General features: G+C 39.8%; 106 protein-coding genes and 1 tRNA gene (2 of these 107 cut by a window edge). 61 read left to right on the top strand and 46 right to left on the bottom strand.

Annotated elements, in window-relative coordinates:
* On the top strand, positions 1–640 hold the 3' portion of the coding sequence (locus GVK91_RS03170) for a DUF2891 domain-containing protein (RefSeq protein ID WP_153845907.1). 458 nt of this gene lie to the left of the window's left edge; only the last 640 of its 1,098 coding nucleotides appear in the window; its start codon lies beyond the left edge, outside the window; it ends in the stop codon at positions 638–640.
* Here the strand turns inward: GVK91_RS03170 and GVK91_RS03165 are convergent.
* Positions 629–994: a helix-turn-helix domain-containing protein gene (locus GVK91_RS03165; RefSeq protein ID WP_120336182.1), complete on the bottom strand. Its 366-nt coding sequence runs from the start codon at positions 992–994 to the stop codon at positions 629–631. The two genes, GVK91_RS03170 and GVK91_RS03165, sit on opposite strands and share 12 nt — an antisense overlap.
* Before the next feature lie 91 nt (positions 995–1,085).
* Here GVK91_RS03165 and GVK91_RS03160 point away from each other — a divergent pair, with 91 nt between their 5' ends.
* The 4 genes from GVK91_RS03160 (at position 1,086) to GVK91_RS03145 (ending at position 5,942) form a co-directional block, all read left to right on the top strand.
* Positions 1,086–1,457, top strand: coding sequence for a DoxX family protein (locus GVK91_RS03160; RefSeq protein WP_159726871.1), 372 nt, complete (start codon positions 1,086–1,088; stop codon positions 1,455–1,457).
* Positions 1,458–2,456: 999 nt separating this feature from the next.
* Positions 2,457–3,164 (top strand): hypothetical protein, encoded by a 708-nt coding sequence (locus GVK91_RS03155; RefSeq protein WP_159726869.1) that lies wholly within the window; start codon positions 2,457–2,459, stop codon positions 3,162–3,164.
* Positions 3,165–3,179: 15 nt separating this feature from the next.
* Complete coding sequence (locus GVK91_RS03150; RefSeq protein WP_159726867.1) at positions 3,180–5,414, top strand: TonB-dependent receptor plug domain-containing protein; 2,235 nt, start codon at positions 3,180–3,182, stop codon at positions 5,412–5,414.
* An 81-nt stretch (positions 5,415–5,495) separates the two neighbouring features.
* Positions 5,496–5,942: a VOC family protein gene (locus GVK91_RS03145; RefSeq protein ID WP_088161445.1), complete on the top strand. Its 447-nt coding sequence runs from the start codon at positions 5,496–5,498 to the stop codon at positions 5,940–5,942.
* Between the two features lie 622 nt (positions 5,943–6,564).
* On the opposite strand, the gene GVK91_RS03140 is transcribed toward GVK91_RS03145, so the two are convergent.
* On the bottom strand, positions 6,565–7,365 hold the full coding sequence (locus tag GVK91_RS03140) for a CPBP family intramembrane glutamic endopeptidase (protein WP_159726865.1): 801 nt from the start codon (positions 7,363–7,365) through the stop codon (positions 6,565–6,567).
* A gap of 195 nt (positions 7,366–7,560) precedes the next feature.
* Between GVK91_RS03140 and GVK91_RS03135 the strand changes: the two genes are divergently transcribed.
* The 8 genes from GVK91_RS03135 (at position 7,561) to GVK91_RS03100 (ending at position 16,078) form a co-directional block, all read left to right on the top strand.
* Positions 7,561–8,913, top strand: coding sequence for a Gfo/Idh/MocA family protein (locus tag GVK91_RS03135; protein WP_153845913.1), 1,353 nt, complete (start codon positions 7,561–7,563; stop codon positions 8,911–8,913).
* A 131-nt stretch (positions 8,914–9,044) separates the two neighbouring features.
* Complete coding sequence (locus GVK91_RS03130; protein ID WP_159726863.1) at positions 9,045–9,971, top strand: NAD-dependent epimerase/dehydratase family protein; 927 nt, start codon at positions 9,045–9,047, stop codon at positions 9,969–9,971.
* 331 nt (positions 9,972–10,302) lie between these two features.
* Positions 10,303–11,136 (top strand): phosphatase PAP2 family protein, encoded by an 834-nt coding sequence (locus tag GVK91_RS03125; RefSeq protein ID WP_159726861.1) that lies wholly within the window; start codon positions 10,303–10,305, stop codon positions 11,134–11,136.
* On the top strand, positions 11,123–12,643 hold the full coding sequence (gene eptA, locus GVK91_RS03120; protein ID WP_159726859.1) for a phosphoethanolamine--lipid A transferase EptA: 1,521 nt from the start codon (positions 11,123–11,125) through the stop codon (positions 12,641–12,643). Before GVK91_RS03125 ends, eptA begins: the two co-directional genes overlap by 14 nt.
* 39 nt (positions 12,644–12,682) lie before the next feature.
* Entirely contained in the window at positions 12,683–13,537 is an 855-nt protein-coding gene (locus GVK91_RS03115) for a helix-turn-helix domain-containing protein (RefSeq protein WP_159726856.1), read from the top strand.
* A 96-nt stretch (positions 13,538–13,633) separates the two neighbouring features.
* Positions 13,634–14,284, top strand: a complete 651-nt coding sequence (locus GVK91_RS03110; RefSeq protein WP_153845918.1) for an HD domain-containing protein — start codon at positions 13,634–13,636, stop codon at positions 14,282–14,284.
* Between the two features lie 321 nt (positions 14,285–14,605).
* On the top strand, positions 14,606–15,409 hold the full coding sequence (locus tag GVK91_RS03105) for a class D beta-lactamase (protein WP_194932868.1): 804 nt from the start codon (positions 14,606–14,608) through the stop codon (positions 15,407–15,409).
* A 51-nt stretch (positions 15,410–15,460) separates the two neighbouring features.
* Positions 15,461–16,078, top strand: coding sequence for a trans-aconitate 2-methyltransferase (locus GVK91_RS03100; RefSeq protein WP_153845920.1), 618 nt, complete (start codon positions 15,461–15,463; stop codon positions 16,076–16,078).
* Between the two features lie 72 nt (positions 16,079–16,150).
* Here the strand turns inward: GVK91_RS03100 and GVK91_RS03095 are convergent, their stop codons facing one another.
* The gene (locus GVK91_RS03095) at positions 16,151–16,492 is read right to left on the bottom strand and encodes a helix-turn-helix domain-containing protein (protein ID WP_153845921.1); all 342 of its coding nucleotides are present in this window, start codon (positions 16,490–16,492) and stop codon (positions 16,151–16,153) included.
* A 93-nt stretch (positions 16,493–16,585) separates the two neighbouring features.
* Here GVK91_RS03095 and GVK91_RS03090 point away from each other — a divergent pair, with 93 nt between their 5' ends.
* Complete coding sequence (locus GVK91_RS03090) at positions 16,586–17,221, top strand: peroxiredoxin-like family protein (protein WP_153845922.1); 636 nt, start codon at positions 16,586–16,588, stop codon at positions 17,219–17,221.
* On the top strand, positions 17,218–18,021 hold the full coding sequence (locus GVK91_RS03085) for a DNA alkylation repair protein (protein WP_159726854.1): 804 nt from the start codon (positions 17,218–17,220) through the stop codon (positions 18,019–18,021). Before GVK91_RS03090 ends, GVK91_RS03085 begins: the two co-directional genes overlap by 4 nt.
* Before the next feature lie 215 nt (positions 18,022–18,236).
* On the opposite strand, the gene GVK91_RS03080 is transcribed toward GVK91_RS03085, so the two are convergent.
* The 3 genes from GVK91_RS03080 to GVK91_RS03070 form a co-directional block, all read right to left on the bottom strand.
* Positions 18,237–19,388 carry an efflux RND transporter periplasmic adaptor subunit gene (locus GVK91_RS03080; protein ID WP_153845924.1) on the bottom strand — a complete coding sequence of 384 codons (1,152 nt, stop codon included), beginning with the start codon at positions 19,386–19,388 and terminating at the stop codon, positions 18,237–18,239.
* Positions 19,381–23,778 carry a CusA/CzcA family heavy metal efflux RND transporter gene (locus GVK91_RS03075; protein WP_159726852.1) on the bottom strand — a complete coding sequence of 1,466 codons (4,398 nt, stop codon included), beginning with the start codon at positions 23,776–23,778 and terminating at the stop codon, positions 19,381–19,383. The genes GVK91_RS03080 and GVK91_RS03075 overlap by 8 nt, the downstream gene beginning before the upstream one ends.
* A gap of 107 nt (positions 23,779–23,885) precedes the next feature.
* Positions 23,886–24,263: a hypothetical protein gene (locus GVK91_RS03070; RefSeq protein ID WP_153845926.1), complete on the bottom strand. Its 378-nt coding sequence runs from the start codon at positions 24,261–24,263 to the stop codon at positions 23,886–23,888.
* A 609-nt stretch (positions 24,264–24,872) separates the two neighbouring features.
* On the opposite strand from GVK91_RS03070, the gene GVK91_RS03065 reads away from it, so the two are divergent.
* Positions 24,873–25,346 carry a hypothetical protein gene (locus GVK91_RS03065; RefSeq protein WP_159726850.1) on the top strand — a complete coding sequence of 158 codons (474 nt, stop codon included), beginning with the start codon at positions 24,873–24,875 and terminating at the stop codon, positions 25,344–25,346.
* A gap of 12 nt (positions 25,347–25,358) precedes the next feature.
* On the opposite strand, the gene GVK91_RS03060 is transcribed toward GVK91_RS03065, so the two are convergent.
* On the bottom strand, positions 25,359–25,892 hold the full coding sequence (locus GVK91_RS03060; RefSeq protein WP_159726848.1) for an O-acetyl-ADP-ribose deacetylase: 534 nt from the start codon (positions 25,890–25,892) through the stop codon (positions 25,359–25,361).
* 286 nt (positions 25,893–26,178) lie between these two features.
* On the opposite strand from GVK91_RS03060, the gene GVK91_RS03055 reads away from it, so the two are divergent.
* Positions 26,179–26,571: a DoxX family protein gene (locus GVK91_RS03055; protein WP_159726846.1), complete on the top strand. Its 393-nt coding sequence runs from the start codon at positions 26,179–26,181 to the stop codon at positions 26,569–26,571.
* Between the two features lie 75 nt (positions 26,572–26,646).
* Here the strand turns inward: GVK91_RS03055 and GVK91_RS03050 are convergent, their stop codons facing one another.
* Positions 26,647–27,831: a metallophosphoesterase gene (locus GVK91_RS03050; protein ID WP_159726844.1), complete on the bottom strand. Its 1,185-nt coding sequence runs from the start codon at positions 27,829–27,831 to the stop codon at positions 26,647–26,649.
* Positions 27,832–28,194: 363 nt separating this feature from the next.
* Here GVK91_RS03050 and GVK91_RS03045 point away from each other — a divergent pair, with 363 nt between their 5' ends.
* Positions 28,195–28,548 carry a helix-turn-helix domain-containing protein gene (locus tag GVK91_RS03045; protein ID WP_046676278.1) on the top strand — a complete coding sequence of 118 codons (354 nt, stop codon included), beginning with the start codon at positions 28,195–28,197 and terminating at the stop codon, positions 28,546–28,548.
* Positions 28,549–28,626: 78 nt separating this feature from the next.
* Here the strand turns inward: GVK91_RS03045 and GVK91_RS03040 are convergent, their stop codons facing one another.
* From GVK91_RS03040 to GVK91_RS03030, 3 genes are all read right to left on the bottom strand, one after another.
* Positions 28,627–29,817, bottom strand: a complete 1,191-nt coding sequence (locus GVK91_RS03040) for a hypothetical protein (protein WP_159726842.1) — start codon at positions 29,815–29,817, stop codon at positions 28,627–28,629.
* A gap of 94 nt (positions 29,818–29,911) precedes the next feature.
* Positions 29,912–31,093, bottom strand: a complete 1,182-nt coding sequence (locus GVK91_RS03035) for a glycosyltransferase (protein WP_159726840.1) — start codon at positions 31,091–31,093, stop codon at positions 29,912–29,914.
* Positions 31,094–31,391: 298 nt separating this feature from the next.
* Complete coding sequence (locus GVK91_RS03030; RefSeq protein ID WP_159726838.1) at positions 31,392–31,868, bottom strand: hypothetical protein; 477 nt, start codon at positions 31,866–31,868, stop codon at positions 31,392–31,394.
* 229 nt (positions 31,869–32,097) lie between these two features.
* Between GVK91_RS03030 and xth the strand changes: the two genes are divergently transcribed.
* Both xth and GVK91_RS03020 read left to right on the top strand, forming a co-directional pair.
* The gene (gene xth, locus GVK91_RS03025) at positions 32,098–32,883 is read left to right on the top strand and encodes an exodeoxyribonuclease III (protein WP_159726836.1); all 786 of its coding nucleotides are present in this window, start codon (positions 32,098–32,100) and stop codon (positions 32,881–32,883) included.
* Complete coding sequence (locus GVK91_RS03020; protein ID WP_159726834.1) at positions 32,876–33,343, top strand: NUDIX domain-containing protein; 468 nt, start codon at positions 32,876–32,878, stop codon at positions 33,341–33,343. The genes xth and GVK91_RS03020 overlap by 8 nt, the downstream gene beginning before the upstream one ends.
* 34 nt (positions 33,344–33,377) lie before the next feature.
* Here GVK91_RS03020 and GVK91_RS03015 read toward each other — a convergent pair whose 3' ends face one another.
* Positions 33,378–33,788, bottom strand: coding sequence for a DUF6157 family protein (locus GVK91_RS03015; protein WP_159726832.1), 411 nt, complete (start codon positions 33,786–33,788; stop codon positions 33,378–33,380).
* Between the two features lie 124 nt (positions 33,789–33,912).
* The gene (locus tag GVK91_RS03010; protein WP_075992526.1) at positions 33,913–34,383 is read right to left on the bottom strand and encodes a hypothetical protein; all 471 of its coding nucleotides are present in this window, start codon (positions 34,381–34,383) and stop codon (positions 33,913–33,915) included.
* A gap of 621 nt (positions 34,384–35,004) precedes the next feature.
* Between GVK91_RS03010 and GVK91_RS03005 the strand changes: the two genes are divergently transcribed.
* Positions 35,005–37,179 carry an ATP-binding protein gene (locus GVK91_RS03005; RefSeq protein ID WP_159726830.1) on the top strand — a complete coding sequence of 725 codons (2,175 nt, stop codon included), beginning with the start codon at positions 35,005–35,007 and terminating at the stop codon, positions 37,177–37,179.
* Positions 37,180–37,195: 16 nt separating this feature from the next.
* Here GVK91_RS03005 and dapB read toward each other — a convergent pair whose 3' ends face one another.
* On the bottom strand, positions 37,196–37,999 hold the full coding sequence (gene dapB / locus GVK91_RS03000) for a 4-hydroxy-tetrahydrodipicolinate reductase (protein ID WP_153845938.1): 804 nt from the start codon (positions 37,997–37,999) through the stop codon (positions 37,196–37,198).
* Positions 38,000–38,150: 151 nt separating this feature from the next.
* On the opposite strand from dapB, the gene GVK91_RS02995 reads away from it, so the two are divergent.
* Complete coding sequence (locus GVK91_RS02995) at positions 38,151–39,188, top strand: hypothetical protein (protein ID WP_159726828.1); 1,038 nt, start codon at positions 38,151–38,153, stop codon at positions 39,186–39,188.
* 577 nt (positions 39,189–39,765) lie between these two features.
* Here the strand turns inward: GVK91_RS02995 and GVK91_RS02990 are convergent.
* Both GVK91_RS02990 and GVK91_RS02985 read right to left on the bottom strand, forming a co-directional pair.
* A complete protein-coding gene (locus GVK91_RS02990; protein ID WP_075992529.1) occupies positions 39,766–40,002 on the bottom strand; it encodes a hypothetical protein in 237 nt (78 codons plus the stop codon).
* A gap of 206 nt (positions 40,003–40,208) precedes the next feature.
* The gene (locus GVK91_RS02985; protein WP_153845940.1) at positions 40,209–40,928 is read right to left on the bottom strand and encodes a DUF3575 domain-containing protein; all 720 of its coding nucleotides are present in this window, start codon (positions 40,926–40,928) and stop codon (positions 40,209–40,211) included.
* Positions 40,929–41,132: 204 nt separating this feature from the next.
* Here GVK91_RS02985 and GVK91_RS02980 point away from each other — a divergent pair, with 204 nt between their 5' ends.
* Positions 41,133–41,540: a putative quinol monooxygenase gene (locus GVK91_RS02980; protein WP_159726826.1), complete on the top strand. Its 408-nt coding sequence runs from the start codon at positions 41,133–41,135 to the stop codon at positions 41,538–41,540.
* A 108-nt stretch (positions 41,541–41,648) separates the two neighbouring features.
* Here GVK91_RS02980 and GVK91_RS02975 read toward each other — a convergent pair whose 3' ends face one another.
* Both GVK91_RS02975 and GVK91_RS02970 read right to left on the bottom strand, forming a co-directional pair.
* On the bottom strand, positions 41,649–43,169 hold the full coding sequence (locus GVK91_RS02975) for a glycoside hydrolase (RefSeq protein ID WP_153845942.1): 1,521 nt from the start codon (positions 43,167–43,169) through the stop codon (positions 41,649–41,651).
* A gap of 493 nt (positions 43,170–43,662) precedes the next feature.
* A complete protein-coding gene (locus GVK91_RS02970; protein ID WP_153845943.1) occupies positions 43,663–45,015 on the bottom strand; it encodes a DUF3472 domain-containing protein in 1,353 nt (450 codons plus the stop codon).
* Positions 45,016–45,250: 235 nt separating this feature from the next.
* Between GVK91_RS02970 and GVK91_RS02965 the strand changes: the two genes are divergently transcribed.
* A complete protein-coding gene (locus tag GVK91_RS02965; RefSeq protein WP_153845944.1) occupies positions 45,251–45,439 on the top strand; it encodes a hypothetical protein in 189 nt (62 codons plus the stop codon).
* Positions 45,440–45,546: 107 nt separating this feature from the next.
* On the top strand, positions 45,547–46,275 hold the full coding sequence (locus GVK91_RS02960) for a CPBP family intramembrane glutamic endopeptidase (RefSeq protein WP_200845524.1): 729 nt from the start codon (positions 45,547–45,549) through the stop codon (positions 46,273–46,275).
* Positions 46,276–46,396: 121 nt separating this feature from the next.
* On the opposite strand, the gene GVK91_RS02955 is transcribed toward GVK91_RS02960, so the two are convergent.
* Positions 46,397–46,813 (bottom strand): DUF4440 domain-containing protein, encoded by a 417-nt coding sequence (locus GVK91_RS02955; RefSeq protein ID WP_153845945.1) that lies wholly within the window; start codon positions 46,811–46,813, stop codon positions 46,397–46,399.
* A gap of 76 nt (positions 46,814–46,889) precedes the next feature.
* Positions 46,890–47,462: a Crp/Fnr family transcriptional regulator gene (locus tag GVK91_RS02950; protein ID WP_153845946.1), complete on the bottom strand. Its 573-nt coding sequence runs from the start codon at positions 47,460–47,462 to the stop codon at positions 46,890–46,892.
* An 803-nt stretch (positions 47,463–48,265) separates the two neighbouring features.
* Between GVK91_RS02950 and GVK91_RS02945 the strand changes: the two genes are divergently transcribed.
* From GVK91_RS02945 to GVK91_RS02910, 8 genes are all read left to right on the top strand, one after another.
* The gene (locus tag GVK91_RS02945; RefSeq protein ID WP_159726824.1) at positions 48,266–48,850 is read left to right on the top strand and encodes a helix-turn-helix transcriptional regulator; all 585 of its coding nucleotides are present in this window, start codon (positions 48,266–48,268) and stop codon (positions 48,848–48,850) included.
* A 338-nt stretch (positions 48,851–49,188) separates the two neighbouring features.
* Positions 49,189–50,361 (top strand): HEAT repeat domain-containing protein, encoded by a 1,173-nt coding sequence (locus tag GVK91_RS02940; RefSeq protein ID WP_153845948.1) that lies wholly within the window; start codon positions 49,189–49,191, stop codon positions 50,359–50,361.
* Between the two features lie 87 nt (positions 50,362–50,448).
* Complete coding sequence (locus GVK91_RS02935) at positions 50,449–51,810, top strand: glycosyltransferase family 2 protein (protein ID WP_202883772.1); 1,362 nt, start codon at positions 50,449–50,451, stop codon at positions 51,808–51,810.
* Positions 51,803–54,616: a tetratricopeptide repeat protein gene (locus GVK91_RS02930; protein ID WP_159726822.1), complete on the top strand. Its 2,814-nt coding sequence runs from the start codon at positions 51,803–51,805 to the stop codon at positions 54,614–54,616. Before GVK91_RS02935 ends, GVK91_RS02930 begins: the two co-directional genes overlap by 8 nt.
* Positions 54,603–56,738, top strand: coding sequence for a DUF4838 domain-containing protein (locus GVK91_RS02925; RefSeq protein ID WP_153845951.1), 2,136 nt, complete (start codon positions 54,603–54,605; stop codon positions 56,736–56,738). Before GVK91_RS02930 ends, GVK91_RS02925 begins: the two co-directional genes overlap by 14 nt.
* Entirely contained in the window at positions 56,719–57,264 is a 546-nt protein-coding gene (locus GVK91_RS02920) for a DUF1573 domain-containing protein (RefSeq protein WP_200845523.1), read from the top strand. Before GVK91_RS02925 ends, GVK91_RS02920 begins: the two co-directional genes overlap by 20 nt.
* Before the next feature lie 165 nt (positions 57,265–57,429).
* The gene (locus tag GVK91_RS02915; protein ID WP_153845952.1) at positions 57,430–57,846 is read left to right on the top strand and encodes a hypothetical protein; all 417 of its coding nucleotides are present in this window, start codon (positions 57,430–57,432) and stop codon (positions 57,844–57,846) included.
* Between the two features lie 39 nt (positions 57,847–57,885).
* On the top strand, positions 57,886–59,478 hold the full coding sequence (locus GVK91_RS02910) for an AraC family transcriptional regulator (RefSeq protein WP_159726820.1): 1,593 nt from the start codon (positions 57,886–57,888) through the stop codon (positions 59,476–59,478).
* 4 nt (positions 59,479–59,482) lie between these two features.
* Here the strand turns inward: GVK91_RS02910 and GVK91_RS02905 are convergent, their stop codons facing one another.
* From GVK91_RS02905 to GVK91_RS02875, 7 genes are all read right to left on the bottom strand, one after another.
* The gene (locus GVK91_RS02905) at positions 59,483–61,036 is read right to left on the bottom strand and encodes a M20/M25/M40 family metallo-hydrolase (RefSeq protein WP_159726818.1); all 1,554 of its coding nucleotides are present in this window, start codon (positions 61,034–61,036) and stop codon (positions 59,483–59,485) included.
* Positions 61,037–61,156: 120 nt separating this feature from the next.
* Positions 61,157–62,257 carry a DNA alkylation repair protein gene (locus tag GVK91_RS02900; protein ID WP_159726816.1) on the bottom strand — a complete coding sequence of 367 codons (1,101 nt, stop codon included), beginning with the start codon at positions 62,255–62,257 and terminating at the stop codon, positions 61,157–61,159.
* 84 nt (positions 62,258–62,341) lie between these two features.
* On the bottom strand, positions 62,342–62,752 hold the full coding sequence (locus GVK91_RS02895) for a glyoxalase/bleomycin resistance/extradiol dioxygenase family protein (RefSeq protein WP_159726814.1): 411 nt from the start codon (positions 62,750–62,752) through the stop codon (positions 62,342–62,344).
* Positions 62,753–62,848: 96 nt separating this feature from the next.
* Positions 62,849–63,532: an ATP-dependent Clp protease proteolytic subunit gene (locus GVK91_RS02890; RefSeq protein ID WP_153845956.1), complete on the bottom strand. Its 684-nt coding sequence runs from the start codon at positions 63,530–63,532 to the stop codon at positions 62,849–62,851.
* A gap of 12 nt (positions 63,533–63,544) precedes the next feature.
* Complete coding sequence (locus GVK91_RS02885) at positions 63,545–63,817, bottom strand: hypothetical protein (RefSeq protein ID WP_159726812.1); 273 nt, start codon at positions 63,815–63,817, stop codon at positions 63,545–63,547.
* Positions 63,798–64,331 carry an RNA polymerase sigma factor gene (locus GVK91_RS02880; protein WP_159726810.1) on the bottom strand — a complete coding sequence of 178 codons (534 nt, stop codon included), beginning with the start codon at positions 64,329–64,331 and terminating at the stop codon, positions 63,798–63,800. Before GVK91_RS02880 ends, GVK91_RS02885 begins: the two co-directional genes overlap by 20 nt.
* 153 nt (positions 64,332–64,484) lie before the next feature.
* Positions 64,485–65,441: a helix-turn-helix domain-containing GNAT family N-acetyltransferase gene (locus GVK91_RS02875; RefSeq protein WP_159726808.1), complete on the bottom strand. Its 957-nt coding sequence runs from the start codon at positions 65,439–65,441 to the stop codon at positions 64,485–64,487.
* Positions 65,442–65,615: 174 nt separating this feature from the next.
* Here GVK91_RS02875 and GVK91_RS02870 point away from each other — a divergent pair, with 174 nt between their 5' ends.
* On the top strand, positions 65,616–66,395 hold the full coding sequence (locus GVK91_RS02870; protein ID WP_159726806.1) for a class I SAM-dependent methyltransferase: 780 nt from the start codon (positions 65,616–65,618) through the stop codon (positions 66,393–66,395).
* A 970-nt stretch (positions 66,396–67,365) separates the two neighbouring features.
* A complete protein-coding gene (locus GVK91_RS02865) occupies positions 67,366–67,695 on the top strand; it encodes a YegP family protein (RefSeq protein ID WP_159726804.1) in 330 nt (109 codons plus the stop codon).
* A 188-nt stretch (positions 67,696–67,883) separates the two neighbouring features.
* Here the strand turns inward: GVK91_RS02865 and GVK91_RS02860 are convergent.
* Positions 67,884–67,957: transfer RNA gene (locus tag GVK91_RS02860), tRNA-His, on the bottom strand.
* A gap of 202 nt (positions 67,958–68,159) precedes the next feature.
* Here GVK91_RS02860 and GVK91_RS02855 point away from each other — a divergent pair.
* Positions 68,160–68,720, top strand: a complete 561-nt coding sequence (locus tag GVK91_RS02855; protein WP_153845962.1) for a DUF4230 domain-containing protein — start codon at positions 68,160–68,162, stop codon at positions 68,718–68,720.
* Positions 68,721–69,283: 563 nt separating this feature from the next.
* Positions 69,284–69,940, top strand: coding sequence for a response regulator transcription factor (locus GVK91_RS02850; protein ID WP_159726802.1), 657 nt, complete (start codon positions 69,284–69,286; stop codon positions 69,938–69,940).
* Positions 69,941–70,082: 142 nt separating this feature from the next.
* Here the strand turns inward: GVK91_RS02850 and GVK91_RS02845 are convergent, their stop codons facing one another.
* From GVK91_RS02845 to GVK91_RS02830, 4 genes are all read right to left on the bottom strand, one after another.
* Positions 70,083–70,334 (bottom strand): Rho termination factor N-terminal domain-containing protein, encoded by a 252-nt coding sequence (locus tag GVK91_RS02845; RefSeq protein ID WP_153845964.1) that lies wholly within the window; start codon positions 70,332–70,334, stop codon positions 70,083–70,085.
* A gap of 71 nt (positions 70,335–70,405) precedes the next feature.
* A complete protein-coding gene (locus tag GVK91_RS02840; RefSeq protein ID WP_159726800.1) occupies positions 70,406–70,975 on the bottom strand; it encodes a type 1 glutamine amidotransferase domain-containing protein in 570 nt (189 codons plus the stop codon).
* A 177-nt stretch (positions 70,976–71,152) separates the two neighbouring features.
* Positions 71,153–71,887 (bottom strand): metallophosphoesterase, encoded by a 735-nt coding sequence (locus GVK91_RS02835; RefSeq protein ID WP_153845966.1) that lies wholly within the window; start codon positions 71,885–71,887, stop codon positions 71,153–71,155.
* A gap of 1 nt (position 71,888) precedes the next feature.
* Positions 71,889–72,632, bottom strand: coding sequence for a nucleotidyltransferase (locus tag GVK91_RS02830; protein ID WP_159726798.1), 744 nt, complete (start codon positions 72,630–72,632; stop codon positions 71,889–71,891).
* A gap of 230 nt (positions 72,633–72,862) precedes the next feature.
* Here GVK91_RS02830 and GVK91_RS02825 point away from each other — a divergent pair, with 230 nt between their 5' ends.
* Together GVK91_RS02825 and GVK91_RS02820 are read left to right on the top strand one after the other, a co-directional pair.
* A complete protein-coding gene (locus GVK91_RS02825; RefSeq protein WP_153845968.1) occupies positions 72,863–73,348 on the top strand; it encodes a DUF421 domain-containing protein in 486 nt (161 codons plus the stop codon).
* A gap of 135 nt (positions 73,349–73,483) precedes the next feature.
* On the top strand, positions 73,484–73,717 hold the full coding sequence (locus GVK91_RS02820; protein WP_153845969.1) for a hypothetical protein: 234 nt from the start codon (positions 73,484–73,486) through the stop codon (positions 73,715–73,717).
* 33 nt (positions 73,718–73,750) lie between these two features.
* Here GVK91_RS02820 and GVK91_RS02815 read toward each other — a convergent pair whose 3' ends face one another.
* Both GVK91_RS02815 and GVK91_RS02810 read right to left on the bottom strand, forming a co-directional pair.
* Entirely contained in the window at positions 73,751–74,251 is a 501-nt protein-coding gene (locus GVK91_RS02815) for a hypothetical protein (RefSeq protein WP_159726796.1), read from the bottom strand.
* A 73-nt stretch (positions 74,252–74,324) separates the two neighbouring features.
* Positions 74,325–74,933: a DUF4142 domain-containing protein gene (locus GVK91_RS02810; RefSeq protein ID WP_153845971.1), complete on the bottom strand. Its 609-nt coding sequence runs from the start codon at positions 74,931–74,933 to the stop codon at positions 74,325–74,327.
* A gap of 657 nt (positions 74,934–75,590) precedes the next feature.
* Here GVK91_RS02810 and GVK91_RS02805 point away from each other — a divergent pair.
* Together GVK91_RS02805 and GVK91_RS02800 are read left to right on the top strand one after the other, a co-directional pair.
* Complete coding sequence (locus GVK91_RS02805) at positions 75,591–76,178, top strand: ferritin-like domain-containing protein (RefSeq protein WP_153845972.1); 588 nt, start codon at positions 75,591–75,593, stop codon at positions 76,176–76,178.
* Between the two features lie 124 nt (positions 76,179–76,302).
* Positions 76,303–76,479: a hypothetical protein gene (locus GVK91_RS02800; RefSeq protein WP_200845522.1), complete on the top strand. Its 177-nt coding sequence runs from the start codon at positions 76,303–76,305 to the stop codon at positions 76,477–76,479.
* 4 nt (positions 76,480–76,483) lie between these two features.
* Here GVK91_RS02800 and GVK91_RS02795 read toward each other — a convergent pair whose 3' ends face one another.
* Positions 76,484–76,975, bottom strand: a complete 492-nt coding sequence (locus GVK91_RS02795) for a low affinity iron permease family protein (RefSeq protein WP_153845973.1) — start codon at positions 76,973–76,975, stop codon at positions 76,484–76,486.
* A gap of 136 nt (positions 76,976–77,111) precedes the next feature.
* Positions 77,112–77,990 (bottom strand): AraC family transcriptional regulator, encoded by an 879-nt coding sequence (locus tag GVK91_RS02790; protein WP_153845974.1) that lies wholly within the window; start codon positions 77,988–77,990, stop codon positions 77,112–77,114.
* 167 nt (positions 77,991–78,157) lie between these two features.
* Here GVK91_RS02790 and GVK91_RS02785 point away from each other — a divergent pair, with 167 nt between their 5' ends.
* From GVK91_RS02785 to GVK91_RS02755, 7 genes are all read left to right on the top strand, one after another.
* Positions 78,158–78,586: an L-rhamnose mutarotase gene (locus GVK91_RS02785; protein ID WP_182332099.1), complete on the top strand. Its 429-nt coding sequence runs from the start codon at positions 78,158–78,160 to the stop codon at positions 78,584–78,586.
* Between the two features lie 41 nt (positions 78,587–78,627).
* Positions 78,628–79,674: an alpha-L-fucosidase gene (locus GVK91_RS02780; protein ID WP_153845975.1), complete on the top strand. Its 1,047-nt coding sequence runs from the start codon at positions 78,628–78,630 to the stop codon at positions 79,672–79,674.
* A gap of 48 nt (positions 79,675–79,722) precedes the next feature.
* Positions 79,723–80,943 (top strand): enolase C-terminal domain-like protein, encoded by a 1,221-nt coding sequence (locus GVK91_RS02775; protein WP_153845976.1) that lies wholly within the window; start codon positions 79,723–79,725, stop codon positions 80,941–80,943.
* A gap of 9 nt (positions 80,944–80,952) precedes the next feature.
* On the top strand, positions 80,953–82,596 hold the full coding sequence (locus GVK91_RS02770; RefSeq protein ID WP_153845977.1) for a sodium:solute symporter: 1,644 nt from the start codon (positions 80,953–80,955) through the stop codon (positions 82,594–82,596).
* 57 nt (positions 82,597–82,653) lie between these two features.
* Positions 82,654–83,424: an SDR family NAD(P)-dependent oxidoreductase gene (locus GVK91_RS02765; RefSeq protein ID WP_153845978.1), complete on the top strand. Its 771-nt coding sequence runs from the start codon at positions 82,654–82,656 to the stop codon at positions 83,422–83,424.
* A 99-nt stretch (positions 83,425–83,523) separates the two neighbouring features.
* A complete protein-coding gene (locus tag GVK91_RS02760) occupies positions 83,524–84,690 on the top strand; it encodes an alpha-hydroxy acid oxidase (protein WP_153845979.1) in 1,167 nt (388 codons plus the stop codon).
* A 384-nt stretch (positions 84,691–85,074) separates the two neighbouring features.
* Positions 85,075–85,734, top strand: a complete 660-nt coding sequence (locus GVK91_RS02755) for a DUF6266 family protein (RefSeq protein WP_153845980.1) — start codon at positions 85,075–85,077, stop codon at positions 85,732–85,734.
* A 98-nt stretch (positions 85,735–85,832) separates the two neighbouring features.
* On the opposite strand, the gene GVK91_RS27345 is transcribed toward GVK91_RS02755, so the two are convergent.
* Positions 85,833–86,003, bottom strand: coding sequence for a hypothetical protein (locus GVK91_RS27345; RefSeq protein ID WP_167512273.1), 171 nt, complete (start codon positions 86,001–86,003; stop codon positions 85,833–85,835).
* Positions 86,004–86,094: 91 nt separating this feature from the next.
* Positions 86,095–87,699: a fimbrillin family protein gene (locus tag GVK91_RS02750; protein ID WP_159726794.1), complete on the bottom strand. Its 1,605-nt coding sequence runs from the start codon at positions 87,697–87,699 to the stop codon at positions 86,095–86,097.
* Positions 87,700–88,208: 509 nt separating this feature from the next.
* Here GVK91_RS02750 and GVK91_RS02745 point away from each other — a divergent pair.
* The 7 genes from GVK91_RS02745 (at position 88,209) to GVK91_RS02715 (ending at position 101,508) form a co-directional block, all read left to right on the top strand.
* Positions 88,209–88,538 (top strand): DUF6660 family protein, encoded by a 330-nt coding sequence (locus GVK91_RS02745; protein WP_153845982.1) that lies wholly within the window; start codon positions 88,209–88,211, stop codon positions 88,536–88,538.
* A gap of 152 nt (positions 88,539–88,690) precedes the next feature.
* Positions 88,691–93,013, top strand: a complete 4,323-nt coding sequence (locus GVK91_RS02740) for a CusA/CzcA family heavy metal efflux RND transporter (RefSeq protein WP_159726791.1) — start codon at positions 88,691–88,693, stop codon at positions 93,011–93,013.
* A gap of 7 nt (positions 93,014–93,020) precedes the next feature.
* On the top strand, positions 93,021–94,331 hold the full coding sequence (locus GVK91_RS02735) for an efflux RND transporter periplasmic adaptor subunit (protein ID WP_153845984.1): 1,311 nt from the start codon (positions 93,021–93,023) through the stop codon (positions 94,329–94,331).
* A 34-nt stretch (positions 94,332–94,365) separates the two neighbouring features.
* Positions 94,366–96,399 (top strand): heavy metal translocating P-type ATPase, encoded by a 2,034-nt coding sequence (locus GVK91_RS02730; protein WP_159726789.1) that lies wholly within the window; start codon positions 94,366–94,368, stop codon positions 96,397–96,399.
* A gap of 162 nt (positions 96,400–96,561) precedes the next feature.
* Positions 96,562–97,746 carry a DNA polymerase IV gene (gene dinB, locus GVK91_RS02725; RefSeq protein ID WP_159726787.1) on the top strand — a complete coding sequence of 395 codons (1,185 nt, stop codon included), beginning with the start codon at positions 96,562–96,564 and terminating at the stop codon, positions 97,744–97,746.
* Positions 97,727–100,663: a DNA polymerase III subunit alpha gene (gene dnaE / locus GVK91_RS02720; protein WP_159726784.1), complete on the top strand. Its 2,937-nt coding sequence runs from the start codon at positions 97,727–97,729 to the stop codon at positions 100,661–100,663. Before dinB ends, dnaE begins: the two co-directional genes overlap by 20 nt.
* Positions 100,664–100,710: 47 nt before the next feature.
* On the top strand, positions 100,711–101,508 hold the full coding sequence (locus GVK91_RS02715; RefSeq protein ID WP_153845988.1) for a GIY-YIG nuclease family protein: 798 nt from the start codon (positions 100,711–100,713) through the stop codon (positions 101,506–101,508).
* 42 nt (positions 101,509–101,550) lie between these two features.
* Here the strand turns inward: GVK91_RS02715 and GVK91_RS02710 are convergent, their stop codons facing one another.
* Positions 101,551–103,149, bottom strand: a complete 1,599-nt coding sequence (locus GVK91_RS02710) for a sulfatase (RefSeq protein ID WP_159726782.1) — start codon at positions 103,147–103,149, stop codon at positions 101,551–101,553.
* A gap of 170 nt (positions 103,150–103,319) precedes the next feature.
* Between GVK91_RS02710 and GVK91_RS02705 the strand changes: the two genes are divergently transcribed.
* Positions 103,320–104,522, top strand: coding sequence for an MFS transporter (locus GVK91_RS02705; RefSeq protein WP_159726780.1), 1,203 nt, complete (start codon positions 103,320–103,322; stop codon positions 104,520–104,522).
* Between the two features lie 62 nt (positions 104,523–104,584).
* On the opposite strand, the gene GVK91_RS02700 is transcribed toward GVK91_RS02705, so the two are convergent.
* Both GVK91_RS02700 and GVK91_RS02695 read right to left on the bottom strand, forming a co-directional pair.
* Complete coding sequence (locus tag GVK91_RS02700) at positions 104,585–105,385, bottom strand: GNAT family N-acetyltransferase (protein ID WP_153848674.1); 801 nt, start codon at positions 105,383–105,385, stop codon at positions 104,585–104,587.
* Positions 105,386–105,392: 7 nt separating this feature from the next.
* The gene (locus tag GVK91_RS02695; protein WP_153848673.1) at positions 105,393–106,382 is read right to left on the bottom strand and encodes a GlxA family transcriptional regulator; all 990 of its coding nucleotides are present in this window, start codon (positions 106,380–106,382) and stop codon (positions 105,393–105,395) included.
* 167 nt (positions 106,383–106,549) lie between these two features.
* Here GVK91_RS02695 and GVK91_RS27735 point away from each other — a divergent pair, with 167 nt between their 5' ends.
* Both GVK91_RS27735 and GVK91_RS02685 read left to right on the top strand, forming a co-directional pair.
* Positions 106,550–106,678 (top strand): EthD family reductase, encoded by a 129-nt coding sequence (locus tag GVK91_RS27735; protein ID WP_153848672.1) that lies wholly within the window; start codon positions 106,550–106,552, stop codon positions 106,676–106,678.
* Between the two features lie 51 nt (positions 106,679–106,729).
* A complete protein-coding gene (locus tag GVK91_RS02685; protein WP_235032741.1) occupies positions 106,730–107,656 on the top strand; it encodes an SRPBCC family protein in 927 nt (308 codons plus the stop codon).
* Positions 107,657–107,698: 42 nt separating this feature from the next.
* Here the strand turns inward: GVK91_RS02685 and GVK91_RS02680 are convergent, their stop codons facing one another.
* The gene (locus GVK91_RS02680) at positions 107,699–108,568 is read right to left on the bottom strand and encodes an alpha/beta hydrolase (RefSeq protein WP_159726778.1); all 870 of its coding nucleotides are present in this window, start codon (positions 108,566–108,568) and stop codon (positions 107,699–107,701) included.
* Positions 108,569–108,814: 246 nt separating this feature from the next.
* Between GVK91_RS02680 and GVK91_RS02675 the strand changes: the two genes are divergently transcribed.
* The gene (locus tag GVK91_RS02675; protein WP_159726776.1) at positions 108,815–109,684 is read left to right on the top strand and encodes a pirin family protein; all 870 of its coding nucleotides are present in this window, start codon (positions 108,815–108,817) and stop codon (positions 109,682–109,684) included.
* A 115-nt stretch (positions 109,685–109,799) separates the two neighbouring features.
* On the opposite strand, the gene GVK91_RS02670 is transcribed toward GVK91_RS02675, so the two are convergent.
* The 4 genes from GVK91_RS02670 to GVK91_RS02655 form a co-directional block, all read right to left on the bottom strand.
* Positions 109,800–111,035: an MFS transporter gene (locus tag GVK91_RS02670; protein ID WP_153848677.1), complete on the bottom strand. Its 1,236-nt coding sequence runs from the start codon at positions 111,033–111,035 to the stop codon at positions 109,800–109,802.
* Between the two features lie 253 nt (positions 111,036–111,288).
* A complete protein-coding gene (locus GVK91_RS02665; RefSeq protein ID WP_327196885.1) occupies positions 111,289–112,524 on the bottom strand; it encodes a TCR/Tet family MFS transporter in 1,236 nt (411 codons plus the stop codon).
* A gap of 135 nt (positions 112,525–112,659) precedes the next feature.
* The gene (locus GVK91_RS02660; protein WP_153848669.1) at positions 112,660–113,130 is read right to left on the bottom strand and encodes an OsmC family protein; all 471 of its coding nucleotides are present in this window, start codon (positions 113,128–113,130) and stop codon (positions 112,660–112,662) included.
* 184 nt (positions 113,131–113,314) lie between these two features.
* Positions 113,315–113,767 carry a DinB family protein gene (locus GVK91_RS02655; protein ID WP_159726774.1) on the bottom strand — a complete coding sequence of 151 codons (453 nt, stop codon included), beginning with the start codon at positions 113,765–113,767 and terminating at the stop codon, positions 113,315–113,317.
* A 395-nt stretch (positions 113,768–114,162) separates the two neighbouring features.
* On the opposite strand from GVK91_RS02655, the gene GVK91_RS02650 reads away from it, so the two are divergent.
* Together GVK91_RS02650 and GVK91_RS02645 are read left to right on the top strand one after the other, a co-directional pair.
* Positions 114,163–115,272, top strand: coding sequence for a sensor histidine kinase (locus GVK91_RS02650; RefSeq protein WP_159726772.1), 1,110 nt, complete (start codon positions 114,163–114,165; stop codon positions 115,270–115,272).
* A gap of 28 nt (positions 115,273–115,300) precedes the next feature.
* A protein-coding gene (locus GVK91_RS02645; RefSeq protein ID WP_159726770.1) for a LytTR family DNA-binding domain-containing protein crosses the window boundary here: on the top strand, positions 115,301–115,343 show its 5' portion. Its footprint extends 662 nt past the window's final position; 43 of the gene's 705 nt are visible here — the first part of the coding sequence; it begins with the start codon at positions 115,301–115,303; its stop codon lies off the right edge, out of view.

The raw sequence follows: 115,343 nt of genomic DNA, 5'->3' as shown, positions 1-115,343 counted from the left end.
GAAGGAATTATTAACTTGGGAAGATACAGATGCAAAACGCTGGGCATCGAATCTTGAACCGTTGGTGAAACACGTTGTAAAATCTTATCAAGAATATCTGCCCAAATTAGTCTATCCGATTAGAACAGGGTATCATGATAATTCGGCATTTGGCCTTTCTCTGTCCCTGGACTATGCAAGAAGTACAGGAAATGTGACGTTTGAAAAATCATTAATGACGAATGCTTCTCGTTTATATAGTCAGGATAAGAACTGCAACATTTCTTTTGAGCCAAGTGGAAGCGACTTTCTTTCTCCTTGTCTTGAAGAAGCCCTCTGTATGAGTTTGGTGTTGCAACAGGAGGATTACCGTAAATGGTTAAAGGATTTTATGCCAGATCTGTTTAATCCCGATTTCAATTTAGAACCAGGTATCGTGAAAGATCGAACAGACGGACATTTGGTCCATCTGGATGGACTTAATTTTAGTCGCGCAAACTGTTTAAACGGTATCGCAAAAGCGCTGCCTGAGTTAAGTTACTTGCATAAGTTGGCAAATAAACATTTAAAGTACTCTTTGCCCAATATTACCACCAAGGATGATTATATGGGGTCACATTGGTTAGGTACATTTGCACTCTATGCACTATCAAAGCATTGATTCGGGGAGATTATCTTCTCCCCATTTATCCATTAGTGTTAATATTTCCTCGAGTGAACGGCCGAGCGCAGTTAATTCATATTCTACCTTTGGCGGGACTTGTTGATATACTATTCGAGTGATCAGGTTGTCCTGTTCCAGCTCCTTTAATTTAGCAATCAGCATACGCTCTGATATGCCTACGAGCCTTTTTCGCAACTCACTATAGCGGAGTTTACCTTCATTTAGCAGATAGGAAAGAATGTTGATTTTCCATCTGCCACCTATGGTGGCTAAGGTAAATGCAATACCACAACGATCTTTCCAGTATAGCTCATTGATGTGATTGGTTGAATTCTCTTTTCGCGTGTTCATACGAACTTTTTTGTTGGTATCATACAATCTTGTATGTACTGTTATTCATGCAAATTAATAAAGAAATTTGTAGGAAAACAAAAAGTATAAAATGGAAATGATTAAATCAGTCGCTCATTGGTTGAGCTATGCGTATTACCTTTATGTATTTGGTTATGCATCATTGTTCAAAGTGTTTCAGAAAAGCTCCATGATGCAAAGCATGCAGTCTCTGGGTTTTAATAAGACTTGGACGGTCATTATTGGAATAGGTGAACTTATAGGAGTGGTATTGCTCTTAATAGGTTTGTATAACCCGCAATTTAAGAATGGGGCAGTACTGGTATTGTTCCCGTTTGCAGTAGCAGCATTTACAGCGCATATGGCACATCAGGAATATCATCATTTCTACAACTCATTGCTTATGTGCATACTCAGTATTTTACTGTTGGCCACAGACAGAACCTTTAAAATTATACTTTAAATCTTGCATCCGCTTAAGTATGATCGTCAGAAAATTTAGGTCATTTCTGCGGCTTAATTTTCTGATGATCTTGTGTTTATTCCGATGAAACTGGAGCTTAAGATACAGGGGATAGCCTAATGAATTTAAATTATAAGCGGGATGGCTAGTCGGTTTCCTGTGAGGTTATTGGATTCATGTACTGCTATACATGCTTTCGCTATAAATAATCTGGACTATCCTTGTTTATTTATGGCCGATAGCCACAAAATAAATGAATAATAGGTTAGAATATGAAATCGTGATTTGTGCTAGTTTGAGTCTGTTGGTTTATTCGTAAAAGCCTTGTTTTTTTATATTTTATTGGTTTATTATCGGTTTAAGCGAAGTTTTTGTCTTATTTATCTAGCTGTCTTTTCTTTTTCTAGGTTATAAAAAGGCTATAAAATTCAAGATTTGTGCTACTCTATAAGGTCAAACTTATAATAAATTTGATCTATCAATCCCATAGGGATGTGACATGCTATGTATAGGTATATAAGACATCTTTTAATGTTATTGCCCATTGTTTTTTCCTGTATATTTTTTACAGGTAAAATAAACAAGGATGTCTTTTCACATGCTGCCTATAAAAACGCGTCAAAACCGTCAATAGCTTCATCACAATCTCATTTCGATTTTTATGTCGGGTCGATCGAAGAATGCTCATTCGAATTGAGTTATGATCAACATTTAGCATATGCCGTTCGGCTCTGTGCTTTGGGACTGATTCTGCCTATTTTCTTGCTATTTACGGATAAGAAGTCGTGGCATAGTTTTTATGAACTCCAAAATAAATATTTGTCTAACAGACTACCAGACAAGTGTATCCTATACCATTCCTTTAAAATTTTCGGTTAAATCCCTTTTTCTTTTGGTGAATATCATCGGTTGAGTCGAAACACGGCTATATAACCTATGTAACAAATCGTTGCTTGAAGAAAGCGGCTTAATCATCTGCTTTGCTATTAAATTATTTATATGAACACAACACTTTACGCATTAGCTATTACAGCTATTACGATCAGTTTTTTTCATACTGCATCGGGCCCCGACCATTATCTGCCCTTTATTGTATTGTCCAAATCGAAAAAATGGTCGTTGGGGAAAACTATATTATGGACAATTATATGTGGACTTGGGCATGTTTTCAGTTCGGTCATCCTGGGGATTATTGGCGTTTATCTTGGATGGCAGCTCAATAAAATCAGCTGGTTACAGGACGTGCGTGGCAATGTTTCGAGTTGGGCACTATTTATTTTTGGACTTGGATATTTGATTTACGGGATCTGGAAAATGTCTAAGAAGCATTCCCATAAGCATTTTGATGTGCTGGGCGATGAAGTTTATGTGCATGAACATACCCATGGGAAAAGCGCATCAGGGCATCACCATCATCAAAAAACGAAGGTAACGCCTTTGGTATTATTTGCAATTTTCGTCGTGGGACCATCGGAACCATTGATTCCACTTTTATTCTTTTCAGGTGCACACCGCTCAATGGCGGAGGTGATTACCCTGATTAGCACTTTTACCATCACGACAGTGGTAACTATGGTCGGAATGGTCTTGTTGGGAATTTATGGTTATAACTTGCTCAATACCGAAAAACTTGATCGATATGTACACGCCATTAGTGGCGCTGTCCTGTCAATTTGCGGTGCGGGCATGTTATTTCTGGGATGGTAATTTTTTAAATATTATATGAACAAACGTCAAATCACCTTTTTTATAGGCCTACTGGCTGCGACCCACAGTTATGCACAGCAACATGTGATTCAGGGAACTGTGAAAGATAAGGATAGTAAACAGCAATTAGAAGAAGTCAATATACGCTACCAACGTGGAATAAAGCATAGTCATACCGCATTGAATGGTGCTTTTTCCGTACAGCCGGGAACATTTCCGGACACCTTACTGTTGAGTAGGATAGGCTATCTCGATCAGATGTACATCCTAAAAGAAGCAAAGTCTCCTATTGAAATCGAGATGCAAAAAAATGAAGTGCAGTTGAGTCAAATTCAGGTGGATGCATTCAATAGCAGTAAAACATTGAGCAAAGTTGATTTAAGTAAGATTCCTGTTAATTCGGCGCAAGATCTATTACGGAAAGTTCCTGGGCTCTTTATAGCACAGCATGCCGGCGGTGGAAAGGCTGAGCAGATATTTTTACGTGGATTTGATAATGACCACGGTACAGATATTGCCATTACTGCAGATGGTATCCCAGTTAATATGGTCTCTCATGCGCACGGTCAGGGATATGCAGATCTCCATTTTATTATTCCAGAAACGGTTAAAGATATTGATTTTGGCAAGGGGGCCTATTATGCAGACAAAGGTGATCTGAATACATCGGGTTATGTTAATTTTACAACTTTGGATCATTTGGATCATAATCTTTTTAAGGTTGAAGGGGGGTCTTTTGACTCCTGGCGTACGGTAGCCATGCTTAATCTGGTGAATAACCATGAGCAGAATAAGTATGCCTATGCTGCAGGTGAGTTCAATTATTCGAATGGTCCTTTTGACATCAAGCAAAATTTTAGTCGTGTCAATCTATTTGCGAAGTATAATCAGTGGATCGATGAGAAACATTATATCAATTTCCAGGGGTCAATATTCAGTTCGGGTTGGAATGCATCGGGTCAGATTCCGGAGCGGGCCGTTCGGCAGGGACTGATTAGCCGTTGGGGGTCGATCGATTCTACTGAAGGCGGAAATACATCCCGCATGAATTTGGCGATGCAATATCGTGCGCTGATCAGTGATCAGGAAAGCTGGGAAAGCAATGTTTACTTGTCGCGCTATAAATTTCAGCTGTTTTCCGATTTCACTTTTTTTCTGAAAGATCCCATTCATGGCGATGAGATAGAACAGGTTGATGATCGATACCTGTACGGGATTGAAAACAAATACAATCACCAATTTCAGTTTGATCATAGTCAGCTTTCTTGGACATCGGGTTTTGGACTCCGAGTGGACGATATCAAAGATCTTCAACTGAACCATGTTTATCAGCGCGACGAATTATTGGATCGGCTTTCGCATATTTCGGGCGTAGAAATGAATCTGCATGCCTATAGTAATCTGGATTGGCGTATTGGTAAATGGACTATTAATCCTGCAATACGTGTCGATCATTTGATTTTCAACTTGCATGATAAGCTGAAAAGTGACCCCGCCGGACAAGAGGCTTCCGCGACAAGGATTAGTCCAAAGCTTAATTTTGGATATACGTTCAGTCATCGCGCACAATTATATTTGAAAACGGGTATGGGATTTCATTCCAATGATATCCGCGTGGTGATGGAACAACATGGAAAAGATATTATGCCTATTTCCTATGGTGCAGATCTTGGCTTGATCTGGAAGCCAACTGATAACCTCTTTATTCAGCCTGCTTTATGGGGGTTATACCTTCAGCAAGAATTTGTGTATGTCGGGGATGAAGCTGTCGTAGAGCCTTCAGGGAAAACGAAACGTCTGGGGGCAGATTTGAGTTTACGCTATCAAGCTACCCCTTGGTTATATTTTGACGGCGACATAAATTATGCTTACGCGCGGGCGATTGACGAACCTAAAGGCGAAAACTATATCCCGCTGGTGCCTTCTTTAACAAGTACAGGAGGGGTATCTGTGAAGTTACCGCTTGGCATTTCGGCCAATTTGCGCTATCGTTATATGAATACAAAACCAGCGATAGAAGATAATTCGGTACGTGCTAAAGGTTATTTTGTCAATGACCTCCTGCTAAACTATGGCCTGGGAAAATGGAATTTTTTGGTGCAGATCCAAAACTTATTTGACACCAAGTGGAATGAAGCGCAGTTTGAGACCGAGACTCGATTAAGAAATGAACAGCAGTCCGTTTCTGAATTGCATTTCACTCCTGGAACACCTTTTATGGTAAAAGCGGGTCTGAGTTATCAATTCTAAAGACTGGGCGCGATGGTAGCTTTAAAATTTTCCTTTGTATCTTTAATAGAGATTATAACTCCTTATAAATAATGATGTATTATGGAAAAGAGTAAGTTACTTCGAATGGATAATATGGGTATCGTGGTGGAGTCGTTGGACAACGCGATTTCGTTTTTTTCAGAACTTGGTTTATATCTGGAAGGGAGAGCACAGATTGAAGGTGAATGGGCAGGTAGAGTGACTGGTCTCGGTGCGCAGCATGTGGAGATCGCCATGATGGTGACACCAGATGGACATAGCCGATTGGAGCTTTCAAGATTTATTGATCCAGCGATAATTGCAGATCATAGAAATGCTCCGGTCAATGCCTTGGGCTATTTGCGGGCAATGTTTACGGTTGAAGATCTAGATGATGTACTGCGGAGGCTAATTGGCAATCATGGCGCTGTCCTCGTAGGGGAGGTGGTACAATACGAAAATGCTTATCGCCTTTGTTATCTAAGAGGAGTAGAGGGATTATTGATTGGTTTAGCCCAACCTCTATAAGGTAAATGATTGAATCGAACCTTTGTGCGAAAAAAAAGAAAATTTAAGAAATTTCTATGTTGTACAAAATAAATAGAAAACTAAGACGTTATTGATACAAATACTTTTCATAAAATAGGTTAATATATGGCTAAGACCCTAGAGTTCCCCGCTCTAGGGCTTTTTTGTAATTATACGTGTGGGAATAACGAAGTTTAGCACAATCTGTTCGGATTGTGTTCTTTCCTGATCAATAAAGTGAAATTTATCTGCTTGATGAAAGCCATGGGGAAGGCCTAAGAATCTATTTTTTTAGACTCTATTTTCAATGATGAACTCGTCATTACGTTCATGACTGGTTTTACAATTTTGCCCAAACTGGATGTAATTTAGGCAATTTTTGAACATGTGGTCATTAGTACAATCACACATAGGACGAGCAATATAATAACAGATGTGGTGTAAGGCGTTCTTCTCATAATACTTTTTTTTACTTAGTAGTTTACAAAAGCCGTGCCTTTATTTTTAGAACTTGCAGTGAGTCTGATTGTTGTAGCTTCGTGTCTACAGGATAGTCGATATAAAAAAGGGAATTATATGTTGGCAAAAGCTTTTAACGATGGTTTGTGCATCGATTTTGGGATTAATCGATCGGGCTACTATTGTTCCCCTGAAACGATGTTTTTTTTGATAGCATATAGACGATCAGAATACCTAAAAGCATTACGATGGTATAGGCAATAAACGCGATGTTTTCAGACTGATGTTCACTGCCCTTTGCAACACTTTCTACCCATAACCCTGTACTATTTTTAAACCCCAAAGCCCAATGGGTTAGGTTCCAGCCGAAGTGCAGTCCAATAGATAGTGCAATATTGCGGGTTCTTAGTACAGCAAGACCAAAAAGTACAGCTCCAAGTCCCGAACCCAGTACTGCCGCCTTTAGTGTAAAACCGGTAAATAAATGTTCTAAAATAAAAACAAGTACCATAATCGAAAAGGCTACAACAGTGCCGAGTTTATCTTTCAGGCGCCATAAGAAATAGGTTCTAAAAGCCAACTCTTCCCGACAGGCGACGAAAAAGTAAAGAAGAATATGTATTGCCAATAATTTAGTGTCGATAAATGCCTGTTTCTTAAAAGATACTTCGGCAAAATTTGTTAGTATTATAACCATAAGGCCGACCATAACAATACCTAAGCATAAGCCAGCGCTAAAATTGAGCACACTCTTTTTGTTAAATCCTAACCCAATTTGAGAAAAACTAATTTTATCCCAAGCTTTAAACAGGTAAACTAAACCCAAGCTGAGGAATGTCGCGAGGCTGAGTGAAAGTAAATCGGGGAACATTGTTTGTTTGGTTATGCCTGCAGCGAAAGCAAACACCACGAGGGAGGCAAAGTAAAATAATATTACTTTCAAAAATACCATTTCTCTTTTCATGTCTTAATTGTTTAGCTCGATATGAATTTACGCTATTTTGGCTTAAATGAAAAAAAATGCTGTGCTACTTGTTGATCTTAAAGTGCAGGTCTTGTTCCTGTAGGTAGGTTCTTTTGTTTACAACGCATGTTGCCTCTTAAAACAGGTTGATTTATCGTTTGTTTTTTCTTATATTAGGCAATAAACCAATGAATTATGGCTATGGTCAATCTAAATCGGAGAAAATTTATTCAAGGAGCGGGGGCAGTTTTAACTTTATCAGCCTTAGAAGTTAAGGGGCTTTCATTTCGTGATGCGATTAAAAATTTTCGGGTCGGATTGATTGGTGCAGGTTGGTATGGGAAAAGTGATTTATTCCGTTTAATTCAGGTTCGGGATGTCGATGTCATCGCCATATGCGACGTCGACGACAATCAGCTGCAGGAAGCTGGGCGGCTGGTTAGTGAGCGTCAAATTTCAAAAAAAGTTCCAAAACTGTATAAAGATTATAGGGAAATGCTCGCCAGTCATAAATTCGATCTCATTCTCATTGGAACACCAGATCACTGGCACGCCAGACAGGCAATTGATGCGATGCGTTCGGGTGCTCATCTCTATTTGCAGAAACCGATCAGTGTTGATGTGCTTGAGGGGGATGCTATATGGCGTGCGGCAAGAAAATATAACCGGAAAGTTCAAGTGGGAACACAACGGAGAAGTACAGCCCATCTCATTGATGCCAAGAAGCGAGTGATCGATAGTGGCTTACTTGGTAAGATTTCGCATGTGGAAATGTGCTGCTATTATCATATGCGAAAGAACGGCAATCCACCGATCGAGCCGGTTCCAGATTTCCTGGATTACGAACTTTGGACCGGACCAGCACCTTTGCGGGCTTATGATGGTTTGCCTCATGGTGGCTGGTGGCGAACTTTTATGGCCTATGGGAATGGAATAACCGGGGATATGGGAATGCATATGTTTGATACGGTGCGTTGGCTTCTGCAGCTTAAATGGCCCAAAAGCGTACATGCGAAAGGTGGCATTTATGTGCAAAAAGGAGGGAAATCGACGATCGCGGATACGCAGACAGCCTTATTTGAATACGAAGATCTTAATTGTGTCTGGCAGCATAGGACATGGGGGGCAGCAGCAGACCCTGAATACCCTTGGGCATTTGTGATATATGGTGACAAGGGTACCTTAAAGGGAAGCGTGATGAAATATGAATTTATTCCAATCGGAGAAGGCAAGCCAATTCGACAGGATGTTATCTTAGAAAAGGAGAAGTTCCCCAAAGATTTGACGGAGCACCGAATCGAATTGCATACAGCGCCTGCAACGAGACAACATATGCTTGACCTTTTATCGGCAATTGAAAATAATCATCTTCCTGTAGCGGATATTGAAGAAGGCTATATATCCACCGCAAGCTGCATTTTGGCGAACTTGTCGATGCAGTTGAATCGCCCCTTGATTTATGATCCAATACAAAAAATATGTGTCGATGATCCTGAAGCAACTCAATTACTGCAAAGACCGTATCGCAGTCCATGGCAACATCCTTAATAGCATAGGTCATGGGCACTGAGCAAAGTTGAGGTCGGGAGTTATTCGGTATTGAACCGCAACGGTGCGGTAAATTGAACAAATATCAATATATTGGTATCAGATGGTCACAACATAGAAAAAGGAATATTATGCAGACTATATTGGGTGCCAATGGACAAATTGGAGAAGAACTGGCGCGCGAGCTAAAGCGAAATTTTACTTCTGCTATCCGCATAGTCAGTCGAAACGCAAAAAAAGTAAATGATACTGACGAAGTTTTTTCTGCGGATCTATCGATCCGTGAACAGGCAATCGAGGCGGTGAAGGGGAGTGATATTGCCTATTTCACTTTAGGGCTTCCTATAAGTTCGGATCTATGGGAGGAACAGTTTCCAGCTATTATTCGTCATGTGATTGATGCCTGTAAGATCAATGGTACTAAGCTTGTCTTTTTTGATAATACATATATGTATCCTCAAGACGATCGTGTTTTGACGGAGGAAAGTACCTTTGCTCCTGTTGGAAGAAAGGGGAAAGTGAGGCGGAACATGGCAGAAATGGTACTTGCTGAGATAGCATCGGGCCAGCTTGAAGCCGTTATTTGTCGAGCGCCTGAATTTTATGGTCCTGGCAAAACACAAAGCATTACCAATACCCTAATTTTTGATAACATCAAAGCGGATAAAAAACTGAAAGTGCCTTTACGGGTCGATAAAAAACGAAGTTTGATTTGGACTCCCGACGCAAGTCGAGCAACTGCACTTATCGGAAATACACCCGATGCATATGGACAGACCTGGCATTTGCCCGTGGATAAAGCGCATCCCACTTACCGGGAGTTTATCAGAATGGCAGCAGATATTTACGGTAGGGAATTCAAATATACTGTAGTTCCCAAATTTATCTTTAAAATAGGGGCTCTGTTCAATAAGCGGTTAAAGGAGTTTTTGGAACTTCTTCCACGATACGAACACAATAATCTATTTGATGATTCAAAGTTTAGAAATAGATTTCCTGAATTTGAGGTTACTTCTTACGAGCAAGGAATCGAACAGATTCAGCAAGACAAGTTTTAACTTATGCATAAATGAGAGCGCAAGCGACTTTGTTCACCTGGCAACAACCGCATCTGGTCATAATATTATGCTTAAGGAGCCAACTTTGGTCATCAGCGCTTTTTCACAGCTGCTGGGAAAACTGTAAGATAAGGAAACCGATCTTCAGCCTTGTGGTCTGAGATGAAGCAAAATACGTTGAATATCGGTTTCCTTTTATGATAAAGCTTTTTTTGAGGAGCAAGTGAATCAATAATGGGCACGGAATAAGAAAACCTACCCTGCATTTGTAAATTCTAAATTTCTACAGAATTCGTTCCGTTCTTTACGCGTTTAAAAAGACGCGTGCGAGATGAATATTAATTCGGCGATAATCCATAATTATGCTAGGCTTAGAAAATCGTTGTTCTTTCTACCTATAATTCTGCTAGTTCTGCTCATTCTATTTCTTTATTTTAATCATGCATTGAATGTATATGGCTATACCGTCATTCAGAAGAGTAGCTTTTTCGCGATAAATGCTTATCTGGGGCGATATCCAAATCTTGAGTCCAATTTTACACAGTTTGGAGATTGTTTAATCAGTCTCTCGCTTTTGAGTGTCTTTCTGCGCTATGGTCCTAAATTATGGGAGGCGTTAATATCAGCATCTCTAATTTCTGCCTTCTTTTCGATCCTTTTAAAAGTACTATTTGCTGTGCCACGACCCGCAGCAGTATTTAATCATACTAGTTTTTTGATTACCGGTAAGATGCTTCTGGGGAACAATAGCTTGCCTTCTGGCCATTCCATCACGATATTTACAACGTTGACCGTTATCATGTATGCTTTTATGCCGCAACGATTGAGTTATAAAATAATGTGGTTTTTAGGTTTAACATTTATTGGGTTAATGCTTGCTTTATCTCGCGTCGCATTGGGGGCACACTATCCATTAGACGTGGTCTGTGGCTGTATTATTGGATATCTTTCGGGGCTGTTCGGAATTTTTTTTAGCAGGGAATTTAAAACATGGAATTGGGTCAACAACAAACGGTATTATCCAATTTTCATATTATTGTTCCTCGTTTTCAGTATTGTATTGATCAATAGAATAATTAATGATAATTTGCTAATATTTTATTTTACATTTATCTGCTTAATTAGTGCACTTTATAAAATTATTACGGTTTATGCTAAAAAATAGCTTAAAATTAATTCATTTTGTCCTTTTCATGAGTGTGTTGAATTTTATATTCTTCCATTTTCCATTTTATACTTTTGTTTTTAATAATGTTGATTACAGCAGCTTTGGGGGTATTGTTCTGATCGGTAGTTTAATGGTTCTGATGCTGGTGATGAATGCTTTTGTACTTTATCTATTTTTTTCGGCGTCACGTCGCTTCGGGAAATCCATACTTGTTTTGTTCTTTCTGATCAATTCAGTCGCCGTTTATTTTGTTAACACCTATAGCGTTATTTTGGATGAAACAATGATCGGTAATATCTTGAATACCCGATATTCCGAGTCCAGCGGTTTCTTTTCCCTGAAACTGATCGTCTATCTCGTGTTTCTCGGTATTATACCCAGTATCTTCATCATTAAAGCTAAAATAATAAAGGATAAACCAAGGAAATTTTTTATCACTTCCTCACTTTCGTTATTATTTATCGTTATTTTAATATTTGCCAATGCGACTAATTGGTTGTGGATCGATAAGAATTCGAAGACTTTGGGTGCACTTGCCATGCCTTGGTCTTATACCGTCAATATTTCGCGCTTTTATATTCATGAATATCAAAAAAATAAGAAAGAGATTTTATTGCCGGATGCGACGATAACTGACCACAAAAAGACAGTAGTTGTACTTGTTATAGGTGAATCTGCTCGAAGAGATAATTTTTCGTTGTATGGCTATCAGAAGAATACAAATCCTCTGCTTTCCAAAACACCCAATCTTTATCATTTTGACGCAACTTCTTGCTCTACCTATACGACAGCTGGAGTAAAATGTATTTTGGAACATAAAAATACGGATGATTTGTACGAAATCCTGCCAAATTACCTCTATAGAAATGATGTCGATGTGATCTGGCGAACAAGTAATTGGGGGGAGCCACCTGTACATATTAAAGAATATGAAACGAATGATCAACTTGCTACAAACTGTAAAGGTGAAGGATGTGCTTACGATGAGGTACTTTTAACAGGTCTAAAGGAGCGGATATCATCCAGTAAAAAAGACAAGATTTTTGTTGTGCTCCACACAAGTACAAGCCATGGACCAACATATAGCAAGAAATATCCCGCTCAATTCGAGCAGTTTAAGCCGGTCTGCAATAGTGTTGAATTAGGGAACTGTTCTAAAGAAGAATTGATAAATGCTTATGATAACACCGTTGTTTATACAGATTATATTTTGCATAATCTGATTGAGGATCTAAAGCAATTGAAGGAATATAACAGTGCCATGTTGTTCGTCTCGGATCATGGAGAATCACTGGGTGAAAATAACCTGTATATGCACGGACTGCCGATGAGCATTGCACCAAAAGAGCAATACGAGATTCCTTTTATTGTCTGGGTGTCTGATCATTCAAAACAGTTGAAACCAAATAAAACCTTGACCCAAAATCATGTATTTCATAGTGTGCTGAAATTTCTGGATATGAAGAGCCCTATCTATGACGAGAATATGGATATTTTCAAATAGCGAGCAAAAGAGATTGTCAAGGTTTATTGATTTTACAGTATGAAATCAGCTAAGAAGATTATAATCGAACCTGTAATAGATGATTCTTTTTCTATAAGTCGGATAGATCACCACCTTAACGATCATGAAACATTTAATAGACTGACCTATCATCGTATTTTTTTTGTCGAAACCGGTGCTGGCTATCTTTCTATTGATAATAATGTATTTGAGCTACATGACAATAGCATTTTTCTCTTATCCAAGGGACAGATCTATGCTTTTTCAGATCAGACTTCGGTAATGGGTTTTTCCATTTCCTTTGGAGATTGTTTTTGGCAAAAGATACCTCCGAGCGCAAGTAACTGTAAAGCTGTATTGTTCAATAACACCAGTGCAAATCCATATCTGAAGCCTAATACTACCGAAGTAGTAGAGCTGTTATTTCTATTTAATGCACTGTTGTCGGAATATTGTGGTCCCCAGTATATCAATCAGATGGATGCTCTTGCGGCGTTTTTGAAAATTATTATGATTAAACTTGCGAACGTTAAACTGACCGCGGAAGCAACTTTCGATAGTCAGGATTACATCTTGTATCGCAAATTTATGGAAATGCTCAGTGCACAGTTTGATCAATATCATGCCGTGTCGGATTATGCCAAAATGCTTCATATTTCAGCACGAAGATTAAGCGAACTTTGTAAACGATGTAGCGGGATTAAGGCGAAGGAGATCATTAATGGGCAGCTCATAGCAGAAGCGAAACGATTGCTGCAGTTTAGTGCGATAACAGTGAAAGAAATCGCCTATTCACTTAATTTTAATTCGGCGGAACAATTTAGTCATTTTTTTAAAAAGAATACAAAACTGTCTCCCCTGAACTACCGTAATCAATTTGTTGATGCAGATTGAAAGTTGCACACGGTAAATTTTGACATTTCAAACGTACTTATTGCTATTCCTATGGGGCTGTTACCATCATAACTTTGTCCTAAATATCTTAAAGTTATGGCAGTAAATCATCTAAAAAAAGTGGCCGGCATTGTTATTCCGGACAGTAAAATCGCAACGCAAGCGACAGCATTACTATTGGAACATGGTACTGAATTTATCTACAACCATTCGTTGCGTGTCTTCCTATTTTCATCTTTGAATGCAAAACGCAAAAATTTGGTCTACGACAGTGAATTGTTGTATGTAGCTTCCTTATTTCATGATTTGGGCTTAGTATCGCATTACAGCAGTGCAGATCTTCGTTTTGAAGTGGATGGCGCTAACGCCGCCCGAGACTTTCTAAAAAGCCATGGTGTAGAGTCGACGAAATTACAGCTCGTATGGGATACCATAGCACTCCATACAAGCATAGGAATTGCTGAACACAAAGAAAATGAAGTTGCCCTGATGTACTCGGGCGTTGGGCTTGATGTGATGGGAGAGGGTTATGCGCATTTAAGTGCCAAAAATAGAGAAGAGATTGTTCAAGCCTTTCCTAGGGATAATTTTAAAAAGAAAATTATTCCGACTTTTTTTGAAGGTTTTGAGCATAAGACAGAAACCACATTTGGCAATATAAAGGCAGATGTGTGCGCTTTTATGATCCCTAATTTTGAGCGAAAGAACTTTTGCGATTGTATTCTTCATTCGCCTTGGTCTGAATAGTAAGTCTAAGTCCGAGGACTGAATAACAGGCTCGGATCACATAGCTTTCGGGGCTATCTTGCTTTAGCAATAGTCCCGATCTATTTTCTCCTATTCAATACTATTGCAATAATCGATGACTGACTTCTAACCGAGCTAAAGCACATTTTGTATGTCTATCATTTATTGGAATTTGAAATTCGTTAAATTAATGTCTTAACTTTATAAAGACTCTAGTATAGTTTTCAAGTTTCAATTTGTATAATGGCTTTTTAATGGTATCAACGTATGGTTTTAAATAGTATTTATCGGATGGTTTTCAAATCGCTTTTGTTTATAACAATGACGGTGATTTCGTTTGACTTGTTGGCCCAAGCTCGAAATCCTGAGAAGAAGATCATTAGATCTGACTTTCAAAAATATTTTGATGAGTGTCATGTTAAGGGCGCTGTTGCACTTTATGACAATAACAAAAGAGCTTGGATTTTGTCCGATACATCGGACACACAAGTTGCAACATTACCTGCGTCAACTTTTAAGATTATAAATATGTTGATTGCCTTGGAAACGAAGACGATCAAAGATGAAAATAGCATTGTTCCATGGCCAGGATCAACAGATACCTTAAAATATGGCTACCGACCAGATATTTATAAAAATATCAGTGTAAAAGAAGCATTTGCGGTGTCTGCAGGTTGGGCCTTTATCGAGTTAGCGAAGAAAATTGATCGTTCTGTCTATCAGAAGTATCTCAAAGCTTGTAACTACGGGAATGTGGACCTTTCCGAATCAGGTCCCGACTTCTGGAATTTTGGTCCAATGGGCATCTCACCAATTAATCAGGTTGAATTTTTGAAAAAGCTTTATGATGGAGATTTGCCATTTTCAAAAAGAAATATGGATATTGTCAAAGGTGTCATGATTTCGGAACAAAACGCGGACTATACGGTTCGGTCTAAAACGGGCTGGACAATGGCCAATCAGATCAACACCGGATGGTGGATAGGCTATGTTGAACAAAAGGAAAATGTTTATTTCTTTGCAACGCGACTTATTCAGGACCGGAAGTTCAACAGCCCTGATTTCTCGAGCTGCCGCAAGGCGATTACACGGAAAATTTTTAGGGATCTAAAGATTTTGCCCTAAAACCAAGGTTGATCGTTATCAGTCAATAAATTTTATCAGGACAATAGACAGATGGAAAATTTCAATCGAAAAAAGCATTGGGAAGAGATATACGAAAATAAGCCGCTGGAATCAGTTAGCTGGTATCAGCCTACCCCAGAAGTATCACTACATTTTATAAATCAATCTAGTCTTCCAAAAAAGGCTAAAATTATTGATATAGGTGGTGGTGACAGTTTCCTGGTTGATTTCTTATTAAAAGCAGGATTTGAAGATATTACTGTATTGGATATTTCCAGCGCTGCCATTGAAAGAGCGCAGAAGCGATTAGGGGATCAAGCGACTAAAGTCAAATGGATTGTTTCAGATATCTTGGACTTCGTTCCCGATACACCATATGATTTTTGGCATGATCGGGCCACATTTCATTTTTTGACTGTTCGCCAGGAGATTGAACGCTACATCGAAATCGCAGATCAAGCAATTGCAGTGGGAGGTATTTTGGTTGTTGGAACCTTTTCTGAACAGGGACCAACGAAATGCAGTGGCATTACAATTAAACAATATTCAGCACAATCGATAAGCGATTTGTTCCAGACATATTTTAGGAAAATTGAATGTATAGATATTGACCATATAACACCCTTCGACACGAAACAGCGTTTTGTGTTTTGCAGTTTTCGCAAATAGCTGTTATAGCAGGGTCGAATACTTCTCTCGTAAATTGAGCATCGCTGTGTCGATCGAATCTGCCCGTTTGTGCTAACTTTTATTGGAATTTTCCAATAAAAGTTCTCCCCAAGCATTCAATTTCCAGAGTACTTCCATCAAACTTTTCCCTAAGGGGGTCAATGAATACTCCACTCTTGGAGGAAGCTCATGGAAAGATTGTTTGGTTAGAATGCCATCATTGACCATTTCACCCAATTGTTGGTTTAGCACTCGTCTATCAACTTTTGCAATACCACGAAGCATTTCACTTGGGCGTTTTTCCCCTTCATTGATACGCCATACAATCGGAATTTTCCATTTCCCACTAATCGCATTGACGGCAAATTCCAATGGACATATTTTTTGTTTTATTGCTTTCTCTGTTATACGCATAAAATTGACTTTTTTGTCCCATAGGGATAATAAAATGCGGTATTGTGATTGTGCATTTACTTTTAAAACTTTGCAGAAATAACATACAGCATCATGAAAAATTTAGAATACGAAATTGCTAAATTAAATGCGAATTTAGCAACTCTTCCTCTCGAAATAAAGGAAATATTTGGCAGATCGATTCAGGATCTACAGTCTGGGGATCTAACCGAAAAGAGCCCGCAGATAGGGGACAAGTTCCCTGATTTTAGTTTGGTGAATTCGAAGCGTGAAGAAATTGAGCTGGGAAAACTTCTGAACAAAGGAAAAGTCATTGTGGCCTTTTTCCGCGGTAGCTGGTGTCCCTACTGTAATCTCGAGTTAAGAGCTTTACAACAGAATTTGACTCATTTTACTGCTGTTGAAGCCACTCTTCTTGCAATTTCGCCACAAGTGCCTAAATTTAGCGAAGCACTTCTGAAGGACAACAATTTGGATTTCGAGTTGTTGTTTGACGAAGATAATACTTTGGCAATCAGTGTTGGCATCTCATTTGAACTTCAGGATTATGCCATTTCAAGCTATGAGCGCTTGGGAATCAATTTGTCCGCCTACAATGGTAATGACAGCAACATACTGCCGGTCCCTGCTGTTTTTGTGATCGATCCTGATTATACGATATCTTATCGATTTATGGATGTCAACTATATGAATAGGCTTAATATTGAAGAGTTAATAGCACAGCTATGAGTAAAATACAACGTAAAGGAGCAAGACGGATAGCGGATATTTCGATAGATTGCCTGGCCAGTCTGAACCGCGGAGAAATTGAAACTGCAAATCTTATGGAGTGGCTCGCTGTTGACCAACGGTTTTTACTCGAGCATATCCTTCAGCAAAATGGGCGCATTCATTACTTGAAACCAATCTTGGTACTGCTCGATCAGTTACAGAAACCGACGGTAAATTCCATCAATGAAACGATCGGGCGGGCGCTGCTCGATCTGATCACACAATATCGTGATAATACCTTCCTGACAATACTATCCAATCATGCTGCAGATCTCGTGCGTTGCTGGGCAACCTACACGGTCGGAGATGAAAAGCAGCTTGAAATTGAGAAATTACTGTTGTCAATGCGTCCTTTTGCCGCAGATCGGCATTTTGGGGTGCGAGAAATCAGCTGGATGGCGATACGTAATAGGATAGCTTTGGACTTGGAAAGGAGTATTGCCGGTCTGAGTCTATGGACGATTGAGAAGGATGAAAATTTGAGACGTTTTGCTTCGGAGGCAACCCGACCGAGAGGCGTATGGTGTAAGCACATCGATCGCTTGAAGCAGGAGCCAAGTCTAGCCTTGTCTATTTTAGAACCGCTAAAATCTGACCCTTCAAAATATGTTCAGGATAGTGTTGGAAATTGGCTGAATGACGCAAGCAAAAGCCAACCCGGTTTTGTTAGGGCACTTTGTAATCGCTGGGAACAGGAAAGCGATACCAAGGAAACGCAATACATCATTCGAAAAGCACTTCGAACTATCCTGAAATAAATATGTCCGGTAGTTATCGAACAAAAAATGATGATCGCCCGCTTGAGCGACATTTGACCTCAGTTTAGGGCAATAAATCTGAGTTTGCGTACTTTAACTAAAGCAGTTTAGATGGGTGATCGGCTTATTCGAAATTAAAAGCCGCCATTCATTGTTCTTAAAAGGACCATAAATGGCGGCTATCACTTGAAATGATTTATTCGATACGTATGATTTTACTCTTCCTTATTCTGTGCTTTCATTAGTAACGCGAAAGCATTTTTTAGTGCTAATTGTGTGTTCGGTTGAATGTTATCGGCCTGAATCTGCTGTTTTCCGTTCTCTTGGATACCTAATTTTACTTCATTCATTTGAAATGAACCAGCGCTATGTTGCACAAATACAAAATATTTATTTTGCCAACGTACGATAGCCTCTTCTGGTACAACCATTGCCTTGGTATTATTGATATGAAGATCGGCATTCATGAACATCCCTGGAGTCAAAATAGCATCGGATTTTTGAAAACGGCATAACACTTCGGCCATTCTATTTTCATCAAAAGTACGGTTGACAAGAAAGACCGTTGCCGGAATTTTTCGAGAGACTTCCGTATTGGTATACGCAGAAACAGTATTTCCTATCTTGACTTTAGCCAGATCTTTTTCGAACAGCTGTAGGGAAAGATACATGTCTGATGGATTAACAATCTCAAATAGGATATCTGTGGGAGCGGTGTATTTCCCAACACTGACATTCACTTTGGTGATAAAACCATTCGTTGGAGACAATATAGGAACTTCTTTTTTGATACTTGTCGTCGTCAGTTTCTTCGGCTCGATTCCGATAAGACGCAGTTTTTCCGCCAATGAGTGAATTAGTATACGTTCACGGTCCATATCTGCTTTGGCCTGCTGGAACACCTTGTCGCTGCTTGCCTTGCTTTGATTGAGCTCGTATTGTCTTTTATATTCTGTTTCGGCGAGCACATAATTTGTCTGTGCAGTCAAATAGTCCTGTTGGAGCTGGATAAACTGCATATCTTCGATAGTTGCCAATACCTGACCTTTTCGCACGGGTTTTCCAGGGAGCATAGTCGTCGATTTAATATAGCCACCAATGGGAAAACTTAGGCTCACAGTGCTTTCCGGCGCAACAGCGACATCGCCCTGTAATGTAATTTTGCCACTGACATTTTCGATTGTAGGGGGTCCGATGACAATACCGGCTGCTGCAATCTGTTTGGGTTCAAGTTGAACACTTTGCGCTACAGGTGTAGAATCTGCCACGGGCGCTGGCTTGTTATTTTCGGTGTTTTCTCCTTGAGCACAGGCAACGAAGGAAAAAAGGATCAAACTGTATACTGTGTTTTTTAACGATTTATTCATTGTATAACTTACTTAATTGGATGGCTGCTTGATTGTAACTGTTTAATGTATTGATGTATTCGCTTTGTATGCCAATGGCTTGGTTGACAAGAATGACCCATTGTAGGTAGTCTATTTCGCCATTGACGAATTGTTTGTCGGCTGTTACAAAAATTGTATCTGCATGCTTTAATCCACGATCTTCATAATATTTTAGTACTTCTTTAAACTTCTCAACCTGCTCGATGGCATTGTTTGATTCTGTCTTCAATTCACTTTTTACGTATTCAAGTTCTTTCAACTGACCTTTCCATGCGAGTTTTGCCGCGTTTATTCGATTGGACTGCGCTCCAAAAAATAGGGGTACACTGATGCCGGCGCTGAAGTAGCTCAAACGGTCGGACGAACGGTACAATACCTCCTGACCACGGAAGGTTTGTACCCCCTGCAACGTTTGACTATTATATCCTATTGTGATTTCAGGAAGCAACTTTGAACGCTCCAATTGCCATTGAGCATGTGCTGTCTGTGTCTGAAGTTGCGCAATCTTATAGGCCGGAAGTGCTTCAGCCTGACTGGATAAGTCCGGGTGAATCGACATAACTTCTTGATATTTAATTGTGTCGGAGGCCGGGATGTAACGAATGCTGTCCTGCAATAAGAAATTGAATCTGTTCAGGATGATGTTCATATCTTTTTGAAGCAGCTTTAATTGATTATTGATTTCTTGACGCTGTGTTTGGGCTGCGGTTTGCTCCAGGATATTTGCTGCGCCAACTTCAAAGCGTTTGCTTGTCTTTGCTTCAAAAATACGATACAGACTATCTGCGCGTAACAAGAGCTCCTTTCGTTTGCCCATTGCCAGATAATCGAAATACAGACTCTTAACGGCGGTTCGAATCTCCAGGAGATTAAACTTGGTAGATTCACGCGCCAAAGAGAGCTCGTTTTGTAAGACTGCTGTCTGTTTTTTATAAACAGCAGGAAAACTAACCGTTTGGCTGATACCGATGCGATTATCGGTATACGCACTATTCACATGACCGTAATCGCCTGAAATAGCTAATTTAGAAGGGTCGAATCCGGTTTTGGCCAATTTTTCCTTAGCTTGTTCATTGATCCTGAGCTGTTGGATACGCGGACTATTATGCTCTGCCCGCTGTATGGCCTGCGCTAGAGATATATGCTGTGTGCTGTTGATCGTTTGTGCCGAAATCTGAGCGTCCTGAAAAAAGGAACAAGACAATAGAACCAAAAGGACTATTTTGGTTACAGCCGAATTTGGTTTGCTAAGGGCTTTGTTTTTTTTATTAAACAACAGATATAATGCGGGCAAAACAAAGAGGGTTAGGAATGTTGCTGAGATTAAACCGCCAATAACAACCGTTGCCAGTGGACGTTGTACTTCAGCACCTGCACCATTGCTCAATGCCATTGGTAAAAATCCCAAGGACGCTACGGCGGCGGTCATCAGTACCGGTCGGAGACGATTGCGAGTGCCCACCATAATCAGTTCCTGCATGTCGGTAATAATTCCTTCCTTTTTTATACGGTTAAACTCCGAGATCAAGACAATGCCATTTAAAACGGCAACACCAAATAGGGCAATGAAACCAATGCCTGCCGAGATACTAAAGGGCATCCCCCGAAGTGCCAGGGCAAAAACACCTCCGATCGCCGACAGGGGAATTGCAGTGTAGATCAAGGCGCCATCTTTTAACGACGAAAATGCAAAGTAAAGCATACCAAAGATTAAAAGCAGGGCAATGGGCACAGCAATGCTCAAGCGGGCCTTGGCCTGTTGCAGATTTTCAAATGTACCACCATAAGTCAATGTGTAGCCTGTATCCATTTTAAGCTGCGCAGCAACCTTTTGCTGCAGTTCCTCCACGATGCTTTGCACATCACGCCCCCTGACATTGAAGCCCACGATAATACGGCGCCGCGCATTTTCCCGCTGGATCTGATTAGGGCCCTCTACTTCATCAATATGTGCAATCTGGCTAAGTGGAATCTGTATCCCTTTGGCGGTCGTTACTTGTAGATTCCTGACATCTTCAATATTACGGCGACCTTCATTACCTACGCGCACAACAAGATCGAAGCTTTTTTCACCTTCATAAATCTTGCCTGCGGAAGCTCCTGCAAAAGCCGAATTAACAGTACGATTGATGGAAGCGATATCGAGACCATATTTTGCTATCTCATCCCGGTTGTAGTCTATGACAATCTGGGGCATTCCTGTGACTGATTCGATGTACCAGTCTGCAGTTCCTTTTACTGTCTTTGCAATATCGCCCAATTGCTGCGCATAGTTTGCCAGTTTATCGAGATCTTCTCCATAAATCTTGCACACGACATCTTGTTTTGCTCCAGTCATTAATTCATTAAAACGCATTTGTACAGGAAATTGAAAGCCTGTCGTTATCCCAGGCATAACTTCCTGTGCTGTTGCCGACATTTTACCTGCCAACTCCACAAATGATTTAGCATTTTTCCATTCCGACTTTGGTTTTAAGACAATGATCATATCACCACCTTCAATAGGCATTGGATCTGTTGGTATTTCTGCGCTTCCGATCCGCGACACGATTTTTTCAACTTCAGGATAACGATTTTTTAAGGCTTCTGAAACCCGATCAATTGCATTTATCGTTGTCGAGAGATTGGTACCAACGAGCAGCCTTGTCTCTACAGCAAAGTCACCTTCCTCCAGTTGGGGTATAAATTCACCCCCCATTTTTGAAAATACAACGATTGAAATAGCGAAAAGTGCAATTGTGATGGCAACGAGTATTTTACGGATAGCAAGTGCACCAGTGAGTGCATTTTGATAACCCCGTTCGAGACGGGTCATAATCCGATCCGAAATATTGGGTTTATGATTGAGCTTCTTGCTCACCACCAGTGAGCTTATCATTGGGACATAAGTCAAAGATAGAATGAAAGCGCCTAAAATAGCGAATGCTACCGTTTGAGCCATCGGTTTAAACATTTTCCCTTCGATTCCAGTAAGCGAAAGAATAGGCAAGTAGACAATCAAGATAATAATTTGTCCAAAAACTGCGGCATTCATCATTCTGGAGGCTGAAGAAGTCACTTCCTGGTCCATTTCCTGTTGGGATAAACTGTCGATGCCCTTATATTTTTTTGAAAAATGAATATGGTGTAAGATGGCTTCAACAATGATAACAGCACCATCAACAATTAAACCAAAGTCCAGTGCTCCTAAGCTCATTAGGTTGCCGCTGACGCCAAATGTGTTCATCATGCTGATGGCAAAGAGTAGGGATAGCGGGATGACCGAAGCAACAATTAAACCTGCCCTCAGATTACCTAGGAACAGCACAAGAACCAGTATGACTATGAGAGCTCCTTCCAAGAGATTGTGTTCTACGGTTCCAATGGCGTTGTTTACCATTTTCGTGCGGTCGAGGAAGGGCTCGATAAGGACTCCTTTGGGAAGTGTTTTCTGAATTTGATCGACTTTATCTTTGACGATTTTGATCACATCCGAAGAGTTTCCACCTTTGAGCATCATGACAATACCACCGCAGACCTCGCCTTGTCCTGCCATAGTTAGTGCGCCATAACGGATCGCTGAGCCCAACCTGACTTCGGCAACGTGATGGATGAGGATCGGTACGCCACCATTATCTTTGACCACAATTTTATTGATGTCGGCTATGGATTTTGTCAAGCCAACACTTCGGATATATAATACTGCGGGGCCTTTTTCGATATAGGCTCCGCCTGTATTCTGGTTGTTGTTTTCGAGTGCCGTAAAGATGTCGCTGATGCTGATATTCAAGGCTTTCAGCTTGGATGGGTTTACTGCAACCTCATATTGTTTGAGTTCTCCACCAAATGTAGCAACATCTGCAACTCCGGGAGTTCCGAGAAGTTGACGGCGTACGGTCCAGTCCTGAATGGTGCGCAAGTCTGCTAGCGAATAGGTCTGTTCATAACCTTTTTGAGGTTTGAGGACATATTGGTAGATTTCACCAAGTCCTGTAGTGACGGGAGCGAGTGTAGGAGCACTTGCATTTTCGTTTATTTCAATTTGTGCGAGACGCTCTGTGACTTGCTGTCTCGCCCAGTAGATATCGGTGCCATCTTCAAATACGATGGTTATTAACGATAGACCGAACCGCGACATACTTCGGCTTTCCTTGATTTCGGGAACATTGCTGACAGCCAATTCCACGGGAAAGGTGATAAGGCGCTCAACGTCTTCGGCTCCAAGGGAGGGCGCGGTTGTGATAACTTGAACTTGATTGTTCGTAATATCTGGTACGGCATCGATAGGCAACTTGGTCAATTGGTAGATGCCATAGCCGACCCATACCAATATAAAAAGACCAATTGCCAGTTTGTTTCGAACTGAGAATTGTATTATTCTATTAAGCATTTTAGTAAAATCTAAATTATAAGAAATCGTGCAAACCTTATTTTGGGACAAAAAAAGATCTGCAACTTGAAAAATCAGGTTGTTTTAACATGCTGATTTAATATAAATTAGACTTGAGGCGGACGGAATAATGCGGAAATATACGATCGGGAATAATTATTCGGTTTAGGCAAACCAAAAGCACTATCCACTGCGACTTGATGCGGTCTAACATAATGAATCTTATGGTTGGACACAAAGACAAATGAAAATGCTGTTAGATCGTATTTTTTGAAGGGTAGTTTCATGTCTTCCTGCTCATCGTTGTCAGGAAGATCCTGGCCCCAATAATGCATGGAAAGAAATTCCACAAAGGTTATGGGCGGACCTATCTCATTATGGATTGTAAAATGCTGATACAGCTTGGGCAGTTTCGCCAGCTGGGACAGCATCGTTGATTCTCCAATGACCAAAAATAGAAATATGTAAAGAAAAAATCTTTTCACCCCTGTAAAAATACAGTTGTTCAATCAATTTCGCAACAAAACTATAACTTATTATGCAGATCGATCGGGCAGGGGAAGCTTTCTTTGAAACGATACCATAACGAGCCGATTTCAGACGGCCAAGTATTAATCCAAGTATTAATCTATGTGAGCCAATCGGGTACTGTTTTACTGTTTTGTGCGTTTTTGTGGCTTTGTTGCAATCGTTTGTGCGTTATAGTATTTAAATGACCGTCGAACAATATTCAAGCTGTGTTTGGGTATTGTTCAATATGACGTAATGGGGAGACAGCTTCATGATTGCTTCTTGCAAAAAAAAGGTTACCCAGATATTGGATAACCAATGTTTTAAACATATACTGGTAGGGTGTTTATTTTTTTAAATATCGTGAATTCTAATGACTTATAAAGAAATTTTAAAAAGATGGCCATATCTGTTTGTTTACTTCCTTTTTGTTCTGACTAATTTGTATCTTAATAAACTGTATAGCCATCCGCAATCTCATGTTTTAAGGCCTTAAATTGGGGTATTAACTTGTTGGTCATATTGGCTTCGAAACTTTGTCAAAGGAATATTGCTGCAGTTTAAAAATAAGGAGAAAATACGAAATGAAAAAAATTATCGTCATTGCTGTCTACTGTGTTGTATTGTTTATGTCGTGTAACAATAGGGATGAAGATAGGGGAAATGATAAGGTTGCTGAAGTATCTCAAAACGGAATAGCCTCGGTCGTAAAATCATATTTTCTCTATCATGAAATAAGAAATGTAGACTATGCTATCTATATCAATGACGTATTGGCAGGACAATCGCATGAAAATGATGGTATTCCGGGCCCCTATAAGCTGAATCAGTATATAACTTCATCAGGAAAGCAAATTGTGAAAATGATCATATCTGCCAACAGTCGAGAAAGAGAGATCACTCCAGAAATATTGGGAGAAATCAGTAAGAACACGGGTATATATTTGCTTTTAAATAAAGATTTTGAGAATATTAAGGAGCTCAAAAAACTGCAATTTCCAAACATCGAAAAGTCTGTTCCTTCCTATGAATGTATATGGGAATTTGAAACGGATTAGGATAATTTTCCCCTAGGCTTGCATTACTAGTTGATTGACCAGCCGGAAGTTATCATCGTCAAAACATACTATTTTGACTTGCGTAAGTGTTGTATCCGCCATCAGAAACTGCGTAATGACGCGGATGGATATTTGAGCAGCTAGTTCTTTCGGGAATCTGTAAATCCCTGTACTGATATTGGGAAAGGCTATCGAACGGCAACCATTTTCTGCAGCTAATCTGAGTGCATTATAATAGCAGCTTTCTAATTTTTCAATTTCGTGATTTTTCCCTCCATTCCACACAGGGCCAACTGTATGAATTACATATTTAGCGGCTAGTTTGCCTGCAGTTGTGATTACGGCTTCACCTACTTTGCAGCCTCCTTGTTTAGCCAGAATGTTACGGCAACCTTCCAGAATTTCCGGTCCGCCGGCGCGATGAATAGCCCCATCAACACCTCCACCTCCAAGTAACGATGTGTTGGCAGCATTTATAATAACATCGACTGTAATTTTTGTTATATCGCCCTTTACTACGGTTATTTTATCGGTATTATGTGACATAAGATTAATCTTAATTCAAAGATATGAAAAATAAAATAGCAGGTCTAACCAGAGTATTAGGGGGATAGTTATTGAAGTTAATGTCTCAGATAAAAAAAAATGAAATAAAATATTGTGTAGTTAAATAGCTACGCTTATATTTATAGTCAAATAACTACATAATAAGGAGCGGCCGGTAAAAGACCCAGCTTATTTTAGGAAATAAGAATAAGACCAAGTGTTGAAGATAAGAGAGGTGACTATTAACGTGAAGTAATTAACAGTATAATAAGTAAATCATAGCATTATGAAAAGAAATAGGATAATTTATTGGATAGCAACCGTATGGTTGGCTGTAGGATTATTGTCAACTGCTATCATACAGATTTTTAAAATTCAAACGGAAGGAGCAGGTGGGATACAAAATATGACTCATTTGGGATATCCTAGTTATATACTTCCTTTACTTGGGATCTGGAAGCTTTTAGCCGTGGTTGCCTTGCTTTGGCCCAAAAGGCCTCTCTGGAAAGAATGGGCATATGCGGGTATTTTCTTTACAGCTACTGGTGCTTTGTATTCACATATTGCATCGGGAGATTCTTTCGCTTTAATGGCTCCGGCACTATTATATATTATTCTAATTGCTACTTCTTGGCATTTCAGACCAGTCGATAGAAAATTTGATTTGAAATCGTGTTGAAACCTATATTGAATTTAATGAGTTACCCGAAAATATGTACTGTATTACGGATCCATCAGGAACAGTATTAATGCTTTAACCTTTACTCTTCAGATGAAATATGGTGATTTCCGGTAGTATCCCAACTCGGCTTGGATAATCCAGATAACCGAATCCAACATTTACGTACAGTGCCTGATGCTTTTCACGGTACAGGCCGGCCCATTCACGGTAAGCATATTTCACTGGACTCCACTGATAATTCGGGTGGTTATAACCGAATTGTCCCCCATGTGTGTGTCCACTGAAAGTGACGTCGATTGTGGGATATTTGGGTATTATCTCCGCGCGCCAATGGGAGGGATCGTGTGAAAGCATTAAGTTGATGGGCGAAGATTTATCTACTTTAGACATGGCCAAATCGATATTCCCATAATTTTTGGGATTATTTGCCCCCCAATTTTCGACGCCTATAATGGTAATCTTTTCGTTATTCAGTATCAGTTCTTTCGATTCATTGAGAAGTAGTTGCCAGCCTAGTTGTTGATGAATGGATTTGAGATTTGAAAGATTTTGTTCCTTGGTCAAGTTCATTTGATCAAAGAAATGATATCTGTTAAAATGATAATCTCCATAATCGTGGTTTCCAAGTATAGAGAATGTTCCTAATGGAGCCTTCACTTTATCAAATATGGATAAATAATCCTCCATTTCGGTCGCAAAATCATTGATTAGATCCCCTGTAAAAAAGATGATGTCAGGCTTCTGTGCTAATAAGAGGTCGATCCCTTTTTTTACAGCAATTGAATTAAATAGACTACCTGCATGTATATCGGAAATTTGCGCTATAGTAATTCCTTCAAATGATTTCGGTAAATTAGGTAAGATTAAATCGAGGTGGTTGACCTGGTACTTATATAAATTGAAGGCAAATCCACGTGTAAGTGCAACGATAGGGACACTAGCTAGCAGGAGGCCGCTTTTGACTATAAAATCTGATCTTTTTATAGGGGGTAAATTTCCAGCCTGTTTTGGCGAAGATTTATTTTTTTTAAAACATTTGTTGATTATTTTGAACGTATATACAATAGTATCAATACCGATAAAGAAAAGACAGATTATCTTACCAAATAGCAACGAAAGCGGAAAAAACACGAAACAGGCAGATTCAAAACTAGTCCATTTAAAAAATAAATTAAGGAATATGCACAGATAGGAAAGTATACTGACAGACCACCAGACTATGTTTAGCAGCTTTGGATTGGATTTCCAAGTTGACAATGTCCGAATTCTTAAGAAGATTAAAAGATCTAAAAAAATGAATAGCATTAAAATTTTTAGATAGGCATAAAACTGTTGGAGCATATTCGAAGTCTAACTAATTTGGATCAGGCATATTTGGAATAAATAATTGGATTACAAAACCTAAAATAGGTGTTTTTTTTCGTAATCATAATTTCAGTATTAAATTATTTTCATAGATAAAGACTATTACGCTTTGGAGCCTATAACCTTATATTGCTTTGTGTCATAATATTGCTTTGTGTCATATTATTGACGAATGTGGTGTCACAGATGTAAGGTAGAAGTTTTAAATTTGTCCCTATTTGCAACGAATTGTACGCTATTAAGAAATTTTAAATCATGGGAAAACGAAAAGAAAATTCGACAAATAGGATTAATGAACAGTATATTATTGAATGTGATTTAGCATATGCTGTATGCAAAATCGGCGGCCGATGGAAGCTGCTGATACTTGCTAAATTGCAGCATGGAAAGTTGCGGTTTGGTGAAATTAAACAATTGATTACAGGGATTACCGATCGCATGCTCACCTTGCAGCTCAAAGAATTGGAAAAGCAAGGACTTGTTAAAAGGATTGCTTATGCAGAAGTGCCCCCCCGAGTGGAATATCAATTGACTGAAATTGCGGCAGAACTTATCCCTATTTGGTGTCAGTTGGAAAAATGGGGCGCCAAGCATAAAATGATAACGTAACGACAACGTTGTTTCCTGTAATTTTTTTATCAATACCTAAATCAAAAAAGATTATTATGGGCGCAATGGAAATTTACACTATGATTGTCTCTTAAAGATTTTTATTTCAGAAAATCGACCTTGTTTTAGATCCCAGGTATATTCGAAGGCAATGGAATAGCCTACAGATCTAATTTTCCACACCTGGTCTTTTTCATGGCCAACTATATAGTGCAAGAATCCCGACATTGCATTTTTTCCAATTTCTTCAATATCTTGATTAAAGGGGATAATGCTATTTGAAAATGAAAATAGCTGCTGTGCAGCTTCATCGGGTTGCAGCATATTGTTTTTTAAAGTTTGTGTCAATTGTATATTTTCATCGGAAGATAAATGTAATTCCTGCCAGTTCGCATCCAAATCGTTGCCTTTTTCTATATCCTTGAGTATTTCATTTTGAACTTTTATAAAACGGAGCTGATTTTTTAGGTAAAACGCCGATAATCGCTTATCAATAGTATCTTGCCAGTCTTGAGGACTGACTTGCTTTATACCTGTTGATAGATAGCTATTCCAGCGTATTTCATCCATTTCTTGATAGATTTTCTCTAATTCATTGGCTGTCTTCTGAATTACGAACGGGAACTGAAGTCGCAAATATTCCGCTTTATTGGGCAGCGTATATTCCGAATTATGGATAACCATAGTTTGTAGATCCAGGTTAAACCTAAGCATATAAAGCCTATTTACTAACCAAATTTGCCAAATATCCTCTTTTAATTGTTTAGCGAATACTTGATTTCCAAAGATATAAGCTATTGTAGATTCGTTTGTTCCTGTGTTCGATTGCTGATAAATCACAGGTTGAATAATTCCACTGATAAGTCGGCCTATTTCAAGAGGTCGATAACACTGTAGCAGGGTTACTGTCGTGAATTGTGGGGTTCCCAACATTTTTGATAGTTCCGCAGGAGGCTCGCTATCAAAAATAAATGTATTAAGTACTGATGGCGGAGCCTGTATTTTTTTAAAATATTTTTTGCGCAATCGTGTTAAGTCAGCATGCTCTTTATGAGCATACGCAACGATTGGGTTAAATAGTGCATTTTGTTGTTCTTTCGTTAAGGTAGAATCCGTTATTTTGCTTCCGATTTCAGTAATAAATTTCAAAAATTCTTTTTGCGTCCTTTCCTTTTGATCCCTCAGTTCGCGATCAAAAATCTGGCCCGTACAAGTGAGCGCCATCAATAATAAAAGAACTGTTGACAGCGCTATTTTCGAATATATCATGTGATGATGGATTTTATCTTAATGTTAGCGTACAAAGATCGTCTTTTTACTTAACATGCATATCATATAAAATGTTTATGCTTTTTCTATCATTTTACGCTTCCCTCTTTAGATCCATTGCAATATATTGTTCATAATCAATTAAAGATCTTACTGGAGTTGCTAGCCCTTGTAGAAGCTCCAGATACATTTTTGCCACATTTCCCCAAACTGTTTGTTCACCATAACTACGCGCTTTGAAACGATGCCAGGCTAGTAATCGATGTGATTGGTACAGCATTTTAATATTATCACGCATTGCGGCGATATCGTTGAATGGACTTAGGATACCACGTTCGTCTTTCAATAAATCTTTTGCATGCCAATATGGTGTCGAAATAACAGCTGCACCTGCACCTACAGCAAAAGATAAGGTCCCACTGCTGATTTGCTGTTCGTGTGGATAAGGAGACAGATAAATATCACAGGCTGTTAAATACTCCTTAAGCTCCTCATCCGTTAAGAATTTATCGATAAAAACAACCTTGTCCTGTAAACCAAGCTGATCGACTAAATTTTGGAGTTCAAAACGGTAAGATTCCCCTTCATGGGCCAGAACATTCGGATGTGTTTTTCCGATGATCAGGTATTTAAACCCTGGGAGCTCAACTTCCGACAAGGATTGAATGGCATATTCCAGTCCTTTACTTCTTCCGATGAGACCAAAAGTCATCATTACAAAATTGTGTTGAAGGTTTAATCTGTATTTGGCGAGTCCCTGATTGTAATCAAAATGTGGTACGCCATGTGGTATCACTTTAATTTTATCTGTATGGGTAGGGTCGAATTGCTCCTCTAATAATTCGATGCCTTTGGGTGACAAACTAACAACTGCCTGAGATTTCTTCAACAACAGCTCGGTGATTTCCTTCTGCTGCAATGATGGGGTTTGAAGAATGGTATGGAACACGGTTAGCAGGGGTATCTTTAGATTGTTGGCAATTTGTGTTATGAAAATGCCATCGGCTCCTCCAAATATTCCAAATTCATGCTGAATAATGCAATAATCATATTCTTCATTAATAATACGAGTTGCCTGATGATAACTATCTAGTCGATCCCGGTATATGACAAATCGTATCGATTGGTCGAAATCTTCCGAACCGAGTTTAGATACAGCGACGATATCGATTTGAACATTCGGATCGAGCTCCATTCCCTGCTTGAGATCTTTGGTAAATGTTGCAAGCCCACATTCTTGTGGAGGGCAAGTACTAATGATTGCTATTTTTTTCATATGACTTAATCCTCCTTTACAGCATTTTGTACGTCCTCAATTGGAAGATCTAGAATCGCCATTAACAATAAATAATAGCCTTTCTCTAGACCCATTTTTTTCGCTTTTTTATCGATATTTTCCATATTCAGTACTTTGTTTGAGTTTAAATTCTTTTGCTATAGTTGGATCAAAAGTTATACCCAAAGGACGTTGAAAAGCTTTAACCGTAGTTTTTGAAAGGAAATAACGTAGCTTAAGTGAGATGGTCCCGAAAAAAACAGGTCGATTACGTATTTATAGCGCTAAAGAACCTGATTTATTTTTCGACCTTCTCTTTTTTGCTTCGAGGAACAGGTGGTTTTACGCCAACTGCAGTGGTGGAACTTTTACTTTGAACATCTTTTACCTTAAGAGACTTACTTTCGATATCGTTGTGGTCTGTATTCGCTTGTTTGGCAACTGGCTTTTTTGTTGTATCAGCATTTCTATTTGCTGTACTTTTGGCGGGTACTGTGATTTTTTCTGCAGTATCATTTAGCGTAGGATCAACGGCCAGCTGATCAAGATCTTTCTTGGAGGAAGCCTTAGTCTTACTATCGATCTTTTTAAGTTCTCGATGGTTTAATTTCTTAATTTTCTTCTTTTTGATACCCTTGCTTAATAATTTAGCTGCTTTTTCTATGCGAGAGTTGAGTTTTTTGTCACTTAAATAATCTTTTAGGTACGTTAGTGAATCTTTTAGGTTAATGACAATGTCATTTCGAAAGACGTTTTTTGGGGATGTTTTTGCCATGATCTAATGCTTTATATATATGGTTATATAAATATAATATTAATTTAATGTTATTTAACCTATTTATGGAAGGTTTTAACGTGAATAGCGCCATTGGCCTGCAAGACAGGTGGAATAAAGGCCCCCTGCAGACTGGACTTGTTAAATTATAGTATTAAATTTTTCTGAGCAGTTCTCAAACAATTGAAAAGCTTCTTTGGTTGTCTATTTTAGTTAGAAGGACAATTTCATGAAAATAGCCACCTATAATATTAATGGCATCAACGCACGTCTTCCCGTGTTGTTACGTTGGTTAGCAGAAGAATCGCCTGATGTCGTATGTCTGCAGGAGTTGAAATCTCCGCAGGAACGTTTTCCATTGCAAGAAATTAATGACATCGGATATCATGCGGTTTGGCATGGTCAGAAAAGTTGGAACGGGGTTGCGGTACTTTCCAAATATGAGATCGAAGAAGTAGCTAGAGCACTTCCAGGCGATCCCGAAGATGTACAAAGCCGTTATTTGGAGGTTATGATCCAGCAAGTCGTGATTTGCTGTCTTTATCTGCCCAATGGCAATCCATTTCCGGGGCCCAAATTTGACTATAAGTTGAAGTGGATCGAGCGCTTAGCAAAGCGGGCCAAAACGCTGCTTAGTATGGATGTTCCAGCGATACTCATTGGGGATTTTAACATTATTCCAACAGAAATGGATACGTATAAACCTGAAAAATATGTCAACGATGCATTGTTTAGAAAGGAGGTGAAGGAGGCTTTCAGTCAACTTCTTGAAGAGGGCTGGCAGGATTCTATTCGTCAGCTTTTTCCAGATCAGCAGGTTTATACGTTCTGGGATTACTTTCGCCAGGCTTACAGTCGAAATGCTGGTTTACGTATAGACCATATCCTATTGAGCCCTTCAATTCAGGATCGTTTAATTGAAGGCGGAATTGATCGCGATGTGCGCGGATGGGAGAAGAGTAGCGATCATGCGCCTACATGGATTCGATTACGAAATATCAGCACGAATGGCTAAGAAGATAAATACCAGTGCGGGATTGTTATTGTATAAATTTCGGGCGTTAGAAATTTATTTTTTCTTAGTACATCCTGGAGGACCCTATTTTACTAAAAAAGATGAAGGCTCGTGGACAATCCCTAAAGGGGAAATCGATTTGAACGAAGATGAACTTGATGCGGCCAAAAGAGAGTTTATTGAAGAGACAGGCTATCTTCCCCGTGGAAATTTTATTGCGCTAAATGCTATTCAACAAAAAGGAGGCAAAATAGTTAAGTGCTGGGCAATTGAAGGAGATATAGATCCTGCTAGACTTGTAAGCAATACCTTTGAAATGGAATGGCCGCCGAAATCAGGGAAAATGCAAACTTATCCTGAAATAGATCGTGGCGATTGGTTTACATTTACGGAAGCCAGGAAGAAAATAAACGAACGACAGATTTCTTTTCTGGAGCAAGTTATTGTTCATGGGAAATGATTGCTTATTTCAACACAAGTTTATTCTGCAAACGCTATCGAGCAGATTTCATTGCTTTAACTTTTGTTGTATTTTCATCCGCTACAAATTTCCGATAAATAGCTGTTTCCATTCCGCATAACGCGACCTTGCCTTCACTATTACTATGAATCCCATACCCATATGTCTTTGTAAGAGGGGAGGCGCGCAGGCATGCTTGTCCTCTAGAGAAAAAAACTGTTCTTGCTTCGGGATATTCGTCTGGCGTTAGGTCCCTTCTTTCCGCATAGACTTGGAAAATAATATCGTCAGATGTATACTGATAAGGTGCTGCGGCGATTAACTCATATTGTCTTTCAGCTACGGTTTTATGGCGTTTTGATGGTGGAATAGTACCCTTAACTACTTTGGTATCTGTCGCAGCTTCAATTAAAGTATTGAAGTAATTTGTCGAATGGGTTTTCATAATTTTTATTTTTCTTTAATCAAAAGGCATGTAATGATAGAAACAAAAATAATAGAATATCTTGCGATCTGATAGTGGATCGCAAGATATCTTATGAATTACTGATTATTGTTGCTGTTCTATATTACAGTGCTGCTTTTATAGCGGCTAGGCAATCGGACTGATATTTCATGATATTATCTTTATCCGAAGCGGAGATTTTTCCTTCAACAAGATTTTTTTCAATCTCATTTTTTATATCCAATATCGATTTTTCTTTGTCCAATGCTTTTTCTGCAGATTCTGCATTGATGCGGTCTACCCAGGTTTTGCCTAGCTTTGTATAAAGCTCTTTAGCTTTATCATTGGAGAGGACTGGGGCAGTCACTGAAGCAATTGCTGCATTGGCCGCGGCTTTATCTGAATAAACGACTGCTTCCGCATCTTTTGTTGCAGCATCTTCTGAGGTTTTCATGGCCTCTTCATTAGCGTCAGCTGCTTTTTCCTCCGCATTTTCCATGTGCTCGGTTGCTTTTTCTTGTGGTGTTTGATTGTTACATGAAACTAGAATTGCTGCAGTCGCTAATGAAGCGAGTAATGTTTTGTTTGAAATCATAATATTATTTATTTAGTGACAATGTTTAAATGACAAGATTTACTGATGAATAGTTTTACTATCCAAAGACTACCATCCCATCTTTGCGTAAATATTACGGAAAATGTGGTTTATACTTGTTTTGCTATAAATAGTTCATTATGAGATTTGTGGCGTTTTGGTTGGGGACTTCTCAATCTATTAGCCAATAATATAAAACCGTATAAAAATTTCGCTGATAGCATATATTCTTTCGAATTCTTTATATGACGTTATTTATACTTTAATTGAGTAATATCCAAGATAATCCAAACAAAGTGGTCAAAAGTATTGTTGATTAAATACAGACTGCTTGTCCGGTCATGAAGAAAGTTTTAAAGCTAGGCACCTTTCCAACCTAGCTTTTTTATTTTTCACCGAAATAACCAATTAATAAGCCTCAATGCCAGCCATTCAGATTATTCAGATTCTGAATAATTATTGGACAATCGTTTGATCCGCTTTTCGTAGTTATTTTTTTCTATATTAGCCTTAGATATGACATGTTTGAAGAGGGGTGCTAGATTTTATTATGCGTGGCAAATTATCTCTTTTGAGAATTTCCTATTATTAGTAAATTAAAAGATTAAAAACTAGCAAAATATGCGTCAACTGGAGTGCCACGAAGAAGAAATCCAACTATGCGGTAAGATCCAATATTTCGGTTTCCTTTGTATTTTTGATGAGAGTGGGTGTATTGCCGCAAGTGAAAACCTGTCTGCAGTACTCAATATTCCTATAAACGGAATCTTAGGGAGATCGATCGAGCAGCTACTGCCTTTGATATCGTCCGAACCGGAGTTGAATCTCAAAGAAATTGAGATACAGATCACAGGGGAGATATTTACACGTTTTGTAGAACGTATCCGTATCAAAAATGTAGATTATTATCTAAGCATTTACCGGTATGATGAGAAAACATATCTTGAAGTCGAGATCTGTAGTGAGAATCAATTAAAAGCGACCCGTTTATTCTATTATGCGAAATACCTTGAAGAGCGTCACGGTAATGCTTGGCAATCATTGACTGTACTGATCCGCCAGATTATTGGTTTTGATCGTGTCATGGTATACCGTTTCGAAGAGGACAATAGCGGACAGGTAATTGCAGAGTCCATTGCAGACGGGATGACCTCATTGATGGGGTACCGTTATCCGGAATTTGATATTCCGGCACAAGCACGCGCGCTGTATGTTAAATTCCCTGCGCGCCATGTAGCAGATATTGAGGCACCGACTATTGCTATACAGGGCCTGGAGGCTCGAGAGGTTGATTTGACACGCTGTAGCCTCAGAGCATTGTCTCCCGTACATTTACAATATCTTAAGAATGCGGGTGCACGTGCCAGTGCCAGTTTTTCTATCGTTATCGAGGGAAGACTCTGGGGACTTGTGGCCTGCCAGAATAGTCTACCTTTGAATGTAGACCTTGGCCAACGCCACTTATGCGCGTTCTTAACCCAGTATGCCATAAATTATTACCTTTCAGAATATCAAAAAGAAAATCTTGTCGCACAGACTATTATGGGCGTTATGGAGCGTGACCTGAAGTCTGAGTTATTGGTAAACAGCGATATTGGAATTGTGCTTGAACGCTTTGCACCACAAATCTTGGAAATAGTAGGGGCAGATGGATTGATGATCAAACATGACCGTGGTTTCAAATCTTGGGGTGAGGTACCGACAGAATCAGAGCAACGGCAGATTGATCTTTATATAGAAAAACAGGGCGAGAATGACTTATTTTTTACATCAAATTTTGTTTATGATGGTGCTGACTTAGAACAATCGCTCATATTTCCCGGTATTTTACGTATAAATATCCTTCCCAGTAATAAATGGCACATCTATTTGTTCCGTAAAGAGCATGTATACGAAGATGTATGGGCCGGAAAACCCGAAAAAATATATCATTATGATCCCGAAAGGGAAATAGAGTTTCCGTCACCTAGGACATCTTTTGAAGCTTGGCGTGAAACGATGAAAGGCAAGTCCATCAAATGGAAAAATGCCGAGCTTTCTTTTATTGAAAAAGTTGCACAAATAACCCAACAAGCTATTGCGCAACGGGGCGGGGAGATTGCTCAGCTCAATAAGGAGCTCGTAAGATCGAACAATGCCTTAGATACATTTGGCTATACATTGACTCACGATCTTAAAAACCCTCTTTCTTCGATAAAGCTTGCTGCACAGATGATGTTGATGAAAGATGATCTTCCTAAGGATATACTACGCAAAATGGCACTAAATATTATGGATGCTACCGTGCTGATCACTGAGATGATGGATAAGGTATATCAGCTCACGCAATCTAATTATGTAGCCTTCAAAACGGAACTGATCGACCCACGGAACAAAATTCTTAATATTCTCGAAAGTTGCAAGCAACAGTTTGACAGTACAAGGTTGGAATTTGTCTTAGGGGAGACCTGGCCCATTCTTGGGGAAAGAACACTGTTATATCAGCTGTTTTTAAATCTGATCGGCAACGCTGTAAAATATAGCAGTAAAAAAGATCAGCCAAGGGTGGAAGTTTATAGTGAAAAACACGGCCATTCAGTTTACTACTATATCAAGGACAATGGCATTGGGATGGATATTCAGGATGACAGTAATATATTTGACATTTTTAAACGGCTGTCAAATTCGCAGGGCTTTGAAGGATCGGGGATTGGTCTTTCCATTGTCAAACGTATAGCGGATCGTCTTGATGCGAAAGTTACTGTAGAAAGCGAGCTCAGCGTGGGTACAACATTCTGTGTTAAATTTAGAGGTTGATAGATAATGATGTAATTTACAAATCCATTATGGTATCCAAACCACGTTTTAATCCTTTAAAGGTACCCATTTTGGCAAGGGCAATCTTAATGCCATTCAGATAGGGTGCTACACCAGTTCCAGCTTCATGTTTGATGATTAATTTTTCATCTTCCATACCAAAGATGGTCTCGACACCTAGTACATAACCCGGCAGTCTTATCGCATGCACCTGAATACCATTGATATCACCACCACGAGTCTCTTTGTTGCCAATGGTATCCTTTATGGGAACTTCAACCTTCGGCGTTTTAATTTTGGAAAGACTATAGGCTAATTCTGCGACTGTGCCGCTTGGTGAGTCTACCTTTCTTTGCGATGCATAATCTATTATTTCAAATTGATCGATATATTGAGCAGCAGTCTCCGCAAATTTCTTCAGTAAAACAGCGGTAATCGAAAAATTACCGGCAGCTAGAACGGATACCGCGCTTTCTTTCGCATGCTCTTCAATTTCTTCATAATCCTGACTTGAGAGCCCTGAAGTCCCAATAAGGACATGCCTACCTTTATCTATCGCATTCAGGATGTTCTTCTTGGCAATAAGTGGAGTGGTAAAGTCAATTAAAATATCAAAATCAATATCCTCCATCGCATTTTCTATCGTATCAAATAGGGGAATCGGAGACGTTTTTATCTTTAGAATCTCAGCGAGATTTTCTCCTGCATAAGAGCGTGAAAGCCCGCCGACCAATTTATAGTTTATATCGTCGATTATATTTTTACTCAATTCTTTACCGACCCAGCCTGTTGCTCCTGCAATAAACACCTTTTTCATCATTGTTTTTTTAACAATTAATAACTATAGATAAGCTGTTTTTGTTTCAATAATCACCTAAATGAGGTAATACTTACTTTTATTTTACACAAACAAGAAGGATCTTTAATTTGTTGTATTAGTAAAGTGTATTCAATTTTTTAACTATTTGTCCATGATTATGACCGAAAAACAACTTCTACAAATGCTTATCCGAGTTCAGGATGAGTTATGCATTACCATTTCCATCAATACCCATCGCACACATCCTGATAACCTAAGCGACCGAATAAAGATCAAAAATTTTATCGGAGAAGCGATTGATAGACTAACGGATAAGTATGATAAGAGGGTCGTTGCTGGTCTCATCAAACAATTGGAACAGATAGCGCATGAACTTGATATTAATTATAATCTTGAAAGTCTGCATATCTTCGTTTCAGATACAATAGCAGAAGTTTTCAAGTCATCATGGGAGACAAACCAAGAAGGTGTCCATATTAGCAATACATTTGCTGTACGCCCTTTGGTTAAGGAGATTGGCCGTCAAACCAGTTATCTTGTGATGTTGCTCTCGCAAAGCGGTGTTCATCTTTTTCGTGCCTTGAATGGGCGCATTGTTGAGGATATCAGTAGTGAAGAGTTTCCTATTGCCGAAAATCAATTTTACAATACATTTCCCGATAAAAGTAGCGATGCCAAACATCTTGATGACCTCTTAAGGGAATATCTTAATCGGGTGGACAAAGCTCTCCTGCGCTATATTGGGGACACAAAGAGCGTAACACTCGTGTTTTGCACGGAGGATAATTATAGTAAGCTCTTACAGGTTGCGGATAGACCTTCTATCTATTATGGATATTTACCAATAGATTACAATAACATTGAAACACATCAGTTGGAGAGCCGTGCCTGGAATTTTATGAAACAGGAGTTGGTACGAAAAAATGAAGACTACTTTAAAGAGCTGGAAGCAGCTGTGGGCAAGGGTTTAGTGATCACTGATCTGCAAGAAATTTATCGTGCATGTCAAGACGGCCGTGGGGATATCCTAGTCGTTCAAGAGAGCTTCCATCAAGCCGTAAAGATTCTTTCAGATCAGGATATAGCGATCGTAGACAAGCCTATCGGATTAGACACGATCGACGATATTAGCAGTCTATTGGCCCTATTGATCGACGAAAGGGGAGGGCAAACCGTATATGTTCCCTAGATACCGAATGAGGAATTGCAACCTATTGCCCTTAAGATTAGGTACTAGCCGCGGTTAATTGCACAATGGTAATTAAGATGTCTATTATTCATTGCTAGGTTAATTGTTTCGTGCAAATGTAGATTTATTATAGAAAAAACGAACGACTTCGCCCTTTAATTTTTATCGTACTGAATCGCTATTTCGACGAAAAATGAGACAAGACAATCATTTCGGCTCGGAGGCTATTAAACTAGTATTTATATTTGAGGAGTAAATCAGCAATGAAACTTACAATAAATGGCAGCAGCGACGATCGGATGAGTCGCTCAAAGAGCATGTGAAGCTTGAATAATTTTTATGGAAAATGAATTTTAAATGCATCGTTTAGATGAGTGTTCCAATAGTGCATGCTTTATCCCGAAAAAAAATATACCTATTTTATAAAGTAATCGATCAATTTGATTATGCAAAAGCCTCTCGATTTACCAAAAATCAGAGGCTTTGTTTTTAGCCTCAGGTCAAACGTAATCTTGAATAACAAGGCCAATTCTGTGGAACAGGCCTTGTTATTTATATTGTTCAATCTAAGTGAGTTTTAATCATTTCCATGATCTTCTGTCGCAAATGAAAATTTAACTGATTTTTGCGGATAAGCCTCCATACTCTTACGGCTTGTATTTTTGATAATGGTTTTGATACTAACGCGATCGCCCAATTTATAGTAAGTTTCTACGGTCTGATAATCCAGTAGGTAGGGACCACAAAAGTAGTTCCCATTATCATCTTTTTCGATGATTCCCTGATAAAGCCCTGTTCTTGTCTCTTTTGGCATGTTAATTTAATTTGAAGAACAAAGGTAGCAAGAGTATTTGGAGAAATGATATTAAAGATGAAATTAGGGACATTTTATTAAAATCTGGAAAGACGGCTCCCTTAGGCCGTTCTATATATAGTATATGTTTTCGTTCCATAGGGCGCGAATGTAAAAGGGGAAGCGCTTATTGGAATGGATGACATGAAGAGGGTAGGATTTTGTAATTAAAACCGGTAACCTATGGATAATGCGGTGCGGATACCGGCAAAGGGTCCGCTAGTGCTTAGTGTTACACCATCAGCATTTACTTCTTTTTTGATCTTCATGAGATTACTGTCAAATTCATCCAGTTGTCTCTTTACTTCGCGTTGCTCGTCAGCATTTAATGGGGTTTTCCCTTCGAACTTTCCATTGTTGAAGCCATAACTGGGACCGACAATGCGCCAATCTAAATAGATATTTTGTCCAAGCCTCCATTGATTACCGACAGCGACACCAGCGGTAAAAGCATTTAAGGTACCCGATATAGCTACTTCTTTGTGATAATTTGATTCGTCGACGGTAATCTTTGTGTGTACACTGTAATTGGCGTATTTGACAAAGGGTGCGATATAGAATCCCTTTAACACTTCTTTATTATTGATGTAGAAACGTACTTCTGGGGTGATGGAAAAAGCCCCTAATTTAGCTTCACCCAAAATATTATTATCATCGTCAAAAGCAGATTCCCATAGGGATTTAAAGGGTAAGTTGGCATTTGGACGATAACTGATCGTTCCATTGATCGATAGATGCTCATTGAGCGATCTTTCATACTCCAGTGCAATATTCCCAACAGATAGAGGCCAAAGATTTAATTTGATAAGATTTGATTTTTCTTGTGCTTTTAATCCAGAGATAGTACATATCCCAAGTGTAAGCACCGCAAGGTAGTGCAATTTCATCGTAGTTTTTTCAAAATTCAGGTAGCAAAGATATTGGAATATATGATTTCAGAGAAATCTAAGACATCGATATTTTGACCTAAATCCGTAAAACTGGTAGATATTTCTGTAATATATATTGGTGTTATCATCCAGTATAACGAAATTTGTGAAGGGCCTTGATTGCAAAAAATGATCAGGGCCAAAACTTTTAAACTTAATCACATGAAATCATTATTGTCTTTACCCTTAACGCTAATCATACTTTTCTTATGCGGGGATATTGTTCGTGGACAAGATAAGGAGTCTATGGTACGTATTTCTGAAATTGAGGTTTATGTTGAACACCTCGAAGAATACAAGACCATTTTAAAAGAAGAGGCTGCTGCATCTATGGCGCTCGAAGAAGGTGTTGTTGCGATCTTTCCAATGTTCAAAAAAGATAATCCGACACAGATACGTATCTTGGAAATCTATCGGGACAAGCAAGCCTACCTTGCCCATTTGAAAACAGCACACTTTTTAAAATATAAGTCAACTACACTCCATATGGTTAAATTATTGAAGCTCATTGATATGGACGTATTAGATCCAGAAACTGCAAAACTTATGTTTACAAAAATGAAGGAATAGGTGCGGTGCTGAGAAGGAATTTGACGATCAGTAACATGTAGGATTTAAAGCATATCGGATTTTAAATTATACGCTGAGGGAGCGTACTCCCTCAGTATAATTAACAAATTAAAGTTTGTTGCCTTCTAAAGTACTTATACTTTTAGCAGGTATTGTTAAAGAATAGACGCCTGAGCTATTCGGATTTACAGCGCCGACGTTACCCCAATGACCCGAACTACTTGAAGTGGTTTGGTAATTGTTCAATGCGCCGCTTGCAAAACCTGTAAGGTTGATATCCAATGGAACAGCTGCAGTACCCGTGTTAGTGACAACTAAAACAAACTTACCTGTTTGTGGCTCTTTGTAAGCCGAAATCAATAACCCATTTCCATTTTGAACCGCTACATTGATTCGCATATAACCTGCTTTGATAAATCTGGAATAATGTCCCATCACATCATACGTTTTTGGAAATTCCAAGGAACCATCACTCTTTGTACAAATAAGCGCCTCATTATTTTGAAATGCTAGCATACCTAGCCAAAACACATACGCATTGGCATTACAATCCGCAAGAAGCTTATGCATATTAACCGCTAGTTTCAGGCCACCTTCAATGCCATTGTCATAATTGCCGCCATCATCGGAAGCTTCTGTTACCCACATCGGTTTGCCTCCAATACTAAAATTCCACATGGAAGGACTCTGGTTAAATCCACGTTGACCAGTGATGATGCCGCTTATCTCTACGTAGCCATGCCCGGCGAGGATGTCGACTTTGCTTCTGTCCATGCCTGAAAGGAAATTATCGGCTGTTCCCCAGGCCGCATTCTCAGAAGATATGATCTTGGTGGATTGAAGGCCCGCACTGTTTAATTCGGGACGGAGATTGTTGGTAATAAACTGTCCCAGATGTGAAGAGTCCCAATAAGAAGCATCCCAGTCAGAAAAGACATTTTCAGGCTCATTTGACGGAGAAATAGCATTGATTGTAATTCCCTCGTTCTGAAACGATTTTACAAATCCGGTCAGATAGCGAGCAAAAGCTGTTGAAGAAGTATTAAAATTAAGTCCATTAAACCATTTCGCGGAAATACTACTCGTATTGGTCTTCATGTATAATGGCGGAGTCCAAGTACTTGCCATAACGAAGGGAACTTCATAGCGTTCTTTCGCTTTCTTGATGATCCAGACCTGCCCAAGCTGTTCTTTTTCGTCTGCTGTCAAATTCTGATAAGTCGTACTATTGGGATCCACGTCAATCGAAACTCCTGCCGGTTTAATGGTAACGACCTTGGTCTGTTGGTTAAAAGGGTAGGTATGAAGTACCTTACCACGAAGGATATTCAGTTTCAACCCACTGCCTCCCCATAAATAATCCAGGATACTATCTCTTTTTGCGGATTCAAAGAATGGAACAATCCGACCTCCGAATGCACCAAATCCATCAATCTTTTGATAGGTTTGATCCCAATTCAATGTTGCAATTGTAGCTCCTGCTTGCGCGGATACTGCAGCTTTTTTGTTAAGTTGTGCCTCTGGACTCTCTAGAGTCAATGAATTTTTTTGGCAACTAAAAATAGAAAATGTGGAAACTACGGCCAAAACAGTATAAAGTCTGTTCCAGCGACTGGTTAATTTTAACATAACTTAGTTTTTAAGATTTGTGAATGAATCATTAATTTAATTGTGCTTGGTTTTCCAAGCGGTTCTCATCGTCGTTGTTTTGTTTGCCTCCTTTCTTTAGTTAAAAAAATAAACATTCACCGATTTCCACATTGGTTAGTTTCCGAAAATTAATAATATTTTGGGAGAATTTATTATTACTCCTATTATTTTAATTTTATTTTTTATTGAATTAAAGATAAATACATATTTTTTTAATGATAACTTAATTCTATTCCTTCTTTTCTGCCGAAGATGAAGATTAAGCTTGTCATTGATTATGCATTAAAAACTGAAATCCATCGTCTTTGCTAAAAGTCAGATGCTCAGCTATTTATAATAAAGTGTTATTGAAAGGTACGAATTGTTACTGTAAATATGACAAGGTTGAGTTTAAAAGGGACGACACTTCTTAATGAAGTATTGTCCCTATTAATGGATGTAAATTAAGAATAATTTGCTGTAAATATGCTTGTTAAGGTAGAGTTGTTAAATTTATTGAAGGTGCTGTGCCAGAACCCGGTTGTGTGAACTTCGTTCCTGGATTTACGACGGTATTGAAAAAACCGCCATTTTTCAGGAAGAAGCTATTTCCGGTTGTTCCGCCAATAGCGTCTATACGTTGGTTGTTTGAATAGGTCGCATCAACTGTAAAGGTACTTTCCACGACTTTCAGCCAAGTTCCAGTAGCTGTACGAACCCATTGATTACTATATTCTGCAGAACGGCCAAGGAAGCCGTTGTCGGCATTGAAATTTTCGAGGAAGCTATGAAAGCCCGTTAAATAGGTGTTTGTTTTGGGACGTTTCCAGCTTGCAATGAGTATCCAATTATTGGTCGAAGGATCATTAAACCATGCCGTAAAATCAGTACTTCCATTGTTATCAGGTTCTCCCTTCAATAAAAATTTATAGGTAGTGGCGGCAGTCCAATTATACTTGAGGTAGCTTTGTCCACCAGAACCTTCGCCACCAAACTCACCTGTTGTCGTATTTGTCCCTTTTCTATTTAATGTGATGCGATCCTCTGCTGGTATTTGGGACGGGTTATCGGTGCTATATGGACTCCAAACAGAAAATAGTATTCTGCGCTCTGTCGCTGAATTGACCTGCATACCGAAATATCCTTGGCCGAACCCGTTTGCCATAAAGTAAGAACCTATCTTATCTTCTCCGGCAGGCACTTTCACCTCGCTATAATAATAGGATACTTGCTGATTTGTTGGAATGGTATAACTCAAATGGCAGGATGGGCCCCGTCGCGACCAATAGTAAGTATTATCTACATTATTGTCACTATAAATTACAGTGCCATTTGTTGCCGAACTGTCTAAAATCAAATGTGATACATCTGCAAAATAACCGCCTGACTTGGTCACACCTTGAAGATCCATTTTTACATATCCCGCCGTATTTAGCGAATAGGTACCGACCGTGTAATCCTGTAATGATCCACCCTTAAGTTTTATTTGTTTGCTTACACCGTTGATTGTTAACTTCACCGTACTACTATCGCCTGAAGGTAACACTTTAGCTCTTATTTTAACACGTAAAGCGCCCGCTTGGGGGACCTTAGCATAGGTACTGATCACGCTATTGGCATTGGTCCAGTTTGCCAATCCATTGCTATTGATGACTTCTACTGCACCGGAAGGTGCCGAAGTAACAAAAGCATTGCCACCTAAGGGAACTTCGTATCCGCTTAGACCAGGGGATGCGGCCCGTAGTGATAATTTCTCTTCTAAATTTGTTTGTACCTCGCTTTTTTGGCAAGAAAGAAAGCTTGCCAATACTGTACAGAGCAGTAGCGTAATTTTAGGATATCTCATAATTTAAATTTAATTGTTCACCCTAATTTTATAAATACAATTAAATTAAACGAAAACTATGCGATGCAATCGTTTGTGTGAATTGCTTTTGTAACAAAAGGGATACTTTAAGTAATAGTCATTATCCATTTAATGAACTGTCGTTAGGTAAACATTGCAATGCGCAATAGTTTAAATCGTCCCCAATGGTTGGTTTCAAAGAAATGGGCTGAGACCAATTATAAAAATTAAGCCAATGTCCGAAAATAATTTTGCTGAACTTTATAAAACTTGGTCGACGGATCAGTTGTTGTCTGTGGTAGACAATCCCGATCACTATGAGCCTTCTGTGCTTGAAGCTGCCGAGATAGAATTAAAAAGTCGACAGTTGACCACCGAGGAGTTGACGGCAGCAAGATATGTGCTTAAGCAATTTTACTTATGAATGCAAACCTGCTTTCGTCGTTTTTTTGTAAGTTCGCGACTTCAAATTTGTGGACGTTATTAAACAATGAACAGTTGCTGTAGGGACAATAGACTAATAAATAGTGTATGAATATTATTGAAAGCATAAAAAAAACGAATTGGTTGCGTATCGCATTATTTTACGGGTTGCTGATATTGGGAACTTTTGCCATACGAAAGCTTCCTAATATTTTCCAGATGGCTATGAAAGATGTTTTTAGTTTTCCATTGCCTTGGAATATGAATCACGGATTTATTATTCTGATTATCTCAGCATTTTTTTATGCTTTGTCAAAAGTCGTTTCCACCGTTACACTTTTTGGTCCTAATAAAATAAAGTCACTTTTGTTTCCATTCCTTTTATTTGCAGGATATGGTATTTATGGATTCAAAAATAATTACGGTGTCGATGAGCACGTATGGGCATTGTTGTTCTGCCTGTTTACATTGCTGTATGATATCATGGAGGAATTTACTTGGCGGGGCTATTTGAATGATAGTCTAGGAGAAATAAAATGGCCCATTAAAAGTGTGATTACGGGAATATTTTGGGCGATTTGGCATCTTTTAATTTTTGATAATTTTAGCCAATTTGGTGGCTTTGCCGGATTTGTGCTTTTGTGTATTGTCTTTTCGTTTGTATTGACTTTCTCCACCATAAGAACCAATTCAATTATAGCTCCAGCTACTTTACACGCACTGTTGGGGAAGACAAATTTAGTCACCCTGTTATTATTTATACTGTTTATTATTTTATTACTCTTTTGGAATAAGAAATTCAAGGGATCAACCAGCGATGCCGAACTCAAATCGTAGGAAATCGCTGGTGGACCATTGCTGCACGTAGCCGATCAATTTTGAGTATCTGACCATAAGGAGCAGAGGGCACAAACCATAGCGATCTATAAATAAACTGCTGCTTCCTAGGTCATTTAGACTATTCGGACAGTGTATCGGCATGTCGATGCATAAGCTTCCAGCTACCTTGCTCTTTTCTGAAGATTTCGGTGATTCTGAGATTGAAAATCACCACGGTATCTTGCCCTTTTATGTTGACGGACGAACGTTGTATACCCGTCCAATAGGCTAGTGTATCACTTGCATCTTGATGGATCACTTCAAATTTGTTTTGTGCACCCGGAAGGAAATTGGAAGCTCCTTTTTGGTTAAAATCATTGACCTGTAATAGCCCAGAAATGTATATTCCATTGGGCGGAAAAATTGTTGCAGGCTCATTTGAGACAGAAATATCTTTTAGGGAATCAAAATGACCCTCCACAAAATCTGTTGACGCTTTTAAACGGATAGCCATAAATTTTTCGAAATCCAAGAGTGCATTATTAGCTGTTTTCATATCTTTTATCTTTGTTTAATTGATACAAAGTTCCCAAAATGAAATTATTCTAACCCGTGACTATCGTCACATAATATCAAGAGTTTAGCCTTCTCCTACGAATTCTGCTTAAGGTTTCTCGAGCTACTCCCAAAAAGGAAGCCAATTGAGAAAGTGGCACACGTTGTAGGATTTCAGGATATTTGCGTTCTAGATAAGACAGGCGTTCAGCAGCCGAATAGAGTTTAAATAGATTGGCAAACTCTTCCTGGCGTGAAGCAAACTGCCTGATACAATGCCGTCCCAACCGCTCTATTTCTATAGCCTGTGCAGCAAGTTCAAATAGTGTCGACTTATCAAAAATAATGGTCCTTAAGTCCTCACAGGCTACGATGTTAAATTCGGATTTTTGCCCACTGCCAAAACTTTGAATATTGGTAGCGATGTCGTTTTCAAAGAAAAATCCTGTGTTTTTGACAGTTCCATCAATAACATAATAACTTCTACAATAGCCTTTGTCGATAAAAAAGAGCGAATTGCAAACTTTACCCTGTTTCAGCAGTAAATCATTTTTTTTGAAGTTACGCAATGTCAATGCTGGCTGCAGCAAGTGCCAGCTATCCGTCGAAAAGTCAACCAGTGCGTGAATGTAATTGCGAAGATTGTCCATGGTCAAAATTAAAAAAAAAATTGAGTGCGCCTAAAGCCAATTTTTCTACTGTCGAAATTTTGGGAACTATTTTTTGAAGAGTTGTAATTATTTACTTAATGGCTAAGGTTTTCTTAGCGAGCTGTTTGTAGCGCTTCGGCTACAGGTTTTTTGAATATCGATTTTAACTTATTGTTTAACTTTTTTTTGAACTACATTTATGATACCTATTCCGTCGAAACCTACACCTTAGTGTATCTTCTTCGCTGGATATCGATGTTATTAACGTAAAGAATATGCTTTTATCTGTAGTTGCTGTTTTGGTATTTTTATTGAATGTTACGCTTGTTTTCCTCAGTATTCGACGAGAAAATACATTATTTCAGAGACACCTTATGATTATTCTCTCATTGGGTTTGTTTCAGATTCTGTTCGGATTTTTATGCAACCACTTGTTTCCTGAGTGGCTATATCTTTTGCTGATCTTTCCTAATGGATTATTGTATGGACCCGCTTTGGCACTATTAGTTCATGATCTCATTGCCGGATCTACGGTATTTGGTTTGTGGAAGCATATGTTCCCTTTTTTTGGAGCCATGCTTATCTTTGTATTGCTATGCAGCAATTTTACCCTTCGATACCAGTATAACCTCGACTATTCCATCTTTCTTAATTTTTTATCTTACATCCATCTACTAGGGTACATGGTTTGGTTGTGGTTTGAAATGCGGAAAAACGATTTTTTAAAATTTAACCTTAAAAGAATAATCTTTTTTGCTAGTATAATTGTTTTTGTTTTTTTGTCCTCTTTTTTGATCTTTAGAATGGCCTATTTTGATGTTAATTTTAATATTCATCGGGGATTCAGTATAGGCTTATATGTGATCTTCCTGTCAGCAATCAAGTTTGTTGTGCCTCCAGATGCAAAGTTAATACAAACAGAAGCCTTTAATGCAAGTAAAATTTCTGTAATTCCACAACAGATACTCAAGCTCGATATAGTGCGGCAGTTGGAAAAACAGAAAGGCAAACTTTCTCTTCCTCCAATGAGTGCAGAAAAACAGCTAGAATATAGAAAAGCCATTGACTATTTTATACAAACCTTAGCATATTTGGATAGCGATCTCAATAAGGAAAGCTTCTGCCAGCAAGTGGGTATTCCTGTACATCAGGTAGGGGCTTTTCTCAAAGATGAGTATGATAAAGGGCTGAATGGATTTATCAATCAATTGCGACTAAGCTATGCAGCCAAACAGCTGCGCTCACAGGAACTCGTCTACACCATCAGCGATCTGGCTTTTGTTTGTGGTTTTAATTCTAGGGCTTCTTTTTATCGCAATTTCCAAACTGAATTTGGTTGTTCTCCCCATCAATATCGCTTAGGTTGTCTTTCAATGGTATGTGGATAAATTTGAATTGTCTCAATTTGTGGGGGCAATTTTATTTTTTCACAAAAGAAATGTTTTCTTTTTATCGTAAAAACAGTTGTCCCGCCTTAAGGGACATTAGGCTTATTTTCTTTTGTAAGAAGCTTGTTATTAATTGTTTACGGTTTATTCCTTTTTGTATTATCGCTGAGCGATAAATTTATCCGCGATGATATGTCCTTTGTTTGAGACATGCTATTCCGATCGATTGATAATCTTTGTCAATAAGTTTTTATGTCTTTGACAATGAATCTATTCGTATCTGAATGGATGTAAGGTAGAAAACTGAGGACTGTTTATCAACCCAAAAAAAGAAGATTATGTATTACGATTTTTATCTGTATTATTTGAGCTACCTGAGCTCTCTTTACAATGGATATCCCTTAATTATTCGAATGACCTTGGTGATGGTCATGTTGTTGGCAGTAATTACACTATGTGGCATACTGCGCTTATTGTTTATAGGGTATAAAATAAATCGGGAAGAACGGCGAAAGAACAAAACGAAACAACATTTTGAGGAGAAACTGGATTTTGTTATGCGTAACAAAGCGAACTATGATGTCGAGGAAATCCAGGCTCTTCTGGACTATGATGTAAGTAAAGTGAAAAAGTGGAAATGGGAATTGGTGACCGATCTTGTTCTTTCGGTCAAAAATACGGTAGAGAAGGCAAGTGCACTTAATGTTATTAATTATAAGAATTGCCTTGAAGCGTTGGGATTGACGCGTTTTTGGGAAAAACGTATGCGCGTTGCTGCCATTGACCGTCGGCGTGAAGTCTTACAAATTGTGGGTGAAATAGATAATGGAGTGAATAGTGGGGTCCTCTCCAAGTCAACATTTCATAAAGATATCCAACTGCGTAAGGCAGCACGTGACCTGTATACCAGTCAAGACACCTATAACCCATTCCGATTTATGGAGGAAAACTTTGATGAAGCTTTCACTCAGTTGGATAAATTACGTCTTCATGCCACATTGATTAAAAAGTCAAATGAAGGTAAATTGCCCAATTTACTTCGCTGGATTAATAATTCAAAAAATCCAAATTATATCATTTTTGTGCTTCGTGAGATTGGTTTCTTCAAACAATATGAGGCTTCAGCAACTTTATTGACACTTCTTGATAAACAAGAGAATAAGGATGTGCGGGCACAGATCGTAATGACGCTTGGAGAACTCGACTATTTTGAATGTGCACCTGTGTTAATCGATAGGTTCGCCTTGGAGAATAGCAGTGTCAGAGAGGCTATCATTAAAGCGCTGGGTGGTCTGCGTGATGAACACACGTTGGCTTTCCTTGTAGAGACCTATCAGTCAACAGCAGATGTAAATATCAAATTGCTTGTGGCGCGTTCTATTAAATGTCATGGTGAACAGGGAAAGCAGAAACTTCATCAGCTAAAAGAAGACGCCCGATTTGGCGCCAAGGAGAAAGAGCACCTGCTGCTGGATCAGGTGTTTTCAGAAAATATTTTCGTATCAGCCTAAACTTTTAGAAAAATGGTATACTTCTTTACTTATCTTATTTACTTTTATGCAACTACACTTGCTATTTTCTATATAGCATTGCTCGTAATGAGCTATTTTAAAACGATACATTATCGTTATTCTTACACAAAAAGAGACGAACATTATCTAAAAAACTTTCCGAAAGAGGCGCCAGGAATATCTATTGTTGCGCCAGCATTCAATGAAGAAGTGATTATCTCTGATAGTGTCAACTCTCTTTTAAATCTCGATTATCCAACCTTTGAAGTAATTATTGTTAACGATGGTAGTAAAGACAAGACCCTAGCGATTTTAATAGACGAATTTGAACTAGAAGAAGTTCCTTATTATTATGTCTATAAAGTATACTGTAGGCCTGTTCATCGCATATTACGATCCAAAAACCCGGCTTTTAGTAAGCTCATTGTGGTCGATAAGGAGAATGGTGGAACAAAGGCGGATGCAATGAATGCAGGTGTTAATATGGCTCAATACGCCTATTTTATCAATACCGATGTTGATTGTATTCTTGCCAAGGATACCCTGAGCAAAATTATTTTGCCTGTATTGGATAGTGAACAGCATGTGATTGCAGTCGGAGCGACCATGCGTATGGTGAATAGCTGTTCGATAGACAAAGGACAAATTACACGTGTAAGACCACCAAAAGGCCTTATTCCTCTTTTTCAGGAAACAGAATATCTCCGATCTTATCTGGTAGCCAAAATGGGCTGGTCGATGCTCAATGCTATTCCAAACGTATCCGGCGGGTTTGGTCTCTTTGATACTCAAGTGGTGACCTCTGCAGGCGGCTTTGATTCGGCTTCTCATGCCGAAGATATGGATATGACGGTGCGGATGGTAGCCTATATGCGGGAAAACCGAAAGAAATACAAGATTGCACAATGCCCATATAGTCTCTGTTGGACAGAAGGACCACCAAATATAAAAGTGCTGAATAGGCAGCGTACCCGATGGGGACGTGGTATGCTGCAATTCATTATCGATCATCGGAAATTCTTCTTAAACAAGGACTATGGCCGGCTTGGATTGCTTGTGATGCCTTACATTGTCTTTTTTGAATTTCTGGCTCCAATAATCGAGTTTACTGGATTTTTATTCCTGTTGTTTTTATTGTTTACGCATCAGGTCAATTTTGATACATTTTGGATGATGTTGCTTTATGCATACCTCATTGGTCTCTCTGTATCTATCATTACCGTATCGTATGATCTGGTATTGAATAAGCTTTACAAAAACTTTTGGGAATACCTCAAGCTCGTGCTGTTTTCGGCATTTGAAGCTATTATATACCATCCTTTGGTCGTGGTTTTTACCCTTAGAGGATACATTCAATATTTAACTAAACGAAATTTCAAATGGGGACAGATGACCCGTCAAGGGTTTTCGCCTTCAAAAAATGTTAACGCTGCCAATAACAATGTTTAAGAAGTTTACATACGCCAGTCTTTTTATAGGAATTTCTGGCGCTTTACTGCTGGCAAATCCCAGCTATGCCCAAAGGGCCGGAACGACAATTGAACGAAATAAAGATGCCAACGAAATTAATGAACTCTATAGCCAGGGAAAGTGGGAGGAAGGAAAGAAAAAAGTCGATGAATTTCTTCAAAAAAATCCCAAAGATTCCGATATGCGGATGCTGCTCGGGAAATATTATCTTCATCGGCAACAGTACGATAAAGCGCGATATGAGCTTGTAAAATCACTTGAATATGCTCCCGCAAATGTGGAGTCCAAGCATATGCTTGTTGCTGTGGAGACCGAAACACAGCGCTATTCGAGCGCGATCTGTTATATCAATGAACTATTGGAGGTTAATCCTTATTGGAAAGGCTTGTGGCGCAAGAAAATTGAATTGTACCGGACCATGGGCAACCAGGTCGAGGCAGATCGCTTATTGAAGCGTATCGCCCAGATTTATCCAGAGGATACCGAACTTAAATCGGATCAGAATTATCTCCTGGAGAAACGTAGCGCAGAAATTAAAAAATCAGGCAAGCTTGATCAATCCATTGAAATGGGCAAAAAATTGATCGAAGATCAACCTCGAAAACAGGATAGTTACTTTTCGATTATCGATAACTATATCAAGGCGGGCGATTTTAATAATGCACTGGTCTACACCGAAAGGGCACTAAATCAGTTTCCCCGAGATGCTGCTTTTGTGCAGAAGAAGATTGCAATATTAGAGCATCAACAACGGTATCCTGAAATCCTGACATTTTTGGATGATCAACTTAAACATGGTGGTAGTGGCAGTTTGCGATCGCAATACAATTATTTTTTGCTTGAAGCGGCACGAAATGCTAAAAATAATGACCCTGCGAGCTTATACGGAAAAATATTTGATGGCGCACCTGGAAATAAGGAGGCTTTTGATTATGTGTATAATGACCTAATAGCAAAAGAGCAGTATGAAGGTGCTATTGTTGCTTTAACTAAACATCGTCGTAGTGTAGGCGGGAGTAAGGAGTTAGACATGAGAGAATTGACGGTGTACAAGCGTATGGGTAATCAAGCCAAAGTATCAACTTTGACGAAAACCTATTTTGCAAAATATCCCGGAGATACCGATCTCCGTGAATCCTATGTCACGCTCACTTTACAGCAGGCGAAAACGAGTTTTCAGGATGGAAAAATTGGGGTAGCCATTAGTGATTGGAAAGATGTCATACGTTATGGGGATGATGCATCGATAGCGATAGCGCAACAGGGATTGTACAATGCTTATGTGACAGAAGGTCGGTATCAGGAGGCGATTGTTGTTTTGGACGATATTCTCCTTGACGAGCCAGGCGATGCAACACTGCTGTTAAAGAAATCGGATCTGTACAATAAGCAGGGACGCTACGATCAAGCGCTTTTGATTTACGAACAGGTGTTGGGTAGAGCGAATGAGGAAGAGCGTCAGCGTTTGTTGAGCGGCTATAGTGACATCATGATACCACGCGTCAAAAACCTACTTGAAGCGTATAAACTCACTGAAGCGCAACAGTCTGTCGACAGGTGGCTCACCGTTGATCAATATAATCAAGATGCACTGCTTTATATGATCAATATCTGTTATCAGCTGAAAGACAACGATGCCATGTTGCGTTATGCACAGATTGCCGAAGGACAATATGCCGATGATGTCGCGTTTAAGATAAAACTCGCCGAAGCAATGACACATAAGGTAGAAAAACTTGCGGACTCTTGGGCGCTTTTACATAGCCAGGTAAAACTCAATCCCTTCCACATACCTTTGGTAAATACTTTCACAAATACGACAGAGGAATACGCCGGACGCTTGCTAAAGGGAAAGGAGCATGAGATGGCCTTGACCGTCATCGACACTGCATTGCACTACAAAGACAACAAGGTGCTGAAATATATGAAAGGCCTAGCTTACGAGGGACTAAGAAATTACGATTCGGCATACTATTATCAGAAATTTTATGAACCCTCACTGCTGGAATTGGATGATTTCAAAAGCCATCTCAATTATCTGGGGCAAAAATCTTTTCATAATACGGTTTCAGTATCGCATTTAAGGGCTAGGTTTGGTGATGACTATGCCATTTCAACGATCTCTACAGTCGATTATACCCGACTAAATGCATACGGAAGCACTTACACGGGGCGGGTAAATTATGCTGGTCGTGCTGAAGGCAAGGGAGTTCAGGGACAATTTGAATGGGCAAGACCATGGACAGCAGATTTGTCTAGTCGCATGGATGTCGCTTGGGCCAATAAGTATTTTGCTAAAATTGCCTTGAATGCAACCGCAATTTATACCTGGAAACCCTCTTGGGAAGCCGAGGCGGGATTGGGTTTTCGGAGTTTCTATACCAAGCAAAATCTGTTTAATCTGAATCTCGGAATCAGCAAGGAAATCGAGGATTTTCGCCTTAATGCCAAGTTGAGCAATTTCTATCTGAATAGCGCTGGTCAAGGGCGATATCTCTATAGTCTAATGGGAAAAGCGCAGTACTTTATGAATCCCAAAAACTATGTATTAGCCATGGGAAGTATTGGTAACTCCCCCGATATTGACTTGTTGGACAATCAATTCTATAATAGTTTTAATGTCTTCAATGCGATGGTAGGAGCAGGATTAGGACGATCTATCAGCCGTAATATTGGCGTGAGCGCAATTGGTACCTGGTATAATTTCCAAACAGGAAAAGAGTTGGACAACAGTACTTACCGAAATTTATATAATCTATATCTTCAGTTAAATGTATCTTTTTAAGGTCGCCATATTATTTATTTTACAAATTTTGCTGTTAAGCTGTGCGGGTGAGGCGAGTACATTCAAGTTTGAGTCGCCACAGCTCACCATAGCATCCAATGGTGATAAAAGCAGTCGTAATGCGGCAGATTATTTATACTATCACCTAAAAAAACGCATTCAAAATAGAACGGCCTTTCAGGTAAAACGTTCGGATCAGATCAATCTTCAGGGAGCAAACACGGTGTACCTGGAGCTTGTTTCGGATTTGGATTCCGATTATGAAATCCGTAATGAAAAAGATCGGCTTTCTATCTTTGGACGCGAGTATGCTACACTATGTTGGATTTCCTATCTTTTAATTGATCATTTCTCAAATTTCCATCAGTTGGATGTCGCTGACCTGCCACCCAACTACCTAAATTTTAACAGTCATAAAGGGCATTTTTCGATGCAATACCGCGAGCCTCATTTACCATCAAATCTGGACGCGGACTATGCCGGGATACTGTTGACCAAAGCTACAGATCGGGACTGGGGAATTTGGGGGCATAATCTAAAACGCGTTTTTGGAAATAGCATACCGACCAATTCCTATGCATTCGTAGACGGAAAGAGAATAAATGAGCAGTATTGTTTTTCAGCACAGGAAACCTACAATGCGATAAGTTCATATATAAGAGATCAATATGGAGATGGAACAAAGGCACCAACCCATTTTATGATAGCTCCAAATGACAATGACTTGGTTTGTACTTGTAACGACTGCCAAAAAAAGGGGAATACGAAAACCAGTGCCACTGCAGCAGTTGGCGATCTGCTTAATCGGCTGGCACAGGAATTTCCAAAACACCATTTTTTTACCCTCGCTTATCGATCCACTGCCGAAGCGCCGAAAAGAATGTTAATGGAGAATATCGGTGCATTTGTTAGCACGATCGATTTGCCAAAAACTGCATTTCTCGATTTGAATTCGGTTGCTGTGTCTAGTTTTTCAATGCTAGCGAACAATTGGAAAACAAAGGTGAGGGATCTGTACAGTTGGGATTATGTTTCAAATTTTGACGACTATCTCACGCCATTTCCGGTCATGGAGCGTGTAAAGAAACAGCTACCTTTTTTTAATAGCCTTGGAATTGATGGGCTATTTCTAAATGGTAGTGGCTATGATTATAGCTCGTTCGAAGATGTCAAAACTTATGTATTTGCCGCCTTAATGATCGACCCATCGTTGGAAGTGCCGCAATTGATAACAAACTACTTGCAACGGTTTTATCCAAATACTGGAAAATTGCTGTCAAATTACTTAATTGGACTGGAGCGTAGCGCCCTTAAAAGAAACCACCCAACGGATGTTTACTCCTCCTTTCGCGAGGCTTTACGGACGTATATTGACCAGGAAGAGTTTTTTCATTTCTATGAGAAATTGATCCAATTGAATAAGTTCACCGTGGGTAATGAACGGGAGAAAATCGACAAATTATTAACGGCATTGGCTTATACCAAACTTCAAATTCAGTATGCCAGCGCAGGAAGAATGCAGGACGATATGAAAAGGACGCCAAAGTTGGAAACCAATAGCGATAACAAAGAAGAGGCACTGGATAGACTGTCTGCCTATACAACCTATGCTGACCTGAAGAACTACAAGGAAGAGGATGGAGCAATTCATAGGTATATCCAGGACTGGAAAGCGTTTGAGGAAAATTCCTTCAAGCGGAATGACTTTGCGCAAGCACAAGCAACAGGGTTGATATCGAAGCAAAGTTTTGAAGATAGTTACTTATTAAGTGATGGGTTAGACGGTTTTGCCAGTGATTTTAATCAGGGCTGGTTCCTAGCGGGTGAAGATATCGTAGTTGACGGTATCTTTCATAATGAGTCCGAGCAGAAAAAGAGATTTACACTACGTTGCCTGGTGCATGCCAAGCATCGAATGCTAGTGCCAGATCATGTTGAATTCTTTTACAATGGCCGCAAAGTAGCAACTTATACGGCAAATGATTTTGAATTACAATCGGGAGTTGCTGTGTTGGAAAGGGAGGTCGAACTGGAGAAAAATGGAACGGTTCAACTAAGAATATACAAGAGTAAGGATATTAAAAAATCAGTAATTGCCTGTGATGAGATACGGATATATTAAAAATGCAATTTTCGCAGCTGCTATGCTGCTATTGGGGTCATGTATGGATATCGCAAACCGCAAGACCAGTATAGAAATTGAAGATAATGAGCGGCACTATTATCCATTGCTAGCCGGCCAGGAAAAAGATCTTTCTTTCAACTTGAAAAATACAGGTAAGAATCCGATGATGATCACTGATATCATTACTTCCTGTGGCTGCCTGAAAGTTGAAGAAGGGCTAGGGGCATTTTCCATCCCCCCAGGTAAGGAACGCTTATTGACATTCAGTTACAATAGCGCAAAAAATGTGGGTTACGTCAAACATTATATTACGTTATACGGAAATTTTGAGAAATCACCCATTCGCGAAATAATATTTGATATCAATGTGGTGCCAAATGCGATGTATACGAAAGATTATGAAGAGCTCTATAGTGAAGAGATCCGGGCGCAGGGTGGATTGAAAACCCTCGTAGACGGTGCAGAAAATAATAAGGGATATTTTATGGATGAAGATTTTAATAAGAGCATTCATGACAAATAGCTCTGGGCTATATCTTGGGAGATGTAATTCCTGTTAATTATTAGTTTATAATACGTTAGTGATGTCAGTCATTTTCGAGATGATAGTTGTCATTTTTAACACAAATTTAAAATAGGATATTTAGCGCCGATGATAGGTTTGCCTATATGGTTATTTATCTAATATATGGATACTGTAATATACGAGCCGAAAGAATTGCTGGTGGCCTTGATTGAATTGGAGAAAAGGTTAGCCACGGCACTTGGAAAATATTGCCCAAATAATGAGTTACTATTATCAGAGGATCTGGATAAGGCACTCGAGGATTTTTTGCAATTGCGTGAAGTCGCCGACAATGAGATCGGTTATCTTTCCTCACAATTGGCCCTTATACATTTGGAACGGGAAATAGAGCGTACGATCGAAGTTGTTATTGATTCCAATAATCTACGCGCATACTACGATTACAATGAATATGTCGTGAGGAAAGATGTAAAAAAGTTAGTGCAAAAAAGACAATGGCAGACCAAAGATGTGTTCTTGGCTGCGTTACTCGGAGGACTATTGACACTACTGCTGTCGTGGTTTTTTGTTTTGGATTAGAATATAAGTTTTACGAATATTTTACTGCTGTATAGGTTTATGATGAAGCCATTTATTTTTGTTTTTTTATTATTTCTCGTTTTGCTACAGCATAGTTACGGCCAGAAATTAAAGGAGGATCAGTTCAACAAACGTTACCTGGATGTTGTTGTATCTTTGGTAGCCATTGACATAAAGGAGGCGGAACGCGTTGCAGACTCTTTGCGACATGTCGCTAATACCGATGAACAGAAAATTAAAGTTTATATGTTGTGGTCTAAGCTTTATGAAAATAAAGGTGATATGAAACAGAGTATTCAAAGTGCTATGCGCGCGGATACAATCTCCAATGCAACCATGAACTTTTCCTGGCAGGCAACGACCTCGGGCTCACTGGCAACCTCGTTCCGTCAATTGGGCCTACTGAAAGCATCCGAGAGTTTTTTGAGAAAAGCTGAAGTTTCCAATGAAAATCAAACTGATCCGATCATGAAAATGCTTACACGTATCAATATTTTACATGAAAGAGCATTTCATAGTTTTGCCCAGGGTAATTATTTGGATGCCAAAGCATATGTGGTTAAGGCTTCATCCTATATTCAACACAATGCCAATGATGATAAAAAGGCATTGCTCATTAAAGCTACAAATGATCAGCTTATGGGAATTTGTGCCTTGAATTTAGGCGATTTGGCGGCTGCAGATTCTTTTTTGAACTCTTCCTTCGATAAAATTAAAACGGTTGAAAGTAATCTCAAACCGTATATCTATCGTGCTCAGGCCGAAGTGGCACTTGCACGCAATGATCTGAAAAACGCAAAGAAATACCTGGATTTGGTACAACCTTATCTCGAAAATGGTAGCGTAGAGGAACTAAGCATGTTAACCTACGAAACGTTGTCAAAATATTATAAGGAAAGTATAGATGAAAAAAAGTCACTTCAATATCGTTCCCTTTTTATTGACCTCAAGGAGAAAAGAGACAATGTAGCGAAGAGTATTTCCGATGATCTCATAGAAAACCTCAATGAAAGAAAGTTTTTTTATAGGAATAGGTTAATCTTCGCATTGGGCGGTATCACTGTGATCTTACTTTTGGCGACTGGCGTGATCTTGTTTTTTTATGAAAAACAACGGAATTATCGAAAAAAGTATGTTGATCTAATGGAAAAACAACCTGCAAAAATGGTTATTGGCAGCCCGCAGATCAAGCCCGAACTTCTGCTAAATGAGCGCGTAGAAAATCCGGGCAATATCAAAGCGAAAGAGGTTAATATGTCTAAAGAAACGGAAGACCGATTATATCAGTTCCTGCTCAAAAAAGAAGCCGAGTTATTTTATCTGGAAAAGGGAGTTACACTGAGCCAGCTTGCAGCCAGCATGGGAACGAACAGCCGTTATGTAACCTATATCATCCAAAAGTTCAAAGGCAAAGACTTTTACGATTATCTCCAGACAAGGCGGATTGATTATATTGTGGATAAGATCCGTACTTCTCCGGAGCTCCTGGATTTTAAATTATCCTATCTTGCAGATATGTGTGGCTTTGCATCATTAAGTAAATTCTCTTCTTCCTTTAAAACCGTTACCGGAATGCCACCTTCGGCATTTGTACATTTTGTAAAAATGGAAATGGAGCAATATAACCTTTAGCAAGCTAGTCCGTTTTGGCACTAGTTTCATCGTCGTAGTGACGCATAATGTAATAAAAATAGTCTATCATCTTCAGGTAGTTTTCAATGCTGATGTATTCATTGGTACTATGCATACTCTGCTGTTCAGCGTGATTAATTTTAATGGGCATAAAGCGATAAATATGATCACTGAGATTTTGGTATTTGATAGCGTCTGTTCCGCCAACGGTCAGGTAAGGCGTAACAATAAGATCAGGGTATAGTCTGCGGATAGAAGCTTCCATCATCTTATACGCTTTAACGTCTGTTGGTGAGACTTTGGATGCTTCTCGGGCATTGTCGACCTGTTCGATCTCAACATCAAACCCGCTTGTAGCCTGCTCGACATGATCCCGAACTTCCTGTATGGTGTTTTCAGGCAATAGCCTAAAATTGACGACAAATTCAACTTCAGGTGAAAGTACATTGGGGGCATCGCTGCCCTTCATCATCGTCAGTGCCGTAGTTGTTCGCACGAGGGCATTAGTCGAATGGTTTTTCGTTAGTTGAGCCAGAAGTAAAGGTTCCATAATCCAGCGATTAGCGATCGCAAAGCGGGAGGCAAAAGGCATACTACCACCAACCTGTTGAAAGAAGTTTTGGATAATAGGGCCGATCTGTGCTTTCATCTGGTGATTTTCTAAGCGCTGCATGATGACTGCCGCTTTACCAATTGCACTCGTTGTTGGTGGCATCGAAGAGTGCCCACCAAGACCTTTAACCTTTATTTTCAGGGATAAAAATCCCTTCTCCGCACAACCGATCAATGCTACATCGGAGCTGATTCCCTTGACCGAGCCCTTTTCCAGAATGAGACCACCCTCGTCATAAACGGCTTCGAATTTAAGGCCTTTTTCTTTGAAGTAGTCTGCTATTTTAGCTGCGCCGCGTACGCCACCAACTTCTTCATCAAAACCAAAAGCGAGGTAGATATCCCGCTTGGGCTGTACCTGTTCTCGAACCAACTGTTCCGTAGCTTCAAGTAAGGAGAAGAGCATGCCTTTCATATCTAAGCTTCCGCGGCCATAAATGCGGCCGTTGGCTACTGCCCCCGAAAAAGGTGCATAGTCCCATTCTTCGGCTATTTCGCTAACAGGCGGTATTGCCTGGTCTCTAGGCTGAAATAGCGTTGAATCGTTGTTTTTTATAGCAGCTGAACCGGGAGGAACAACATCCATATGCGAAAGAAAGACTAGCGGAAGCAAGCTATTGTCGCTTCCCTTGAGTCGAATGACCAGCGCGTGGCCATTGACCGTATAGGTTTCCAGAGAGCGATAGATCAGTGGAAAATTGTGCCTGATGTAACTATTAAGTTCTTCAAAAGGAACATGATTAAATAATGTCGAGTCGCCAATAGAGATTGTGGCTATTTTGATGCCGCCGGCAAATCGGGCAACAAGGCTATCATTGACCGCTGGCTGCACAGGCGTTGCAGCAGATTTTTTGACACGCGTAAACGGGTAAGTCAGCGTTCTAATTAAAAGCCCAATGATAAATAGGATAAGTAAGACAAAAAGGATTAAGAGAATTTTCTTCATAACAGACACCTCATATTAACATAAGAACTTACCTTATATACGCTGGGAAAAACCTGTCCAGCGTATATCCTGTTGTTTCTAGTAGAACACGAAAGCCCTTCGTTTGTTTCTTATTTCCCGTTAAATGTGCAATAGCTCAAATTCCTGTTGAACTGTTTCTTGCCCATTGACGATAATTGAAATTTTATGTTTCCCTGCATAGAATTTACGGGTAGTAATCAATTTGAAAGATTGCTTTCGCTCGATACGGTTTATTTCAGTTCCCTGATAGATTCGTTCACTAATTTTAAATACCTTTCGAGATAGCTGACCATTTGACTTTTGATAATACAACCCATACTCCAGACGTAGTGATCTGGCGCTGCTGCTTCCATTCTCAATTTCAAAGGAAAAAATAAGGTGTTCACCTATTTTAACTGCCGGTGTATGGATACTGAGATTCCTAATATGAAAATCACTACTATCCAGTCCATAAAAGCTTAGAATCGCTGGATGTCCTTGTTTGAGTAAGGTACGGCAGCCATGTTTGATGATGGCATCTGTATTTTTACTGATGCCATTCCACTGCTGGGCAATGGTCAGAACGAGATGGGGATGATCTTTGGCAATATCGTTGAGATTGTTGGCCACACTTCTTCTGACGCTCTCGGATGGGTCATTATGGAGGTTTTGGAGGATAGGCAGGATAGGGGAAGGGTCGTTTTTCAACGCTGGAATTGCCATCGCCCAGGGGAGTCGGGGCCTAGATCCTTCACTTGCGAGGCGTCGAACTTGAGGATGTGGGCTTTTGGACCATCTTTCCATTTCCGCGATCATACGAGATCCATAGTTGATAATAAATGGACGGACGGCAAATTCGCAGGTTATGAATCTCGTGACGATTTCAAATGACTGCACAGCTGTTTCAAAATCTCCGATGCCGTAAGTTTCGATATAGTCCGGAAAAATAACATATTCAAGGCCTCCCCGATGCTTCGTTTCTAGGAGATGTTCCACCACTTGTGTTAGTAAGGCCGCTGCTTCGGGAAAGGATGCCGGCATAAATTCATGTAAGGCCGCTGTGCTATGTTTTGTACGCTGTTTCCATTCCATTTCATGAAAACTGCCTGAAAAAACGCGTTTGATAAACTGTTCTCTGTTAAAACTGTTGTCAACGCGGTGGAACTGATCGGCAATAAACTGATAAAATTCCGGTGTATATATATCTTTAATTAGGGCCATGAGTTGAAGAAATAGCTGTTAAATATCGATTAAGGAAGACAAGATACTAATTTTTAGACTTTAGTATCTTGTCATGTGAGCGGATTAGTTCGTGGCTTCTACGCCAAATTTTTTGATCGCCTCAGAGCTCAGCGGAGTGAAAAAGTTAAGCATGTTACCATCGGGATCACAAAAAAGCAATGAGCGATTACCCCAAGGCATTGTTGTCGGCTCCTGAATGATTTTTGAAGCACTATTTTTGATCCGAATATATTCATGATCTACATTTTCCACTAAAAATTCAATAATAATAGGGGCCATGTTACCAAAGATAATGGGGCTGTCGCTAAACATTTGCATCGTACGAGTACTTCCTATAGCTATGGTAATCGAACTGGTGGAAAGCTCGGCAAAATCTGGTGTAAACCATTGAGCGGCGAGCCCCAGTATTTCTTCATAGAATCTGACGGACTGCTGAATGTCATTTGCAATCAGTCGAATGGATGTTAGTTTCATGCTGATATAAATTTATTGATGACAAAGTTAAAAGGGCCATTGACAATAGTCTGTCAATAGCCCGATTGAAACTGTCAATAAATTTACTTATCCTTGCTAGATTAGTACGTCGTCAATAATTCCAAATTCTTTTGCTTCTGCAGCAACCATCCAGTGATCCCGGTCGCTGACATCATGTACGCGTTGATAGCTCTGTCCACTGTGTTTGGCAATAATATCATACAGCTCTTTCTTGATTTTCAGCACTTGATTGGCTGTAATTTCGATGTCCGAAGCCTGGCCTTGAACACCGCCAAGTGGCTGATGAAGCATCACCCGTGCGTGTTCCAGCGCGCTACGTTTGCCGGCAGCACCGCCGCAGAGTAATATCGCACCAAAGGAGAGTGCCATACCAGTGCAGATCGTTGCAACATCCGGGCTGATCAATTGCATTGTATCATAAATACCTAATCCGGCATACACTTCGCCTCCGGGAGAGTTGATATACAGTTGTATATCTTTTTTTGGATCGACAGATTGAAGGAATAACAGTTGGGCTTGTACGATATTGGCGATGTTGGATTCTACGGGAGCACCCATAAAGATAATACGGTCAATCATCAATCTGGAAAATACGTCCATTTGTGATACGCGCAATTCGCGTTCTTCGGTGATATATGGCGTCATGGCCAACGGAATGCGCGACTGCTCGATGCCTGAAATATAATGATCCACCAGATCTTTTTGGACATAACAATGCCCTACCGCAAATTTGCGGAATTCATTTTTGTCAATCGTCATGATATTAGGAATTTAGGATTTGCTAAATAGCTTTATTATTTTTTTTCTAAAAGAGACATGTTCAGGATGCGTAAATAATGCCTGCGTTATGGCTTCAATTTCCATTTTCACTTGTTTGCGCCCGAATTGCCGAATAGCTGCATAAGCTTTTTGTTGCGCAATAACCTTGTGTGCCAACTCTTCGTCCAACACCAATTTCGCTTCAAAAAGCAGTGCATCTTCCGGCTCCGCTATTCCAAAGATAAACGCTTCTATCTGCTGAGTTTCATTCCATGAAGTCATCATAAACCAGGGATTTTTGTTTAACGGATTCTCTAACTTTCTCTAGGCATTTAAATTTCTGTACAGTGGCGCTCCTTGTTCCCGAATAGCCATATTCATCTGCAATTTCCTGCAGTGACATTTGATCATAATAGAAGCTTTTCAAGAGTTCTAAACATTTACGCCCAGCAGTCTCCAAAAAACGAAACAGCCTTGTGCTAGAAGGAGACTCTTCGGTTGTCAAAGCAATATCCACTTGATCCAGGGGAAGGTTTGGACTGGATTGACCATACCGTTTTAACCATAGATTTTTGGCTGTTCCAACCAAATAGCCAATATCGTTGTTTAGTGGTGCTGCTGTTAAAAGAATCTTTTCATAATACACCAGCAAAGCGTCCTGAAATACATCTTTGGCTTCATCCAAATTACCTCCCATGCGACTGATATACTTAGCCACGATGGGAAATGTACTTTTATACAAGTTCATAAAGAGCACCTGTCGGTCTATTGTTCGATTTGAATTGATCAATTGTTGCATAGCAATATCATTTATAGACATGTACCAATTTAGCGAAAAGTATCACCTTTTATTTGAAAAATTAGTTAAACAAAAATGCTTCCCTTTTTTGGGGAAGCATTCATTCGCTTATCTGATTTAGCTTATTCCAGTTTATGTTTCTACTGCTCAAGGCTATTTTTTTAAATCCAGTTCCATCTGGATATTACATCGTTGATAAGGACTTGGATAGCCGCTAATCTTTTGGAAACCCAACTTGTAATAGAGATTGATTGCAGGTTTCAAAATGGTGTTGCTCTCGAGAAACAGTTTTGATGCCCCTAAGGTTTTTGCTTCTTCAATAATTGCTCTTCCCAAAAGGTAGCCTATACTTTTGCCTTGCACTGTTGGGGATACCGCCATTTTTGCCAATTCATAGTCAAAATCGGGATGATTCATTTTAATAAGTGAGCATACACCTACAGGTTCATCGTTATAAAGAGCAACCATAATTTTACCCCCTTTTGCCAAAATATACTCCTCTGGATTGTCAAGTGCTTTATGGTCAGTTTCTTCCATTTCAAAATAGGTAGAAATCCATTCCTCATTCAAAGACTTAAATGCCAGGCGGTATGTTGAATTGTATGGAACAATGTTGACATCCTTACTTTCACGCATTTTCTTTTGTTCCTGAACGCGTTTCAACAAGGATTTTTGTTCAAGGAGAAATTCCCATTCAGCTAAAGCTTCCCATAGATTGTGCGTGGCTTCCTGGATAATCCCATCTATGGCGCGATCGATATCGATGCATTGAATTTTCATTCTTTCCCAAAGCATTTTTCCTTTATCGGTCAATCCAACCATATTTCGCCGTTTATCCACAGAGCGAAGGTTATCCTCTACAAGACCTGCGTTGATCATTTCTTTAACGATTTTAGTGACTGATGGCTGGGAGTGGCCAATCTCTGTTGCTATATCGGTAATTGTTTTTGAATCACCCTCAGACAAGATAAAGAAAACGGGAAACCACTTGGGCGCAAAATCAATCTGATAAAGCTCATGTAATCGGGCGGCCTCTTCCGTGATATTTGAAGCCATGTAGCGCAATCTGCTTCCTAATGCTATTTTTCCTGTTTTTTCAAATAGTTTCATTGTATTATAAGTAATTATATAACCAGTTATGTAAATGTAGGAAAATAATTTAAATGTTGTAAAATTTAAATTTTAAAATTCTGCTGAAACAAAAATATATCGTTGCTTTTTTCGTTATATTTCAATAAATTCAAAGCATAAAAAACCAGAACCCCTTAAAATAGACCGAAGGACATGAACGAGTTAGAAACTTATTTCCGAAATAATGATGCGAAGCTAATCAATAAATGGATGCATTATTTCGATGTATACGACAGACATTTTAGTCGTTTCAAAGGCAAAGAGATCGTGGTGTTGGAAGTTGGGGTTTTTCAGGGCGGAAGTCTTCAGATGTGGAAGAACTATTTTGGTGATCGTGCGAAAATTTACGGTATCGACATCAATCCGCACTGTAAGGAACTCGAAGAAGAGAATGTAGAGATATTTATTGGTTCACAGTCGGAACGGAAGTTCCTACGCCAGGTAAAAGAATCCATTCCGCCGATCGATATATTGATCGATGATGGCGGCCATACGATGATACAACAGATTGTGACATTTGAGGAGCTTTTTGATCATGTGAAAGATAATGGCGTTTACCTTTGCGAAGATTTACATACATCTTATCAGGTATTTTATGGTGGTGGCCATAAAAGGAATGGTACTTTTATTGAATACAGTAAAAATTTTATTGATTACATCAATGCTTACCATTCCGAACAACGTGGACTGAAGGTCAATGGATTTACGCGTTCGGTAAGTTCCCTACACTATTATGATAGCATCTTGGTCGTGGAGAAGCATCGAAGGGATGAAGCGCCGATACATATGAAGACAGGAGCGGCGACAGTGAAAGATTTCAATGCGGCTCCCACAGGATTCGATGGATTAAAATGGAAGATTAAGAAACCTGCTTTGACCATGATCAACAAGTTGCTCCGTTTTTTCCGTATTGGCGGGTTTATGTGGCGTTAATAGTTTGTAGAGATAGCACCTTTCATGTGTATTGTGTTGTTGTTATCTGAAAAAGATGCTTAAAACGTATTTTTCCCACCGTCACGGGGTAATAAAGGGTAAACGAGTCTTGAAAAATTATAAAATAGTTGAATTTGTAAACGGAAGGAATGATTATGGCAACATGTTTTATGCTTCAATAGATTACATTTGTAATGTAACAAAAACTACATCTACAAAAGATATACTTACCTCGCTTCGGTCTCCAAGAATCCGTCAAGTTCCGCCGGAGTGGGTAAGTTTCTTTACCCAATAATATATGTTCATTTATTCCTTTAGCACTGCAATATTTAATTAATTTGTAGTCTATCCTTTTTGATATTGACAGATTCTATTGTGTTAATGTTGGATGATCTTGCCGCAATATAATGCTCCATTTCGATTTTTCCGACGTAGATCCTCGGAATTTAGTTCAGCTTTCCTTTTAGAGAAGATTTAAGTAATATGTATGCTGTTAATATATGAGTGTCAAAAGTATAGTGTATATCATTTTATAGATTGGATAATTTGGTTTATTCCTTGCGCGATTTAAATTTTTACTTATACTATTTGTTGCCTTAGAATAAAAAACAATAGAAAATGAATTCAAATCATTTTTTATTGTTTTTGAAGACTGATCAGATGAAAAAAAATACTAGCCTAGTTGATAAATAAATTTGTAAACAAATGGAATGATTAGGATAATGAAAGAAAGGACTAATGAATTAGCTTTGTTCTTATTACGATATGGCAAAATTATTAGCTATAACATTTAATTTGCCTAGTTCCGGTTCCCAAAGAATCCGTCAAATAGACTGCTAAAAATCCCACCGTATCTGTATGAGTGGGATTTTTTATGTTTTATAATGAATTCCCTTGGACAGTATAACTTTTTTCAAATTGGATAAGGGGAATAATTTAAGATACAATAAGAGTAAAATAGCACTGACGTATGGGAATATTTGAGATTACATTAACGAAATATGGCGAATATCAGTTTCAATTAATCGCAGACAATGGACAGGTAATTTTAAATAGTGAATGTTATATAACTAAAGAAAATTGTTTAAATAGCATTGCTTCCATCCGTAGAAATGCAAAAGATGATACTAAAATTAAGTGTAGAGCCATCAGTGGAAAACTCTATTTTGAGTTAACAGGGACTAATGGCCAGATCATAGGTAGTGGCCTAAAGTATGAAAGCTTGACCAGTTTAATAAATGCAATTGAATTCGTCAGATCATTTTCTGAAACAGCATTGATCAATGACCGGACTCTTTAGTCATGTGTTTAATGATCTTAGGATAATATTTAATGTCCAATAATGTAGCCCTTTATTTTTCCTGAATGATCTACTTACAAAAACTTACTACATCGAACCGTATAGGTCAGCTCCTTTTTTTCTAATAGATTAGATTAACAAGGAGTTATAAGAAAACAAAAAAGGCAGATCATTTGATCTGCCTTTTGGGTAAGTAATCGGGCTCGAACCGACGACCCCTAGAACCACAATCTAGTGCTCTAACCAACTGAGCTATACCTACCGTGATTTTGATGTCACAAAAGTAGTATTATAGCTTATATGTTCCAAATGTTTTTTAAACTTTTTGACTAAACAATTGTCTATCAAAAGGTATAATTTTCAAGCATGCCCGTTTAGCGACCCTGGAGAATAATATTTAGGTAATATTTTCAGGTTAAATGCCTAAAAAAGCAGCTTGGTCTTTAATTTGTATACTATATTTTATGGGAAAATTTTTAAAATTTTTAATTATCGTAGCCATTTTGGCAGTGGGCGCTTGGTTCGTGTATAAAAAATATAACAGCGGACCGACGGTGGAAAGCAAACATCAGTTGTTGGTGGATCGTATTGAAGCAATGGGAAAACTGGAATTGGTCAAATATCGATACAGCGATGTGGTGGAGCATAAAAACGTGAATACGTTTTTACCGGATGCAAGTGTATTGTTAATTGTCAAAGCAGATGCAGTAGGCTGTGTGAACCTTACAAAACTTAGTCCGGAAGATATCAAGGTGGTAGGGGATTCGGTTTCCATCAAATTGCCGGCTCCAGAAATCTGCTACATTAAGATCGATCATGAAGCATCCAAAGTCTATGATACCAAAATGGCTTTCTTGCGCGAAGCAGAGCTTGTGGATGAAGCTTACAAAGCTGCGGAAAAAGCTGTTGCTGATGATGTTAAGAAATCAGATATTCTGCAGCAAACCAAGGCCAACGCAACCACCGTGTTTAAACCGCTCTTACAGGGATTGGGGTTTTCGAAAATCAATCTGACTTTCGAATAAATTCAAAAAAAAGCTAGGCAATGTTAACATTGCCTAGCTCTCTACAATAAATCTAATCTCCAGCCATCTCTCGACGGGTGGATTTCATAATTATGCTATTATTAAGCAAAGAACAATAGCCAAGTTATATTCGTTTTACTTTTTTGTTGATGTATCGGGTTGTGGTGTTGGCGGGATTTCTCCACGGGATTCTGCAGATGTGGTATCGCGATATTGTATCGTCGTGGTATCGTTGGGAACGGAGTCCCGCATCAGTTCCTTTGATTTTTAATCATCAGTTTTAACGCCATTACATTTATAGGTTGCTAAGCAAATTAGACCGACGGTAATTAATTTTGTTGGGTTTTTCATATTATTTATTGTTTAATGATGGCATGCCGCTGCATACACTCAGCCGAAGAACAAAGCTCAGGTCAAAAGGATTTCGGATTTTAAATTAGCTATTATGATAGAAAAAGAAATCAAACATTATATTATTTGTTTTTAGATAAATTAAATTGTAAAAAACTTTTTTCAATTGAGTACTGTTCCTATGAGTACATAAGTTCATTAAACAGATAGATATGATTCAGATATTGCTTGTCGACGACCATCATTTGGTAAGATGTGGTTTTCGGCTGATTTTAGAAACGCAAGATGATATCGCTGTTTTGGCTGATGTTGAAAGTGCTGAGGCAGCCTTGGATGTTTTAAAAATCCATCATCGACCGGATATGATCCTTACTGATATTAATATGGGCGAAATGGGAGGGATAGCCCTCATTGAATTTGCCAAACAGAAATACCCCGATATAAAAATCCTTGCGTTGACGATGGAAAATGACAAACATATAGCGGCAAATGCATTGCGTGCCGGAGCAGATGGCTATTTAGTGAAGGATAGTAGTTGTGATGAGGTACTTTTTGGCATTCGGCAAGTTGCTAAAGGAGAAAAATATATCAGTGGTTCCTTAAGTGTTTCCTGTCTTAATGAGTATAAAAACTATGCGGGCAGGGCCCTGGACCTAAACCGTATTTTGTTAAAATATGATATTTCAGAACGGGAATTGCACGTTTTGGAACTAATCGCTGAGGGATATACCAATGGTGAGATTGCTGACCGTATTTTTTTAAGCAAACGTACCGTAGAAGGACATCGACAAAAACTTATCGAGAAAACCAATACAAAAAATACCGCGGGCCTTGTCCGATTTGGTTTTCATCATATGCTTTTACATTAATTGAACAACAACAATAGATGAATATGGCTACAAAGAATGAAAACCGCGTTGTCGGGACCAAAATGGAAAAAAGAAATAAAAAAGACCCGCATCTGCTGCGGGTCTTTTTTATAGTGGCCGAACCTATCCGTTAAAAACGGGTCTATTTTTTGCCCTGTTTGTCGATGGCTTTAATAAGTTCATCTTTTGTCATATCATGACGTCCTGTGATATCCATTTTCTTTGCCATTTCCAAGAGCTCAGCTTTGGTTTTTTCGGAACTTCCATTTTGTGAACTCTTAGACGCAGAAGCGCTTTTAGCAGTTGCTGGAGCTGATTTTTTTTCTTTGTTGTTGCTGTTGCCCTGCGATTGTCCTTTGGCAGTCGTATGGCTTGAACTTTTTGTTGTATTCATTATGTTCTGTTTTATTTGTTACTTATATGCTGAACATGTTACAGGTGCAAAAGGTTGGTCGTTTTAATACGTTATTGGATGGTACTATTACGCTTTGTTCTTTTTTCCATAGCAAATGCTTTGATAATGGCTTTATTAAAAGCGGGTAAATCGTCGGGCGTGCGGCTCGTAATAAGTTTATCGTCAACGACGACGTTACTGTCTTCCCATAATGCGCCTGCATTAATCAGGTCCATTTGAATGGCTTCGACAGACGTTATTTTTCTATCACGTACCAAATCCGCATTAATAAGTAATTGTGGACCGTGACAAATTGCCGCGATCGGTTTATCGCGTTCCCAAAAAGCATTGATCAAAGCAATAGCCGTTTTATTGGTTCTCAATTTATCTGGGCTTATGACTCCGCCGGGTAGCAGCAATCCATCGTACTGATCCTCTTCTGCCTCCTGAAGAGCAACATCGACAGGATAATCATTTGACCATTCATCACCATTTTTTGCGCGAACTTTTCCTTTAGCCGGTGATAAAATATCTGTTTTGGCGCCTGCATTTTCCAGCGCTTCTTTGGGACTGGTCAATTCAATTTCTTCAAATCCATCGGCTACCAATATGGCAATCCGCTTATTTTTTAAATTTTCCATATCTAAAGTTTGTTTGTATTATATGTTTTGTGTTCTTAAAAGGAACGGATCTAAACCTACGAAGGTTTGAAATAAATTACCTTCGAGCTGGGGTTTGTCAGTTGCCATAATGTCAAGCTAAAGTTGATTTTGAATAAAAAGTAACGGATAAAACTACACCAAACGAATAAAATTTAATTAAATATCGATAAGTGCAAAGCAGGTATCGTCGCCATGATGAGCTTTCAATACAGGTACTGCCACATTATAAATGGGTATTCCGGCAGGGGATAGGGCTTTGAATTTTCCCGCATGCGCATGCCCATGAAAGGCGGCAGTAACTTTACGCCGCTGGAGCGGCTCCATTAAATGTGTTGAGCCTAAAAAAGGATAAATCTGTTCGGGTTCACCCAATACTGTTTCTGCGATAGGTGCATAATGGAGCAAAGCGACTTTTTTTATAGCTGCATGCTCTTGCTCTAACCTTGCCAACGCGCGGTCCAGGAGCAATGATTCGTTAACAGCTTCCTGCACAAAACTTTTCATGGCATCTTCGCCGAACATCGATAACATATAACGGTCAAATCCTCCACCAAATCCTTTTATCCCAGCAAAACCAATATTTTCGATCACGATTGCTTCGCCGTCCAAAACCGTAATTTTACTGTCGGTCAAAATTTGGCGAATCTGTTTCTGCCGTCCCTTTTCATAATCGTGATTTCCTAATACGGCGACGACCGGAACTTTGATGGATTGAAGTTCGGCAACGAGTAATTCAGCTTCTTCTTCATCACCCGTGTCGGTTAAATCACCACATAATAGCAGGACTTTTGCCTTTTCTGAAATCTCTTCAAATTTTGTTTTCCATTTTCCATGCTGATAAGCATTCATATGTATATCGCCCAAAGCGGCTATTGTTGTCTTTTTATTCATCTCAAACAGTTTTTATGGTATATGATTTATACGCCCATTCTTTAATATCGATCTCATATTGCGTCTGGTCGATGAGCGGTCCCAGGCAAACTTTCTCTAAGCAAGGAGGTAGTTCATACTGATCTGCTGCCCGCTTAATAAGCTGATCAAATAAGTCCTTTGGAAGAATATCGCGATAGTCATGCGGATAGGTAAACTGAAAGATGAGCATTTGAGCCAACAAGAGGTGCCAATGTTGATCCATCCGCGCCAATAAGCGATCCCAGTCCAGTTTCTTCCCATATTTTAGCCAAATATGGTTTATATCGGCGCTGTCGTGCCGCTCTCTGTTTTGCACATACAGTTTACACCAAACGAGTTCCTCTGCGGGCATATAACGTACTGTTGTATCAAACAGCACTCCTTCAGGCCCCCTGTCAAACCAATCTTGTTCCACAGTACAATTGTGGTTAACACTATCAAAAATAATATCAATAAAGTAGGGGGGCTTGTAAATCTTGGCCAGCCATCTCACATCCGTCAGTTCTGTTTTATAACCGCTAGCGGCAAAATGTTTGAGAATTTTTGGGTATTCGCTGCTTTTGCAAAAAATATCCATATCCTTCGTAGGCCGTATGATCCCAGTGTAGTGAAACATGGCCAAACCACCACCTACCATAAATTGACATCCGTTCTCCTGCAGCAGCCTCAATGTATCCTGAAAGAAAGCCAAGCAATCCTCAGGTGGATTATCTAAATGAATCATATTGTCTACTTTTCCTTAAAGACAGTCAAATAAATGAAGTAGTTTGTTGATAGTCAATGAAAACGTATTATCCACCTGTTTAATAGGTAAAAGTACTCAATTTAAAAATTGTTGGAACTCGGAGGGCTCTTATCGATGTTCTGAAATAAAATGTTCTGAAATAAAGTAAAGGCTCATTGCCCGATGAAGTATGGATGGGCGTATAACAAAGATATAAAAACAGCATAAATATGGACAGTTTTTTTGGCTCTGGTGAGGATCTCACGATGTTACAGATGGGATCGCGCGCGTTTATTATGTTTATTATAGCGCTTTTTTTGGTTCGATTAGGAGGAATTCGAATTCTCGGCCGAAAGTCAGGTGTGGATTTCGTAATCATTATTATACTAGGGGCAGTGTTGGCTAGAGGAATAGTTGGCGCCTCGCCGTTCCTGTCAACGGTGTTCGCTGGCTTTGTAATGATTATTGTCAATAAAATCCTAGCCCAGGTATCGGCCCGGCTTCCCTATTTGGGTAACATGGTAAAAGGTAAGCCGGCTGTTTTATACAAGAACGGTAAAATCCAATGGGATCAGATGGATCGACTGGGTGTAAGTCGCACAGATCTACTGACGAGCTTGCGGCTAGAAACAAACAGCAAGCACCTCGATGAAGTAGATATGGCTTTGATGGAACCGAATGGTCGAATAAGCTTTACACTCAAGGAAAGAAAATAAATACTTAACAGGTAACTTTTCCTTGGTAAAACTAAACTTCTACGTCAAAAAGGATCACTGAATTAAAGCCTGTTGACACTCCGCATAGCTAAACTGGGAAGAGGGTTAAAGAAGAATAAATTAAAAATATAGATTATGATTAAATACGTGTATTTGGCCATCGCATTTGCTGCAACAGCAATATCTTGCGATAATAGCGCTAATAATGGAGGAGAGGAAACTAAGATAGACACCGTAGTCAACCAAAATGGTCTACCCTTGGACAATATCCACCGAAGCCGTGGAAAAGATACGACAAAAAATGAGGATGGGAGCGCAAAAGAAGGGGTGCCATTAGACAATTTGGATCGCGATAAAAGTACGGATTGACCTGGTTGTATCTTTTCGAACAATGGCGCAAAATTATTTACTTCCAGAACGATAATAGATCCAACCTGGCAACTGTTCCAATGGGTTAGGTATTTTCAGATCTACAAGTGTATTCAACCCTAGTTCTTGGGCTAATTTTCCGAATGCATCTAAGTCATGAACTGGGTAGAATATCGCGTGCTCATTGGGCATATCCACATTCCCTTGTAACCAGCGGTAGCCCTCAGCATGTAGATTATCGATAAAGGTATCAGTAATAACCTCCAGGTAATGCATCATTTTGTTGATCCAAATAAGTTCATCCCTCGATCGTGTCGGATAGTGTTCGTGTACGTATTGGAGAATCGGTTGTTCGCCCTCCATGTCCCAGCCATCGCGAATCATCGCTAGACCCATAGACCGCACTTCTTCCTGATAAAAATCCAGCCCATAACTCATTTTAATTTCGCCCGCAATAGGGCTTTCTTCAATTTTAGCACGTAGCGCCATTTGTCTATTAAGAAGTTCATGTTTGTAGTCGAATGTTTGTTCCATGGTATTATGAGAATTAACGAAGGACAGAGCCTTAATGACTTTGTCCTCCGGAGTGAATGAATGAAATATGATTTTATTTTAATGTCGGTTTGGGTACTTTTTTCTTGATAGCTGGAGATGGCGCATTGGGTGTAATGCGCATATCACTTATCGGAGGATCTGAAGGCGGCATATTTTTAATTTGATCAAGATGTTTTTCAAATGCGGGGATTTTATCAGTAGCGAATTTCTTAAGGTCAGCATCTGTAATTGCTGTACCTGTACTTGCATCTTTGAAAAGTGAAATAGCATCCTGATGGCTCTTAACCATCAGATCGGTATAGACGCGGTCGAAATTTGCTGTGTCCGCATTATTGAGTTGGTCGATCATAACTTTGTAATTTTGATCGTCACTCGTACTCAGCTGCCAATTTTTATTCTTTACAATGGTCGACAGTTCATTTCCAGCAGCAGTATGGTCGTCTGCGATCATCTGTGCATATTGTTTGATATTTGCGTTTTGTGATTTTGCAAGAGCAATGCTTGCTGCCTGCAGTTCGAAATTGTTGCTGGCCGTGGCTTTGCTGGCAAAGTCCAGGTCTCCAGGCTGTGGCTGAGCGGGGTTGCTGTCTTGCGCCTGTACTGTTAAAATGCAGGCAAAAATCACAAGCAGCGTTCCCAAAGTTTTTAAAATGGTTTTCATAATGCTATTGTTTAATTGTTAACGATGTATGCTATTACGGTTATCATTTCCTTTTTGTCCATAACTAAGGATGATAGAGGATGCTAAAAAGGATAAAGACGATCTGATGATATAAGCATAGACTCTTTTGTGTGTGTTTAATAGTGAACAGTGGTCGAGAAGTTAGGGTTTGGAACTGTTATATTTTACGTATTTAAATCGAAAACTGTGTTGTTTACGTAAATACATCGTACAAATTCGTATTACATCATGATTAAAGCTCTTATGTCAATTGGGGGACAGTCAAAAATCAATTTCTCAACTAAACTAAAAATAAAAAACAGACAGCTATGAAACAGTTGTTTTTGGATGCCCATACCTCGATGGGGATCCTGAACTGTACAATTTTTATTCATGCTACATTTAATTTATAATCATTTTGTTGATGAACCACCGCTGTTGTCAGATCGTTAATTGTGTTAGTACGCAATGTAGCATGATTTGTACGTTAATTGTGGCGCGGTTGTTCTTTTGGGGTCTTGTTTCGGAAAAACGTGTTTTTACTGGAGATATGTGGTAAATGCTTGATTTGAAAGTATCAGCATGACTGGCTGAACGAAAAAAGTTTGAGATCTGTTTATTTGACGAACAGCTCTTCGGAGCATAAAACTTATTATTATGGCAACAACAGCAGACAAAAGCAAAACAAGCACAAAATCAGGTAGCACATCAACTTCAGGATCTGCTTCGCAAGGAAGAAAGCTACGTGCCGAGGCAGGTGCAGCAAAGGATTTGGCCGAATTATTTGAAGATGGTCTGAAAGATATTTACTGGGCTGAAAAAGCGCTGACAAAGGCACTTCCTAAGATGGAAAAAAATGCAAGTTCAGAACCATTGAAATCTGCTATTTCTAAACATTTGGCGGAAACAGAAACACATGTGGATCGCCTCGAACAATGTTTTGAGTTTATAGGAGTGAAAGCAAAAGCTGAAAAATGTGAAGCGATGGCGGGCTTGGTTGAAGAAGCCGAAAGCCTTATGAAAGAAACAGAAGTCGGGGCTGTTCGGGATGCCGCTATTATTGCTGCGGCTCAAAAGGTGGAACATTATGAAATTGCTACTTATGGTACGCTGGCGGCTTTTGCAAAAGTGTTAGAGCACAAGGATGCATTGAAATTACTACTTGAAACACTGGGTGAGGAAAAGAAATGCGACGAAGATCTAAGCGCGCTGGCCGATACAAATCTTAATTCGAAAGCTAAATAGGTAGCTGTCTATAACAAGATTGTGAAAGCCGAAGGACATGATTAATGCGTGTTTTAATAAAAGCAACTACGTAAAGAAAATGTAAAAGGCTCAATTTCGTTGGGCCTTTTACAAAAAATGAGCTATGAAATATTCAGATAATATGGGAAGAACGGCTGCTATTGGTAAAATTGAATACCCAAAACCACCGTTTAAGAGCCAGTCTCAACCTTGGCCAGGACTCTGTTGTGAAATGGATCCTCGACCTAATCATGGCGAGGACAGTCATAATGGATCGGGAAGGTTGCCATCCATAATTTGAAATGCTAATCCGTCTTGTCTGTTCTATTATCGTCTGAGGCGTCGTATCTTTCTTTTCGAGCCTTCATTTTAAAAGCGTGATTTTCCTTTGCGGCATCAATTGAGTGTGTGCAGGTAAGATCACTTTCCTGAAGCGCCAGTTTAGCGACGTGGGCATAAAATTTCGCAAGCTGATCAAGTTCTTCTTCACTGAGATCTTCCAAATTAACCATTCTATTGCTAGTGCCTTCGTGAGAGGCAATCAATTCATTGAGCTTGAGGTGGATTGCCTTTGAATCCTTATTCTGCGATTTTTGAATAAGAAATACCATTAGAAAAGTAACAATGGTCGTACCTGTATTGATGACCAGTTGCCAGGTTTCAGAGTAGTTAAATATGGGGCCACTTACTGCCCAAATGATAACTGTAGAGGTTGCAATAATAAATGCTGCTGAACTACCAGTTGCGTGTGTCGCCCAGTTTGAGAACCGTTCAAATAAGTTTTTTCTCTTTTTCATCACTAAACTTTAAGTTTCTATAGAGACCCCACTGAAACCGAATTTGTTTGCATTTATTAGCTTTTACCTTAAAAGATCAGTTTTTCAAAGGTTTGTCTGCTCCATAGCTAAGAATGACCTACCTGCTTTGTTGCTACTACCGTATTTGAGATTTGTACTGACTAGGTGTGACTCCTTTAATTGACTTGAAAATTTTATTAAAGTTTGAAAGGCTATTGAAACCACAGGCATAAGCAATGTGCGTGATTTGATGCTTATTTTCAGCGATCAATCTACAGGATTCGCTAATGCGCACCTCATTGACAAACTGGACGAAGGTTTTCTGCGTACGGGATTTGAAGTAACGGCAAAAGGAATGTTTCGACATATTAGATAGCTGCGCAACTTGATCCAATTGAATTTCTCCAGTATAGTTGTTAAATACGAATTTAAAGATGCTGTCAATTTTACTATTGTCAATAGGACTATAGTTGTGGGTGTATCCCGCGCTGGAGAGGTAATCAAATTCATCTGTTGATAACATCAATTCGATAATCTCCAATAACAAAATGGTTTTCTCAAAGCCATAATCCAGCTGTACAATCTTTTTTAGCTTTACCTTCAATTGTTCCTTTGTTGCGCCACGGAATAGGAGACCACGTTTTGAGGCCGAAAAGAATGCTTCGATTTTGTGTGTCTGAAAGAAATGCCCTAAAAGTTTAATCATTAATTTTGGTTCTATATACAAGGCCAAAGAGCGGGATGTCTTTGTCTCCGCAATAGCAGAGCCTGGGCAATTTATATTGTTATTGTGCCAGACATGTGGCAGATCGGGTCCTACAAAAGTGAGTTCATCAGAAGCAAAGTTACTCACATTATCTCCAATGATCCGTTTTCCCTCACTTTCCACAATATAGGTCATCTGACAGGCGCTATGAAAGTGAAATTCGGTGGAGAAGAATGGTCGCTGGACATCTTTGGTCGCAAAAGTCGTAATAGCTGCACCTTCCAGAATTTTTGCAAAAACAGGTTTCATGCGTTTGGTTATTTTAATTAAGAACAAGCAAGATAGCTTATTTTGTCCTAAAAATAAGTAAACAGAGGTAAAAATGTTAATATAGTGGGAGAAATGAGCAATCTAGCAGTAGTCACGGTACTGTTAAGCACGTAATTTCGAATAGTATAAAATAACGTGCAGAACTTATGAATCCTAAATTATATCCTTATAGCATCATGATCGTCTTTGTCGTACTTTGTGCGACAGCCTTTCGGTCTGCAGAAAGAAGTCGTACTGTGACTCGCTACGCATCTATAACAGGATTAAAAGCAGAGAAAGTAGCTTATTATAAGAAACTTCATGCCAAGGTTTGGCCCACAGTACTTCGAAAGATCGACGCATGTCATATCCGCAATTATTCTATTTTTTTGAAGGAAATAGATGGTAAATTTTTTCTTTTCAGCTATTTCGAATATGTAGGACAAAATTTCAAGCTTGATATGCAGAAGATGGCGTCCGATCCAGAGACACAGCGTTGGTGGAAAGAAACGGATCCTTGTCAGCAACCCCTGTCCGATGCGCAGGAGAAAGGGGAAATATGGTCTGGTATGGCGGAGGTATTCCATACGGAATAAAGAAAAAGAATGAATGCTGTAATAACCAACATTATATAACCATGAGAAAGAAATTATTATTTAGTTTGGCACTTGCTGTATTGGGAACAAATCTCTGTGCTCAGACAAAGACTATTGTACCTGTTCCATCAATACATCCCAATGCTTATCAGCGGGAGCAAATTGACCGAAAATATGGTATGTTCGTTCATTTTGGCATGAATACATTTCATGACCAGGAGTGGACAGACGGATCTAAACCCGCTAGCTCGTATGCACCATCGGCTATTGAGGTTAAACAGTGGGTTTCGACAGCAAAGGAAGCTGGGATGAAGTACATGATTTTGGTTACGAAACATCATGAAGGTTTTTGTTTATGGGATAGTAAGTATACGGACTACGATGTGGCGAGTTCTTCAAACGCGACAAATGTTGTGCAGGAGCTGGCTAAAGAATGCGCCAAACAGGGGATGCGCCTTGGTTTATATTATTCTTTATGGGACCGAAAGCAGAATCCCAATGTAAAAGACATGTCTGCAGATGCAGCATATAATCAATATATGTTGAACCAACTTAATGAGTTAGTTGATATAACCAAAAAGTATACAGATATCGTTGAGCTTTGGCTGGACGGTGGCTGGGAAAAAGAGAACTATCGATGGCCCACGCAGGCGATTTACAATTTGATCAAGAAAAAGGTTACCGGATGTCAAATTGGTATAAACTGGAGTATAGGATCACCTGAGAATACAGACAAACACATAGTTTTGCCGAAAGATCAGCAGAATTATTACCCTATACGTTATTTTCCAAGTGATTTTAGGCTAGGCGATCCTTATCTTCCGATCAATCCCGATCCTAAGCTTTTTATTGCCCAGGGGAATACGTATTATATGCCTTTTGAGACAACAGTGGTACTTGGAGAACGCTGGTTTTATAATACCACGGACAAGAAGTATAAGTCTTTGGAAGAGCTTGCGGGGATTTATCAGACCGCAACAGCACAAGACAATATCCTGATCTTAAACGTTGGTCCCAATCGGATGGGACGCATAAAGGATTCGGATGTTGACATTTTGCGCAAATTAAAGGATAAGTTAAAGTTGTAATTCAAAATAGATTAACCTAAATACTAAAAACAAGTACGTTAAGATTTTATGATAAAGACGTTTGATATTCAGGATCGGAGATTTCCTTTGGCTACAGGTGCGGGCAGTGATGCGATACACAAGGATCCGATCTATTCTTATGCTGTGACTCGATTGGTAGATGATAAGGGGCGCGTAGGGACAGGTTTGGCTTTTACACTGGGAGCAGGAAATGAGCTGGTCTGTCGTGCTGCAGCTTTCTATGCCGAACGATTGAAAGGGATTCCAATTGAAGATCTTATGGCAGATTTTGGTCAATTGTTTAATAAGTTGAGCAACGAACAGCAATTTCGTTGGTTGGGTCCCCATAAAGGTATCGTTCATTTGGCCCTAGCTTCGGTAACAAATGCCTGTTTTGACCTCTGGGCTAAAACAAGAGGAGTTCCACTTTGGAAGCTGTTAACCGACCTCAGCGCTGAGGAGATTGTCAATACGTTGGATCTTTCCTATTTGGAAGATGAATTTACAAAGGCTGAAGCCATCAGCCTGCTGGAGTCGACTATCTCAACTGGTCATAAAAGAATGGACATTATTGAAAAGGGCTATGCGGGCTACGACACATCAGTAGGCTGGTTTAACTATTCTGATGAAAAAGTACGGGAGAACTGTAAACGCGCTTTAGACAACGGTTTCTCCGCAATGAAACTCAAAGTAGGCAGTGAAGATCCATTACGGGATATTCGTCGTGCGCATATTGTACGGGAGGTTGCGGGTGATGAAGCCAAAGTAATGCTCGATGCGAATCAGCAATGGACGCTACCTCAGGCGCTATCCATCTGTCAAGAGCTTAAGGAGATGAACCCTTTTTGGGTTGAGGAGCCGACACATCCCGACGACATTGTTGGGCATAAACGCTTAGCCGAGCACATTGCGCCGATAAAAGTTGCCATGGGTGAGCATGTGCCGAACCGCATCTTGTTTAAAAATTACCTTCAAATGGGTGCGGCGGGATTTGTACAGGTGGATGCTGTTCGAGTCGGCGGTGTGAGCGAGTTTATTTCAGTGAGTCTACTTTGTCGAAAATATAATATTCCCGTTGTGCCGCATGTCGGTGATATGGGGCAGCTTCATCAGCATCTTGTTTTGTTTAACCATATAAGCCTTGGGCATGAGGCTTTGTTTTTGGAGCATATTCCACACCTAAAGTCTCATTTTGTACATCCTGTGTCTATAGCAAATGGCGTGTACCGTACCCCAATGGATGTGGGAAGCAGTTGTGATTTGTTATAAGTTGACGTTATGTTAGGAAATTTAGATTTAGGTATCGCCATCTTTTATATTGTGTTGATTTTGGTTGTCGGCATATTGGCTGGCTCAGGGCGATTTAAGAAAGTAAAAGAAATAAGCGCTGAAGGGTATTTTTTGGCTGGAAAGACACTCCGGTGGCCGGCCATTGGGTTGGCGCTTTTTGCAACTAATATTTCAACGGTACATCTGGTTAGTTTGGCACAGAGCGGATTTGATACAGGCTTGCTTAACGGCAACTTTGAATGGATGGCTGCCTTTACTTTAATCTTATTGGCGCTTTTTTTTGTGCCATTTTACCTCAAATCGGGTGTTACAACCTTGCCCGACTTTCTGGAACGGCGTTATGATCGTGCCAGCAGAGATTGGCTCACGTTTATCTCCATACTATCGGCCATTGTTATTCATATCGCTTTTTCGATGTTGGCCGGAGGGATTGTGCTGCGAACACTTTTTGGATTTAATATGTATTTGAGTATTACGGTAATCTGTGTGATAACTGGAATATATACGATATTGGGCGGATTACGCGCTGTTGTGGTGACGGAATCTATCCAGACAATTGTGTTGCTTGCTGGGGCTTTTATTATCAGTTTTGCAGCTTTTGACAAGATGGGCGGTTGGATGCCGATGAAAGCTGTTCTGGTAGAGGATAATGCCCTTGATCGTCTTTCTATGCTCCGTGGTAGCAACGATGGAAGTGGAATGCCTTGGTATGCCGTATTGTTTGGCTATCCGATTTTGGGTATCTGGTATTGGTGTGCCGATCAGACGATCGTTCAGCGTGTTTTAGGAGCTAAGGACGAAAACCATGGACGTGTGGGCGCCCTTTTTTGTGGTTTTCTGAAAATTCTGCCAGTATTTATTTTTGTGCTTCCCGGGCTATTTGCGTATACCCTGTTTAAAACAGGTCAATTGGATTTAAGCAGTCTTGGCGTAGACCATCAAGGGCAGGTCAATTCAAAAGGTATCTATACACTCATGATTACGCAACTTTTGCCTTCGGGATTGATCGGTGTTTTGGTAGCGGCGCTCTTATCGGGTTTAATGAGTCAGATATCGGGTGCGCTAAATTCGATATCGACCATGGTGAGTTACGATATCTTTAAACAGCGGCGCCCTGCTGCTTCTGATGGGCAGCTAATTCGTATCGGGAAAATTGCCGCAGTTATTGCCATGGGATTTTCCCTGGCTCTTTTACCGCTATTGGATCGCTATGAGAGTATTTTTTATGGCATAAATGATGTGATTGCACATATTGCACCACCAATAACCTGCGTATTTCTTTTAGGTGTGTTTTGGAAAGGGGCATCGGCAACAGCTGCAAAACTTACCTTGTGGATAGGTTCTGTTTTGGGGGTTGCCGTATTTTTGCTGAATAAGCTGCTACCTGACTCGTGGGTAGGACAGACTCCATTTATGATGATGGCTTTCTATTTGTTTTTGATCTGTATGTTACTTCAGGTTTTGTTATCGTATAAGTATCCCGTGCAGCATACTGCACAAAGTCGGGATTTGTACTGGAAGAGCCCTATGGATCCACTTCGGGGTAAAGCCTGGCCGGGTATCGGGAATTACCGTATTTTGTCGGCATTGCTGTTAGCTATTGTCGTGATTTTATATGTAATTTTCAACTAATTTTTAATTTGTTCCGATTCTTTGGAACTTGATGCTAAATACAAGAATAATAAAAACGTGAAAATCTTAGAAGATAAAATAATATTGATTACAGGAGGAAGTGCTGGAATCGGTTTGGAATGTGTAAAAGCCTATGTCAAAGCAGGGGCAAAGGTGGCCTTTATTGGTCTCGATCAAGTATCGGTAGATGCAACAGCCGAACTGATCGGCGCGCCACATATTGGTATCTGTGCGGATGTTACGCAAGCCCGAGAAGTTGATTTGGCCATCCAAAAGACTGTTGCTGTTTTTGGGCGGCTTGATGCAATCCATAACAATGCTGGTCTGGCAAGCCCGTCAAAGCCTTTGCATGAAACTACGGACGATGAATGGACAAGGTTGCTGGAAACCAACATGAAAAGTGTTCTTCTAACTACGCGGTATGGTTATCCTCATTTAAAGGAATCTGCTGGTTGTATTCTAAATACGAGCAGTTTAGTGGGGGATATTGGCCAGGAGAACCATGCGGCATATGCTGCCACAAAGGGTGCTATCAACGCGTTGACAAAATCTATGGCCATAGATTATGCACCTGTCGGTATTCGTGTCAATTCGGTTATGCCTGCAGCTGTTATGACACCCATGCTCAACAAATGGACACTGGAGCAAGCGCATCCGACACAGGTTTTTGACTTTTTGAAGGATATTCATTTACTGGGATACTGTCCTGAGGGCGATGTCATTGCCGATGCCTGTGTGTTTCTGCTGTCAAACCAAGCACGCTTTATCACAGGGGTAAATCTACCTGTAAGTGGTGGTGCTGAATTGGGGTATCGCAGAAATGTATGACAGATTTTTTTATATTAGCTACAATTAGCTTGCATTTGAAATGCAATTTATCTAAGTTTGGCGCGCAGTCATAGACTGTTTATAAATAATACATCAATCATGAGCCAGAAATTTATATATAATACACGTTATCCTTCTGTTGAAGATCTAAAGATTAAAGCGAAGAAAAGGATTCCCCGATTTGCATTTGATTATCTGACCGGAGGTGCAAATGAAGAATTGAACCTTGCCAGAAATGAGAATGATTTTGATAATATTCTGTTGAAGCCGCAATATCTGCTTGCAAGTGAAGAAATAGACTTATCTGTAGAATTATTCGGTCGTCGTTATAGTGCACCTTTTGGTGTTTCACCTATTGGACTTCAGGGATTGATGTGGCCGAATGCACCGGAGATTCTTGCGAAAGCGGCGGCAAAAAATGATATTCCCTACATTTTGAGTACAGTATCAACAAGTAGCATTGAACGTATTGCCGAGGTATCTGATGGGAAAGCCTGGTTTCAGCTCTATCATCCTACGGAAAACAGGTTGCGCGATGATATTATTAAACGTCTGGAGGCTGTTGAATGTCCGGTATTGGTAGTTCTGGTGGATGTGCCTGCTTTTGGACTTCGTTATCGTGAAATAAAAAGCGGATTGTCTATGCCACCTAAAATGAGTATCGCCAATATCTTGCAAACCTTTGCCTGTCCGACTTGGGGAATAGAAACATTAAGACATGGAATTCCTTCTTTTGCAACATTGAAGCCCTACATGGAAAAGGGACTTGATTTAGCGCAGCTGGGACAGTTTATGAACAGGACATTTACGGGTAAAGTTGATGTTGAGAAAATTAAAGCTATTCGGGATCTTTGGAAAGGGCCCTTGGTGCTTAAAGGGATTGCCACCGATGAAGATATGCAGGCTGCTATCGCATTGGGTGTTGATGGAGTCATTGTGTCAAATCATGGTGGACGACAGCTCGATGCAAGTGAATCTTCGATCAATTCATTGATCCACCTGGCGAGCAACCCAGAATATAAAAAGAAAATAAAAATCATGTTAGATGGTGGTATTCGATCGGGGGTTGACCTTGCGCGGGCACATGCAGTTGGATCAGATTTCAATTTTATGGGAAGACCATTTATGTATGGCGTTGGCGCATTGGGCAATGAAGGTGGGGAACATACAATCAATATGTTTAAGACGCATTTGTTTCAGGTTATGAAGCAATTGAGTCTTTCAAAGATCGAAGATTTTCCAAAACGTCTGCAGGCTGTCCTATAACTGCAGTAGCAGGTCGAGTTTTCGATCCCGCTTTGGGGTGGCAATCAAACCTACGATAAAAAGAAGAAGATGTCTCTTATGTTTGTATTAAGCAAATGTAGGAGACATTTTTTTTGCTTTATAGGTTCGCATGAAAGGTCGTCGGCTTTTACCTTTTCTCCTTTAGTTCTTAGATGCAACAGATGGTAACCAAATTCCACTTTTAAACAGTGCTTGTTCAGTGCTCGTTCAGTGATTGTTCAGTGCTTGCTCAGTAAAGACTGAATAAACAGTGACTAATTACTGTCTAAGTATTGATTGAAAACTGTTGTTTGTTATAATTTGGTATGCGTATGTTTCCGTATTAATGTTTATCTTTATTATCTATAACATAATCAATCAATTATGGCAATCATCAAAAATGGTGTTAATGGAACTGTTTCCGGGAAAGCAGGTTCTGTTGTGTTTGTGTCGACTAAAACGGGAAATTATGTACGATCTCTCCCTCGCGTTAAAAAACGGGAGCCGACTCCTGAGCAATTGCTGAGTAGAAAACGCTTCAAAATTGTGAGGTCACATATTGGCCAATTAAAACCGATCATCAATATGGGTTATAAAGCGTACAGCTATCCTAAACGGGCATACGATGTCGCGATGTCTTATAATCTGAACGAAGCACTTATCCGGGAAGAAGACGGTTTTGTCGTTGATTGGCCAAAATTTATGATTGCCAAAGGAAGCCCCAATCCCATTACTTCCTACATAATGGATTTCGATCAAGAAAATCAAGTGCTTCTGGTCACCTGGGAATATGATGCCTATCTGGAGGAAAAGTTTGACACGAGATCTTACGATTCTTTCTTAATCCTGTATAATGCAGCGGATAACGGGGGTGGATATCCACTTGTGATGAACGATTTGAAAAGCAGCTTAATGTCTGGCAAACAGATTGTTGAAATTCCAAAACATAGAAAGGAAGCGACCTATGAGGTATATATCTTTTTTATCGAGAGTTATGGTGGAGGTAATACAGACAGTCTGCACTTGGGTAAGCTAAAGGTTTGAGTATAATGTGGATGACACGATCCTGTATTATAAAATTGCATAAAAAAGGGGCAATCCACTTGGATTGCCCCTTCCTTTTGTCTACTATTGAAAATAGTTTACCAGTCGATATTTCTATTATCTGTTGATCCTACTTCCCATTGTTCGTTTACTTTACCGCTGTTGGCATCTTCTGGTCTGGCGTAGGCCGAACCAGCTGCAATACCTTGCTCAAGTTCGATTGTCGTTGTATTAATTTTGGGGGCGATGTACGCTAATTTCTTTTCCATAATATCTATTTTTATCTTGCTTTTTTTTATGTTATATTCAGCAAGTTTTAGTCTTTCTGATTATTGATCTATTTATTGATCTATTTATTGATTATTGGCAAGGGATTTTCTTCTTTCCAGCACCTACACCCTTGATAATAGTACGTCCATCAACAAGTTGGGTTACTTTTACAGTGTTGCTTTGTGTTGCACTCCAAGGGAATGTATTGAAGCTGTTGCCATTCACGAGTTTAAGTTCGTATAAAGGACCGCCGGATGTTTTACTACCAAACATGGTTACTTGGCCAGTTCTGCTGATGACAAGTTTGATCAATGGACTTGTACTTGTACCTTTCATGTTGTAAACCTGATCGATTCTTTTGTTGGTTTCAATATTGTTGCCAGCGTATTTGCTTCCATCAACAAACTGGATGTTTTGAGCAGAAGAAGCGCCTACCTCAAATTGAATTTCCTGTTTCGCTAATTTGACACCATTTACTTCCATGTTGAATGCATTGTCCAATTCGGTCATGTCGAAAACAAAACCATAGTCTGCGGCTGGAGCAGTAAAGCTTCTATCAATTGTTGTTCCATTGGCATAGAATTTACCGTCTTTCATAATACCGGTTTTGCCACCCGATGTTGTTGCTGGATAGCTCCAGTCCAGACCACTGCTGGTTACATTTTGTGTACAGGTTCTGAAGTTAAGTTTCAGATCGTATTTTTGTCCGGGATTGATCTTAACATTTGGAATGGTGATGTTTGTTTTGGTCTCACCATCAAGGGTTAGACTGCCGAGCATCAATGTTCCGTTGCTGGTTGTGGGGTGGATCAATATCGCTGGGTTACTAATTACAGTACGTAAGCCATTTCCTAAAGCCGGGAATTGCGTAGTCACACCTGCGTTGTTCAAGCCATTGTACGTTAATGTTTCATCTGAGAATTTCAAATTTGCACTACTGTGACTAGGTTTTAGTACTGCAGTCCCGATTTGAGTGATGGCCCCGGTCATACTTGGATCCATGGTCAATGTTGTGGTGATTTGGCTAAATCTGTGTTTTAATACAACATTTAAGTTGTTTACACCATTTTTTAACGTTAATGTACCTGTGTAATACATTAAATCACCGCTAATATTGCTCAAGTTCGCTGCAGAAAGCGTGTTTTGATTATTAATAGCCGGTAATGCTGTGGTGCTATTGATCGAATAGGCAATGAAAGTATATGATTTTCCGGCGTCAAGAACGATACCTGCGGCAGTAGCTTCCTCACCGTAGCTATAATCTTTTGCCGTTACGTAAGCTCCTTGGTTGTCATAGACAACAACTTTATACTTGACGTTTTTGTCCAATGGCTTCTCTTGTGTTTGGACAGCCGCTAGTTTGGGGTTGGATGAAGCAACGAGGCTTTTTGTAACCGCTGAATTGTTTGTTAGAACAACGTCAACTGAGCCTCCGTTTTCTAACGGTACAGTCATTTCCTGTACATCAGGTGCATTGCTTGATGAATGCGAAGCGTTTGCCGATGCTTGCTTTTGAACAGCATTGTTGTCTGTTTCATTGTAAGCTTCTACGCCCGATAGATTGATTTTAACGACAGTTTCTCCTGTTAATGCGGTGTTTTCTCCACTTTTGTTACATGAGTAGAGGCTAAGTGCGAAAGCACTGCAGCCTAGCATGAACAGGTTTGTCAGTCGGCGATGGGGGATTAGATTCATGTTAATTGACATTTTGTTTTGTTATTGATTTTTGATTATTTGATTTCGTTGTTGATTTGTGTCGCAAAAACTCTTGCAGTTGTATGCCGATTTGTGTTTGAAATGTGGTATACCATTGCTTTTTTTGTTGCTTTTATTTTTTATCGATGCAATTATATAAATAGCATTTTACTTAATGCACTGTATTTATGTTATCTTATATTTCTTGTAGAGAAATATCTACAATAGTGTTGTTTTGTATTTAAAATGCTGTTTGAACATGTTTTATGCGTTTTTCTGTTAATTACAATTCGTTTTATTTGAATAATAATTTACTTATAATTAATATGAGTGTCAGGTAATAATTCTGTGTAGGATTGTGCGGTTTTATGAGGCCTAAGGGATAAAAAAACGCTCGGTTGAGAGCGACTGTCTCCTTATTTTATAGGAGGAACTGGAGATGACGCTAACCAATAGATTTCTGGGGTTAAGGGGAGATTTTGATTTATTTTTTTTAAATTTGCGTATTCATGAGGTTAATTGTTTTCATATTGATAGCATATATTATGGGACTTTCTTTTGTTCCCTGCAGTGATTCTAGCAATCGCTGTGAGCAGACAGCTATGGAAACACAATTAAACCAAACTCATAACCATAGTGATGATGCATCTGATGCCTGTTCTATTTTCTGCTATTGCAATTGTTGTAGTGGAAATATAACGGCTTATGCGTATCTATTTCCACAAATAGATGGTGTCCCGGTGTCAATTTATTTTGATAATCGTAATCCTGTCCTCAATACAGCGATTGTTTCCAGTTATTTTGGAAGCATCTGGCAGCCGCCAAAGGTTAATGCTTAATTTTTCGTAAAAATTCTAGAAACAAATCTGATGGAGCGCACTATGCTGTTCTTTATTCAGCTTTGTGCTCGGAATCCGTTTGTTGTATTTTATTACGACAAGCGATGAAGATATTCTAACGAGCTATTATTTAAGCATTAATCACGTATATTGTGTTAGATCATATTATAAAATTTAGCATTAAGAACAAGATCGTTATCGGTTTAATGACCTTGTTGCTTATCATTTGGGGGGCATGGAGTGCGACGAAACTACCCATAGACGCCGTTCCCGATATTACCAATAATCAAGTTCAGATTTTTACCTCTTGTCCAACTCTTGCCGGACAGGAAGTAGAGCAATTGGTGACTTTTCCAATTGAACAAAGTATTGCAACTGTACCTAAAATTGAGGAGATCAGGAGTATTTCACGCTTCGGACTTTCTGTCATTACCGTTGTTTTTGACGATGATGTAGATATTTATTTTGCCCGTCAGCTGATCGGTGAGCGTTTGAAAGAAGCGGTGGATCAGATTCCACAGGGTATTGGCAAACCTGAGTTGGCTCCAGTAAGTACCGGATTGGGAGAAGTGTATCAATATATTATCCATCCCAAAAAGGGAAGCGAAAAGAAATACAACGCAAAAGATTTGCGAACCATGCAAGATTGGATTGTTGCTCGTCAGCTTTATGGAACTCCTGGAATTGCCGAGGTCAATAGTTTCGGTGGCGAGCTTAAGCAATATGAAGTAGCTGTTGATCCGAATAGACTTAAGGCGATGAATATTACGATTCCAGAGATATTTACTGCCCTAGAGAAAAATAATCAAAATACAGGTGGTGCCTATATTGATAAAAAACCGAATGCATACTTTATCCGGGGGATTGGACTGGCGACCTCTTTGGAAGATGTCAGAAATATCGCTATCCGAAAATCAGGGTCTATACCGATTTATGTAAAAGATGTTGCAGATGTACGTTTTGGTCATGCTGTGCGTTATGGAGCCTTGACATACAATGGTGAGGTAGATGCTGTGGGTGGCGTTGTCATGATGCTAAAGGGTGAAAACAGCAATGAGGTGGTCAATCGTGTGAAAGAAAAACTACCGACTATCCAAAAGTCTTTGCCTGATGATGTGGTTATAGAGCCCTATTTAGACCGGACAGACCTCGTTGGGCGTGCGATCAGTACCGTTGAAAAAAATCTGATTGAAGGCGCCCTGATCGTAATTTTTGTCCTGGTATTATTTCTTGGGAACTTGCGGGCAGGCCTTATCGTTGCTTCGGCGATTCCACTGGCGCTGCTGTTTGCACTTGGACTGATGAACGTGTTCGGTGTAAGCGCCAATTTAATGAGTTTGGGTGCGATAGATTTCGGTTTGATTGTGGACGGAGCCGTCATTGTGGTGGAAGCGACGCTACACCATTTAGGCTTACGAAAGTCAACCGAGAAATTGACCCAGGCCGAAATGGATCATGAGGTATTTGAGTCTGCTTCAAAGATTCGTACCAGTGCAGCCTTTGGTGAGATTATTATTCTTATTGTCTATATTCCAATTTTAACATTGGTGGGTGTTGAAGGGAAAATGTTTCGTCCAATGGCACAAACAGTTGGGTTTGCCATTTTCGGAGCATTGATTCTCTCGTTAACCTATATCCCCATGATGTGTGCTCTGTTTCTGCCGAAAAAACACAGCGACAAGAAAACGTTGAGTGACCGGATGATTGCAGGACTACAACGTATTTATGAGCCTTTATTACAAAAAGCAATTCGGTTTAAATACCTGATCGTGAGTTTAACTGTTGCCATTTTTGCTTTGTCGGCCTTCTTTTTTAAGAACATGGGGGGCGAGTTTATTCCACAATTGCAGGAAGGCGATTATGCATTCCATTGCATACTTCCTCAGGGAAGCTCGCTTTCGCAAAGTATTGAAACCTCTATGCAGGCTTCCCGGATTATCAAGGAGTTCGATGAAGTGAAGATGGTCGTCGGTAAAACAGGAGCTGCGGAAGTGCCGACAGACCCTATGCCACCGGAAGCGACAGATATTATGGTGGTATTGAAGCCTCAAAAAGAGTGGAAGTCGGGCCGTTCTTATGAAGAACTGGGGAGCGCTATTCTGGAGAAGCTAGAAGTAATTCCGGGTGTCTTCTTTGAGAAAAATCAACCTATTCAAATGCGTTTCAATGAGTTAATGACGGGTATCCGTCAGGATGTTGCTGTAAAGATCTTCGGTGAAAACATCGATTCACTGGCCGCTTACGCCAATGTGGTTGCCGCTCAGATTCAATCCGTTCAAGGAGCAACTTCTCCACAAGTGGAGCGCGTATCCGGTCTCCCGCAAATTAATATCGTTTATGACCGCACCCGTATAGCGAATTATGGATTGACAATTCAGGACGTCAATGATGTGGTGAGTACCGCCTTTGCCGGTCGGAGTACGGGACAGATCTATGAAAATGAACGTCGCTTTGATCTGGTCGTCAGGTTAGATACAACGCACAGAAATAGTATTGATGATGTGCGTAATCTGATGATTCCTACAGATACGGGCACACAGATCCCTCTTTCTCAGGTTGCTGCCATTGATTATAAATTGGGGCCGGCCCAAATCAGTCGCGAAGCTGGTAAACGAAGAATTGTGATTGGATTTAATGTGGCAGGGCGTGATGTTCAAACCGTAGTAAAAGATATCCAACAACAATTGACTGCAAATGTAAAACTTCCTGCGGGTTATTATTTCACCTATGGAGGTCAGTTCGAGAATTTGCAAAAAGCGAGTTCGCGCCTGCTGATTGCTGTGCCAGTGTCCTTATTGCTTATTTTTATGCTGTTGTATTTCACGTTCCATTCCTTTAAGCAGGCGACGCTAATTTTTACCGCCATACCAATGAGTGCTATCGGGGGTGTATTTGCATTGATGTTGCGCGGCATGCCTTTCAGTATTAGTGCCGGTATCGGTTTTATTGCCTTGTTTGGCGTGGCCGTACTCAATGGTATCGTTTTAATTGGGACATTCAATCAGTTGAAGAAAGAGGGCGTCGATGATATTTTTCAACGCGTTAAAGAAGGTACTTTGACTCGTTTACGTCCTGTACTGATGACAGCGACAGTGGCCTCACTGGGCTTTTTACCGATGGCAATCAGTACAAGTGCCGGCGCTGAAGTTCAGAAGCCTTTGGCAACGGTTGTTATCGGCGGGTTGACAACAGCAACTTTCCTGACGTTGTTTGTGCTGCCCTTATTGTATATAATTTTTAATTCTAAATTGAATATGAAACGAAGTAGGGGTGCTAAGACCTTTGTTACAGTACTTGTTTTCTTATTTATGGCCTTGGGATCTCAGGTGTTTGGCCAAGAGCGCATTTCTGTTACAGAAGCTGTGGAAACTGCGCTGAAGAGCAATCGCCAGTTTCAGATCAACCAGGCTGAAATCGTGGGCGCTGGTTTCAATGTTAAAACGGCGACCGAAATCCCCAAGACCGGGATTTTTGCAGAAAATGAAGATTACCGTCCTACGGATAAGGCCGGCTTATTGAAAATTGGTATAACGCAAAGTATTGCCTGGCCCGGGCTCTATGCGGCGCGCAAGGAGTATTTTAAACAGCAACTAAAATATGCGAATTTAAATACGGATGTATTGAAAACTGCGATTACCAAAGACGTAAGGACAGCCTATTTTCAACTTTGGTATCTCCAGGATCGCCAAAAGCTGTATATGGAGTTGGATAGCATCTATACAGCCATGTTCAAAGCAACTGAACTTCGCTTTAGAACGGGTGACGTGGCTGCGCTGGATAAGATCGCAGCTGAGGCAAAACTGAAGGAACTGCAGGCGCAGCTTGTTCAAAACAAAAAGGACATTGTTATCCAGCAACAGCAACTTATGCTCTTGTTGGACCGTAACGAGTGGATGCTCCCATTGGATCAGTCCTTGGAGAAGATTGTCGTGAACGCCAGTCCATCTGAGGAAACAGTACATCCTTTACTTGTTTTACAGCAGCAAAACGTAAATATCGCTACATCAAATATCAGTGTTCAGAAAAATACAAATAAGCCTGAGTTCTCGGGTCGATTTTTCTCCCAACGTGTTTGGGGAGCCAAGGATCCCTTATCGGGATTTTCGGTCTCCGCATCTTTTCCGGTCTTTAGCCTAGGCGCGTATAAAAGTAAAGTGAAGGCTGCCAACGCTGAAATGGAAGTTCAACAGCGTAAGTTGGAATATGAGACGCAGGTATTCCAGACAAATAAAGGAAACGCACTTGCTGAAATTGACAAGAATAGTGCGTTACTACAATTTTATGAGTCTTCGGGTTTAAAACAAGCTGATGCCATCATTAAAGCGGCTAGTTTGGGTTATAGGACAGGGGAGATCAATTTTGCTGAATTAAGTCAATTTTTAAGTCAGGCCATTGGGATTCGCCAGAATTATTTAGAAGTCCTCAATCAGTATAATCAATCAGCAATTCAATATAATTACTTCAATAACAAATAAGTCAACAATGAAAGTTTTCATAAAGATATTTATCGTATGTATAGCCGTTACTGTTTTTTACGGTTGCGGTTCTAATGAGTCGGAGCGTAAAGGTCAACCGGAGGGAAAGGAAGCGCCTAAATCCGAAGAGGGGCATGAGGAAGGACCGGTTACCGTAGCGGCACTGAGTGCGGCACAAATAAAAGCTGTGGGCATCGTTTTTGGAGGTATTGAAGAGAAGGAACTAACAGCTACAATCAAGGCCAATGGACTTTTGAGTGTACCCAATAACAATAAAGCGAATGCAACGACGCTTTACGGTGGTGTTGTAAAGACATTAAACGTGCAGTTGGGGGATAACGTACGCAAGGGGCAGGTGATCGCTACGATTACCAACCCCCAGTTTGTACAGTTGCAGGAGGAATATGTATCCCTCGCAAGTAAGATTACCTTGGCGGAACAAGAAATGGCAAGGCAACAGGAACTCAATGAAGGTAATGCGGGCGCACGGAAAAATCTGCAGGCAGCAACAGCAGACTTCAACAGTTTACGGGCTCGAAAGGCCTCGTTGCAACAACAGATCCAATTGATGGGCATAAATCCCAATAGCGTGAATCTTTCTAATATGCGGACCTCATTGGCCGTAACAAGCCCTATCAATGGAACAGTAAGTAATGTTTTTGCGAAAATTGGGAGTTATGTAGATGTCTCTTCGCCAGTGATCGAGATTGTTGACAATAGTTTGCTGCATTTGGATCTGCAGGTGTTTGAAAAGGATCTACCTTTGGTTAAAGTCGGACAGCTCATCAACTTTCAACTGACCAACAACCCGGATAAAACCTATACCGCCAAAGTTTTTACGATTGGATCTTCCTTTGAAAATGATAGCAAGACCATCGCTGTGCACAGTACGGTCGTGGGCAGCAAAGTGGGGTTGATTGATGGGATGAACATCACGGGTATGATCGGTGTCAATAATGTACGGACTCCGGCTGTTCCGAATGACGCAATCGTGGAGGCTGACGGTAAGTATTATATTTTTGTGGAGACAGACAAGAAACCTGAGGAGCATGAAGAAGGGCACGACGATCACGGGCATGCGCACGATGAAGGTGAAGCAAAACATGCGCATAAAAATGAGCAAGAAGCTGGGCAGCATGGTGAAGAACAGGCTAAAAACATCAATTTTGAAAAAATAGAGATTCAAAAAGGCGTGTCTGCTTTGGGATATACGGCGATTATCCCGGTTACCGAAGTTCCTGCCGGGACGAAAATTGTTGTAAAGGGTGCCTTTTTTATCAATGCTAAAATGAGCAATACAGGTGGGCACGAACATTAATTGACAGTATTTGTTAACATAATCAAAGCAAGTTATGGAACATCAACATAGTTATGATGCACAAGGCAGACAGCTTTGTTGTACACAGACACAAAAAATATATAGTCAGGCGGGAGCAGAAGACCTTATTGGGAAAGCTCCGGCTTCCAGTCATGGTCATGATCATAGCCACGATGAAGACGGTCACGACCACTCAACGGCAGGGGCTAGTCAGATGCAGTTGTTTTTACCCGCGCTAATTTCCTTTATTTTGCTCATTGCAGCAATAGCCATGGATAATTGGATTGCGCAAGCATGGTTTAAGGATTGGGTTCGTTCAGGCTGGTATATCGTATCTTATCTGCCTGTTGGGTATCCTGTAATCAGAGATGCCCTAAAGAGTATTGCTAAAGGGGAAATCTTTTCGGAGTTTCTTTTAATGAGTATCGCTACGATAGGAGCTTTTGCGATCAAAGAATACCCAGAAGCTGTAGCGGTGATGTTATTTTACGCCGTAGGCGAGGTATTTCAGACCTTAGCGGTGAGTAGAGCTAAAAGTAATATTAAGGCACTACTGGATCAGCGTCCGGATGAAGTGACCATTTTGGAGAATGGAAAGAGCAAAGTAATCAAAGCCGCAGACGCAGGTATCGGAGCAATTGTTCAGCTGAAACCTGGCGAAAAGCTCGGGCTCGATGGTGAATTGCTGTCTGAACAAGGCGCATTTAATACTGCTGCGCTGACTGGCGAGAGCAAGCCAGATACAAAAATGAAAGGTGATGTTGTGCTGGCAGGAATGATTAATATGAACACGGTGAGCCTAATTCGGGTGACAACAGCTTATCAAGATAGCAAACTGAGTAAAATCCTTGAGCTTGTACAGAACGCTACAGCTCAAAAAGCGCCTACTGAACTGTTTATCCGTAAATTTGCTAAGATATATACCCCAATTGTCGTGTTTTTGGCTATTGGAATTTGCCTCCTACCTTACTTGTTTGTCGATCAATATGTATTTAGCGACTGGTTGTATAGAGCACTCGTATTTTTAGTGATATCCTGTCCCTGTGCACTTGTCATCTCGATTCCTTTGGGGTATTTTGGTGGAATCGGTGCCGCGAGTAGAAATGGTATACTTTTTAAAGGCAGTAATTTTTTGGATGCGATGGCAGATATCCGGCATGTGGTGATGGATAAAACCGGAACAATGACTGCCGGTGTTTTTAAGGTGCAGGAAATTAAGTTACAGGCTGGTTACAACGAGGCAAGAATTTTAAAGCTCGTCAATAAAATAGAAAGCCACAGCAGCCATCCAGTTGCAACAGCGATTAGGGAATATGCAGGTGCGATCGACGAGTCTATTAATCTCCATAATATAGAAGAAATCGCCGGACATGGATTAAAGGGAATTACTGAAGGCAAAGGGTTGCTGGTGGGTAACTTTAAATTGCTGGACAAGTTTAATGTAGCCTATGATATCGATCCGAATAGTATCGTATATACGACCATTGCCATCGCTTTGGACGGTAAATTTGTAGGATTCATGACCATCGCTGATAGCATTAAAGCAGATGCCGCGCTTACAATTCAGCTACTGCATAAGCTCGGTGTAAAAGCGACGATGTTGAGCGGGGATAAGACGACGGTAGTCGCCTATGTTGCCAAGGAACTTGGAATAGATCAGGCCTATGGTGACCTGCTTCCGGAAGATAAAGTGAATAAGGTCAGGGAAATAAAGGGGCTAAATGAATCTGTTGCTTTTGTTGGTGATGGCGTTAACGATGCTCCGGTTGTCGCACTGAGTGATGTTGGAATAGCGATGGGTGGACTGGGCAGTGATGCGACGATCGAGACGGCAGATGTCGTGATACAGGATGACAAACCTTCGAAGATTCCAATGGCCATTCGCATTGGGAAACAAACGAAAAAAGTTGTTTATCAGAATATTGGCCTTGCTTTTATAGTCAAAGGGATCGTGTTGATTCTTGGAGCTGGAGGTTTGGCAACAATGTGGGAGGCTGTATTTGCCGATGTTGGCGTATCGCTAATTGCGATATTGAATGCCATTAGAATTCAAAAAATGAAATTTTAACAATTGGCGCTAACTTACACCCGTCCTTTTCATTGAACGAAATGAAGGGCGGGTGTATTCCTATTTTTATTCGCTATCATTTATAAATACTAAATATATTAGTATATTTGAGCGTGATTTTTATTGCTTTTAGGCGATATAAGACGTCAATACATGAATGATATGGAAAGGAGCATCGTACATTGTGATCTTGATACATTTTTTGTATCAGTTGAGCGGCTGATAAACAGTAAACTTAATGGTGTACCGGTACTTATTGGCGGTAGCAGTGATCGGGGCGTGGTGGCTTCATGTTCCTATGAAGCCAGAAAATCAGGGGTGCATGCCGCGATGCCGATGCGCTTGGCATTAAGAATGTGTCCGGATGCTGTTGTCGTCAAAGGCGATCATGATCTCTACAGTTATTACTCCAATATGGTGACCGAAATTATTTCGCTTGAGACACCGGTTGTAGAGAAAGCAAGCATTGATGAACATTATCTTGATGTTTCTGGAATGGACCGTTTCTTTGGATGCTGGAAATGGACACAGGAATTGCGGCAGCGTATTATTCGGGAAACGGGGCTTCCGATCAGTTTCGGCCTTTCCGTCAATAAGACGGTGTCTAAAATAGCGACCGGCCAGGCGAAACCATGTGGTGAGCTGCAAGTAAATGGAGGTACAGAGAAGCAGTTCCTGGCACCGCTTTCTATTCGGAAAATACCGATGGTCGGCGATAAGTCGTATACCTTGTTGCGTAATATGGGAATTTCTAAAATTGGAACGTTGCAACAAATGGAGATTTTTACGTTACAACAGGTCTTAGGAGAAAATGGTGTAAATATCTGGCGGAAGGCCAATGGTCTGGATGATACGCTTGTGGTCCCTTTTCGTGAACAGAAATCCATGTCCAAAGAAACGACCTATCAGCAGGATACGATTGATATGGATGTATTGCGGCGGACACTCATCGGTATGGTTGATAATCTTTCCTTTGAATTGCGTAAAGAACAGCGGCTTACCAGCTGTGTTACCTTGAAGATACGTTATAGTAATTTTGATACCCATACCCAACAATTGCAGATCGGTTATACCAATTCCGATCGAAAATTGATTGAAGTTGCGCTATCCTTATTTAAAAAGTTATATAGTCGCCGCATGTTAATTCGGTTGGTGGGGGTTAAGTTTTCTGGTTTGATCTATGGAGCTTACCAAACCGATCTATTTGCGGATAATGCCGAAGAGGTAAATCTGATGCAGGCGATGGATCGTATTAAAAGTCGTTACGGTACAGCGTTTTTGATGAAAGGGATCTGTGTGCCCATGCCCGGGGAGAAAGGAGGGGTAGATGCCCTTAAATCTTCGTAGTTTCTATAGTTTGCGTTACGGCACATTGAGTCTGGAAGACCTTATCGAAGGTATTCAGTGCGGTGGTTACGATACTGCCGTACTAACCGATATTAATAATACTTCCGGGTCATTGGATTTTATTCGGTTGGGTCGGAAAAAGGGACTGAATTTACTCGCAGGAATGGAGTTTCGAGCCGATGATAAGCTTTGTTTTGTCGCTATAGCGAAGAACGAACGTGGTTTTCAGGAGATTAATGCCTATCGTACCAAACTCAATATGGAGCAACGATCGGTACCGCAACGTGCTCCTGATTTTGAAGAGGTATTTGTTGTTTATCCTTTTTCAGCAATCAGCCACCATTGCTTGCGCGACTATGAATATATTGGCATAAGGCCTTCGGAACGCACCAAAGTACGTTTGCTGGACCGGAAAATTTTGGCTAATTGTGTCATATTAGCACCGGTAAGTTTCCAACAAAATGACTATGTGTTACATAGGCAATTGCGTGCCATTGACAATAATCTGTTGATATCACAATTGGAAGCGGATCAGGTGGCCCATTCAGATGAAGTACTTTTGTCAAGAATGACCTTAACAGAAATGTTTTCGGATCTGCCCGAGCTTATGAACAATACAGAGCAACTGCTTGCCCAATGCTCTTTTTACTTCGACTTTGAGACAGTTAAAAATAAAACCACATTTACAGACAGTCATTATGCAGATCAGCAATTGCTTTTTAGTCAGGCATTAGCGGGACTGGAAAGACGTTATGGAAAAAATGATTCCGTTGCAATGGAACGAATCCAGCGGGAATTGGAAATTATTGAACAACTTAAATTTTCAAGCTATTTTCTGATAACGAATGATATCTGTCGCTATGCACGGCATAGCGACTTTCATTACGTAGGGCGTGGATCTGGAGCAAACTCTGCCGTTGCTTATTGTTTGGGAATTACCGATGTTGACCCCATCGCTCTGCATTTGCCATTTGAACGTTTTCTAAATCCGAAACGGAAGAGTGCCCCCGATTTTGATATTGACTTTAGCTGGAATGAACGTGACGCTATGTATAGTTATATTTTTAATAAGTATAAAAGTGGACACGTTGCATTGATGGGCGCAATGAGTACGTTTCGGTCGCGGAGCATTTTGCGTGAGCTCGGAAAGGTATATGGTCTTCCTAAAGGAGAAATAGATCGGTTGATCAACGAACCTGAACATATGCTTAACAAAAATGAGGTAACGAATACCATTTTGAGTGTCTATAATCGGATGGCGGATTTTCCTAATCAACGTTCAATTCATGCGAGTGGTGTACTCATTTCCGAGGCTCCCTTAACATGCTATGGAGCTATGGACTACCCTCCTAAAGGACTCCCCACGATGCAATTTGACATGTATGTTGCCGAAGATATTGGTTTTGAAAAATTTGACATCCTATCGCAACGGGGAATAGGGCATATCAAAGACTGTAAAGCAATCGTACGTGAGAATTTGGGCGAGCTGATCGATACCGACAACCCCAAGCTTTTCTTTCATGATCCGCTCATAGCAACGCAATTACAGTCAGCCCATACTATTGGGTGTTTTTATATAGAAAGTCCTGCGATGCGGCAACTTCTGACCAAATTGTCATGTAATACCTATAACACATTAGTGGCAGCATCTTCCATTATTCGTCCTGGTGTAGCGAGTTCAGGAATGATGAGCGAGTATATCCGACGTCACCACGATCCGTCTGTTGCGAATTATCCGCATCCAGTATTCAAAGAACAGTTGGAGGAAACTTATGGTGTGATGGTTTATCAGGAAGATGTGATGAAAATTGCGAATGCCTACGGTGGTCTTGACATGGCAGATGCAGATGTACTGCGACGAATGATGTCGGGCAAGTATCGTGATAAAGATCATCTTGCGGCCATCAAAGGACGTTTTTTTGCCAATTGCAAAACTCGAGGATACGAGGAGCAGGGAAGTTTGGAAATCTGGAGACAGATGGAGAGCTTTGCGGGCTATTCATTTAACAAGGCACATTCAGCCTCCTATGCTGTTGAGAGTTATCAGAGTTTATACTTAAAAACGTATTTTCCATTGGAGTTTATGGTTGCGGTACTCAATAATTATGGTGGTTTTTATAATCGTAAGGTTTACGTCAATGAAGCGCGCGTTGCGGGCGCTACCATCTGCCGGCCCTGTGTCAACCAGTCTCGTTTAAATGCACGTATTTTTGGAAAGGATATCTATCTGGGCTTTGATTGCCTGCAGCATCTGGAGGAAAAATTGGCTTTACGGATTGTTAATGAACGGGAATTGAATGGACCTTATCTCAGTTTAGAAAATTTTATTGGCCGGACGGAAATTAGCTTGGAGCAATTGATCATTTTAATCCGTGTGGGAGCCTTGCGTTTTACCGCCATAGGGAAAAAGCAATTATTGTGGGAAGGCCATTTGATGATGAGTAAATATAAACCTACCCGTGGCGGAAATGTTCTCTTTGAAATCGAGACCAGAAAACCGCTACTTCCTTTGCTTGAAGAAAACATCTTGGAAGACTATTATGATGAACTGGAATTGATTGGTTTCTGTGTTACGGGGACATTGTTTGATTTGGCAAAAAGCAGCTATAGAGGTGATATTTTTGCAGAAGACATGACGGCGCATGAAGGTGAAACAATTCGGATGGTCGGCGATTTCGTCTGTGAAAAAATTGTCAGGATGCGCAATGGAGGGCAGATGAAATTTGGGACCTTTTTGGATGCTGAAGGGCATTTTTTTGATACCGTTCATTTCCCGCAGACACTTGTCGAATTTCCACTTCGGGGAAACGGTATTTATTTGATCGAAGGGAAAATTGTGGTTGACTATGGTTGCCCCACACTCGAAGTGAGACGATGCGCCAAGATGCCCTTAAAATCTGATCCGCGAAGTGAATAGCCTATTTTTTAAATTACCTTTGTAAGATATTACCTGCTGTTAAAGTGATGACGAAAGAGCAAATTGCCGGATTGCTTGAAGGGGTACCCTCTGCAGTCGGCGTATATTATATTTATGATAAGCATGATGCGCTAATTTATGTCGGCAAGAGTATCGATATTAGAAATAGGTTATTGCAGCATTTTAGAAGTACAGATTTTAAGGAACGCAAAATCCAAGGAGCAGCCCGCAGAGTTGGATTTGAACTGACGGGCCATGAACTACTAGCGCTATTGCATGAATCTGACCTGATCAAAAAATATCAACCCTATTATAATCGGGCGCAGCGTCGAACCTACTACGGATTTGGCCTTTATCTAGCAGTGAATCCATTGGGCTATCAAGTTCTTCAAGTTGAGGCGCTTGATCCCGAGCGAGAAGAGTTCATGACTTTTTCGAGTTACCAGGAGGGGCGCGAGCAATTATTCAATATTGTGGAAGCGTATCAGCTCTGCCAAAAAATAAACAAATTACAGACGTATACGAAACATTGTTTTCAATATATGTTGAAGACCTGCAAAGGGGCATGTATTGCGCAGGAGCTTCCAGAAGACTATAATCGAAGAGTGCAGGAATTTGTAGCCTCTTCGGAGCTTCCGATGGGCGAAATATTTTTGGAGTTTTTAGGGCGTAATCCCAAAGAAAAGGGACTTGTTTACTTGTTAGATGGTCGGTATAAAGGATTTGGCTACTGTAATAAGCGTGTATATAGCGAAAAGAAAAAGCGAGAAGCCATCATCTTCAAAGCCGATAATAGAGATGTTAGACGTATTTTGAGACGTTATTTCAAACTCAACCCTGTTTAGATTTTTAACAACAATAATTTAATGGCTTAGTAGGCCAGTAAATTATTGTTTTACCTTCGGTAAAAACTTTTTGTCGTTCTCATCGGAATCTTTATAGTAGGCTCGGGCTTCGTCCAGTTTATGATGCATTTCTTCACGTACGTTTTGGTATGCTTGTACATTGTATACATTCTGCATTTCCTGTGGATCTTTCTCTAGATCGTATAATTCCCACTCATCTTTGTCATAATAGAAATGGATCAGTTTGTACCTTTCGGTACGAATCCCATAATGTCGTTTTACCATATGAATGGAAGGGTACTCATAGTAGGTGTAATATACTGCATCGCGCCATTGTTTTTCTTTTCCATTGAGTAGACCACGAAAAGATTTTCCCTGCATATCTTTCGGGATTGCAAGTCCTGCATAATCTAGGATTGTGGGGGCAAAATCAAGATTCTGAACAAGTGCTTTTGAGGATTGGCCAGCTTTAATTTCTGCTGGATAGCGGATCAATAAGGGGGGTCGGAGCGATTCTTCATACATAAAACGTTTGTCAAACCAACCATGTTCACCCAGATAGAACCCTTGGTCTGAGGTATAAATGACAATTGTATTTTCGTCGAGTCCATTGTCTTTCAAAAATTCCAATAGACGTCCAACACCGTCGTCCACTGCAGCAACGGTACCCAGATAATCCTGCATATAACGTTGATATCGCCAGCGCATCAGGTCTTCTTTGGACATGTTGTGATATTTCATCTTAAAATCTGCCATGATTGGGTTGTAGATTGAATCCCATGTTGCGCGCTGCGCTGCAGTCATTCTTCCTAGGTTTCCATTGAAGGCAGCTTTATCCCAGGATAGATATTCTTTTAGTCCCAATTCATCCATTAGCGCAGGAGGTATCTTGTTGTCACCAGCCCAGTTCATGTGTTTAAGGATATTCATTTCAGCGGTTTTAGCAGCAGTTCCTCTTCCTTCGTAGGTGTCGAATAGATTATTCGGTTCTTTGTAGGTTTTTGATGTATATTGTTGAAGATGTCGCAAAGCCGGTAGCCACTCTCGGTGTGGCGCTTTTTGATGATAGAGCACACAGAAAGGTTTGCTGGTATCTCTTTTAGCGATCCAATCTAGGGTCATATCGGTGGTGAGATCCGATACATAGCCTTGTATTTGTTGTTTTACACCATTGATAATAAAGTTTGGATTATAATATTCGCCTTGGTCAATAAGGACCGCTGAGTGGTTAAATCCCTGGGGTAGGCCATCCATATGGATTTTACCGATTAATGCCGTTTGATACCCATTTTTTTGGAGAATCTTGGCAAAGTTGTCCTGATTCCAATCGAATTTTGCCTCATTATCAATTTTCCCATTCATATAACTGTGCTTCCCAGTTAGGAGTACAGCCCGACTGGGTGCACATAATGAATTTGTCACGGTCGCACGTGTGAAAATGGCACCTTCCTTTGCTAATCTGTCAATATTGGGCGTTTCGTTCAATCCGTAACCATAAGCGCTGATCGCTTGATAACCATGGTCATCACTCATGATATATACAATATTTGGATGCTTTTTTGCATGGCCTTTTTGTGCCAATGCCCAAGAAGGTACAAGTGTGTACAAGGTGAAAGTAAGTATATAATGATGCAGTTTCATGGTTAAGGTTTGAATGTGTTATGCTGATCGATTTTACCTCAGGCTAATATAGGTGTTTTCATTGAGACAATGTCGGTGCTATTAGTTTAATGATAGGTTGTACTATTTAAATGATTTGTTTATTAAATTATTCTGATAGAAATTTGTGTTATTAATAATTTCAATTATATATGAAGAAGAGTTTATTAGCACTTGCACTGGGGGGATTGGGGATAGGAATTACCGAATTTAGTATGATGGGGATGCTACCGGACGTTGCCCAAAGTCTGCAAGTTTCAATTCCGGAAGCTGGTTATCTCATTACAGCTTATGCCTTAGGTGTAGTTATCGGTGCCCCACTGTTGGTGGTTGTTATGAATCGATTCTCGCCACTTAAGACCTTGATTATCCTCATGGGATTGTTTACCCTATTTAATGGATTATCTGTAGTTGCTCCAGACTATGGTCTTTTGTTGGTATCGCGTTTTATTTCGGGATTGCCACATGGTGCTTTCTTCGGGGTAGGGTCTGTTATTGCCAGTCGATTGGCCGATCCTGGTAAAGAAGCGCAGGCTGTAGCGACGATGTTTTCCGGATTGACAGTTGCCAATTTATTTGGGGTTCCATTGGGTACCTATATTGGACATCATTTTTCATGGCGTTATACTTTTCTATTGATTGTTATCGTCGGTATTTTGACCATGTTAGCCTTAAAGTTGTGGATGCCTAAAATGAAAGCAGCACCTAAAAATAATCCTTGGAAGGACTTTGGCATTTTTCGCAATGTGAATGTCTGGTTTATGGTTTTATTATTTTCAATAGCTCCAGGGGCACTGTTTGCCTGGATAAGTTATATAGCTCCGCTGATGACTGAAGTGTCTGGTGTTGCTGATAAATACCTGCCTTATATTATGGTTTTGGCTGGATTAGGTATGTTTGTGGGGAATTTGATCGGAGGGAAGTTGACGGACGCTTTTTCTTCAACAAAGGTGGTTGTAGCCGTACTGGTGGTTCAGATTTTATGTATGTTGGTTATTTACGGGCTGTCTGACAACGGTTGGGTATCCTTGGTGATGACTTTTTTAACCGGAGTCACTACTTTTGCGCTCGTACCTTCGTTAACCTTATTATTGCTTAACTCGGTAAAAAGTGATGCTGAAATGTTGGTTGCTTCTTTAGGACCTGCTTGTTTTAATATTGCGAATGCATTGGGTGCCTTTTTAGGTGGTGTACCCATTAATCAAGGCTATGGTTATACTTCTCCGGCTTTGGTTGGTGCGGTTATGGCAGCTTTAGGAATCGTAATTTCCCTATGTTATATCCAACGAAGCAAAAAGCAACCGGCTGTGGCTGCCAAAAAGGTTCTTGAGGATGCGGTAGGTCAGCTTTCGTAGAGTCCATTATGTTGTCTTGAAATTTGCTATCGGTTTTAAAAAAATAACGTATAGAATTGGTGTTAACCTAGATTTCCACCAATTCTATTGAAGATGGACTGAAATTGAACATCGATATTTTCACCCAGGTACATGCGCTTCGCCTGACGTTTTATTGGATAACCTTGGTTCAATAGAAAGGAAACTGCGGTTGTATTCTCTTTCGGTAGCACAACTTTGGAATTTTGCATTAAATACATTTTTAACAATGCCATTCCTGCAGCTTGTTCATTGGCAACAATAAGGCCTTCTCCCAAAGAAGGAAAATAATAACCGCGGAGCGTTTGGTTCTTCACATATAGAAAACCTGAAATGAAATGCGGTTCTATTTCGCATCGTCTATTTTCAGCTGCGGTTGTTAGGTCGAGCCTCAGAAGTTGCTTTTTGTATCGGGATTGATATTGCTGTATATTATTGTCCGCTTCTTCAAGATGGGGTGCTTGTATATCATCAAAGAAAAGATAAGAAGAAGATTCCTTGAAGCCGAGCTTTGTGTAAACAGGCGCGCCCATATCCGTTGCAATGAGTTGAATGCTGTTGCATTTTTTGTTGTTTGCTATACGAATAAGTTCTTGGGTGGTTTGTTTCCCATAGCCTTTTCCTCTTTCATCGGGAGCGACGATAATATGTCCGAGCCAGGCAACGTTGCTATGGATAATGGTCGTACCTATGGCCACAATTTTCTGATCGACCAGGAGTTTTATGGGGAAACAAAAAGGGCTTTCTATATAATGCTGTATTTTGATCGGCACATTACCCCATCCTTCTGGACTTAATGCTGTGATGACGGAGAGATCAGAAAACTGAATCGGTTCAAAATTCATCTAACATCTATTTTATTACTGCTTTATTGTACTTGTTTTTATATTCAAGGGGAGAGAGTCCTGTAAACCGACGGAATATCTCGCGAAAAGCCTTTATGTCCGTATATCCAATAGCGTACATCACTTCATTTACCGTTTTCCTCGAGCTTTCCAATTCTTTTTTTGCCGATTCTACTTTTATCCGTTGAAGATATTCCACGGGCGTATTGCCTGTCGCTTTAATAAATCTACGGTCGAAATTCCGACGTCCGACAGTGAATTTTTCAGATAACTTCTCCATGGAAATTTTTTCTGAAAAGTTATTCTCGAGATAGTCCTGTGCACGCATGACCATTTCATCTCCATGTGATTTTTGACCATTAAAGATCATAAAATCGGACTGTGTTTGTCTGGCAATATCAATTTGAAATATTTTGGAGCAATAAATAGCCGTCTGTCTGTCGTAGAATTTTTCGACCAGGTAAAGGAGGAGATTAAGGAACGAATAACCGCCACCATTGGTATAGATTCCTTGCTCATCAGTAATAATTTGTTCTGTTTTTAAGTTAACCTTTGGAAAGAGCTTATGAAAATTTGCCGCTGATTTCCAGTGGATAGAGCAGTTTTTGTTATCCAAAAGCCCTGTGGATGCGAGCAGATATGCGCCGGTACACATGCTTGCAACATTTGCTCCCTTGGTATAATGGTCTAATATCCATGCTGAGAGCATGCTATTACCAGCTTCTATCGCACTAAAATTAGAAATGACAGCGGGTACAATAATGAGGTCGGTCTTTTGAATCGTAGTGATATCTTTCTGCGTCATGACCGTTAATAATCCATTGACAAAGTTACTCTGTTTGGAAACTCCTGCCAATTCTATATTAAATATAGGTTCCCTGTTCAGTTGATCGTAATAGCGGTTCGCTTCTGTGAATACATGGTATGTTCCAACAATGCACGATATGGTATTAGGGCCTGTCTGACTGTCTGGAACTAAGATCGTTAGATGTTTCATGTTGAAAGTTTATAAGATTGAATAAACGATAATACGCTTATTTGATACTATTCAAATATACCGAAACGACTTGTCTAAATCAACCGCTGAGAATGTCTATTTTACACCCCTTTTTGTGTTTTGAAGTCCGCTATATTTGATCTATAAATTTAAATTAATACCACAAGATGGTACGAATGATCGCAATATACAAGACTCCTACGAATAGGGAGTTTTTTGACAAACACTATTTTGAGACACATATTCCCTTGGCAAAAACGCTTCCGGGACTTATTCGTTTAGATTTACATATTTGATTGAGGTATAGTAATATAAGAAGTATGAGTTAACGTTATAAAATACGATGAATGATGAAAAAGGAAGATTTTAAAATAAGCATTACCGTTGAAGCAGGTGCTCAACGTGTATTTGAAGCAATCAATAATGTCCGCGGATGGTGGTCTCAAAATATTGAAGGGCCAACTGCTGCTTTGCATGATGAGTTTATATATCATTATCAGGATGTACATCGTTGTCGAATACGAATAGAAACGATGGAAACAGATCGTAAAGTAGTCTGGCGGGTCCTCGAAAACTATTTTAAATTCACCCAGGATGAACGGGAATGGACTAATAGTTCCATTATCTTCGATATTGTGGAAGATGCGGGTACAACTACATTACATTTCACCCATCGTGGGCTTAATTCCCAGATGGAATGTTATCAGGTATGTCATGATGCCTGGACGTATTATATAGCGGACAGCCTAAGACAATTGATTTTAACTGGGCTGGGACAGCCTACTCCAAAGGAGGAAATAGCGCTGGGGGCTATGGAAGAGAATCGCATACCACATGATTCTGGGACAAAAAGTATCTACCATAGGCTGTTAATTGAAACTCCTGTAGAGACTGTTTACAAGGCGCTTACAACGGCGGAAGGACTAGCAGGCTGGTGGACACCAGATACCAAGGCAAAGCCGGAGATTGGTGCGATCCTGCGGTTTGGATTTGGTCCGAGCTATTTTAAAAATATGGAAGTTATTTCGCTGAAGCCTTATTCCAGGGTCGAGTGGCGCTGTGTCAAGGCATTTGAGGAATGGATTGGAACGACACTGACCTTTGAACTTGAACCTCAGCAAAAGGGATGTATGCTGCTGTTTCACCATGATGGCTGGGCAAATTATAGTGCGGAATTTGCTTCCTGCAGTTTTGATTGGGCACTATTTTTCAGGAGTTTAAAATTTTTCTGTGAAAAAGGAAAGGGTTTTCCTTATCCCGAATTTAAGGTATAAAATTCCTGAAGGGGCATAGTGTATTTTTGGTATAAAATGAGACTATCGCAATAGCTCGGCAATCGCATGCAGATAGTCTTTATTTTTAGAAAAATCATTATGTCCTTCCTTTGCCAAACGTATCAATTTATCCTGTTTTTTAAAAAAGTTACTCAGTTTAATGGAAGAATCAAAATAGACGGCATTATCCTGGTCTCCGTGGAAGATGATCGTTCTACATTTTACTTTTTGCAATGCCGCAGCATTGTCGAAATAAAAGGGGATCCCGCTTGTATCGAGTTCAGGAGCGACATGTTGTGTCCAATCTTGAAAACTATAGTAAGGTGCCTGAAGAATAAGCATTTTTGGAGAATTATGCGAAGCAATAGTTGAAGCAAGTGCCGTGCCCATAGATTGACCGATTATGATAATGTGATCTTCCGGATACTGTTGTGTCAGCTTATCATAGACCGTTTGCAGATCACGATAAAGTAGTTCTTCATTGGTTACTTTACCTTCACTTTTTCCGTAACCTCGGTAATCCAGCATAAAAAGATCATATCCGTTATCAGTATAGATATTGGCAATTTTACCCCAGGTATCTACAGCCCCATTACTGCCATGCAAATAGAAAATTAGTCCTTTGCTCTTGTCTGCCTTAAACAAGATTCCATGGAGTTTAACATGATCTGCTGTTGTGATAAATTGTTCTTCAAATTTGCCCTGAAAGCGGAACGTGGAATCTTGGAGCTTTTTACCTGGAAACAGTTGTTCTTCAAGTATTTCATTCCAGTTTGGTTTCACTTTAGATTTACTGTTGGATTGCGCATGTACTGCGGGGTATAAAAAGATGAATAGCAAGAGTAATAGTATTGGACGTAACCAAAGGTGACGGTAGAATTTTGTTAATGTGACGGTATTGTTTGAGTGCATAAAGATACTTGGTCTATGATTTTTATTGAAGTTACACATTTCTATGGCATCCAGAAAATGTGGGATTCCTAGTTTTAGCAGTATCTTTTCTTATAAACTTAATCTAGGTTAAGTTTATGCCTTAATCCAGGTTGTTGGAAGCAGGCTTCTTCTCGTCGTACCTTTGAGATAGCAATTTAAAATGAAGTGAATCAATTTGTGCTTCAACTTAAATTCATCAAGAACGATAAAAAAGGAGATCATAACATGAAAAAATCAATTGAAAGAATTTTCCAACGTCCAGCTCAACCGGGTATGGTAGGAGATGGATTTCGTGTATTTAATATGATACCAGGGAATGGGATTTCCCAAAAGAGGATGAGTCCATTTCTTTTACTGGATTTCAACGCAGCATTTGATTTTGGACCTTCGGATCATATCAGAGGCGTGGATGTACATCCGCATAAGGGATTTGAAACCGTTACTATCGCCTACAAAGGTAGTGTAGCCCATCACGACAGTTCGGGAAACAGCGGAGTTATTTGTCCGGGTGATGTACAATGGATGACTGCCGGTGCGGGTATATTACATAAAGAATACCATGAAGAGGAATTTTCAAAAAAAGGTGGATTGTTTGAAATGGTTCAGCTCTGGGTTAATTTACCAGCGAAAGATAAATCAACGGAGGCACATTACCAGGCGATTACAGCCAATCAGATGGGGAAGGTACTATTGCCTGACGCAGCAGGGGTAGTTAATGTCATCGCGGGAAAATTTAAGGATACGGTAGGGCCAGCGAGCACCTATACGTCTGTCAATCTATTTGATATCAAATTGGCGGAGCAACATGAAACGAATTTTTTAGTTCCACAAAATCATAATACTGCGATGCTGGTTGTGAATGGGGAGGTCGAGGTCAACGGTGAACTTGCGAAGGAACATAGTTTTGTTTTATTTGGTCATGATGGTGAAGAGATCTCGATAAAGGCCCATAAAAATGCGGTTTTACTTGTGTTAACCGGTGAGCCCATCGATGAACCTATCGTGAGCTATGGCCCATTTGTAATGAATACACAGGCAGAGATTTACCAAGCCTTTGAAGATTTTCAAGCTGGCAAGTTTGGTGTGCTCGAATAAGTGATATAAGTTTCCATCCATGGCCTACATGTATAACATGTAGGCCATTAATGGATATCATCATATAGAAGATTTTCTGTTAATTAGCTTTTCTTTAGATTATGGTGTTCAACGACTAAGAAAATTTTTTTGGCCGTCTGTCGTAGCAGATATGGATGATGAGAACCAGTAGTGTACAACAAAAGCCTGTCGACACCACGCCATTCCATTGAAAGTATTTCCAAGCGAGAGGGGCCAGGTAACTACCCAATGATCCACCCGCAAAGTAACTAAACATATAGACTGTATTTAGTCGGTTGGTTGCCCCGATATTTAAGGCAAAGAAAGCAGATTGATTGCTGATATGCATTGATTGTAAACCCAGGTCAATTAAGATTACACCAGTTATTAATCCGATATAGCTATTCCCCCCGATGTAGAATACAATCCAGCTCAATAGCAGGATACATATGGAACCAAGAATAACGGTATACGTAGAAACACGCGTTGCGATCCGGCCGACCAATGCTGCTGCCAAAGCGCCAACAGCCCCTATTAATCCGAAGGATCCGGCTACAGCGGACCCCGCGTGGAAAGGAGCTTCCTGTAAATGAAATACCAATGTAATCCAAAAAGCACTGAATCCCGCAAAACCTAGGGCACCTCTGAGTGCAGATAGCCGTAACACCGGTTGAGTTTTTGTCAAATGGATCAATGAGTGCATTAATTGTAGATAACTTCCTTGAAATGTCGGTTTCACATCGGGGAGTGCGAAAGCTAATAATAACATGAATAGAACCATTAATGCAATCGCCATATAATAGATCGCCTGCCATCCCCAGATATCGCCAATAAATCCTGCTGCGACGCGGGAGAGCAGAATACCTAATAGTAAGCCACTCATGACCATTCCGATTGAAGAATTGCGTTTTTCGGGAGTAGCAAGTTCGGCCGTAAGGGGGACGAGCATTTGGGGAACGACTGAGCTAAATCCAACCATAAAGCTTGCGATATAGAGCAGCCCAAGAGTGGGAGCGAAGACCATTGCCAATAAGGAGGCTATGATGAGTAGAAAAATTGATAATATTAATTTCTTTCTTTTTATCATATCTCCCAAAGGAACGATAAAGAGTAGCCCTGTTGCAAAACCGATCTGGGTGAGCATAGCAATCATACTAATTGCAGCTTCACTAACGTGAAAGTCTTTCGCCATCAATCCCAAAAGCGGTTGATTATAATAGTTGTTGCCGACGACTACTCCAGTTGTCAAGGTAATAAGCCATAAAAGAGGCTTCGTCAGTATAGGTGTATCCCGTTTTGAGTTTACGTGGAGTTTTATGTTTTGATTTGTTATGTCTGTTGTATGTATCATTTTGAATTTTATCTCCTTGCCTGCAAATTTACAGCGATCAGTAGCCCTTGAAAAATATCGTTTATTGTTGGATGAGAATCCAATGGTTGTCAGAAGGCTATCCAATAGAATAGTTGCTTCTTATCTTAATATTTCACAGGAAATCGTGTGTCGTTTAAAGTCAAAGGTTTAAAATTCAACTGGCCTATGCAGTTCTTATATGCATAGGCCAGTTGAATTTTAGATGAAAATAGTGCAGACTGATCAATCAGGTTTAAAGATTTATTTGCTGATTTCTCTTTTTGCGAGAAGCATTATATACAATGATCACACTAATCGTCATCAGGATAAATGCTAAGAAAAACGGCGCGCCAGAAAATTTAAATGGTGCTTTGTCATGGGTGAAATAATAAAATAGGTTTGTCATCATCGGTGGACCAATAATCGATGTTGCACTCATTAAGCTCGTTAGTGCACCTTGAAGTTCACCCTGTTCGTTTGAAGGAACATTTTTGGTAATAACAGACTGAAGAGCTGGTCCACAAATACCACCCAAGCAATAAGGGATAAGGAAGACGAACATCATCCATCCCTCGCTTGCAAATGAGAATAACAGTAGTCCAATGGCATACAGGGTCAATCCATAGAAAATGCTTTTTTGTTCACCAAGTTTGGGTGTAGTCCATCGAATTAAAACACCCTGAACCAATCCAATCAATAATCCAATAACACCTAATGAGATACCTACCATTCTTTCTGTCCAGTCGAATTTATACATGGTGAAGAAGTTCCAGTTACTTTGAACTGCATGACCTGCGATATATATTAAAATTAAGGCAACGATTAATCCGGATATTTCTGGATGTTTTCCAAGAAACTTAAAGGATCCAATTGGATTTGCGCGTTTCCATTCAAAAGCTCTACGTTTTTCTTTATCTAAGCTCTCAGGTAAGATAAAATAGCCATACAGGAAGTTTAGCATACACAGTCCTGCGGCCGCATAAAAGGGAACCCTGGCACCATAGTGACCGAGTAGACCGCCGATAACTGGGCCGATGATAAAGCCTAGACCAAATGCAGCGCCTATTAGACCAAAGTTCTTTGCCCGATCTTCATCCGTGGATATATCAGCGATATAAGCACTTGCCGTTGTAAAACTAGCGCCTGTCAGTCCAGCGATAACACGTCCTAAAAATAGCCAACCTATAGTTGGCGCGAGGGCAAGAAAGATGTAGTCTACAGCAAACCCAAAAAGTGAGATCAAAATAATTGGCCTTCTGCCATATTTATCACTGAGGTTACCAACGACAGGAGAACAGATGAATTGTGTGAAAGCGTAGGCAAAGCCGAGCCAGCCGCCATATTTTGCCGCTTCACTGATGTCGCTATGAATCAATTCCTCGATAAGTTTAGGAACGACTGGAATAATGATTCCCCAACCCGTAATATCGATTAGTAGTGTAATAAATATGAATCCGATTGCTGCTTTTTTCTTGGAATTTTCCATCATGATTCAAAAGTAATGAAATCCTTAAAAACTTGTTTGTTATTTAATTACTAATTTGTGCTGCGTGTTATATTTTCGGTAGTGTTAACAAACCGAAAACAAGAAGTTTTTTTCTTTCGATAGAACGCCTAAGTCTGATTAGATCGCTTGACATTTTGGATGGTGCCGTACAGTAAAATTACATGAATTCGCAATAAAACACAGTTTATTTGCTTGGGCATGTAAGGATAAAGCAAGTTCTATCTGGGATTTATCTGTGATGAGAACCTCGGGGTGTAGTGTGACTTCTGTAAAACGACCACTTCCATCTCCATCCGTTTCGAGGGTAGCGATAGCATTGTCCGTATAGGATAAAACCTCGATGCTATTTTGTGAGCAGACGTACAAATAGGACATCATGTGGCAAGAAATCAGGCTGCTAAGCAGCAAATCTTCCGGATTGTACAATGCGGGGTCACCTTTGAATGCTTTTGCTGCGGAAACTTGCAGGTCAGCTTTCCCTTCGATCGCGATGTGATGGCTCTTTGTATAAATTTTTGAACCCACAGCAGTAGGCTGTTCAGGATTTTTCCAAGTTAAGGACGCTTTGAAGATATGTTTGTAACTCATTTTTGTTTCAAATTTAAGGTATTCTCCAATATTATAGGACGTCTAGTCCGTCAATTACAAGATGTGCAGGATAGGTCGAATTGACTAGATCAAAATTTTATATTTATCATTTGGAGCAAATTGGCATTTCGATAAAACTACTTCGTTTGTAATCAGACTGCAGTGGTGTCTGATTACAGTACTGTTATGTGCGAACAAAAGTGATATAATCTGTGTTGATAGGCTCAATCCCATTTTTTCGCATTTCGCTTGCTATTTGCGCCCTGTGATAGGTGCCATGATTAAAGACGTGTAACAGAATGTCGTTGGCCTTATTATGAAAAGCCTGATGCTGTGTGTTTGTATAATTGATAATTTCATCCTCCATATCATTTCTGCGCTGAATCTGCTGCCCAAATCCTTCTGAAGCTAAATCGTGATACCTTTGGCAATCGATGATACTGTGCTCATCCCAAACACCAACAGGTGGTTTTTCACCAGTTAATCGACTTAACCAAATAATCTGCGCATTGACAATATGGCTAAAGAGCCGTATGCAAGAATGAGGTACTTTTTCGCCTTCACTTTTCAGTTTATTCAGTAGTGCTGTATTGGCCCAGTTATTATATAACCAAAGCTGCATAAAAGTAGTTGACATCTAATTGTTGTTTATGTGGGTTCTGTAAAATTAAATATACGGAAGATAGAAGTAAATGAAAATTACCTAATTAATTAAAATTATAGAATAACGCTATTCTATATTGATAACCTAGCAAATTACTTTATTTGCTGGATGAACTAGCTGTTGTGTTCACGCTAAAAATCATAGTCATTTTAAAGCAATATATTTGTTACAATTTAATTATTTTGTGCGTAATTCTATTTTTTGAATTTGCTCAGTTCTTAATTGGGATATATTCAGATTGTTAGCGTTATAGGTTGTTGTTTTTTGTCGCAGAAATGTCTTTTTGCGTTATCACTTGACAAGTCAGACTACCACAAACTAAAGGATATCATTATATTAGACTGATATTATTGAAAAGTATGCTATCTATGAACAGGTTTTTCCAAAATTACAATACGGGGAAACGTATTATCCTTCACTTGTGTTTTTGGTTTTTGGTTTTGGGAATGCAATTCATTTCCTATCAGCGGATAGATATTGATAATTCCTGGATTTTGTTTGTAAAGGACGTATTTTCTTTGTTGACAATATTTTATGTGACAGCATATATCATCATCCCGCGATGGTTTATTCCAGGGAAGTTTGTGTTATGTATATTATGGTTGTTGTTTATTTACGCCTGGTGGTCGTTTCTAAGTTACTTTGCTGCACTATTAACGTTGAAATATCTAACACCAGATATTCGCCTGTCAAGCTATCTTGAAATAATATTAAGTCAAGGAATCTTTGGTGCTTTTCGCCTTTCTTCCATTAGCGATTATTTGTTGGATTTTATTTTTTTGGTGGCGCTGCCATTGACCGTAAAAATTGTACAGGCATTTATGTCTGTCAGAAATTCAAAAATGAAACTTGAATTGAAAAATTCAGCACTGGAATTGAACAATGTCCAGTTGGAACTTGCCTTTCTAAAATACCAGATTAACCCACATTTTTTACTTAACACACTTTATAGCATCTATGTGCTGGTATCCGATCATGATGAAAGAGGCGGCGAAAGTATGATGCGTTTAAGCAGTATTATGGTGTATTTACTGCATGAAAGTAATCAACCCAGGATAGAAATTAGCCGCGAATTTCAATTGCTAAAGGATTATGTTGAATTGGAAAAGTTACGCTATAGCGAGACCGTGCAGATCAAATTAAATCTGGCGGCTGAAGACGAAAACAGCATGATGGTTCCTTTGATCTTTTTTCCGTTTGTAGAAAATGCATTTAAACACGGCCCTCGGCTAAGTTCTTCGGCGGGATGGATATCCATAGACGTTAAAGTGAGGGATGATAAGGTATATATGCACGTGGCTAATGCGTATAGAGAACTTTCAAAACCAGAAAATTATATCGGTGGATTAGGGATAGAAAATGTAAAAAAACGACTGGAACTTCATTATCCTCATAATCACAATTTGGAAATAAAGTCGCATGAGGGTGTATTTAGTGTTAATCTTGTTGTAACTTTACATTCGGAAACAGAGCCGTAGCACCAAAGCAGCGGGTTGCGAAGTACTTATGAATAGAATTAAAACTATCCTTATTGAAGATGAGCCTATTG

The sequence above is a fragment of the Sphingobacterium sp. 18053 genome, from assembly GCF_902706145.1.
GTDB classification, from domain to species: Bacteria; Bacteroidota; Bacteroidia; order Sphingobacteriales; family Sphingobacteriaceae; genus Sphingobacterium; species Sphingobacterium paramultivorum.
Note: the sequence above shows the minus strand (reverse complement) of the source record. Positions and strands in the feature narration are given on the sequence as shown.

Bases quoted from the DNA above. Each gene is read 5' to 3' on its own strand.
- GVK91_RS02965 (WP_153845944.1), top strand. From the start codon at position 45,251: ATGTCCGAAAATAATTTTGCTGAACTTTATAAAACTTGGTCGACGGAT.
- GVK91_RS02700 (WP_153848674.1), bottom strand. From the start codon at position 105,385: ATGAATTTTGAACCGATTCAGTTTTCTGATCTCTCCGTCATCACAGCA.
- GVK91_RS03105 (WP_194932868.1), top strand. From the start codon at position 14,606: ATGACGGTGATTTCGTTTGACTTGTTGGCCCAAGCTCGAAATCCTGAG.
- GVK91_RS02835 (WP_153845966.1), bottom strand. From the start codon at position 71,887: ATGAATAAAAAGACAACAATAGCCGCTTTGGGCGATATACATATGAAT.
- GVK91_RS02675 (WP_159726776.1), top strand. From the start codon at position 108,815: ATGAAAAAATCAATTGAAAGAATTTTCCAACGTCCAGCTCAACCGGGT.
- GVK91_RS03110 (WP_153845918.1), top strand. From the start codon at position 13,634: ATGGCAGTAAATCATCTAAAAAAAGTGGCCGGCATTGTTATTCCGGAC.
- GVK91_RS02670 (WP_153848677.1), bottom strand. From the start codon at position 111,035: ATGATACATACAACAGACATAACAAATCAAAACATAAAACTCCACGTA.
- GVK91_RS02680 (WP_159726778.1), bottom strand. From the start codon at position 108,568: ATGCACTCAAACAATACCGTCACATTAACAAAATTCTACCGTCACCTT.
- GVK91_RS02980 (WP_159726826.1), top strand. From the start codon at position 41,133: ATGAAATCATTATTGTCTTTACCCTTAACGCTAATCATACTTTTCTTA.
- GVK91_RS03035 (WP_159726840.1), bottom strand. From the start codon at position 31,093: ATGAAAAAAATAGCAATCATTAGTACTTGCCCTCCACAAGAATGTGGG.
- GVK91_RS03065 (WP_159726850.1), top strand. From the start codon at position 24,873: ATGAAAAAAATTATCGTCATTGCTGTCTACTGTGTTGTATTGTTTATG.
- GVK91_RS02775 (WP_153845976.1), top strand. From the start codon at position 79,723: ATGATAAAGACGTTTGATATTCAGGATCGGAGATTTCCTTTGGCTACA.
- GVK91_RS02665 (WP_327196885.1), bottom strand. From the start codon at position 112,524: ATGATGGAAAATTCCAAGAAAAAAGCAGCAATCGGATTCATATTTATT.
- GVK91_RS03130 (WP_159726863.1), top strand. From the start codon at position 9,045: ATGCAGACTATATTGGGTGCCAATGGACAAATTGGAGAAGAACTGGCG.
- eptA (WP_159726859.1), top strand. From the start codon at position 11,123: ATGCTAAAAAATAGCTTAAAATTAATTCATTTTGTCCTTTTCATGAGT.
- GVK91_RS02925 (WP_153845951.1), top strand. From the start codon at position 54,603: ATGTATCTTTTTAAGGTCGCCATATTATTTATTTTACAAATTTTGCTG.
- GVK91_RS02825 (WP_153845968.1), top strand. From the start codon at position 72,863: ATGGACAGTTTTTTTGGCTCTGGTGAGGATCTCACGATGTTACAGATG.
- GVK91_RS03080 (WP_153845924.1), bottom strand. From the start codon at position 19,388: ATGAATAAATCGTTAAAAAACACAGTATACAGTTTGATCCTTTTTTCC.
- xth (WP_159726836.1), top strand. From the start codon at position 32,098: ATGAAAATAGCCACCTATAATATTAATGGCATCAACGCACGTCTTCCC.
- GVK91_RS02795 (WP_153845973.1), bottom strand. From the start codon at position 76,975: ATGAAAAAGAGAAAAAACTTATTTGAACGGTTCTCAAACTGGGCGACA.
- GVK91_RS03040 (WP_159726842.1), bottom strand. From the start codon at position 29,817: ATGATATATTCGAAAATAGCGCTGTCAACAGTTCTTTTATTATTGATG.
- GVK91_RS02850 (WP_159726802.1), top strand. From the start codon at position 69,284: ATGATTCAGATATTGCTTGTCGACGACCATCATTTGGTAAGATGTGGT.
- GVK91_RS02810 (WP_153845971.1), bottom strand. From the start codon at position 74,933: ATGAAAACCATTTTAAAAACTTTGGGAACGCTGCTTGTGATTTTTGCC.
- GVK91_RS02750 (WP_159726794.1), bottom strand. From the start codon at position 87,699: ATGAATCTAATCCCCCATCGCCGACTGACAAACCTGTTCATGCTAGGC.
- GVK91_RS02770 (WP_153845977.1), top strand. From the start codon at position 80,953: ATGTTAGGAAATTTAGATTTAGGTATCGCCATCTTTTATATTGTGTTG.
- GVK91_RS02870 (WP_159726806.1), top strand. From the start codon at position 65,616: ATGAACGAGTTAGAAACTTATTTCCGAAATAATGATGCGAAGCTAATC.
- GVK91_RS02905 (WP_159726818.1), bottom strand. From the start codon at position 61,036: ATGAAGAAAATTCTCTTAATCCTTTTTGTCTTACTTATCCTATTTATC.
- GVK91_RS02695 (WP_153848673.1), bottom strand. From the start codon at position 106,382: ATGAAACATCTAACGATCTTAGTTCCAGACAGTCAGACAGGCCCTAAT.
- GVK91_RS03010 (WP_075992526.1), bottom strand. From the start codon at position 34,383: ATGATTTCAAACAAAACATTACTCGCTTCATTAGCGACTGCAGCAATT.
- GVK91_RS02685 (WP_235032741.1), top strand. From the start codon at position 106,730: ATGATGAAAAAGGAAGATTTTAAAATAAGCATTACCGTTGAAGCAGGT.
- GVK91_RS03045 (WP_046676278.1), top strand. From the start codon at position 28,195: ATGGGAAAACGAAAAGAAAATTCGACAAATAGGATTAATGAACAGTAT.
- GVK91_RS02815 (WP_159726796.1), bottom strand. From the start codon at position 74,251: ATGGAACAAACATTCGACTACAAACATGAACTTCTTAATAGACAAATG.
- GVK91_RS02995 (WP_159726828.1), top strand. From the start codon at position 38,151: ATGATTATGACCGAAAAACAACTTCTACAAATGCTTATCCGAGTTCAG.
- GVK91_RS02940 (WP_153845948.1), top strand. From the start codon at position 49,189: ATGTATTACGATTTTTATCTGTATTATTTGAGCTACCTGAGCTCTCTT.
- GVK91_RS02715 (WP_153845988.1), top strand. From the start codon at position 100,711: ATGACGAAAGAGCAAATTGCCGGATTGCTTGAAGGGGTACCCTCTGCA.
- dinB (WP_159726787.1), top strand. From the start codon at position 96,562: ATGGAAAGGAGCATCGTACATTGTGATCTTGATACATTTTTTGTATCA.
- GVK91_RS03165 (WP_120336182.1), bottom strand. From the start codon at position 994: ATGAACACGCGAAAAGAGAATTCAACCAATCACATCAATGAGCTATAC.
- GVK91_RS02820 (WP_153845969.1), top strand. From the start codon at position 73,484: ATGATTAAATACGTGTATTTGGCCATCGCATTTGCTGCAACAGCAATA.
- GVK91_RS02735 (WP_153845984.1), top strand. From the start codon at position 93,021: ATGAAAGTTTTCATAAAGATATTTATCGTATGTATAGCCGTTACTGTT.
- dapB (WP_153845938.1), bottom strand. From the start codon at position 37,999: ATGATGAAAAAGGTGTTTATTGCAGGAGCAACAGGCTGGGTCGGTAAA.
- GVK91_RS03090 (WP_153845922.1), top strand. From the start codon at position 16,586: ATGAAAAATTTAGAATACGAAATTGCTAAATTAAATGCGAATTTAGCA.
- GVK91_RS03135 (WP_153845913.1), top strand. From the start codon at position 7,561: ATGGCTATGGTCAATCTAAATCGGAGAAAATTTATTCAAGGAGCGGGG.
- GVK91_RS03155 (WP_159726869.1), top strand. From the start codon at position 2,457: ATGAACACAACACTTTACGCATTAGCTATTACAGCTATTACGATCAGT.
- GVK91_RS02865 (WP_159726804.1), top strand. From the start codon at position 67,366: ATGGGAATATTTGAGATTACATTAACGAAATATGGCGAATATCAGTTT.
- GVK91_RS03160 (WP_159726871.1), top strand. From the start codon at position 1,086: ATGGAAATGATTAAATCAGTCGCTCATTGGTTGAGCTATGCGTATTAC.
- GVK91_RS02915 (WP_153845952.1), top strand. From the start codon at position 57,430: ATGGATACTGTAATATACGAGCCGAAAGAATTGCTGGTGGCCTTGATT.
- GVK91_RS02960 (WP_200845524.1), top strand. From the start codon at position 45,547: ATGAATATTATTGAAAGCATAAAAAAAACGAATTGGTTGCGTATCGCA.
- GVK91_RS02950 (WP_153845946.1), bottom strand. From the start codon at position 47,462: ATGGACAATCTTCGCAATTACATTCACGCACTGGTTGACTTTTCGACG.
- dnaE (WP_159726784.1), top strand. From the start codon at position 97,727: ATGCCCTTAAATCTTCGTAGTTTCTATAGTTTGCGTTACGGCACATTG.
- GVK91_RS02920 (WP_200845523.1), top strand. From the start codon at position 56,719: ATGAGATACGGATATATTAAAAATGCAATTTTCGCAGCTGCTATGCTG.
- GVK91_RS02990 (WP_075992529.1), bottom strand. From the start codon at position 40,002: ATGCCAAAAGAGACAAGAACAGGGCTTTATCAGGGAATCATCGAAAAA.
- GVK91_RS02660 (WP_153848669.1), bottom strand. From the start codon at position 113,130: ATGAGTTACAAACATATCTTCAAAGCGTCCTTAACTTGGAAAAATCCT.
- GVK91_RS27345 (WP_167512273.1), bottom strand. From the start codon at position 86,003: ATGGAAAAGAAATTAGCGTACATCGCCCCCAAAATTAATACAACGACA.
- GVK91_RS02650 (WP_159726772.1), top strand. From the start codon at position 114,163: ATGAACAGGTTTTTCCAAAATTACAATACGGGGAAACGTATTATCCTT.
- GVK91_RS02805 (WP_153845972.1), top strand. From the start codon at position 75,591: ATGGCAACAACAGCAGACAAAAGCAAAACAAGCACAAAATCAGGTAGC.
- GVK91_RS03100 (WP_153845920.1), top strand. From the start codon at position 15,461: ATGGAAAATTTCAATCGAAAAAAGCATTGGGAAGAGATATACGAAAAT.
- GVK91_RS03145 (WP_088161445.1), top strand. From the start codon at position 5,496: ATGGAAAAGAGTAAGTTACTTCGAATGGATAATATGGGTATCGTGGTG.
- GVK91_RS03150 (WP_159726867.1), top strand. From the start codon at position 3,180: ATGAACAAACGTCAAATCACCTTTTTTATAGGCCTACTGGCTGCGACC.
- GVK91_RS02945 (WP_159726824.1), top strand. From the start codon at position 48,266: ATGGCCTATTTTGATGTTAATTTTAATATTCATCGGGGATTCAGTATA.
- GVK91_RS03140 (WP_159726865.1), bottom strand. From the start codon at position 7,365: ATGAAAAGAGAAATGGTATTTTTGAAAGTAATATTATTTTACTTTGCC.
- GVK91_RS03030 (WP_159726838.1), bottom strand. From the start codon at position 31,868: ATGGCAAAAACATCCCCAAAAAACGTCTTTCGAAATGACATTGTCATT.
- GVK91_RS02830 (WP_159726798.1), bottom strand. From the start codon at position 72,632: ATGATTCATTTAGATAATCCACCTGAGGATTGCTTGGCTTTCTTTCAG.
- GVK91_RS02840 (WP_159726800.1), bottom strand. From the start codon at position 70,975: ATGGAAAATTTAAAAAATAAGCGGATTGCCATATTGGTAGCCGATGGA.
- GVK91_RS02705 (WP_159726780.1), top strand. From the start codon at position 103,320: ATGAAGAAGAGTTTATTAGCACTTGCACTGGGGGGATTGGGGATAGGA.
- GVK91_RS02900 (WP_159726816.1), bottom strand. From the start codon at position 62,257: ATGGCCCTAATTAAAGATATATATACACCGGAATTTTATCAGTTTATT.
- GVK91_RS03095 (WP_153845921.1), bottom strand. From the start codon at position 16,492: ATGCGTATAACAGAGAAAGCAATAAAACAAAAAATATGTCCATTGGAA.
- GVK91_RS02845 (WP_153845964.1), bottom strand. From the start codon at position 70,334: ATGAATACAACAAAAAGTTCAAGCCATACGACTGCCAAAGGACAATCG.
- GVK91_RS02790 (WP_153845974.1), bottom strand. From the start codon at position 77,990: ATGAAACCTGTTTTTGCAAAAATTCTGGAAGGTGCAGCTATTACGACT.
- GVK91_RS02800 (WP_200845522.1), top strand. From the start codon at position 76,303: ATGAAATATTCAGATAATATGGGAAGAACGGCTGCTATTGGTAAAATT.
- GVK91_RS02910 (WP_159726820.1), top strand. From the start codon at position 57,886: ATGATGAAGCCATTTATTTTTGTTTTTTTATTATTTCTCGTTTTGCTA.
- GVK91_RS02875 (WP_159726808.1), bottom strand. From the start codon at position 65,441: ATGAAACTATTTGAAAAAACAGGAAAAATAGCATTAGGAAGCAGATTG.
- GVK91_RS03060 (WP_159726848.1), bottom strand. From the start codon at position 25,892: ATGTCACATAATACCGATAAAATAACCGTAGTAAAGGGCGATATAACA.
- GVK91_RS02975 (WP_153845942.1), bottom strand. From the start codon at position 43,169: ATGTTAAAATTAACCAGTCGCTGGAACAGACTTTATACTGTTTTGGCC.
- GVK91_RS02985 (WP_153845940.1), bottom strand. From the start codon at position 40,928: ATGAAATTGCACTACCTTGCGGTGCTTACACTTGGGATATGTACTATC.
- GVK91_RS02785 (WP_182332099.1), top strand. From the start codon at position 78,158: ATGAATCCTAAATTATATCCTTATAGCATCATGATCGTCTTTGTCGTA.
- GVK91_RS02970 (WP_153845943.1), bottom strand. From the start codon at position 45,015: ATGAGATATCCTAAAATTACGCTACTGCTCTGTACAGTATTGGCAAGC.
- GVK91_RS27735 (WP_153848672.1), top strand. From the start codon at position 106,550: ATGGTACGAATGATCGCAATATACAAGACTCCTACGAATAGGGAGTTT.
- GVK91_RS02710 (WP_159726782.1), bottom strand. From the start codon at position 103,149: ATGAAACTGCATCATTATATACTTACTTTCACCTTGTACACACTTGTA.
- GVK91_RS03015 (WP_159726832.1), bottom strand. From the start codon at position 33,788: ATGAAAACCCATTCGACAAATTACTTCAATACTTTAATTGAAGCTGCG.
- GVK91_RS02895 (WP_159726814.1), bottom strand. From the start codon at position 62,752: ATGAAACTAACATCCATTCGACTGATTGCAAATGACATTCAGCAGTCC.
- GVK91_RS03005 (WP_159726830.1), top strand. From the start codon at position 35,005: ATGCGTCAACTGGAGTGCCACGAAGAAGAAATCCAACTATGCGGTAAG.
- GVK91_RS02880 (WP_159726810.1), bottom strand. From the start codon at position 64,331: ATGCAACAATTGATCAATTCAAATCGAACAATAGACCGACAGGTGCTC.
- GVK91_RS03125 (WP_159726861.1), top strand. From the start codon at position 10,303: ATGAATATTAATTCGGCGATAATCCATAATTATGCTAGGCTTAGAAAA.
- GVK91_RS02780 (WP_153845975.1), top strand. From the start codon at position 78,628: ATGAGAAAGAAATTATTATTTAGTTTGGCACTTGCTGTATTGGGAACA.
- GVK91_RS02655 (WP_159726774.1), bottom strand. From the start codon at position 113,767: ATGTCAACTACTTTTATGCAGCTTTGGTTATATAATAACTGGGCCAAT.
- GVK91_RS02855 (WP_153845962.1), top strand. From the start codon at position 68,160: ATGGGAAAATTTTTAAAATTTTTAATTATCGTAGCCATTTTGGCAGTG.
- GVK91_RS03055 (WP_159726846.1), top strand. From the start codon at position 26,179: ATGAAAAGAAATAGGATAATTTATTGGATAGCAACCGTATGGTTGGCT.
- GVK91_RS03020 (WP_159726834.1), top strand. From the start codon at position 32,876: ATGGCTAAGAAGATAAATACCAGTGCGGGATTGTTATTGTATAAATTT.
- GVK91_RS03115 (WP_159726856.1), top strand. From the start codon at position 12,683: ATGAAATCAGCTAAGAAGATTATAATCGAACCTGTAATAGATGATTCT.
- GVK91_RS02755 (WP_153845980.1), top strand. From the start codon at position 85,075: ATGGCAATCATCAAAAATGGTGTTAATGGAACTGTTTCCGGGAAAGCA.
- GVK91_RS02745 (WP_153845982.1), top strand. From the start codon at position 88,209: ATGAGGTTAATTGTTTTCATATTGATAGCATATATTATGGGACTTTCT.
- GVK91_RS03085 (WP_159726854.1), top strand. From the start codon at position 17,218: ATGAGTAAAATACAACGTAAAGGAGCAAGACGGATAGCGGATATTTCG.
- GVK91_RS02955 (WP_153845945.1), bottom strand. From the start codon at position 46,813: ATGAAAACAGCTAATAATGCACTCTTGGATTTCGAAAAATTTATGGCT.
- GVK91_RS02935 (WP_202883772.1), top strand. From the start codon at position 50,449: ATGAGCTATTTTAAAACGATACATTATCGTTATTCTTACACAAAAAGA.
- GVK91_RS02730 (WP_159726789.1), top strand. From the start codon at position 94,366: ATGGAACATCAACATAGTTATGATGCACAAGGCAGACAGCTTTGTTGT.
- GVK91_RS02760 (WP_153845979.1), top strand. From the start codon at position 83,524: ATGAGCCAGAAATTTATATATAATACACGTTATCCTTCTGTTGAAGAT.
- GVK91_RS02930 (WP_159726822.1), top strand. From the start codon at position 51,803: ATGTTTAAGAAGTTTACATACGCCAGTCTTTTTATAGGAATTTCTGGC.
- GVK91_RS02885 (WP_159726812.1), bottom strand. From the start codon at position 63,817: ATGATGACTTCATGGAATGAAACTCAGCAGATAGAAGCGTTTATCTTT.
- GVK91_RS03075 (WP_159726852.1), bottom strand. From the start codon at position 23,778: ATGCTTAATAGAATAATACAATTCTCAGTTCGAAACAAACTGGCAATT.
- GVK91_RS02890 (WP_153845956.1), bottom strand. From the start codon at position 63,532: ATGACGATTGACAAAAATGAATTCCGCAAATTTGCGGTAGGGCATTGT.